83 protein-coding genes and 11 pseudogenes are annotated in these 89,513 nt (G+C 61.4%); 50 read left to right on the top strand and 44 right to left on the bottom strand.

Annotated elements, in window-relative coordinates:
* Positions 1-24: 24 nt before the first annotated feature.
* The 4 genes and pseudogenes from YH3_RS00810 to YH3_RS00800 form a co-directional block, all read right to left on the bottom strand.
* Complete coding sequence (locus YH3_RS00810; protein ID WP_064443442.1) at positions 25-1,068, bottom strand: AAA family ATPase; 1,044 nt, start codon at positions 1,066-1,068, stop codon at positions 25-27.
* 17 nt (positions 1,069-1,085) lie between these two features.
* The gene (locus YH3_RS00805; protein ID WP_238592592.1) at positions 1,086-2,624 is read right to left on the bottom strand and encodes an integrase; all 1,539 of its coding nucleotides are present in this window, start codon (positions 2,622-2,624) and stop codon (positions 1,086-1,088) included.
* Positions 2,625-2,686: 62 nt separating this feature from the next.
* Positions 2,687-2,899, bottom strand: a pseudogene (locus YH3_RS36495) (integrase); the annotation flags it as partial.
* Between the two features lie 70 nt (positions 2,900-2,969).
* Positions 2,970-3,776 (bottom strand): TnsA-like heteromeric transposase endonuclease subunit, encoded by an 807-nt coding sequence (locus YH3_RS00800; protein ID WP_238592492.1) that lies wholly within the window; start codon positions 3,774-3,776, stop codon positions 2,970-2,972.
* Positions 3,777-4,046: 270 nt separating this feature from the next.
* Between YH3_RS00800 and YH3_RS00795 the strand changes: the two genes are divergently transcribed.
* The 3 genes from YH3_RS00795 (at position 4,047) to YH3_RS00785 (ending at position 8,218) form a co-directional block, all read left to right on the top strand.
* Positions 4,047-5,747 (top strand): DUF4357 domain-containing protein, encoded by a 1,701-nt coding sequence (locus YH3_RS00795; RefSeq protein ID WP_064442838.1) that lies wholly within the window; start codon positions 4,047-4,049, stop codon positions 5,745-5,747.
* 58 nt (positions 5,748-5,805) lie between these two features.
* Positions 5,806-6,405, top strand: coding sequence for a hypothetical protein (locus YH3_RS00790; RefSeq protein ID WP_154100272.1), 600 nt, complete (start codon positions 5,806-5,808; stop codon positions 6,403-6,405).
* A gap of 532 nt (positions 6,406-6,937) precedes the next feature.
* Positions 6,938-8,218, top strand: a complete 1,281-nt coding sequence (locus YH3_RS00785) for an IS256 family transposase (RefSeq protein WP_007732099.1) — start codon at positions 6,938-6,940, stop codon at positions 8,216-8,218.
* Here YH3_RS00785 and YH3_RS00780 read toward each other — a convergent pair.
* The 4 genes from YH3_RS00780 to YH3_RS00765 all read right to left on the bottom strand — a co-directional run bounded on the left by YH3_RS00780 (position 8,178) and on the right by YH3_RS00765 (position 13,937).
* A complete protein-coding gene (locus YH3_RS00780; protein WP_064442836.1) occupies positions 8,178-9,494 on the bottom strand; it encodes an IS256 family transposase in 1,317 nt (438 codons plus the stop codon). The two genes, YH3_RS00785 and YH3_RS00780, sit on opposite strands and share 41 nt — an antisense overlap.
* A gap of 675 nt (positions 9,495-10,169) precedes the next feature.
* Positions 10,170-10,673: a hypothetical protein gene (locus YH3_RS00775; RefSeq protein WP_164490680.1), complete on the bottom strand. Its 504-nt coding sequence runs from the start codon at positions 10,671-10,673 to the stop codon at positions 10,170-10,172.
* Between the two features lie 1,088 nt (positions 10,674-11,761).
* Positions 11,762-12,193 carry a hypothetical protein gene (locus YH3_RS00770; RefSeq protein WP_125053505.1) on the bottom strand — a complete coding sequence of 144 codons (432 nt, stop codon included), beginning with the start codon at positions 12,191-12,193 and terminating at the stop codon, positions 11,762-11,764.
* A 736-nt stretch (positions 12,194-12,929) separates the two neighbouring features.
* A complete protein-coding gene (locus YH3_RS00765) occupies positions 12,930-13,937 on the bottom strand; it encodes an IS481 family transposase (protein WP_064442834.1) in 1,008 nt (335 codons plus the stop codon).
* 119 nt (positions 13,938-14,056) lie between these two features.
* Between YH3_RS00765 and YH3_RS37095 the strand changes: the two genes are divergently transcribed.
* On the top strand, positions 14,057-14,179 hold the full coding sequence (locus YH3_RS37095; RefSeq protein WP_274522668.1) for a hypothetical protein: 123 nt from the start codon (positions 14,057-14,059) through the stop codon (positions 14,177-14,179).
* Between the two features lie 332 nt (positions 14,180-14,511).
* On the opposite strand, the gene YH3_RS00760 is transcribed toward YH3_RS37095, so the two are convergent.
* From YH3_RS00760 to YH3_RS00745, 4 genes and pseudogenes are all read right to left on the bottom strand, one after another.
* A complete protein-coding gene (locus YH3_RS00760; RefSeq protein WP_157838978.1) occupies positions 14,512-14,946 on the bottom strand; it encodes an ATP-binding protein in 435 nt (144 codons plus the stop codon).
* A gap of 390 nt (positions 14,947-15,336) precedes the next feature.
* Positions 15,337-16,621: pseudogene (locus YH3_RS00755) on the bottom strand (IS256 family transposase).
* Positions 16,622-16,964: 343 nt separating this feature from the next.
* Positions 16,965-17,198, bottom strand: a complete 234-nt coding sequence (locus YH3_RS00750; RefSeq protein ID WP_030537927.1) for a hypothetical protein — start codon at positions 17,196-17,198, stop codon at positions 16,965-16,967.
* Between the two features lie 303 nt (positions 17,199-17,501).
* Positions 17,502-18,140: a hypothetical protein gene (locus YH3_RS00745; protein ID WP_064442833.1), complete on the bottom strand. Its 639-nt coding sequence runs from the start codon at positions 18,138-18,140 to the stop codon at positions 17,502-17,504.
* A 467-nt stretch (positions 18,141-18,607) separates the two neighbouring features.
* Here YH3_RS00745 and YH3_RS00740 point away from each other — a divergent pair, with 467 nt between their 5' ends.
* Entirely contained in the window at positions 18,608-19,615 is a 1,008-nt protein-coding gene (locus YH3_RS00740; protein WP_064442832.1) for an IS481 family transposase, read from the top strand.
* On the opposite strand, the gene YH3_RS37245 is transcribed toward YH3_RS00740, so the two are convergent.
* Positions 19,541-19,819, bottom strand: a complete 279-nt coding sequence (locus YH3_RS37245; protein WP_371594698.1) for a DDE-type integrase/transposase/recombinase — start codon at positions 19,817-19,819, stop codon at positions 19,541-19,543. The genes YH3_RS00740 and YH3_RS37245 overlap by 75 nt on opposite strands.
* Positions 19,820-20,817: 998 nt before the next feature.
* Here YH3_RS37245 and YH3_RS00730 point away from each other — a divergent pair.
* Positions 20,818-21,516 carry an IS6 family transposase gene (locus tag YH3_RS00730; protein ID WP_082920567.1) on the top strand — a complete coding sequence of 233 codons (699 nt, stop codon included), beginning with the start codon at positions 20,818-20,820 and terminating at the stop codon, positions 21,514-21,516.
* Between the two features lie 970 nt (positions 21,517-22,486).
* Here YH3_RS00730 and YH3_RS00725 read toward each other — a convergent pair.
* From YH3_RS00725 to YH3_RS00700, 5 genes and pseudogenes are all read right to left on the bottom strand, one after another.
* A pseudogene (locus YH3_RS00725) lies at positions 22,487-22,758 on the bottom strand (DUF4235 domain-containing protein).
* Positions 22,755-22,976: a DUF3618 domain-containing protein gene (locus YH3_RS00720; protein ID WP_003943397.1), complete on the bottom strand. Its 222-nt coding sequence runs from the start codon at positions 22,974-22,976 to the stop codon at positions 22,755-22,757. The pseudogene YH3_RS00725 and the gene YH3_RS00720 overlap by 4 nt, the downstream one beginning before the upstream one ends.
* Before the next feature lie 71 nt (positions 22,977-23,047).
* Positions 23,048-24,598 (bottom strand): YhjD/YihY/BrkB family envelope integrity protein, encoded by a 1,551-nt coding sequence (locus YH3_RS00715; RefSeq protein ID WP_064442830.1) that lies wholly within the window; start codon positions 24,596-24,598, stop codon positions 23,048-23,050.
* A gap of 381 nt (positions 24,599-24,979) precedes the next feature.
* A complete protein-coding gene (locus YH3_RS00705) occupies positions 24,980-25,543 on the bottom strand; it encodes a hypothetical protein (protein ID WP_064442829.1) in 564 nt (187 codons plus the stop codon).
* Positions 25,544-25,645: 102 nt separating this feature from the next.
* Positions 25,646-25,912, bottom strand: coding sequence for a hypothetical protein (locus tag YH3_RS00700; protein ID WP_037130799.1), 267 nt, complete (start codon positions 25,910-25,912; stop codon positions 25,646-25,648).
* 464 nt (positions 25,913-26,376) lie between these two features.
* On the opposite strand from YH3_RS00700, the gene YH3_RS00690 reads away from it, so the two are divergent.
* The 3 genes from YH3_RS00690 (at position 26,377) to YH3_RS00675 (ending at position 28,521) form a co-directional block, all read left to right on the top strand.
* The gene (locus YH3_RS00690; protein ID WP_149357456.1) at positions 26,377-26,580 is read left to right on the top strand and encodes a hypothetical protein; all 204 of its coding nucleotides are present in this window, start codon (positions 26,377-26,379) and stop codon (positions 26,578-26,580) included.
* 140 nt (positions 26,581-26,720) lie between these two features.
* On the top strand, positions 26,721-27,044 hold the full coding sequence (locus YH3_RS00685) for a MerR family transcriptional regulator (protein ID WP_064442828.1): 324 nt from the start codon (positions 26,721-26,723) through the stop codon (positions 27,042-27,044).
* Positions 27,045-27,240: 196 nt separating this feature from the next.
* Positions 27,241-28,521, top strand: coding sequence for an IS256 family transposase (locus YH3_RS00675; RefSeq protein ID WP_007732099.1), 1,281 nt, complete (start codon positions 27,241-27,243; stop codon positions 28,519-28,521).
* A 59-nt stretch (positions 28,522-28,580) separates the two neighbouring features.
* Here YH3_RS00675 and YH3_RS36485 read toward each other — a convergent pair.
* The 3 genes and pseudogenes from YH3_RS36485 to YH3_RS00660 all read right to left on the bottom strand — a co-directional run.
* A pseudogene (locus tag YH3_RS36485) lies at positions 28,581-28,724 on the bottom strand (cyclase); the annotation flags it as partial.
* A 184-nt stretch (positions 28,725-28,908) separates the two neighbouring features.
* Positions 28,909-29,883: a helix-turn-helix domain-containing protein gene (locus YH3_RS00665; RefSeq protein ID WP_003943380.1), complete on the bottom strand. Its 975-nt coding sequence runs from the start codon at positions 29,881-29,883 to the stop codon at positions 28,909-28,911.
* Positions 29,884-30,094: 211 nt separating this feature from the next.
* A complete protein-coding gene (locus tag YH3_RS00660; RefSeq protein ID WP_064442826.1) occupies positions 30,095-31,288 on the bottom strand; it encodes an alcohol dehydrogenase catalytic domain-containing protein in 1,194 nt (397 codons plus the stop codon).
* Between the two features lie 202 nt (positions 31,289-31,490).
* On the opposite strand from YH3_RS00660, the gene YH3_RS00655 reads away from it, so the two are divergent.
* Together YH3_RS00655 and nhaA are read left to right on the top strand one after the other, a co-directional pair.
* Positions 31,491-34,172, top strand: a complete 2,682-nt coding sequence (locus YH3_RS00655; protein WP_064443440.1) for an excinuclease ABC subunit UvrA — start codon at positions 31,491-31,493, stop codon at positions 34,170-34,172.
* Between the two features lie 51 nt (positions 34,173-34,223).
* Positions 34,224-36,086 carry a Na+/H+ antiporter NhaA gene (gene nhaA, locus YH3_RS00650; RefSeq protein ID WP_082920515.1) on the top strand — a complete coding sequence of 621 codons (1,863 nt, stop codon included), beginning with the start codon at positions 34,224-34,226 and terminating at the stop codon, positions 36,084-36,086.
* 341 nt (positions 36,087-36,427) lie between these two features.
* On the opposite strand, the gene YH3_RS35895 is transcribed toward nhaA, so the two are convergent.
* Both YH3_RS35895 and YH3_RS00645 read right to left on the bottom strand, forming a co-directional pair.
* Positions 36,428-36,589: a hypothetical protein gene (locus YH3_RS35895; RefSeq protein WP_176741975.1), complete on the bottom strand. Its 162-nt coding sequence runs from the start codon at positions 36,587-36,589 to the stop codon at positions 36,428-36,430.
* Between the two features lie 426 nt (positions 36,590-37,015).
* Positions 37,016-38,178 (bottom strand): IS3 family transposase gene (locus YH3_RS00645; RefSeq protein WP_154100266.1). Its coding sequence is split into 2 segments (ribosomal slippage): positions 37,016-37,891 and positions 37,894-38,178, totalling 1,161 coding nucleotides; the frame shifts between segments, so codons are not numbered across the junction.
* A gap of 169 nt (positions 38,179-38,347) precedes the next feature.
* Here YH3_RS00645 and YH3_RS37240 point away from each other — a divergent pair.
* From YH3_RS37240 to YH3_RS00625, 4 genes are all read left to right on the top strand, one after another.
* Positions 38,348-38,518, top strand: a complete 171-nt coding sequence (locus YH3_RS37240) for a recombinase family protein (RefSeq protein ID WP_350491851.1) — start codon at positions 38,348-38,350, stop codon at positions 38,516-38,518.
* A 464-nt stretch (positions 38,519-38,982) separates the two neighbouring features.
* Entirely contained in the window at positions 38,983-40,266 is a 1,284-nt protein-coding gene (locus tag YH3_RS00635; RefSeq protein ID WP_064442825.1) for an IS256 family transposase, read from the top strand.
* A 1,021-nt stretch (positions 40,267-41,287) separates the two neighbouring features.
* Positions 41,288-41,590 (top strand): hypothetical protein, encoded by a 303-nt coding sequence (locus YH3_RS00630; RefSeq protein ID WP_064442824.1) that lies wholly within the window; start codon positions 41,288-41,290, stop codon positions 41,588-41,590.
* A 160-nt stretch (positions 41,591-41,750) separates the two neighbouring features.
* On the top strand, positions 41,751-42,170 hold the full coding sequence (locus tag YH3_RS00625; RefSeq protein WP_064442823.1) for a hypothetical protein: 420 nt from the start codon (positions 41,751-41,753) through the stop codon (positions 42,168-42,170).
* On the opposite strand, the pseudogene YH3_RS34770 reads toward YH3_RS00625, so the two are convergent.
* A pseudogene (locus YH3_RS34770) lies at positions 42,104-42,331 on the bottom strand (MerR family transcriptional regulator); the annotation flags it as partial. The gene YH3_RS00625 and the pseudogene YH3_RS34770 sit on opposite strands and share 67 nt — an antisense overlap.
* 14 nt (positions 42,332-42,345) lie before the next feature.
* Between YH3_RS34770 and YH3_RS00620 the strand changes: the two are divergent.
* The 6 genes and pseudogenes from YH3_RS00620 to YH3_RS34755 all read left to right on the top strand — a co-directional run.
* Positions 42,346-42,618 (top strand): annotated as a pseudogene (locus YH3_RS00620) (hypothetical protein); the annotation flags it as partial.
* Positions 42,578-43,372: a transposase gene (locus YH3_RS34765; RefSeq protein WP_082920514.1), complete on the top strand. Its 795-nt coding sequence runs from the start codon at positions 42,578-42,580 to the stop codon at positions 43,370-43,372. The pseudogene YH3_RS00620 and the gene YH3_RS34765, both read left to right, overlap by 41 nt.
* Positions 43,373-43,901: 529 nt before the next feature.
* Positions 43,902-44,993 carry a hypothetical protein gene (locus tag YH3_RS00605; protein WP_064442819.1) on the top strand — a complete coding sequence of 364 codons (1,092 nt, stop codon included), beginning with the start codon at positions 43,902-43,904 and terminating at the stop codon, positions 44,991-44,993.
* Positions 44,953-45,747 (top strand): transposase, encoded by a 795-nt coding sequence (locus YH3_RS34760; RefSeq protein ID WP_082920514.1) that lies wholly within the window; start codon positions 44,953-44,955, stop codon positions 45,745-45,747. The genes YH3_RS00605 and YH3_RS34760 overlap by 41 nt, the downstream gene beginning before the upstream one ends.
* Positions 45,748-46,276: 529 nt before the next feature.
* Entirely contained in the window at positions 46,277-47,368 is a 1,092-nt protein-coding gene (locus tag YH3_RS00590) for a hypothetical protein (protein WP_064442819.1), read from the top strand.
* Positions 47,328-48,122 carry a transposase gene (locus tag YH3_RS34755; protein WP_082920513.1) on the top strand — a complete coding sequence of 265 codons (795 nt, stop codon included), beginning with the start codon at positions 47,328-47,330 and terminating at the stop codon, positions 48,120-48,122. Before YH3_RS00590 ends, YH3_RS34755 begins: the two co-directional genes overlap by 41 nt.
* Before the next feature lie 45 nt (positions 48,123-48,167).
* On the opposite strand, the gene YH3_RS00580 is transcribed toward YH3_RS34755, so the two are convergent.
* Positions 48,168-48,944 (bottom strand): hypothetical protein, encoded by a 777-nt coding sequence (locus tag YH3_RS00580; RefSeq protein ID WP_064442817.1) that lies wholly within the window; start codon positions 48,942-48,944, stop codon positions 48,168-48,170.
* A 456-nt stretch (positions 48,945-49,400) separates the two neighbouring features.
* Here YH3_RS00580 and YH3_RS35890 point away from each other — a divergent pair, with 456 nt between their 5' ends.
* The 5 genes from YH3_RS35890 to YH3_RS00560 all read left to right on the top strand — a co-directional run bounded on the left by YH3_RS35890 (position 49,401) and on the right by YH3_RS00560 (position 52,666).
* Entirely contained in the window at positions 49,401-49,577 is a 177-nt protein-coding gene (locus YH3_RS35890) for a hypothetical protein (protein WP_003943357.1), read from the top strand.
* A 450-nt stretch (positions 49,578-50,027) separates the two neighbouring features.
* Entirely contained in the window at positions 50,028-50,279 is a 252-nt protein-coding gene (locus YH3_RS35885) for a hypothetical protein (RefSeq protein WP_193777136.1), read from the top strand.
* Positions 50,280-50,370: 91 nt separating this feature from the next.
* Positions 50,371-50,910 carry a DUF488 family protein gene (locus YH3_RS00570; RefSeq protein WP_064442815.1) on the top strand — a complete coding sequence of 180 codons (540 nt, stop codon included), beginning with the start codon at positions 50,371-50,373 and terminating at the stop codon, positions 50,908-50,910.
* A gap of 364 nt (positions 50,911-51,274) precedes the next feature.
* The gene (locus YH3_RS00565) at positions 51,275-51,934 is read left to right on the top strand and encodes a carbonic anhydrase (RefSeq protein WP_064442814.1); all 660 of its coding nucleotides are present in this window, start codon (positions 51,275-51,277) and stop codon (positions 51,932-51,934) included.
* Between the two features lie 144 nt (positions 51,935-52,078).
* Complete coding sequence (locus YH3_RS00560; protein ID WP_064443438.1) at positions 52,079-52,666, top strand: uracil-DNA glycosylase family protein; 588 nt, start codon at positions 52,079-52,081, stop codon at positions 52,664-52,666.
* A gap of 376 nt (positions 52,667-53,042) precedes the next feature.
* On the opposite strand, the gene YH3_RS00555 is transcribed toward YH3_RS00560, so the two are convergent.
* From YH3_RS00555 to YH3_RS00545, 3 genes and pseudogenes are all read right to left on the bottom strand, one after another.
* A complete protein-coding gene (locus tag YH3_RS00555; protein ID WP_064442813.1) occupies positions 53,043-53,360 on the bottom strand; it encodes an MGMT family protein in 318 nt (105 codons plus the stop codon).
* Positions 53,353-53,550, bottom strand: a pseudogene (locus YH3_RS34750) (vitamin B12 dependent-methionine synthase activation domain-containing protein); the annotation flags it as partial. The gene YH3_RS00555 and the pseudogene YH3_RS34750, both read right to left, overlap by 8 nt.
* 340 nt (positions 53,551-53,890) lie before the next feature.
* Entirely contained in the window at positions 53,891-54,223 is a 333-nt protein-coding gene (locus tag YH3_RS00545; protein ID WP_064442811.1) for a cupin domain-containing protein, read from the bottom strand.
* Positions 54,224-54,729: 506 nt separating this feature from the next.
* On the opposite strand from YH3_RS00545, the gene YH3_RS35880 reads away from it, so the two are divergent.
* Positions 54,730-55,023, top strand: coding sequence for a hypothetical protein (locus tag YH3_RS35880; protein WP_157127685.1), 294 nt, complete (start codon positions 54,730-54,732; stop codon positions 55,021-55,023).
* A 185-nt stretch (positions 55,024-55,208) separates the two neighbouring features.
* On the opposite strand, the gene YH3_RS00535 is transcribed toward YH3_RS35880, so the two are convergent.
* Complete coding sequence (locus YH3_RS00535) at positions 55,209-55,904, bottom strand: metalloregulator ArsR/SmtB family transcription factor (RefSeq protein ID WP_064442810.1); 696 nt, start codon at positions 55,902-55,904, stop codon at positions 55,209-55,211.
* Positions 55,905-55,964: 60 nt separating this feature from the next.
* On the opposite strand from YH3_RS00535, the gene fdxA reads away from it, so the two are divergent.
* The 8 genes from fdxA to YH3_RS34745 all read left to right on the top strand — a co-directional run bounded on the left by fdxA (position 55,965) and on the right by YH3_RS34745 (position 62,063).
* Positions 55,965-56,339, top strand: a complete 375-nt coding sequence (gene fdxA, locus YH3_RS00530; RefSeq protein ID WP_064442809.1) for a ferredoxin — start codon at positions 55,965-55,967, stop codon at positions 56,337-56,339.
* 9 nt (positions 56,340-56,348) lie between these two features.
* The gene (ctaD, locus tag YH3_RS00525) at positions 56,349-58,097 is read left to right on the top strand and encodes a cytochrome c oxidase subunit I (RefSeq protein ID WP_064442808.1); all 1,749 of its coding nucleotides are present in this window, start codon (positions 56,349-56,351) and stop codon (positions 58,095-58,097) included.
* Positions 58,094-58,540: a hypothetical protein gene (locus YH3_RS00520; protein WP_064442807.1), complete on the top strand. Its 447-nt coding sequence runs from the start codon at positions 58,094-58,096 to the stop codon at positions 58,538-58,540. Before ctaD ends, YH3_RS00520 begins: the two co-directional genes overlap by 4 nt.
* Positions 58,541-58,569: 29 nt before the next feature.
* A complete protein-coding gene (locus YH3_RS00515) occupies positions 58,570-58,980 on the top strand; it encodes a DUF952 domain-containing protein (RefSeq protein ID WP_064442806.1) in 411 nt (136 codons plus the stop codon).
* A 719-nt stretch (positions 58,981-59,699) separates the two neighbouring features.
* Positions 59,700-59,936, top strand: a complete 237-nt coding sequence (locus tag YH3_RS00510; RefSeq protein ID WP_064442805.1) for a hypothetical protein — start codon at positions 59,700-59,702, stop codon at positions 59,934-59,936.
* 174 nt (positions 59,937-60,110) lie between these two features.
* Positions 60,111-60,560: an Rrf2 family transcriptional regulator gene (locus YH3_RS00505; protein ID WP_003943059.1), complete on the top strand. Its 450-nt coding sequence runs from the start codon at positions 60,111-60,113 to the stop codon at positions 60,558-60,560.
* 31 nt (positions 60,561-60,591) lie between these two features.
* Entirely contained in the window at positions 60,592-61,785 is a 1,194-nt protein-coding gene (locus tag YH3_RS00500) for a globin domain-containing protein (RefSeq protein ID WP_064442804.1), read from the top strand.
* 11 nt (positions 61,786-61,796) lie between these two features.
* On the top strand, positions 61,797-62,063 hold the full coding sequence (locus YH3_RS34745) for a hypothetical protein (RefSeq protein WP_371594684.1): 267 nt from the start codon (positions 61,797-61,799) through the stop codon (positions 62,061-62,063).
* Here the strand turns inward: YH3_RS34745 and YH3_RS00495 are convergent.
* Positions 62,025-62,438, bottom strand: coding sequence for a VOC family protein (locus YH3_RS00495; protein WP_064442803.1), 414 nt, complete (start codon positions 62,436-62,438; stop codon positions 62,025-62,027). The two genes, YH3_RS34745 and YH3_RS00495, sit on opposite strands and share 39 nt — an antisense overlap.
* 575 nt (positions 62,439-63,013) lie before the next feature.
* Between YH3_RS00495 and YH3_RS00485 the strand changes: the two are divergent.
* Positions 63,014-64,027: pseudogene (locus YH3_RS00485) on the top strand (IS481 family transposase).
* A gap of 326 nt (positions 64,028-64,353) precedes the next feature.
* Here YH3_RS00485 and YH3_RS00480 read toward each other — a convergent pair.
* Entirely contained in the window at positions 64,354-65,370 is a 1,017-nt protein-coding gene (locus YH3_RS00480; RefSeq protein WP_064443437.1) for an IS110 family transposase, read from the bottom strand.
* 43 nt (positions 65,371-65,413) lie between these two features.
* On the opposite strand from YH3_RS00480, the gene YH3_RS00470 reads away from it, so the two are divergent.
* Positions 65,414-66,576 (top strand): IS3 family transposase gene (locus YH3_RS00470; RefSeq protein WP_154100271.1). Its coding sequence is split into 2 segments (ribosomal slippage): positions 65,414-65,698 and positions 65,701-66,576, totalling 1,161 coding nucleotides; the frame shifts between segments, so codons are not numbered across the junction.
* A 384-nt stretch (positions 66,577-66,960) separates the two neighbouring features.
* Here the strand turns inward: YH3_RS00470 and YH3_RS00465 are convergent.
* The 3 genes and pseudogenes from YH3_RS00465 to YH3_RS34740 form a co-directional block, all read right to left on the bottom strand.
* On the bottom strand, positions 66,961-67,944 hold the full coding sequence (locus tag YH3_RS00465) for an IS3 family transposase (protein ID WP_238592574.1): 984 nt from the start codon (positions 67,942-67,944) through the stop codon (positions 66,961-66,963).
* Positions 67,911-68,078 (bottom strand): annotated as a pseudogene (locus YH3_RS36480) (transposase); the annotation flags it as partial. The gene YH3_RS00465 and the pseudogene YH3_RS36480, both read right to left, overlap by 34 nt.
* Positions 68,079-68,156: 78 nt before the next feature.
* Complete coding sequence (locus tag YH3_RS34740) at positions 68,157-68,450, bottom strand: BldC family transcriptional regulator (RefSeq protein ID WP_081377674.1); 294 nt, start codon at positions 68,448-68,450, stop codon at positions 68,157-68,159.
* Between the two features lie 364 nt (positions 68,451-68,814).
* Between YH3_RS34740 and YH3_RS00455 the strand changes: the two genes are divergently transcribed.
* Positions 68,815-70,044 carry an IS110 family transposase gene (locus YH3_RS00455; protein WP_044480091.1) on the top strand — a complete coding sequence of 410 codons (1,230 nt, stop codon included), beginning with the start codon at positions 68,815-68,817 and terminating at the stop codon, positions 70,042-70,044.
* Between the two features lie 3 nt (positions 70,045-70,047).
* Here YH3_RS00455 and YH3_RS35875 read toward each other — a convergent pair whose 3' ends face one another.
* Both YH3_RS35875 and YH3_RS00445 read right to left on the bottom strand, forming a co-directional pair.
* The gene (locus YH3_RS35875) at positions 70,048-70,395 is read right to left on the bottom strand and encodes a hypothetical protein (RefSeq protein ID WP_193777160.1); all 348 of its coding nucleotides are present in this window, start codon (positions 70,393-70,395) and stop codon (positions 70,048-70,050) included.
* Positions 70,395-71,537: an alkane 1-monooxygenase gene (locus tag YH3_RS00445; RefSeq protein ID WP_064442800.1), complete on the bottom strand. Its 1,143-nt coding sequence runs from the start codon at positions 71,535-71,537 to the stop codon at positions 70,395-70,397. Before YH3_RS00445 ends, YH3_RS35875 begins: the two co-directional genes overlap by 1 nt.
* A 505-nt stretch (positions 71,538-72,042) precedes the next feature.
* On the opposite strand from YH3_RS00445, the gene YH3_RS37235 reads away from it, so the two are divergent.
* Complete coding sequence (locus YH3_RS37235; RefSeq protein WP_064442799.1) at positions 72,043-72,375, top strand: sigma factor; 333 nt, start codon at positions 72,043-72,045, stop codon at positions 72,373-72,375.
* A 336-nt stretch (positions 72,376-72,711) separates the two neighbouring features.
* A complete protein-coding gene (locus YH3_RS00435) occupies positions 72,712-73,065 on the top strand; it encodes a hypothetical protein (RefSeq protein WP_064442798.1) in 354 nt (117 codons plus the stop codon).
* A 69-nt stretch (positions 73,066-73,134) separates the two neighbouring features.
* On the opposite strand, the gene YH3_RS00430 is transcribed toward YH3_RS00435, so the two are convergent.
* From YH3_RS00430 to YH3_RS00415, 4 genes are all read right to left on the bottom strand, one after another.
* Complete coding sequence (locus YH3_RS00430; protein WP_178377395.1) at positions 73,135-73,356, bottom strand: hypothetical protein; 222 nt, start codon at positions 73,354-73,356, stop codon at positions 73,135-73,137.
* A 277-nt stretch (positions 73,357-73,633) separates the two neighbouring features.
* A complete protein-coding gene (locus YH3_RS00425) occupies positions 73,634-74,566 on the bottom strand; it encodes a DoxX family protein (RefSeq protein ID WP_064442797.1) in 933 nt (310 codons plus the stop codon).
* Positions 74,567-74,810: 244 nt separating this feature from the next.
* On the bottom strand, positions 74,811-74,966 hold the full coding sequence (locus tag YH3_RS35870) for a DUF6131 family protein (RefSeq protein WP_087503832.1): 156 nt from the start codon (positions 74,964-74,966) through the stop codon (positions 74,811-74,813).
* Between the two features lie 819 nt (positions 74,967-75,785).
* Complete coding sequence (locus tag YH3_RS00415) at positions 75,786-75,995, bottom strand: hypothetical protein (protein ID WP_042926916.1); 210 nt, start codon at positions 75,993-75,995, stop codon at positions 75,786-75,788.
* Positions 75,996-76,181: 186 nt separating this feature from the next.
* Here YH3_RS00415 and YH3_RS00410 point away from each other — a divergent pair.
* Positions 76,182-77,085, top strand: a pseudogene (locus tag YH3_RS00410) (IclR family transcriptional regulator).
* Positions 77,086-77,272: 187 nt separating this feature from the next.
* Here the strand turns inward: YH3_RS00410 and YH3_RS00405 are convergent.
* On the bottom strand, positions 77,273-77,641 hold the full coding sequence (locus YH3_RS00405; RefSeq protein WP_125053479.1) for a hypothetical protein: 369 nt from the start codon (positions 77,639-77,641) through the stop codon (positions 77,273-77,275).
* Between the two features lie 372 nt (positions 77,642-78,013).
* Here YH3_RS00405 and YH3_RS36475 point away from each other — a divergent pair, with 372 nt between their 5' ends.
* From YH3_RS36475 to YH3_RS00375, 6 genes are all read left to right on the top strand, one after another.
* Positions 78,014-78,250, top strand: coding sequence for a hypothetical protein (locus YH3_RS36475; RefSeq protein ID WP_223304538.1), 237 nt, complete (start codon positions 78,014-78,016; stop codon positions 78,248-78,250).
* 974 nt (positions 78,251-79,224) lie between these two features.
* The gene (locus YH3_RS00395; RefSeq protein ID WP_082920512.1) at positions 79,225-79,488 is read left to right on the top strand and encodes a transposase; all 264 of its coding nucleotides are present in this window, start codon (positions 79,225-79,227) and stop codon (positions 79,486-79,488) included.
* A 55-nt stretch (positions 79,489-79,543) separates the two neighbouring features.
* Positions 79,544-80,170 (top strand): IS3 family transposase, encoded by a 627-nt coding sequence (locus tag YH3_RS00390; RefSeq protein ID WP_082920511.1) that lies wholly within the window; start codon positions 79,544-79,546, stop codon positions 80,168-80,170.
* A 245-nt stretch (positions 80,171-80,415) separates the two neighbouring features.
* On the top strand, positions 80,416-81,522 hold the full coding sequence (locus YH3_RS00385; RefSeq protein ID WP_082920510.1) for an IS110 family transposase: 1,107 nt from the start codon (positions 80,416-80,418) through the stop codon (positions 81,520-81,522).
* A 70-nt stretch (positions 81,523-81,592) separates the two neighbouring features.
* Positions 81,593-81,832 (top strand): integrase core domain-containing protein, encoded by a 240-nt coding sequence (locus tag YH3_RS00380; RefSeq protein ID WP_274522667.1) that lies wholly within the window; start codon positions 81,593-81,595, stop codon positions 81,830-81,832.
* A 633-nt stretch (positions 81,833-82,465) separates the two neighbouring features.
* Entirely contained in the window at positions 82,466-83,401 is a 936-nt protein-coding gene (locus tag YH3_RS00375; protein WP_238592489.1) for a GGDEF domain-containing protein, read from the top strand.
* Here YH3_RS00375 and YH3_RS00370 read toward each other — a convergent pair.
* Positions 83,398-84,156 (bottom strand): hypothetical protein, encoded by a 759-nt coding sequence (locus YH3_RS00370; protein ID WP_064442793.1) that lies wholly within the window; start codon positions 84,154-84,156, stop codon positions 83,398-83,400. The genes YH3_RS00375 and YH3_RS00370 overlap by 4 nt on opposite strands.
* 238 nt (positions 84,157-84,394) lie before the next feature.
* Between YH3_RS00370 and YH3_RS00365 the strand changes: the two genes are divergently transcribed.
* Positions 84,395-86,623, top strand: a complete 2,229-nt coding sequence (locus tag YH3_RS00365; RefSeq protein WP_051649794.1) for an Rv1355c family protein — start codon at positions 84,395-84,397, stop codon at positions 86,621-86,623.
* A 236-nt stretch (positions 86,624-86,859) separates the two neighbouring features.
* Here YH3_RS00365 and YH3_RS00360 read toward each other — a convergent pair whose 3' ends face one another.
* Both YH3_RS00360 and YH3_RS37090 read right to left on the bottom strand, forming a co-directional pair.
* Positions 86,860-88,140, bottom strand: coding sequence for an IS256 family transposase (locus YH3_RS00360; RefSeq protein ID WP_007732099.1), 1,281 nt, complete (start codon positions 88,138-88,140; stop codon positions 86,860-86,862).
* 104 nt (positions 88,141-88,244) lie between these two features.
* Positions 88,245-88,370 (bottom strand): hypothetical protein, encoded by a 126-nt coding sequence (locus tag YH3_RS37090; RefSeq protein WP_256670359.1) that lies wholly within the window; start codon positions 88,368-88,370, stop codon positions 88,245-88,247.
* Positions 88,371-88,434: 64 nt separating this feature from the next.
* Here YH3_RS37090 and YH3_RS36470 point away from each other — a divergent pair, with 64 nt between their 5' ends.
* Both YH3_RS36470 and YH3_RS36465 read left to right on the top strand, forming a co-directional pair.
* A complete protein-coding gene (locus YH3_RS36470; protein ID WP_064442792.1) occupies positions 88,435-88,794 on the top strand; it encodes a hypothetical protein in 360 nt (119 codons plus the stop codon).
* A 36-nt stretch (positions 88,795-88,830) separates the two neighbouring features.
* Positions 88,831-89,133: pseudogene (locus tag YH3_RS36465) on the top strand (recombinase family protein); the annotation flags it as partial.
* Positions 89,134-89,513: the final 380 nt, after the last annotated feature.

Genomic DNA, 89,513 nt, shown 5'->3' with positions numbered 1-89,513 from the left:
GGGGGCGCGGTGGAAGGTGTGGGGTCAGGCCGTGCGGGCGGCGGATTCGCCGGCATTGTCGATGGTGGTCGCGGCGATCAACTCCGGGGTGATCGTCTCGGTGCCGGAGGCGATCGCCAGGTAGCAGACGCGGTCGATGAGGTTGGTCAGCGACGCTATCCGGCCCTGGGTGCGCCGGTGCAACACCTTCGCCTGCTCGACGAGCATCCCCTCGTGGGCGTCGGCCAACTTGATGTGCCCCTCCAACGTGCGGAGCAGGCTGATCCAACTCCGCAGCCCCGGATCGGTATCGACCGCGAACGGGGCGACCGGGCAGCGGGTGGCACGGCGGCTGGTCTGCGCGTAGGCGGCCTGTTCCCCGAGCTGCCCTTCATCGAAGAACCGCTTCTCGGCGAGCTGAACTCCGACGTAGACGAACGTCGCCGCCATCTCGTTGGCCAGACCCTTGAGGTGGTTGGACACCTCGATGCCGTTGCGATGCTTGAAGTCCACGAAGTGCAGGTCGTCGAGCACGACCAACCGGGTTTCGCAGCTGGTGACACAGTCGACGGCCAACGCACCCAGCTTGGAGGTCGACGCCCGGTCGACGGCGGGGTGGCCGTAGAACCGCAGGATCTGCTGGTTCAGACCCTTCAACGTGATGCCGGCGCTGAGCGGGACGAACGCCACCGGCAACCGCTGATGCCCACCTAAGGTGACCGGGCCCTCCCGGCGGTAGGCGCGGCGGTGGAAGTCGCGGGCGTACCGGGTGGCGATGGTCGTCTTCCCCAAACCGGGTTCGGCGTCGATCACCACCGACCCGCGCAGCTTGTCCCCGTCCCGCCGCCCGGAGGCCAGGACCTGATCGATCACCGAGTACGCGGCGGTCAGCTGGCTGGTCTTGATCGTCGGCAGGTTCGCGTTCCACACCATCCGGGCCTCGTTGTAGTCCTCCCGTTCCTCACCGCTGAGCCGGGTCATTTCGGTGCGGGTGAGGACGTCGAACGACTCGCGCGGTGCGGAGTGCACGAACGCATCCCATCCCTTCTTGCGGGAGAGTTGGTAGCGGGCGGTGCCGTTGTCCGCCAACCATCGTGCCCATCGGTTCACTCGTCGAACACCCCGAATACCTCCTCGTCCGGCCGCTGCGCGTAGTACTGCTCGAACACGTCCAGGTCGTCGGGAAGCTCGACCGGGCTCGTCGAGCGTTGGGCGAGGTGCTCGAGCAGATCGATGACCCCGGGCAGCGACGCGTCCTCCCGCACGGATTCGCCGTCGCGGGTCTCGACTTCCTCCCGGCTCCACGCGAGCAGCAGGTCCTGCACGGCGCGGTGCGGATCGAGGTGGCGGTGCTCGCGGATGCTGACGCGTTTGGCGTAGTCGACGGCATCGGCGCTGAACGGCTGGTTCAGGCACGCCCCGTGTTCCCACACCAGTTGGTGCCAGGCGTTGGTGTCCGGATCTTGGAAGTAGGCGTGCCGGACGTCGTGGGAGTCGACGAAGATCGGCCACTTACCGGCGTGCACACCGCCGTACGGGGACCGGGTGCCGCGATACAGGTTCAGCCCGGCACCGTCGTAGCGCAGCCCGTCGACCTCCACCCCGTAGTGGTGGATCATCCGCCACCGCACATCGAGGAACTCGTACGCCAAGTCCGGGCTGCTCGGTAACAGCAGGCACCCGAATTTCGCGACCCCGATCTCGAACATCTCGGCCGGGCAGAACTCGGCCCGCGGGATCTCCGGCACACACAACCCGTCGTGCTGGGTGCGGTGATACACCGACCCGACCCACTCGCGGATGATCTGCTCGAGTTCGCTGACGTAGTAGAACGCCTTGTCCTCGACGTCTTTTCCGCGGGAGTACACATCCGGGCCCTTGTAGGCGGGCAGGTGCTGGAGCACGGATTCGCGTAGCGTGCGGAAAAATCTCTCGACCGTGGGCTTGTCGGTCGGCTTGTGCGGGATCGCCGGCTGGACCGTGATCCCGAGCCGCGCGCAGACCCCGATCACGTGATCGGACAGGTACTGCTTGCCGTGATCGACCACGATCGCCTCCGGTAAACAGGCAGGGAGGTCGCCGACCCGCTGCTGGGAGACGCCGTCGGGTTCCTCGGTGCCGACGAGCAGATTCCGCGGAACCCCGTGATACGGCCACCCGCCGTCGTCCCGCTGGCGGTCTGGGGTGATGCATTGGTAGAGCACGTTCGCGACGTCCTGCGCTTTCGTCGACACCGGGGTCAACCGCAGTCCGAGCACGCAGCGGGTGAACAGGTCCATAGCCACCGTCAACTCCACCCCGACCCAGCGCATCGTGATCGGCTCCATCGCAAACACATCCAGCGGCGTGGTGTCGAGCACCACGTACTCGCCGGGCCGGGTGGCACGGAGCCGACCGAACACACCGGTCGGACGATCGGCCACCGACCGCCGTCCCTTTGCACTGCCGAACGCATGCCGTCCCTTCGCCAGCACCTTCAGACGCCGGTAAGCAGTGGCTTTACTGGGCAGCGGCACCGTTCCCGGGCCGAAGCTTGCCTCCAACTTGCGGACAACCGCGTCGATGACAACTCCCATGGTCGGCGTGGATGCCTCGACATAGTCGTCCAGCACCTGAAGACGCGTCGCGTCCCACCGCGGGTCCACGCCGACTGCATATCGCTGCGAATGCGGGTGTCGGCCAACCCGGCGACCCCCGATGCCCGGAAGCCCGCGATCCAGCGGTAGAGCGTGCGCACCGAGACATCCAGTTCCTTCGCCTTGGCCGCTAGCACCGACTCCAGGTTGGTCCCGTCATCGTTGACCGCGGCGAGCGCGCTGCGCACGTGCCCGGCTCGGACGTCGAGCTTGTGGCGCTGCGACGTCGTCAGCGACGACAGCACCACCGCTGTGGGATCGAAGGAGTCGTCCTTATGGGCCATTGCCACAGCGTGGGCAGTGATTTCGGTGACCGCGACCCTTTGCAACGACGGCCCTGACCGGAGCGTCACCTCAAGACCATGGAGGGCGACGACCTCCCACGAGGCGCCCCCGAACCAGACCCGAATCCCAGGACGGAGATCGAGGATTTCTGTCATAAAGTCGTCCTCTCACCAGGTCAAGACCGTTTGCCCGGACAGCGGTACCGTAAGATCCGCCGTCCACGACCTGAACCACAACTTCGCCAGCACAGCGATGCGGCCCCCGCTGCGTGTCTGCGGCCGCGACCACCTCGTCGATCGTCATTCCGGTCACGGCGACCGCCTCGATGCACGCCACGGTCGTGGTATCTATCGAGCCCGTTCTGCGCGCGGCGCCAATGGTCCGGATATTCGCCAGCACCACCGGGTCCGCGCCTGTCCACACCTCGTACGACCAACCCCGCGAGGCGCACACCCGCCCAGTCCAGGCGAATACCTGCGCCGCCTCCTCGCGGCGGGCGAACTCTTCCGGTTTGACGTCCACGACCGTGAACCCACCATCAGCATGTTCGAGAAGCATGTCGGGAACGTGCCTACGTGTGCTCGTCCCGTCCGAGCCGCACATCCACATCGGTTGCGCCGCCATCCGGATTACCCCCGGAGCGAAGTCGGCCAACCACAGCCGATCGAGCTCCAACCGGCTCTCGTAGAGCACGTGGTCACGATTGGTCGCTGACCAGAACCAGCCCGCGTAATGCCTCCGTCGAGGATGACTTCGCACTCGTCGAACCGGCAAACCGCGCACTATTCGTAGCGGATCCGCGGCGGCGACCGTCGTCGCGACAGGACCACCGTTGCCCTGCACGTACCTGACCTCGACCTCACCGCTTCGCGGCACCTACATAGCTTCACTCGTGCTGACACGAAAATGAGAAACCAACACGCCGCTGACAGACAACTGACACGAAATTGAGAAACTGACACCGATCGCGAGAACCTACACTTGAACTCGGCCGGCGGACGGGAACGATTCGACGCCGCCATCACCGACATCGCCAGGATGCTTTCCACCGGAAACCACCACACCAGCAGAAAGCGGACATCGATGAACGAGACACCCTCGTCGAACAGTTCATTATCAGAGCCCACTCGACCAGGCACTGCTGCAATGGACCTGTTCGAGGGCGCCGGCCCTGGCAGCGAACTCGCTGTCTCCGTCGAGCCGGAAGGCATTCTCGTTGCCGGGGACCCGGAGGTCGTAGCCGGCTACCTCGCGCGCCTGACCGATCTCGCCGGCGAGGCACTCGATGTTTCCGGCGTCAGCACAACCTCGATGGCCAATGTCGCCGCCGCTGCCGTCGGAGCGAAATCTATTGCCGCCCAGGCCGGTCAGTTCGTGCGACTGTCACCGGACAACGTCCAGGCATTGAAGACGTACAAGGTGCTGCCCGGTAACAACGGATTCTTCCGAATGACCGTCGTCGACCAAGCAGGGAAGTTCCGCCAGCAACTGCAATGGCAGAAAGTATCCCTCGGCCCCACCCAAGCACTGTCCTACCAACTCATCGCGGTGCAGGTCGCCCTCTCGGTGGCCATCGCGTCGGTGAACGAATCGATCGCCCGCGTCGACGGTAAAGTCGAACAACTCCTCGCCCTCGCCCAAGCGTCCCGAGTCGGTGACGTGGTCGGTCATTTCACAACCTTGGATCGGCTCGTCACCACCCTCGACGAACACGGAACACTGCCGACCGCAGACTGGGAATCTGTTGCCGGGCTCCGGCCCACCCTGAATGTGACCATCGAGCGCCTCCGAGAACACGTCAAACGCACCTTGGCCGGGTTCGATGCCACTCGCCCGGTCCAGGATCGCGCCGACTATCTCCGCCGAGCAATCGAAGAGAACCGGCTCGGCGAATCCCTGCACCTGTTGGTGGTCGGTGAGCAGTCGCTCTATCTGTGGCAGCGGTTGCGGATCGCGCGCGTGCAGGCCACCGAGCCGCAGCATCTGCAGGTGGTGCTCGACGACGCACGCACAGTGCTGGCAGAGCATTTCGAACGCGACGGCGAACTGTTGCTGCACGCGCGGTCGGAACTGTCGAACTTTGCAAAAATGCACCGACTCGACGGATTCCGGTGGGGCGCCGCCCACAATCTCAAACACGACATCGTCAAACTCAAGAACGACCTCGACGACTTCGCGCAGGCACGTGGCAGCCAGGTCATGGGATGGACCGACCACGAGAGTCCCAGCGTCGTCGACGCCCTGGCGGAAGTCGGCAGTCGGGCAGCGTCCGCAGGCAGTGCTGTCGCCGGCGCGGCCGGCAAAGCGATCGGTGCCGGTGTCTCAGGAGTCGGATCCGGGCTCGGGTGGGTGGGCCGCGGGATCGGAAACCTCGTGGGCTCGGGAAACCAACACGCAGACAAAGTCGAGATACCGACACCTACAACGGAACATCGTCTCGCGGGTGCAGCCACCGCAACCGCACAACCTGACGAGGCGAATCCGAACTCGTGCGACGGCGACGATTCGACATCCGAATCCTCCATGCTCACACACCAACCCGATCGAATCATGCCGTCTTCCGCCCCGATCGCGTACGACGACGACATCTTGCAGCTCATGCTCTTCGGCCATCTACAGGTCGGCGACCAGCTGACGTATCACGATACCGGCCGAAGGCTCACCTACATCGCAACGATCACGCGGGACGGGGCCCTCGACGTCGACGGGAAACGCTACGGGCCACCCTCGGCGCCGTTGACGGACATCATGGGCCGGCAACGGCACGGTTGGAGGGACTGGCAACTGGCCGATGGGCGGCAACTTCAACAGCTGCGGCGACAAGCGTACGCAGAAATGCGCCGCTGACACCCGTCCTAGCTCTGCCACCACACGCCGACCCGTCCACAGGATGAAGCGATCACAAATGACAATGAAAAAATCCTGGCTAGCAGCGCCGATCCTGCTTCTCGCGCTCAGTGCATGCAGCGACCAGGGCACATCCACCGAACCTGCCTCGTCTGAGGGAGCAACTGCAACCGCCACGACACCGAGCTCCTCAGGGACACTCACACCGGTCTCCAGTACCACGATTGTGGAACCCACGACGGAAACCATCGTCGAACCGCCCACAGCGGAGGCAACATTCATCGACACGCCCACGCCGGCGGTGACCAAGCACATCGACTACTGCACCTCGCCCGGCCCGAACACCGCGTTCACGGACGGAACATACGGTTGGACGGACGAATGCGCCGGCCCCGCAGCGATCAAACGGGTCAGCGAAATCACCGCCAACGGAGGATCCTGCGACGGAACCACGTGCACCAACTCACTAGGAATGACCTTCCCCGACCCTCGGGCCGAAGCCGGAATGACCGATGCACCGCCAACAGCTGGCACTCCTCGGACCACGACAAGCACCCCGACAGTAACGAATCCGCCGAACCATCCCCAGGTCCTGTGGTCGAATTGCCTGCAGCAAGGCAACACCCCGGAACAATGCCGGGAAATACTCGACAACTGATTCTCACGCCCAGCGAAAGTCCGGGCCAGTCCTGAGCACGTCGGAGCTGCAATTCCCGGGGGGCGGTCTTCGACACTCTCGCCCGACTTTGATCCACACATTCACTGAGTAGGTCCTGTGGTTTGACTGTACGTTTTTCCGCATCAGCACTCGAGTACCGTCCGACACTGATGGAGACGATATTCGACGTAGGTTCTGCACACGGGTTCTCGACGGAACGAAGAGAAACCCGCTGCGGAGACCCGAATCGGATACTCACTGCATCCTCGGCCACTATCACCTGGGCCACTCGGTACGAGGAAAACACACCGCACACCTTTGGGGGCTCTCCGCATTTGAGCGGGGCGTGTGCTGATTTCATGCTGCTGGTCTCGGGTCTGTCCAGAAAACGGTGTAATTGATTGATTTCTAACTACTTTCGTCCGGCAGACAGCCGTCCGTCGAACGTTATCTCGAAGGCATTCAGGGACTGTCTCTAAATCGGTGTTTCGGCCCGACTAGCTGAGTGAATGCTCGGCGAGGAGGTGCCGAGATGACGACACTGGAAGATGTGACGAAGAAGAGGGCCGAGCCCTCCGCGGAAGCTGCGGCGGCCGCGGAGCTGGTCAGGTTGGCGAAGGAGCAAGGTCTGTCGCTGACCGGTCCGGATGGTTTGCTCAAGCAGTTCACCAAAACCGTCCTGGAAACCGCCTTGAACGAGGAGATGACCGAGCACCTCGGGCACGACAAGAATCAAGCCCAGCCGGAGCGGGAATCGTCCAACATCCGCAACGGAACCAGATCGAAAACGGTGTTGACCGAGGCCAGCGGCCATGTTCCGATCGAGGTCCCTCGTGATCGGGAGGGGACGTTCGAGCCGCAGATCGTCAAGAAACGCCAACGGCGATTGAACGGGGTCGACGAGATCGTGTTGTCGTTGTACGCCAAAGGATTAACGACCGGTGAAATCAGTTCTCACTTCGCCGAAATCTATGGCGCCTCGGTCTCGAAAGAGACTATTTCTCGGATCACCGACAAGGTGCTCGAGGAGATGCAGGACTGGTCTGCCCGTCCGCTCGACGAGGTGTACGCGGCGATCTTCATCGACGCGATAGTCGTCAAAGTCCGGGACGGGCAGGTCGCGAACCGGCCGATCTATGCCGCGATCGGCGTCAGTCTCGACGGACACCGTGATGTGCTCGGATTGTGGGCCGGCACCGGCGGCGAAGGCGCCAAATTCTGGATGTCCGTCTTGACCGACATTCGAAATCGGGGCACCCGGGACGTGTTCTTCCTGGTCTGCGACGGATTGAAAGGTCTACCGGAGGTCGTCGAGAACGTGTGGCCGGCCGCGACGGTCCAAACGTGTGTAATCCATTTGATCCGAAACACGTTTCGACTGTCGTCGCGGCAGCACTGGGATGCGCTCAAGCACGATCTCAAGCCGATCTACACCGCACCGACCGAGACGGCAGCGCGGGCAGCGTTCGACGATCTCGCAGACCGTTGGGGCAAGCAGTATCCGGCGATCATCCGATTGTGGAACAACGCCTGGCAGGAGTTCATCCCGTTCCTGGATTACGACACCGAGATACGGCGAGTGCTGTGCTCTACCAACGCGATTGAGTCCTTGAATGCCCGATACCGGCGGGCTGTCAAGGCTCGTGGCCATTTTCCCACCGAGGCTGCTGCGCTCAAGTGCCTCTATCTGGTGACGCGTTCACTGGACCCGACAGGCAAGGGCCAGGCACGATGGATAACGAGGTGGAAGCCTGCTCTGAACGCGTTTGCGATCACGTTCGCCGATCGTTGGCCGGGATCGGAAACTTACTGATGGAAATCCGCCGAAACACCGTTAGCGAGATAGACCCGGCATTCAGTGCTGCCTTCCATCGGTTGGACCAGCGCCTGCGGGCGGTGCCTTTCGGGTCGAGGCTCATGATGGCCAGATACACGCATTTCAAGGCCGCGGCCTCGGTCGGAAAGTGTCCACGGGCCTTGACAGCCCTGCGGATTCGAGCGTTGACACTCTCGATGGCGTTGGTCGTGTAAATGACCTGCCGGATGGCGTTGTCGAATTGTAGGAACGGCACGAACTCAGCCCAGGCATTGGTCCAGAGCCTGATGATCGCGGGATAGCGTTTCTCCCATTTGTCACTGAACTCTGCGAATCGGTCGAGCGCGGCCTGCTCCGACGGAGCCGTGTAGACGGGTTTGAGGTCCTTGGCGATCTCGGACCAGTCCTTGCGGGAGGCATAGGCGTAGGTGTTACGGAGAAGATGGACCACACAAGTCTGCACGATGGTCTGTGGCCACACTTGCTCGATCGAGTCGGGTAGATGCTTGAGACCGTCGCACACGACGATCAGAACATCCTGCACACCACGGTTTTTCAGCTCGGACAACACCCGAAGCCAGTACTTCGCTCCCTCCCCGTCGCCGTGCTCACCGACCCACAATCCGAGGATGTCGCGGGTGCCGTCGACAGTCACCCCCATCGCGACGTAGATCGGCCGGTTGGCGACGTTGCCCTCGCGAATCTTGACGTGGATGCAGTCGATGAACAGCACCGGGTACACAGGGTCCAACGGCCGGTTCTGCCACTCGGCCATGCCTTCCATCACCCGCTCGGTGATCGTCGAGATCGTCTGCTTGGACACATCGGCTCCGTACACCTCGGCCAGGTGTGCAGCGATCTCACCGGTCGTCAAACCCTTGGCCGACAATGAGATCACCATGTCCTCCACGCCTGAGAGCCGACGCTGCCGCTTGGCCACGATCTTCGGCTCGAAGGAGGAATCCCGGTCACGGGGCACCTCGAGTTCGACCGGGCCGGCCTCGGTCAACACGTTCTTGGCTCGTCTGCCGTTGCGGGAGTTGCCGCTGCCCCTCCCTGCCGGGTCGCTCTTGCCGTATCCGAGGTGGTCGTCCATCTCGCCTTCGAGCGCGGACTCCACGACTAGCTTGGTCAGCTTCGACAGCAATCCACCATCTCCGGTCAACTGCAGCCCTTCGGCTCGCGCCTGCTCGACCAGCTCTTTGAGCCGCGCATCGCTGATACCCGGCTGAGCCGAGTTCGTCTCTGTCTCACGATCAATCACATCAGTCATAGTGGCGTATCTCCTTTCAGAGTTACACCGTTGTTCTTACAGTCCCGCTGGCATCCGAACAAGCCAGATGCCACAACACTGAGGTGGGCTCAGCTCAAACCGTCACTACCGGTCCGGCGAGTCGCAGATGGGCCTGGGTCTAGCCGTCACGGTGGTCTCGACTCAAGCTGTCATAAACATCGGGTTCGAATCTGGTTAGCATCTTGTTGCTGCGGTGATTCTGAGTGGTCAGTTCGTCCGCGCAGGACCTGCCCTCCGGCTGTCCACTCGCCGGGGGCGGCGGGCTTCTACCTCGTCCCGATTGTCACACGTTCCGAATATGTCGGGTGCGTGGCGACGGTACAGACCCGGCCCTCGTCGGAGAGTGAGGAACTTGGTATGACCGCCAATGGATCATCTGCCAAAGCGCTTCGTGATGTGCGGCGGGCACAGTCGAGACGAAAGCTGGCGGGCATCTCATGTCTTCGGTCTCTTTACTTCGAGCGCCGGTTGTTTCTTCGTCCGTGGTGATGGCTTGGTCTGTTCACGACGTGGTGGAGTGCCAGCCGGCAGGCCGGGCGAGCGTGATCGTGCTAGGTGAGGCGCGGGTGGGAAGAGTCTTTCGGGATGGGAATCGCGGGATCGTGGTGGTCAAACATTCGTCCTGCGTGGCTCGGCTTTTGGTGGACTGGACAATCAGAGGAGCCCTGTCTTTTTGAAGAAGCTAGTGACAGCAGCGCTGTCGGTCATGCTGTAGACGTCGATTGTGAGGCCGGTTTCCATGTTGACGTAACTTCCCGATACTTGTCCGGTGGCGCCGTCACTGATGTTGACTCCTGCTGTGCGGGAGTCGTTTTCGACCAGGGCGTAGTTCCCGTAGTCGTATTCGCCGTATCCGAGAAGTGTCTTCTTCGCTTGTTTCAGGTCGAGGCTGGCTGTGAAGCGATTGCCGTATTCGGAGAAGCTTTCGGCGAGTTGATTGGATTTTTTGATATCGCAGCTGATCACGAGGGCACCGTCGGTGGTGAAGGTGGATTGGCGACAGTTTTCGGAGGCACTGCTCAAAGCTGTGGGGAGGGCCGCTTTGACGGTGTCGGCGTCGGTGACCGGTCCGGCAGTCGTGGTCGTTGAGGATGTGCTGCCAGCGGCGGCTGGATTGTCCACGTTCGAGTTGCCCGGTGACGGGCGCAGAACGATCACGGCTGCCACGATTGCGCCGATGACGACGAGAGCGCCATGATCCTGCCGATTGACTTACCTGGAAACGCGCGGCTTCGAAACATCAGGCACACGCTTCCGGGCGGGGGATGCGCGCGGGCGATGGGCGTTCCCAGCGCCGTTGGACTCGCGCCGCTTTGCACGATCAAGTGACCAACCTGACGGCGCTCGTGGCACTGGAGTTGGTGCAGTGCAGTTGGGAAACCGACGGGCGTTCGACGGTTCGGAGCGTCGGACGATGAGTTGCCGGGGGCCATGTTGTCTTCGTCAAGCGGCAGTCACGGCGAGTAATCGATAGGGTTCATGGTTCTTGAGCATGGCGTAGAGAACATCGCAGCGACTTCCGGCGAGGCAGATGGGCGGCGGTGTGCTTCTTTCCTTCGACTCGTTTTCGGTCGTAGTAGGTGCGACTGGCAGAATCGTGCAGCACGACGAACGCCGAGAGGAACAGGACGCGTTTGCAGTCGCGGGAGACGGGCGTCCCGCCTCCCGTCGAGTGACCAGCCGGTCGACGGGCGCCCACAGGAAACATAACTGCGAAACCCACTACTGCACAAGGATTTCCTGATTTCAGGGTCATGTCAGGCGCGCCGGCCGCGCCAGGGATGTCCGTTGAGTGATTCGATCTGTGCGCGGCGGTCACCTGTTCTGCTTCCGGATGGGGAGCTCGCTGGCTGATGATCGGCGCGCATCGAACCTTGGCACCGATGCTGGAGTCGCTCCGTAAGAGAAGCAGGGTCAGTGCTACAGACTGTGCGTCGTAAGGTTGGTCTCTCACGGCGTGCAGAGCCCGCCGGCGCAGCACTCACATGTGAGCTGGCGGGCACCACCGTTTTCTGGCAGCATTGCCTGAACCGTCTGCATCGACGAGTCGTGGACCACCGTAGAGAATAGATGTGGTGGTCAGTGGCCCGCCGAGGAGAGTGTCGGCTCCCTCGGCGGGCCGGTGGGATTGCGGCGAACCGTGCGGTTCGAACACGCCCGAAGCCGGCCGAGGCGACCGTCCTGCGACCGTGAGAACTGGTTCCCGATCGGTGCCGCTCTCAAACAGTGCCGGATCAGGGGCGGCCCTACTTGGTCGCCAACTCCGGGCACCGGTATGCCACTGCTCTTTCAGCGACACGAGTCATCATCTCCGCACTGACCCCGGTCTCGGTCGCCATCGCGGCGGAGACGGCCCCCAGTGCTCCCGGCCCTTGGGCGTTCTCCATGTCCAGACACACGATGTTCGACATCTGCTGCGCCGCCACGACAGTGACCTGCTCCCCGGTGATGGAGGCGAAATCGGCAGCGAGTTGGGCAGCTTCCTCGGGGCGTTGCTGGATTTGCGCTTGCGCGCCCTCGTTCATCATCTCCCCGAATTCGTCTGTAGGAGCGGGGGCGGAAGAAGATGCGCCGACAGTGGGCACAGCAGATTCTTGCAACTCCGGTGGAGTCTCGTCCTTGTCTGCGCACGCGGTGATTCCAACGGCTATCGCGGCAACGACCAGCAACTTCTTCATGCTGGTCATCTCATCAGAGAAACCCGCGCACGGATACCCGAGCTCTCTTTCTGCACGTGGATTCCCTCGTGTGAGTGGGCGTCGATGGTGGACTCGAGGAGGTCGACGGACCACGGGTTCTCCGGAGCAATGACCGATCCTTGAGAGGTCCATTCCGGTTCTCGCAGTCCGGGTGCTCGAAACCAGCTGTGCTGTTCTCGGAACTGATTTTCTTGGCAGGGTCTTCTCGGCGAGACCCCTTTTCGGTCCTTACCCGGTTGCAGCATGAGGCGACGGTTGCGGTGCTCGCACGAGCGTCAGCACGACGGTAGACAGGGTGCCCCTGCGGCTTGCATCTTCGTTGGCATCGGGCAGCCGCGCCAAGCACAGCTCGCGGTGATGCTGTTGGACCTCGTGACGCTCCCGGGGCGTGATCCAGTCACCTTCGTAGACGAGATCTCCGCAGTATCGGCACCGCGTAGAGAAGTATCCTGTGGCCGGATTCGGTGCGTTGATCTTCGAGATTCTGCACTCCTCTCGCGTAGAAGGGGCCCTGCCTCCGTATCGACGTCGCCGTCGTTCCGCCGGGCCTCCCTGGCAACTGCCGCACGCTTCAGGTGGCTGCAGCGTCCCCGTTTCGCGCAGTGGGGCTGCTCAACCGGAGCGTATCGAACGTCATGCGGATCATCAGGGAAGGGACGGCGCGCGAATCTTTCGAATACGTCCCAGGTAATCCGACGGAACGGCGAGGTCGACCCTAGGTGTACGAGGCACGGACGTTGGTTACGCGATGCTGGCGATAAGCAGCGGGCGGTCGTCCTCCGCGTGTTGAATGCGGTCGGTGATAATTGTAGTGAACGTTCCACACCTCAACGGCAGTACGTCGTTGCTCCTCGCTGGTGTACTCACGGGAGTACAGCAGCTCTTCGGCGAGGATGCGGTTGTAGCGTTCCACTTTCCCGTTATGTTTCGGGGTGTACGGCTTGATCCGGTAGTGCCGCGCCTCTCGTAATGAAACGGTGAAATCGGCTGCCCGATAGCATGATCCGTTGTCGGTGATCACGCGCTCGATACGGGTGATGCCATGCGCCGCGAAGAAGACGCGGGCGTTGTTCATGAAATCGACGGCTGTTGCTGCGGTTTCGTTGTCGCGGGCCTCGGTGTACGCCAGGCGCGTATTGCCGTCGATCGCGGAATGCAGATAGGTGTAGCCGATGCGGGCCTGTTTGTTCCTCGTTTTCCGGCGCTGCGATCGCTTGGTCTGCTCGGAGCCTCGCCCGTGGGCACGCCACCCGCCACCGTCCGGAATTTTTCCGACTTTCTTGATGTCTACATGCACCATTTGACCAGGTCGTTTCGCGACGATGACCTGCGGTTTTCGGTTGGTTTCGCCGTTCGGGTCGATGAACCGGCGGCGGTGCAATCCCAGGTTCCGCAGGATTTTCGTGACAGACCGGCGAGCAATGGTGATGCCGTCGGTACGCAGCTCGAACGTGATTCGCGAGGCCGACCATTTCCGGGTTCGGCGCATGGACTCGATCTCGACCATGATCTCCGCCGGCGTGGCGTTCGGGTGGTGTTTCGGTGCGCTGGATCGGTCCTGAATTCCCAGGTCACCGTACTTGCGATACCTATTGACCCACTTGGAAGCGCATTGTCGGGAGATGCCCATTTCGGCGGCGACGTGGGCAATCGGACGACTCTGGCACCGCTCGATCAGGCGTCGTCTTCCCTCGACGGTGAGTGGGGCATTACGGTGTGTCACAGGGCTGGTCCTTCTTGGTCGAGAGCGGCTATTTCGTAATTCCTATTCTCGCGCCGAGGACCAGCCCGTCTACTTCAGTCCCGCGTCAGCAACGTCCATACCCGCAACACCTAGGCGGAGTGAAAGGTGTATCGCCGGCTCATCGCAGCGAGGGCCTCGTCGTCGTCGGAGAAGGCAGTCGCCTGCGCCCAGATCAACGCTTGCAGGTAGTCCTGATGGCGTTGGAGAAGTTCGTCGGTTGAAAGCCCTGCATACAAAGAATCATTCGTCTGTCCTCGGCCCTGGCGATGCCGGCGCCTGGTACGCCGCGAGAGCAGCAGCACGGCGACGACGACTTGCAGGCATGAGTTTTCACCTCGGCTTCGGAGGGGATGCGACTACGAAGCCGAGGTGACCTCACACGCATGTACTCGAGCAACTCGTCGACTCCACTACCACCCACAGCAATACCAGAGCTATCGACACCACATCGACTATCGTTACAGTGAATGAAGAAATGTAATGGATCGCATGCCGGAACGGCGCCGGGAACGTGTCGGGTCCGGTGCGTCTCGATCCGGGTGATCGGCGGGACTCATCCGCCTGATGGGAAGGCTTTTTCCACGCTGATGGTGACGGAGAGTTCGTTCGCCGCGGGTGGTCTTGCGGGTTTTTGGTCGAGTGTCGCGTTGTCGACGAGGGCGGCGAGCACGAACCATCCGAACGAAGAACTAAGGGCGTCGACCGGAGCGTGGGTGGTGGCGGTCAGGTACACCCGCAGTGAGCCGGGACCACTGTCGACGACGCACACCACAGCGCTCGCGCTGCGGGCGTGACTGACGAGAATGGCAGCGGCTTCGTCCACGGCGAGGACGAGATCATCGAGTGCATCCCGCGAAAGAGGATGACGAGACACGACTGTGCGCACCATCGACCGGAGCATCCACAGGTGGTCGGGAGAGGCCGGAACGGACAGCGACAGGGACGAGGCGGTCGGTGAGACGGTCGCCTGCTCGAAGCACATGGGCATGGGGCTCCTGTTACACGAGAAAAGGTGCGAACCCCTGCGATGTCCGCGATCGCACCCTCGAACGAGGAATTTGATCCCCCGTCCAGTTAACCGGAATGTGTAGGCCCCAAACATGGGCACAGCTCAGCAAGAAGGGCACACGTCGCCGACTGCCGAGGCGACCCTCTGCGCGTCGAGGTGACAGCGATTTCGTGTCCGCACGTTTTTCCGTCAGCTCAGAACTGCGGTCACTTCGGATTCCATGAGAATTTCAGGTTGGACGATGGACGAGCCGAGCTGATTGCAAGAGGATGCACCGGCACAATCACACCGTGCAGTGCATCGCCCGGACACCGGTGCAGCTCCAGCGCGGGGTCTGTCCAGAAAACGGTGTAATTGATTGGTTTCTAACTACTTTCGTCCGGCAGACAGCCGTCCGTCGAACGTTATCTCGAAGGCATTCAGTGCTGCCTTCCATCGGTTGGACCAGCGCCTGCGGGCGGTGCCTTTGGGATCGAGGCTCATGATGGCCAGATACACGCATTTCAAGGCCGCGGCCTCGGTCGGAAAGTGTCCACGGGCCTTGACAGCCCTGCGGATTCGAGCGTTGACACTCTCGATGGCGTTGGTCGTGTAAATGACCTGCCGGATGGCGTTGTCGAATTGTAGGAACGGCACGAACTCAGCCCAGGCGTTAGTCCAGAGCCTGATGATCGCGGGATAGCGTTTCTCCCATTTGTCACTGAACTCTGCGAATCGGTCGAGCGCGGCCTGCTCCGACGGAGCCGTGTAGACGGGTTTGAGGTCCTTGGCGATCTCGGACCAGTCCTTGCGGGAGGCATAGGCGTAGGTGTTACGGAGAAGATGGACCACACAAGTCTGCACGATGGTCTGTGGCCACACTTGCTCGATCGAGTCGGGTAGATGCTTGAGACCGTCGCACACGACGATCAGAACATCCTGCACACCACGGTTTTTCAGCTCGGACAACACCCGAAGCCAGTACTTCGCTCCCTTCCCCGTCGCCGTGCTCACCGGCCCACAATCCGAGGATGTCGCGGGTGCCGTCGACAGTCACCCCCATCGCGACGTAGATCGGCCGGTTGGCGACGTTGCCCTCGCGAATCTTGACGTGGATGCAGTCGATGAACAGCACCGGGTACACAGGGTCCAACGGCCGGTTCTGCCACTCGGCCATGCCTTCCATCACCCGCTCGGTGATCGTCGAGATCGTCTGCTTGGACACATCGGCTCCGTACACCTCGGCCAGGTGTGCAGCGATCTCACCGGTCGTCAAACCCTTGGCCGACAATGAGATCACCATGTCCTCCACGCCTGAGAGCCGACGCTGCCGCTTGGCCACGATCTTCGGCTCGAAGGAGGAATCCCGGTCACGGGGCACCTCGAGTTCGACCGGGCCGGCCTCGGTCAACACGTTCTTGGCTCGTCTGCCGTTGCGGGAGTTGCCGCTGCCCCTCCCTGCCGGGTCGCTCTTGCCGTATCCGAGGTGGTCGTCCATCTCGCCTTCGAGCGCGGACTCCACGACTAGCTTGGTCAGCTTCGACAGCAATCCACCATCTCCGGTCAACTGCAGCCCTTCGGCTCGCGCCTGCTCGACCAGCTCTTTGAGCCGCGCATCGCTGATACCCGGCTGAGCCGAGTTCGTCTCTGTCTCACGATCAATCACGTCAGTCATAGTGGCGTATCTCCTTTCAGAGTTACACCGTTGTTCTTACAGTCCCCCAGCGCGTGAGAGGCCCTCGGTGGCCGAGGCGGTGATCAGTTTCAGAGAACGACTGAAGGTTCGGCGCGACATCATGACCGAGACGATCGCGCTGGCCGGAGCCGGCATGATGCCTGTGTGTGGGGCGCCGCACTCTCGATGAATTTTGCCGGACATCCGCATCAGCCGCGGAGCCGACGAACTGCGAACCGGATTACGGTTGTCTTTCAGCTAGGTCAGTGCTTCGCTCAGCGCTTCACCGCTCTGGCGGGTGCCGTCGGTGGAGGCTAATGCCGCGCCGTCGGGATCGGCTTGTTCAGGGGTGCGGGTTCCTGCGTGGTGCGGGTTGGATCGTTGCTTCGAGTCGGGTGAGCCGTTGTTCCAGGGCGCTGGTGACGGCGAGCAGTCCGAGCAGGGTGGGTTCGGTGATGTCGCGACCATGTTGGGCGTGATCGAGCAAGGTGGTGCGTAGAAGCTGGCACATGGCGGCGTCGTCACTGATGGGTAGTTGTTCGAGTGCGGCGGTCAGACGCTTGGCGGGGAAGGTCATGGGTAGCTCCTGCACATGTCAATCATGCAGGCACAAGAGATGAAGTGACTGCCTGTCGTGGGGTGGGTGGTGCGCTGGAACCGAGGCGGAAAGCAGCGCACCACGAGCAGGAATGTTACTGCGTCAATGCTGATCGGCTGGTACCCCGGGGGTGAGGAGTGCTCTTGCCCTGCGGTCGGCGGCGACCTCGGCGCAGGGTTGGCTAAGGACGCTGGGCTCTTCGGAGGAGCGGCATCGACGGCGTTCGACGGAGTGGCAGATTCGGTGAGGGGCGTAGTAGCAGCTCCGTCTACTTCTCGGTGCTCAGCGTGAGTCGAGAGTGCGCCACAGTGGCGGGGTGTCGTCGCCGTCGCTGTTGGCGAGGGTGCGGATTCCGTCGGCGTCCTGGGCGAGGATGTCGGCGAAGTGGGAGCGGTTGGCTTCGTCGAGTCCGTCGGGGAGGTTCGCGCCGCGCAGGATGGATGCCGCGGCCGCATCGAGGTACCGGGCGATGCGGAGGAGCAGTGGACGTGGGGTGGGAACGAGGGAGGTGTGAGCGTCGGCGGTAATCATGCCGAGGGTCGAGAGCAGTGACAGGCCGGTGACGGCTTCGATGTCGTCGAGGTTGATGTGGGCAACTTTCAACGCTTCGGCCAGTGCTGCGGTGGTGAGTCCGACGGCGGCAAGGGGCATGGAAATACTGCGTTCGAATGCGATGAGGTCGGCGCCGGGGGCTTCGTCGGAGAGCGAGACCGCCAGTGATTGGGCGAATGCAAGGAGACGCTCTTCCGTGAAGGCATTCTGCGCGGTACGGCGACTGATACCGATCAGTGTTACGTGTTCGGAGATTTTGTCGGCGAGAATTGTCTGTGCTTGGGCGTCGGTGACGGTGAGCCCGAGGTCGAGCAGAGCGGCCCGAAGTTCGGCCGATCGTGCGGCGAGCCAGATGGATCGCGGTCTCATCACTGCTCCCGTGAAGGTGAAAGTTGTGTTGTCGAGGTGAGCTTAGATCGACCGTCATCGAGCGAACACGGGGGACGCTTGAAGACGCCGAGAGATCAGTCGAACAGTAGGGGTCCCGTCCTGGGGGATTGTCACATTAACGTGAATGTTCGGTGACACGGTGTGTTCGGATGCGTGGTGATACAACGGCCTTGTCGCAGGCGCCTTTTCAGGCGGGGACGGCGCTACCGGTAGCCTCGCGCCATACGGCGAACTAATCAGCCATCACCTGCCGGTACTCACCGGCCGACAGCAGCCCTTGAGCAGGTTTCGGAAGAACTGTTTGGCCGCCTTGGTATTTCGACGGGACTGAACTAGCTGTTGCGGGTACGGACGTTGATGACGCGGGACTGAAGTAGACGGGCTGGTCCTCGGCGCGAGAATAGGAATTGCGACCTAGCCGTTCTCGACCAAGAAGGACCAGCCCTGTGACACACCGTAATGCCCCACTCACCGTCGAGGGAAGACGACGCCTGATCGAGCGGTGTCACGACCGCCCGATCGCCCACGTCGCCGCCGAAATGGGCATCTCCCGACAATGCGCCTCCAAGTGGGTCAACCGGTATCGCAAGTACGGTGACCTGGGATTACAGGACCGATCCAGCACGCCGCACCATCAACCGACCGCTACAGCGGCAGGGCTTGTGGCCGAGATCGGAGCAATGCGCCGGAGCCGGAAATGGTCGGCTTCACGAATCACGTTCGAACTGGGCACCGACGGCATCGTCATTGCTCGTCGGACGGTCACGAGAATCCTGCGGAGCCTGGGATTGCACCGTCGCCGGTTCATCGACCCGAACGGCGAAACCAACCGAAAACCCCAGGTCATCGCCGCCAAGCGACCTGGTCAGATGGTCCACGTCGACGTCAAGAAAGTCGGGAAGATCCCGGACGGCGGCGGGTGGCGTGCCCACGGCCGCGGCTCCGACAAGGCCAAACGATCCCAACGCCGGAAAACGAAGAACAAGCAGGCCCGCATCGGTTACACTTACCTGCATTCCGCGATCGACGGCAACACCCGCCTGGCGTACACCGAAGCCCGCGACAACGAAACCGCAGCAACAGCCATCGATTTCATGAACAACGCCCGCGTCTTCTTCGCCGCCCACGGCATCACCCGTATCGAGCGCGTGATCACCGACAACGGATCATGCTACCGGGCAGCAGATTTCACCGTTTCATTACGCGAAGCGCGGCACTACCGGATCAAGCCGTACACCCCGAAACATAACGGGAAAGTGGAACGCTACAACCGCATCCTCGCCGAAGAACTGCTGTACTCCCGCGAGTACACCAGCGAAGCTGAGCGGCGCACTGCCGTCGAAATCTGGAATGTTCACTACAATTGCCACCGACCGCATTCAACACGCGGAGGACGACCGCCCGCCGCTTACCGCCGGCATCGCGTAACTAACGTCCGTGCCTCGTACAACTAGCACGTCCAGGACTGTGCCGTCTTGGTCGACGGCATGCCACAGGTAGTGCTGAACTCCGTTGATCCGGACGAAAACTTCGTCGAGGAACCACTTGTCGCCGGGGCGAGCACGGCGGCGACGCAGCCGATTCGCGTTGGCCTGCCCGAACTTGTCACACCATCGCCGGATCGTCTCGTAGGAGACCACGACACCACGTTCGAGCATGAGTTCCTCCACGTCGCAAAAGCTCAGAGTGAACCGAAAATCGTGAACCGAAAATACAGCCACACACAATGGTCGATGATCTCGCTGGGGTAGCGGTGACGCTTGTACGACGGCGCGGCGGTGGTGGTCACGATCGAAATCGTGCCAGCTGGCCCTCGATAGCTCGTCAACGTGACAATGCCTCGGGCCCACTCCCACCGGGCACAGATGTGATCAGACGGGCCTGCTTAGCAGCGCTGGAATACTTGACGCCGCCGATCTTGCAGGAGTGATCGTGGTGGAAGAATGAGGGGATGCGCCCGAACAGGTAACCCGACGGTTATCTGCATGGGCTGGAGTTCCTGGGCGGGGTGTACCCCGATGATTCGAGGGTGATCGCCGAGCGCGGGATCGTGGCCGCGCTCGATGATGATGATGATGATGATGATGCGTTCGTGCTCTTGCTTCGCTTGGTCGGACCAGATGCCCGGCGTTCGCGGATGAACTGTGGCAGTTGATCAGTGGTTTTCTGAACAGTCGCCGCGTCGAGGAGTTGTTCGGTAGCTCGGAGAATGCCGGGTTGGCGGATCTCAACACAGAGAGGTCCGAGATACCGCCCACCTCCTACTCGACCGAGGATCCAAGGTGAGAGTGCCTGACGGCTACCATCGTGCCAAATAATTCAGGAAGAACGTGCCACATAATTCCGAGACTCACACGGTGATGCTCGTTAATTTTCATGATGCGTTTGACTTGCGTGAAAGCCCAAACAGTGGCGTTCGGTACGCCCGAGGCGTACCCGACCGGCCGTTGCATAATCAGACGGACCGATACTGAGCCGCAACCGGACGCGTAGCTTTCCCGTTCGAGATGAACCTACGACCACCTGATGCTGACGTGCAGCGGCATATCGATCGGAGGCCTGTAATCCGCCGATTCTGTCGTCATCACTACCTTTCCCACGGCACTGTCACGTTGTTGAACGCGGCAAACTGGGAGAATGTGGCGTGAGCACCGCAATGCTGTCGTACAAGGGCCACCGCTACCCGGTCGAGATCATCAATCACTGTGTGTGGTTGTACTTTCGGTTCCCGCTCAGCTTCCGTGAAGTCGAGGAGATGATGCTCGAACGCGGTGTCGTGGTGAGTTACGAGACGATCCGCCGGTGGTGCGCCAAGTTTGGGCAGGCCTACGCCAACCAGCTGTGCCGACGGCGGTCCAGGCCCGGCGACAAGTGGCATCTCGACGAGGTCTTCATCAAAATCAACGGCACACTGCATTACTTGTGGCGGGCGGTCGACCAGCACGGGAACGTGCTCGATGTGCTGGTCCAGTCGCGCCGAAACGGCAACGCCGCCAAGCGATTCTTCCGTAAGCTGCTCAAGGGCTTGCAGTATGTGCCGCGGGTGATCGTTACCGACAAGCTGACCAGCTACAGCGTCGCTCACCGCGAGATGCTGGCCTCGGTCGAGCATCGCCGATCCAAGTATTTGAACAATCGGGCCGAGAACTCGCATCAACCCACCAGACAGCGGGAACATGCGATGAAACGGTTCGCATCGGCCCGGCACGCGCAACGTTTCCTGTCCGCGTTTAGTTCGATCTCACCGCATTTCCGGCCCGGTCGGTATCGACTGACCGCGCCCGAATGGCGTGCCGAGATGGCCGACCGTTTCGCGGTCTGGCAGGAAGTCACCGCGGCCGGTGTCGCCGCCTGAAAGTGAACTGCCCCAGCAGTGCCCTGTAACAGAATGCCCCAAACATCCTTCGCCGCTTCACTTTTCGATTAACGTGACAGTGCCCGGGGAACTATCTGGCCGTACGCGGGGAGAAACCATGGCCACAAAATGCGCCATAAATGGCCGCCAGTGGGGAGCTTACGACGGCCGTCGACATACCAGGTCGACGCGTTGCTGCGAGCCGGGCTCGACGCCGAAAACAATCATACCGACCACGCGAGTGCGAAGGCCTCACGCTCACAGTTCGATGAACGTTCCCCGTACCACCGTGTACGGGCACCTCAACACACGCACCCGGGCTGCGAGTTCGTCGGCTGTACCGGTGAACATGGTGGGCTGCGGTCCCTTTTGTGGCGATGCTGTCGCCGCGGATCTGCCTCTGCGGCTACGAGCCGAGCACCAGAGCCGAAGACGCCCACCAACGCGCGGACCTTCTTGGTTCGGTCATCGCCCGATCTCATTGCGACCAGTGCGAACCGCCGCCGGCCTTCGATGTCGCGTGCGCGGTGTGCGGCGACGGGCCGAATCCTCGCCGGCGATCTCGCCCAGGCCGCCCACAGTGGTGATGGTTTTCCGGACCCGGTGCGCCGGTGGCTCACAGCGAGCGGATGGACCGTACCGTCTGAGTTGCGGTGCCCGGATCACGCCTGAGGGTTGACGTCGTTGTCGTTGTCGCAGCGACTCGTCAGTCCTGTACTCCACGCCGAAGGCGTCGGAGAAGGGTGCACATCGGTTATTGCCCGGGTAATAACGTTGGTCTGCCCACCTGCACCAAGATGGTCGGTTCGTCCGCGTCCCCCGGCCGTGCGGCGCGTCGTATCTTCACGCGAGCCGGTCCTCACGACTGGTTCCATCGACCAGGCCGGGCCGCGGCATCGTCGCCGACCGCGCATCTTTCGATGCCGAGAGTCAACCCACTTATTTCGGCAACCTCGGTGACCGAGAACGTCTACACCGGATCTTCGTGAGTCAAGGCACGATAACCGGTGGCACCGGCTCGGTCCACTGCTGCCTTGACCAGGCCGAAGAATGCCCCTTGAATGACTGCGGCAATCAATACTTCTCGGACACTACGGTGGAGATCTTTCGGGTTCGGTGCGGCCGCGTCGTTGTCGTCGACGCGCTTCCAAATCTGTTTGAACACCACGCGGCGGCGATACCGCCGAGCACGCTCGTCGCCAGGGAGAGCGGTTTGTAGATTGCTTTCACGACCGCGCTCATCGATCACTCCTTCTGTGAGACCGCTTGCGGCGGAAGATGATCAACGCGACGAGGGCGATGCCGAGCGAGACTGCGGTGAGGATTTGCGGGTTTTCTTTGGCAAAGGCTTTCGCTTCGTGCAGCTGTGCATTCGCACTGTCCTGCACCCGCGCGGGTACATCCGCTTTGGCGGCGAGCGCGGCGACGGTGTCCGCGAGATCGGCGCGCTGTTCTTCCACGCTCCGCTCCGGGTCAGTCGACGCGGTCGCCCCAGGTGGAATGCTCTCGGACGGGTTGTCATGACTGTCGGTCATCGGATGCCCTTCTTGATGGTGGAGATGTCTTCGCTGACGCTGGCCGCGGTGTCCTGCGGAACTGGTGGTAGTGCCTTCTTGGATCGGGTTGCGCCCACCGCGGCCACCGCTCCGCCGATCATCAGAACAGTAACGCCGACGATCAGCGCTGCGAGCCAGGGGGCAACGACGGTGGCGAGTCCGAGTACTGCTGCGGCGATCAGAGTTGCGAGTCCGAACAACGCCAAGACGGCTCCCGCTCCGGAGATGCCGATCCCGATCCCGAGTCGGGTGCCTTTGTTTTTGACTTCGTCCAGTCCGGCGGCGATTTCAGTGCGCACCAGTGTCGACACTTGCTCGGTGAGTCGCTCGACGAGTTGAACGGTCGACAAGTCCGCCGCTTGGGGGGAGTTCGGCGTAGGGGTGCGCTCAGCGTGGTCGCGTGTGGGATCACTCATCGGTGTTCCTCCCGGTTTCGGTGGGTACGGGTCGGCAGAACTAGCAGCCCTGGACTTTTCGCTACCGTGGTCGGAGATGTGCGCCTGACGCAACTCTCGCCCACGTTCGACCTCGTCGGCGTCTTTCTGGGCGTTCTTGTCCGAGACGCGAGTGTCTCTGGGCGGGAGTTGGAGTTGTTCTTCGGCGGCGATCCCGGCTTGAAGTTGTCGTCCGCGTTCGAGTTCGGAATCGAGTTCTGCGCCGAACAGCAGTGCAAGGTTGGTGATCCACAACCACAGCAGGAACACGATCGCGCCGGCGAGGGAGCCGTAGGTCTTGTTGTAGCTGCTGAAGTTGGCGACGTAAAACCCGAAACCGACCGATGCGAGGATCCACACCACAATGGCCAGGGCGGCGCCGCCGCTGATCCACCGAAACTTCGGTTGCTGGATGTTCGGAGTGGCGTAATACAGAATCGCAACGGCGAGAACGACGAACACCAGCACCACCGGCCAGCGAGCGATATTCCAGACAGTCAAGGCGGTGTCTCCCGCCCCGATCACATCGCCGATCGCTCGTGCAACGGGCCCACTGATCGCCAACATCGCTGCAGCGCAACCGATCAACGTCAACGCGACGATAGTCACCAGCAGCATCACCGGCCGAAGTTTCCACACTGGACGGCCTTCGTCGACCTCGTACATGCGGTTCATCGCACGCCCGAACGCTCCGACATACCCGGAAGCGGACCATAGCGCACCCGCGATACCGGCGATGAGGGCGAACCCAGCCGCCGGGGCTTGCACGAGCTGCTGAATCGGTCCCCTCAGGGTATCCACTGCCGAGGATGGACCGAGGGCGCCGACAATTTGCAAAACCGCATCCACGGTCGACTGACCTTGGCCGAATACTCCGAGAAGGGAAACCACTGCCAGGATCGCCGGAAACAGCGACAGCACAGCGTAATACGTCAACGCAGCCGCGAGGTCAGTGCACTGATCACGCGAGAACTGGCGAGCGGTCGAGCGCAGTACGTAGAGCCACGACGATTTCGTCAGCTCGGTCGGCGACTGCGGTTTGCGAGGGTCGTCCGGGTCCGCCTCGACCGGAGCGGTGTCAGCGCCGGTCATCTCTGATCAGTTCCTCTCGCTCGAACTTGTACGTAGTAGTTGCGCAAAACCTGTTCGTCATCAGGAGTTAGAGCATCGACATGTCCCCGCTCCGGTGCAGCGCTGACCTGGGCGCCGGTGAACGGCACTCGCAGGCTTTGCCCGTCACGATAAGCACCAGTCAGGGGAACCAAGGCATACCCAGCGTCATCGAAGTCCACAGTCACCCAATGCGGTGACGCTGTGATCGGATCGAGAAGCAACGACCCGATCACACCGATAACATCGCCGTCAACTCTGATTACCTGCCCTCCGCGCAGCAGTCGAGCGTCCTCCACCGTAATCGTCGAACTGTCACTGTTTTGCATCATCAATCGTGTCTGTTCGGGAAACAGTGCGGGTTCACTTGCGGACACGACGGGCCAGAGTGGAACCGAGCCCGGTGAGAATTTGTGCGGGGCGTTGCTGCTCGCCCTGCTGCGCTCCCAGAACGACGATGGCCCCGGTCAGAGCCGGCAGAGCCCACTGCACATACTGCAGTTGCCGCTGAGCGGCGGTGACCTCGTCGGGGGTCGAGGGCGCCGGTTCGGTAGCACCCTCGACGTATTCGCCGTCTGCTGTGGCGATCTTGGCTCCGAGGACACCGCTGTATGCGGTCGCCGCAAGGGCAGCGCCCGTGACAACGATCTTGGTGATCGTGTTCGCTTTGACCCCGCCCTGGTGTTGCGCTCGGTCCCTGTTCGCATACAGCAGTGCCCCGCCGCCGACGAGGTGAGTACCGATAGCGGCCGCGTTGACCGGAGCCCATTTCGCCCATCCCAACGAGGCGACCCGTGCGCGGTCCTGGGGGTCACGAACCGCATCGGCGGCGCCGTTAAGACCGACTGCCCCCATCAGCGAGCCGCCGAACCATGCTGCTGCTCCGAGGTCGTGCAGACTGCGAATGACGGTATTACGTGATGGCATAAGTTCCTCCTGGACTGGGATGGACGGTGGCGTCGGGGGATGTCGCCGACTTCGAAGCCGCTCGATGTCGCGAGGTGAGTTGCGGCAGCGAACTGTGGTCTCTCACGTAGTGAGCGTGCCTAGAACGAAGCGGAAAGCTACCGCGGTGCCGAGCGTAATTGCCAAGCCTGCGGCGACGTTGGTAAGCAGCCACCCCACCGTGAGGCCCAGGACAACAGCTGCCATGACCACCAACGCGACATCGATGAAAGGCCCACGCGGGATGCCTCGAAGCATCGAAGCGATACGCCGCCCGACGTCCGCTGCACCCCAGCTCGCGCAGGTGAAGCTGATCTCGCTGTGCCGAGTTGGTGAGACGGCGATCGTCATTATCGGGCTCCCGACTCTGTGAGTGCTTTCTTCGTACCTACGTCAACAACACTCTAAAATCTATACCATCGGATACAGATTATGAACAGCTGCCGAGCTGTCCACCGATTGAAAGGGGCTGCGTCATTGGTTGTTGCGTAGTTTCCTGATCTGCGGAGATTTCGTTCTCCGTCAACGGCCGAGGGCTCCCTTCTTTCTCATCCGTGTTGAGCACATAACCGCTGAGTACACGTTCGGGCTTCCATCTATGCGGGCCCAGAGGTGTGGAGGTCTTCTGAAGATCGCGGGCATTGAAGCAGAGTGGAAGGGGCAGAAGCTGGCAGAACCCGCCTTTGGTGTCTAAGGATTGGACGTCTATGCGCGCCGATATGGAGGGGCAAGTTGTGGAGTGGTTCGTATCGATATGGGATGAGGGATCCGGTTTTCTTCGCTATCGCGGCGGCTCCGGGTCCGATCGTGGGTGGGTGATCGAGCAGGTGGTTGCGGCGGGTTGCGCCGTCGCGTTCGGTGGTGATGGTTCGATGACCGGCCTTGTGGGAAACGCGGTTATTGCCGGCATGCCGATGGATTCGATCGCCTTCGGCGACTCGGCAATCAGCGATGATGATCTCGTCCGGTTGATCAGCGCCCGTTTCGATCGCGCGTGGGGCTGTATATCGCCTACCTGAGTTCCCCGTGCTCCCGACGTCTCTACCGGACTTTATTCCGCGAATGAAGAAAATATGTATCGTGGAGGTCAGATTAAATTTTTGTGCGTATGCAGTTAGGGAGTCGTGATGATGTCGGCCGAATTCGCTCAGGTGTGGCGATGACGAACAAGCGTTCACAGCAAGGGGTCTATGGGATTTCGGGGATGTCGGAGCTTTCTGGAGTGGGCCCTCAAACGCTACGACTGTACGAGCGGCGCGGTCTTTTGGCCCCCACTCGCACTGCAGGGGGGACGCGCCGGTACAGCGACGTGGATCTGAACACGTTGGACCGAATCACCGCACTGATCGACGAGGGGGTCAACGTGGTGGGGGTTCGGTTGATTCTCTCCTTCGAAGCCCAGAATGCACTGCTTGAGGCGCGTCTCGGTCAGTTCAGTGGGGCGGGACCGCTTCAGCGTGAGCGCCGTCTTCGCCGAGAGTGACGAGGCCGAGCCCCTCGCCGGTAGGAGAGACGATTGCTCCTTCGGAGCGACTGATGTCGCCGAAGTCTGCGTCCGCGAGGATCTTGTTGCCGTCCGCTTCGAGTTGTTCGAGAGCAGAATCGAAGGCGTGGGACTGTCTCTAAATCGGTGTTTCGGCCCGACTAGCTGAGTGAATGCTCGGCGAGGAGGTGCCGAGATGACGACACTGGAAGATGTGACGAAGAAGAGGGCCGAGCCCTCCGCGGAAGCTGCGGCGGCCGCGGAGCTGGTCAGGTTGGCGAAGGAGCAAGGTCTGTCGCTGACCGGTCCGGATGGTTTGCTCAAGCAGTTCACCAAAACCGTCCTGGAAACCGCCTTGAACGAGGAGATGACCGAGCACCTCGGGCACGACAAGAATCAAGCCCAGCCGGAGCGGGAATCGTCCAACATCCGCAACGGAACCAGATCGAAAACGGTGTTGACCGAGGCCAGCGGCCATGTTCCGATCGAGGTCCCTCGTGATCGGGAGGGGACGTTCGAGCCGCAGATCGTCAAGAAACGCCAACGGCGATTGAACGGGGTCGACGAGATCGTGTTGTCGTTGTACGCCAAAGGATTAACGACCGGTGAAATCAGTTCTCACTTCGCCGAAATCTATGGCGCCTCGGTCTCGAAAGAGACTATTTCTCGGATCACCGACAAGGTGCTCGAGGAGATGCAGGACTGGTCTGCCCGTCCGCTCGACGAGGTGTACGCGGCGATCTTCATCGACGCGATAGTCGTCAAAGTCCGGGACGGGCAGGTCGCGAACCGGCCGATCTATGCCGCGATCGGCGTCAGTCTCGACGGACACCGTGATGTGCTCGGATTGTGGGCCGGCACCGGCGGCGAAGGCGCCAAATTCTGGATGTCCGTCTTGACCGACATTCGAAATCGGGGCACCCGGGACGTGTTCTTCCTGGTCTGCGACGGATTGAAAGGTCTACCGGAGGTCGTCGAGAACGTGTGGCCGGCCGCGACGGTCCAAACGTGTGTAATCCATTTGATCCGAAACACGTTTCGACTGTCGTCGCGGCAGCACTGGGATGCGCTCAAGCACGATCTCAAGCCGATCTACACCGCACCGACCGAGACGGCAGCGCGGGCAGCGTTCGACGATCTCGCAGACCGTTGGGGCAAGCAGTATCCGGCGATCATCCGATTGTGGAACAACGCCTGGCAGGAGTTCATCCCGTTCCTGGATTACGACACCGAGATACGGCGAGTGCTGTGCTCTACCAACGCGATTGAGTCCTTGAATGCCCGATACCGGCGGGCTGTCAAGGCTCGTGGCCATTTTCCCACCGAGGCTGCTGCGCTCAAGTGCCTCTATCTGGTGACGCGTTCACTGGACCCGACAGGCAAGGGCCAGGCACGATGGATAACGAGGTGGAAGCCTGCTCTGAACGCGTTTGCGATCACGTTCGCCGATCGTTGGCCGGGATCGGAAACTTACTGATGGAAATCCGCCGAAACACCGTTAGCGAGATAGACCCTACAGCCCACCAGGACTGCGAGGCCTGCGTCCGATTTCCACGCGATGCGTTCGTCCGGGTGCTGTTCGGTGATGGTGGCGTCGAATTCTCGTGTTTGTCCGGCTATTTCGAGGATCCACTGTGTGTGCACATCGTCGGTTTGTCGAATTTCCCGTACTCCGGACATGAAGTGCAGGTCGGGACGGTCCGTGTTCAGATGATGAGGTTCGAAGCGTTTCGTTTTCAGACTCGCAATTGGGGTCAGGTTTCTGGCCACCTGTCGTATGCGGGCCATGATTCGCCCGAGCCGGTCGTTGTTGACCCGTCCGGCGGCCTCGTTGAGCTGTAGAGCGGATATGTGCAGTGCGTTGTCAATCGAGGCGTTCTCGGTGTTCGTTGGGTGTCATGCCGGTGGTGTCGCGGAACGCTCGGTAGAAGGTGCGGGGGTCGGAGAATCCTGTTTGTCGAGCGATGAGGGAGACGGGCCGGGAAGGGTATTTTCGTAGTAGGTGCTGGGCGGACTGGATACGCGCTGCGCGGAGATATCCCATGACTGTGTGGTCGGTTCCCTGGAACAGGCGGTAGAGGCTGCGGCGGGAGAGTCGCATCGCGGTGGCGATGCGTTCGGCGTCGAGGTCGGGGTCTGCAAGGTGGGCATGGATGTAGGCCAGAACCTGATCTCGTCGTAGGAAGGCGGGTATTTCGGCGGCAGAGCGAACCGGTGTGACGAGACTCAGTAGTGATGTGGCCAGTGAAGAGGCGTGAGTCTCGAGCTGTGCGGCGCCGTGGGGATCGCTGTCTTGGTGTTGGGCCAGTTGGGTGAAAAAGGCTGCGACGGCGGACATCGCTCCTGCACAGCTCATGGTCGTGGCCAGGATGTCTGTGGTCCGGTCGATGCCGGCGAGCGCGAAGGCTCGATCGGCGGGCACCTTGACGATGACCTGTTCGTAGGGTGCATCGGCGCGGAAAGCGAAGGGCAGGGAACTGTCGTAGATGACCATGGATCCTGGCGGGACTACTGCAGTGTGTCCGGCCTGTTCGATGACGCAACTTCCGCGCGTCTGGAATGTGGCGAACAGATACTCGTCCTGTTCCCGCCCTTGGGCGATTCGGCTGCGATTGCGGTGTGTCTGCTCGGCGGTGGCTCGTTTCGTGGACAGAGTGAAGTTCGTGTATCGGCCGAGACGGACATCGCCGTAGAAGTCGGGGTCGGCGGGGTCGGTGCTGACGTCGACGTAGGCATGGCGCCGGGCCTCTCGCCAGTAGTCGATGACACCGTCGTCCGGCGCCCGCGAGGTCGACAACGTTTCGAAGTGTGGCAATGAGGGCTCGTCTGCATCAGCCATGGCCGGATCACCTGCCTTTCGGATACCACTGAGTTTACTGAGCCGCGCGGGGAAAGTCCTGCGGGTCGGGGAGAGAGCGAGCCGGCCCTGTGTCCGCCAGTCGGGGGGCGATCACAGGGCCGGAAATCTACGCGTGCTGCAAAACGCTCAGGCCGTGAGCATTCCGTGCTGTATTGTGCTCAGACCGTGAGCTTTCCGTGCTGGATCGTGCTCAGGCTGGAATCATTCCGTGTGGGTCGATGATGAACTTGCTCGATGACCCCTGATCGAAGGTCTCGTAGGCGGCGGGTGCTTCGTCGAGGCCGATGACCTTGGTGTTGAGCATTGCGCTCAGATACGGCATGCGGTCCCACAGGATCGACATCATCAACTCGCGGTTGTAATGCATGATCGGTGCCTGCCCCGCGGACAGGCGCGGTGACTTGATCCAGACCTTGCCGAATTCGAGCGGGAAGATGCCTTCCTGTTCGGCCTTTGTCGGTGCCAGAGGGTCGGGGCCGTAGACGCCGATGACGCCGGTGGCGCCGCCGGCACGGGTGGCTTCGAGGACGTCGTTGATGGCACCTGCCGGCTGAGGCTGATTGGACTCCGAGCCGATGCCGTGTGCTTCGGAGCCGACATAGTCGACGCCACAATCGACTTCGCGCTCACCGAGGATGGCCTCGATCTGGTCGGGCAAGGGGATGTCCTGGCTCAGGTCGATGGTCTCGCAGCCGTTGTTCTTGACCAGGTCGAGTCGGTCCTGATAGTAGTCGCCGACGATGATGCAGGATGCGCCGAGAAGGCGTGCTGCTGCTGCGCCGCAGCGTCCGACCGGCCCGGCGCCGGCGATGTACACCGTTGAACCTGGTTTGGCCCCTGCCTCGATGAGTCCGTGAAAGGCGGTGGGAAGGATGTCCGAGAGCAGGGCAAGATCGAGGATCTTGTCCATGGCCTGGTCCTTGTCCGGGAAACGGAGGAGTTGGAAGTCCGCGTACGGGACGAACAGGTATTCGGCTTGTCCGCCCACCCAGTCGCCGAGATTGAAACCGTATGCGCCGCAGGAGACTGCAGGATTGACGGTTTCACAGACATCTGTGCGGCGAGCTTTACAGTTGCGGCATCGTCCACAGGCGACGTTGAAGGGGACCGAGACGAGATCGCCTTCTTTGAGGAACTCCACGTCGGAGCCGACCTCGATGATCTCTCCGGTCATCTCGTGGCCCATGACCATACCCTGGGGGACGGGGAAGGACCCTCGGTAAATGTGCAGGTCGCTGCCGCAAATGTTGGTAGCGACGATTTTCAGGATGACGCCGTGGGGCGCTTTTCGTCCGTTCGGCATCTCCAGCTTGGGGAAGTCGAGTTTCTCGACCTTCATGGTGCCGGGGCTCTCGAACACCACTGCGCGGTTGCTGTCTGCCATGCTGCCGCTCCTAACCTGGGGGATCCCTGCACGCTGCGATTCGGGACCCGGTTGTGGTGGCGTGGCCACCGGGGGACCTTTCGAACGTATGCGCACGTGGCGATACGTGTCAGTGACCTTGCGTGTCAACTGAGTGACGATGTGTGCCAGGAGTGCTGTGGGGTCTGCCGCAAGGCTCCCTTCCTTCGTTATGGTCACCGGCATGACAAACCGTTCCGAACATCTCGCCGAGGCCGATGATCGCTGGAGGCAGGGTGTCGTGGTGCGGGGAGCTCGGCAGAACAATCTCGCCGACGTCGATCTCGATGTTCCTCGAGACCGTCTGGTGGTGTTCACCGGTGTGTCCGGCTCGGGGAAATCCTCGCTGGCGTTCGGGACACTGTTCGCGGAATCGCAGCGGCGCTATCTGGAGTCGGTGGCACCGTATGCCCGTCGGCTGATCGATCAGGTCGGTGTACCCGATGTCGACGTCGTCGAGGGACTGCCACCGGCGGTTGCACTGCAGCAGCACCGAGGCATCGGTAATGCTCGATCGAATGTCGCCAGCGTGACGACATTGGGCAGTCTCGTGCGGATGCTCTATTCCCGTGCCGGGTCTTACCCAGATGACCAACCGATGCTCTACGCGGAGGACTTCTCGCCGAACACCGTGCAGGGCGCATGTCCGACCTGCCATGGCATCGGGCGCGTCTACGAGGTCGATGTCGACAAGATGGTCCCCGATCCCACACTCAGCATCCGGGAGCGCGCGATCGCTTCGTGGCCGCCGGGCTGGCCGGGTGGCAACCTTCGCGACATCCTGGTGTCACTGGGATACGACGTCGACTCTCCGTGGAAGAAGCTGCCGAAGAAACATCGCGACTGGATCCTGTTCACCGAGGACCGCCCCACCGTTCCTGTGTACTCGGGATTTACCCCGGCACAGACTCGGCGAGCGATCAAAGCCGGAACCGAACCCAGTTACGAGGGCAATTTCGTCGGCGCCCGGCGGTTCGTGCTCGATACCTTCGCGAACACCAAGAGCTCGATCGTCAAGAAGCGGGTCTCTGAGTTCGTCACCAGCGAGGTATGCCCGATGTGCCAGGGCAAGCGGGTCAAGGCGGAGGCGCTCTCGGTCACCTTCGAGGGCCTGGATATCGCCGAGTTCGCGTCCTTGCCCCTGGCAGGACTGGCAGAGATCGCGCGCACTGTTGTGTCCAGCGACTGGCTACCCGAGGCGGCAGGAGAAGCTCTCGACGAAACCCGACGAGCCGAGGCCACGCGACGACGTGTCGCATCGGGAGGATCGGCGCACACCGCCGCTCCCGACGTGCGACGCACCCCGAACGTGTCAGCGGAAAAACAGGTGGCGGCGCGGCGCCTGCTCGACGACCTCCTCGAAAGAATCCAACCCATCATCGACCTCGGGCTGGGATATCTGTCACTGGACCGGACGACGCCCACACTCTCCGGCGGAGAGCTGCAACGACTGCGCCTGGCGACGCAGCTGTCCTCGAAGCTGTTCGGCGTCGCCTACATCCTCGACGAACCTTCGGCGGGACTGCACCCCGGCGACTTGACGGCGCTGCTGAGAATTCTGCACGGACTTCGTGAGCGAGGAAACAGCGTCCTCGTCGTCGAGCACTCCCTACCCGTCATCCGAGAAGCGGACTGGCTGGTCGATATCGGTCCCGGTGCCGGCGAGAACGGTGGACGCGTGCTCTACAGTGGAACACCCGCCGGGCTGGCCGACGTACCGGACTCGGTCACCGCACGCTATCTCTTCGACACGTCGGAGCAGGTGCGCCGCCAGCGGCGTACCCCCCGCGGGTGGCTTCGCGTCGAAGGCGTCGAGCGCAACAGTCTCCGCGACCTCACCGTGTCTTTCCCTCTCGGGGTCTTGACCGCGGTCACCGGAGTCTCCGGTTCGGGGAAATCGAGCCTCGTCAGCCAGGCTCTACCAGCGTTGATCAACGCTGAACTGGGCCGGCCCGCCGCGCCCGATGCCAACGTCGAACCGCGCGACGACACCGATCTGCTGCTCACCGGAGATCAGGGCGCGGTCCGCGGCCGCATCGAGGGCACCTTGGGAGGGCTCCGTCGGGTGGTCGCCATCGATCAGCGCCCTATCGGGCGCACACCCCGATCCAATGTTGCAACCTACACCGGCATGTTCGACCACATCCGCAAGCTGTTCGCCGCAACACCTGCGGCCAAGAAACGGAACTACAAACCGGGGCGGTTCTCCTTCAATGTCGCCGGTGGCCGCTGTCCGACCTGCGAAGGTGAAGGCTTCGTGATGGTCGAGCTGCTTTTCCTGCCCAGCGTCTACAGTCCGTGCCCGGACTGCAACGGCACTCGTTACACGCAGAGCACACTCGAAATCACCTGGCGGGACCGCAACATCGCCGACGTTCTCGCGATGAGCATCGACGAAGCCCACGCCTTCTTCACCAGTGAGAACGACGTTCTTCGCTCGCTCACCGTCCTACGCGAGGTCGGGTTGGGTTACCTGCGACTCGGACAACCCGCCACCGAGCTGTCCGGCGGCGAAGCTCAGCGTGTCAAGCTGGCATCCGAACTCCAGCGTGCTCAACGCGGCGACACGCTCTACATCCTCGACGAGCCCACTGCTGGGCTCCACCCGTCCGACAGCGACAGACTGCTCGCTCACGCGCAGGGGCTCGTCGACGCCGACAACACCGTCGTCATGGTCGAACTCGACATGCGCGTCGTCGCCCAGGCCGACCACGTCATCGACCTCGGACCGGGAGCGGGCGCCGACGGCGGACGTATCGTCGCCACCGGTTCCCCCGAGCAGGTAGCTGCCACTGCCGACAGTGCGACTGCCCCCTATCTACGAGCGGCGCTGGAAAACACAGGCGCCGGCACCACACAACACTGACCTGACCGCGCACCACCGCCTGGACTGAACGGCGATAAGGATCAACTAGCGATGGCACGACAGGCACCGAAACCCCAAGGCCTGCGTAATCAGCTCTCCAACTCTCTCCGGCCTCTCCGGCGTGAGTCCGGCTCCGCGGTGCTGCTGCTGGTGGTAACCGTGACCGCCCTGCTGTGGGCAAATTCGCCGGCTTCGGACGCGTACTTCGACCTCTGGCATCAAGGCGCCGGATTCGAACTCGGCCCGGTGGCGTTGCACATGAGCCTTCACCATTGGATCAACGACGGGTTGACGGTCGTCTTCTTTTTTCTGATCGGGCTCGAGGTACGCCAAGAGTTCGCCCACGGGTCATTACGTGATCGAACCCGCACTCGTATCGCCGTGATCGCCGGAGTCGCGGGGGTGTGTCTACCCGCCGTCATCTACGCCGTGATCGTCGGCAGCGGAGACAGCCTGCAGGGTTGGGGGGTGGTCGTCGGCACCGATACCGCCTTCATGCTCGGGGCCTTGGCGCTCCTCGGGCCCGCACGATCAGGCCAACTGCGAGTGTTTCTCCTTACCGTCACGGTGGTCGACGACTTCCTCGCGGTGTCCATCATCGGATTCGTATACAGCGAAAACATTCGCCTGATTCCACTGCTCGTTTCCCTGGCATGCCTGACAGCATTGTGGCTACTCGGGCGGGCGCGACAGTGGCGAGCCGCGCCATACATTCTCGTGGTGATCGTGCTGTGGTTCAGCACGATCGAGTCGGGTGTTCATCCCTCGCTTGCCGGAATGGTCGCCGGCCTTCTGATTCCCGCGTACCCGACACAGCGGCACAAGGTGGAGGCGGCTCCAGAACTGTTTCGTGACTTCTGGCAGTCTCCGAGCGCCGCATCAGGTCGTGCAGTGTCACGTGGACTGGCCAAAGGCACAGCCGTCAACGAGCGGATACACGAATACCTCCGGGTACCCACCGCGCTGATCGTGGTACCGATCTTCGCTCTCGCCAACGCCGGCGTCGACCTGCGTGGCGGACTGCTCGTCGAAGCGTTCAGTGCCCGTGTGACCTGGGGAGTTGTGCTTGGCCTGGTTCTCGGCAAGCTCCTCGGCATCGGAGCAGCCACATACATCGCTGTCCGACTCGGAGCGGGCCGATTACCGCAGGGGGTCGGCATGGGCAGTGTGATGGGCGGATCTGCGCTATCGGGGATGGGATTCACCGTATCGCTGCTGATCATAGGTTTGGCTTTCGGCACATCTCCCGAACTGGCCGGGCAGGCGACCGTCGGCGTGCTCGTCGCCATGGTGCTGGCTGCAGTACTGGGTGCGGTGATCTTCCGCGTGGCAGCGACCAAGCTGGGTGAGGCCGAAGCCGATCTCCCCATCGTGCTGGAACCTCCCGTAGATCCCGAGATCGACCACATTCGTGGACCCGAAGACGCCCAGCTGACCCTTGTAGAGTTCGTCGACTTCGAATGTGGATTCTGCGCACATGCCACCGGAGGATGGGACGACCTGCACGTCCACTTCGGCGACGATCTGCGCTACGTGGTCCGTCACCTACCGCTGGTGGACATCCATCCGCACGCACTGGTTGCCGCACATGCAGCAGAGGCCGCCGCACGGCAGCACATGTTCTGGGAATGGCTGGACTTCGTGTTCACCCGCCAGAACGCGCTCGCGCGAACCGATCTCATCGGCTATGCAGCCGAGATAGGACTCGACGTCGACCAGTTCGTCGCGGACCTCGACAGCGACGCGGTCGCCGAGCGCGTACAACGTGACATTTCCAGCGCCCAGTCCAGTGGTGCCCGAGAAACACCGACCTTTTTCGTCGAAGGCTGCCGAATAATCGGAAGCTATGACGCGCGCACCCTCACCAAAGAACTCGAGCACAGCCGCCGAGGCGCTCGCACGTCCCTGCAGTAGACGCCGGAGAGTATCGCCCTCAACGGCACCGTCCTCAACGCCCGACGACTTCGCTCGGATTCCCGATGTGATCGAGACGCTGATCGCGCGAATCAGCCGTCTTCCCCAAACCGTCACCTGCCGCACGTGGTCAGAGAACGCCGACGAAGACGAGCCAGTGGACTGCCGCACGGAATGCGGCAGCGAAGGGCGGGCCGACGAACAGCTCCAAATCCAACATCAACGACGGGGATTCATCGGCAGTGCCCACCGGGCCGGCACGGAGCGTTGTCTCGGACCGCAGACACGCACATCCTCCGGCATGAGCCCGGAAGACACACGCGACCAGATCAGCAGAAAGTTCATCGTTGATGTCTCCTCGCCGTTCCGTGCTCGTCGGAATGCGTGGCGCCGCGGGACTCGAGCTCGTCCTGAACGAGTGCCAACCGGATTTCGTCGCATCGAGTCCGATCCTTCTGCTCAGCGAGCCGGGCAGCTTCCTCGACCAGCTCGGAATCCGTCATTCCTCGCCTGACATCCTTCACCGCAAAACCTCTCGAATAGTTCGTTTCGGTGTGGATACCCAATTACCTGGCGATCAACAGACGCCGACCGGCAGCCCGCGATGTCGGATGGTCGCTAGGTGATCTCAGTGTCGGCGCCGTCCAGGTTGCTGCAACTTCGCCTATTTAGATGGCGGAACTATCCTCGCGGCGTCCTACGGCTCGCGATCAAACCAGTCATCGACGTGCCGCAGTGATCGCTGCGGCACCCCGCGGTGCCGCCATGGCCTTCTCCGAGCACTAACAGACCGTGGTCGAGCACTACGACACCATGCCTCAACAGACCTACACGTGGTCGAGTTCGATCAAACCCGAAGCATCACAGCAAAACCCGAACTCGGCCAAGTTGCGCACCGGGTCTGCTGCACGATCAGGTGACAGGTTGAGTCACGCAGCCTGAGTGGCTGGTGTGGTCATGATGGTCTCGTATTCTATGGGGGTCAATCGGCCGAGTCCGACTTGGCGGCGTCGGCGGTGGTAGGTCTTTTCGATCCAGGTGACGATCGCGATCCTGAGATCGTCACGGGTGCGCCAGGGGCGGCGGTCCAGGACGTTCTTTTGCAGTAGAGAGAAGAAGCTCTCCATGGCGGCATTGTCGCCGGCCGCAGCGACGCGGCCCATCGAGCCGACCATGTGATGGCGGCTCAGAGCGCGGACGAATTTTTTTGATTGAAATTGCGATCCTCTGTCGGTGTGGACCACGCAGCCTGCGACGAAATCTCGGCGGGCGACGGCGTTGTCGAGCGCATCGACCGCGAGCCGGGACTTCATCCGATCGCTGATGGAGTAGCCAACGATCCGGTTGGAGAATACGTCTTTGAACGCGCACATGTAGAGCTTGCCTTCGCTCGTCCAATGCTCTGTGATGTCGCCCAACCACAGCTGATTCGCAGCATCGGCGGTGAAGTTGCGTTGGACGTGGTCGTCGTGGACCGCAGGCCCCGGGCGCTTGGCTTTTCCGCGTTTCTTGCCGAACACACTCCACCAGCCGTTGTTCGAGCAGATCCGCCACGCTGTGCGCTCGGCCATCACCTGGCCGACGTCGCGAGCCTCGTAGAACAGGAACCGGTAGCCGAACTCCGGGTCGTCCTTATGGGCCCTGAACAGAGCGTTCGCCCGGTAGGCCTCCGCGAGGTCGGCATCGGTCACCGGGTCAGCCAGCCACCGGTAGTAGGGCTGGCGAGCGATCTCGAGTACCCGGCACGTCACCGTGACGGGAATGCCGTCCTCGGCCAGCTCACGAACGAGCGGGTACATCATTTTCCCGGCAGGTTCGCCTGGGAAAGATAGGCGGCAGCACGGCGCAAGACTTCGTTCTCCTGCTCGAGCAACCGGATTCGCTTGCGCAGTTCCCGGTTCTCGACCACGTCCTCACCGGTAGTTCCTGATTTGATTCCGTCCTCGATATCGGCCACTTTCAGCCAACCCGTCAGGCAGGATTCACTGATCCCGAAGTCGGCGGCGATCTGCTTCAACAGCATTCCGGGCTCGCGACTGCGGGCAACCCGAACAACGTCCTCACGGAACTCTCGGGGATAGGGCTTCGGCATGGTGCACATCCTTCCAGCGGCACCTCTCGGCACCACAGATCAGATGTCACCTATCCGTGCAGCAGACCCACCTTCTTGGAGTCCTGAGATCGGTCACCAGCTCATGAATAGCCGCACCGTCCCACACATGGCAGCAGAGGAGAAGGACTGAGACTGTGAGCACCACCGGATACACCGGTGTCTTAGAACAAACCCCGAACTGCAGCAGTACGCACTCCGCCAAGCCGGAGCGATCTGTATCTTCACCGACTGCGAATCCGGCTCGAAAACGCAGCGACCCCAGCTCGCCGAACGCCTGAGCTACCTACGCGGGAATGGCGGTGTCGTCCTCGTGGTCTGAACTCGACAGGCTCGGACGATCCGTTTGTCGCCTCATCGGCACGTCCACATTCTTTGCGAACACTGCTCCGTATTCCGTTCTTTCGCAGAAGGATTCGGCACAACCACCGGCGGGGTCGTGAATTCTTCTCCCGCATCATGGCCGCTCTCGCCCAAAGGTGGGCACCACATGATCGTCGAATGCGCTCACGCCGGCCTCGAAGCCGTCCGGCGCCAAAGCCGACACGGTGCCCGCCCAACCGTCATGACACCCGAACGTACCGAACGGGCCCGCTCCCTCTGTGAGCAAGGCAAGAGTCTCGACGCTATCGCCTCCATGCGGGGTGTCGGCAGATCTTCGATCAGCAGAGCGCGTTGACTTCCTCTGGTGGTAGCGGACTTTCACAAATCTGGCGAGAGCACACATGATCGGTGCCGGTGGGACTGTAAGAACAACGGTGTAACTCTGAAAGGAGATACGCCACTATGACTGATGTGATTGATCGTGAGACAGAGACGAACTCGGCTCAGCCGGGTATCAGCGATGCGCGGCTCAAAGAGCTGGTCGAGCAGGCGCGAGCCGAAGGGCTGCAGTTGACCGGAGATGGTGGATTGCTGTCGAAGCTGACCAAGCTAGTCGTGGAGTCCGCGCTCGAAGGCGAGATGGACGACCACCTCGGATACGGCAAGAGCGACCCGGCAGGGAGGGGCAGCGGCAACTCCCGCAACGGCAGACGCACCAAGAACGTGTTGACCGAGGCCGGCCCGGTCGAACTCGAGGTGCCCCGTGACCGGGATTCCTCCTTCGAGCCGAAGATCGTGGCCAAGCGGCAGCGTCGGCTGTCGGGCGTGGAGGACATGGTGATCTCATTGTCGGCCAAGGGTTTGACGACCGGTGAGATCGCTGCACACCTGGCCGAGGTGTACGGAGCTGATGTGTCCAAGCAGACGATCTCGACGATCATCGAGCGGGTGATGGAAGGCATGGCCGAGTGGCAGAACCGGCCGTTGGACCCTGTGTACCCGGTGCTGTTCATCGACTGCATCCACGTCAAGATTCGCGAGGGCAACGTCGCTAACCGGCCGATCTACGTCGCGATGGGGGTGACTGTCGACGGCACCCGCGACATCCTCGGATTGTGGGCCGGTGAGCACGGCGACGGGGAAGGGGCGAAGTACTGGCTTCGGGTGTTGTCCGAGCTGAAAAACCGTGGTGTGCAGGATGTTCTGATCGTCGTGTGCGACGGTCTCAAGCATCTACCTGACTCGATCGAGCAAGTGTGGCCACAGACCATCGTGCAGACTTGTGTGGTCCATCTTCTCCGTAACACCTACGCCTATGCCTCCCGCAAGGACTGGTCCGAGATCGCCAAGGACCTCAAACCCGTCTACACGGCTCCGTCGGAGCAGGCCGCGCTCGACCGATTCGCAGAGTTCAGTGACAAATGGGAGAAACGCTATCCCGCGATCATCAGGCTCTGGACTAACGCCTGGGCTGAGTTCGTGCCGTTCCTACAATTCGACAACGCCATCCGGCAGGTCATTTACACGACCAACGCCATCGAGAGTGTCAACGCTCGAATCCGCAGGGCTGTCAAGGCCCGTGGACACTTTCCGACCGAGGCCGCGGCCTTGAAATGCGTGTATCTGGCCATCATGAGCCTCGACCCGAAAGGCACCGCCCGCAGGCGCTGGTCCAACCGATGGAAGGCAGCACTGAATGCCTTCGAGATAACGTTCGACGGACGGCTGTCTGCCGGACGAAAGTAGTTAGAAATCAATCAATTACACCGTTTTCTGGACAGACCCGTGCCGGTCGACTACTCGGTGATGATTGCCCGTCAGCTTTGTCGAGTGTCGGGGTGGGGCGGTATGGAACCGTGGATCGAACCTGGTTGCACCCCTTCGACAGCCGATTCGGTGTCAATCTGGCTTTCCGCTGATCTGTTTGACCTGCTTCGTGAGGTCGCCGAGTGTCATCGCCACTCCAGAAAACGTTTCGGAGTTCTCGCGACGTGGCGGTGGTAGCCGGCCGATGAGATCGGGTTGGTAGGTGTGGGGGAGTGCTGCTCCCGGACTGTCCGCACGCGCCCGGGTTGCTAGTTGGTATCGACCGGGAATCCGACCAGGTGCATACCGGTAATGCGGTTTATGGTGGGAAGTGCGAGGCCGCACGGATATTGACCGCGCACGAAAAGGGCTGTCTGGGTTGTGTGCTCAACGCAGATGGCATCCCACCGCCCCGGCTCGACGTGCAGGCCCGGGGTCCTGGGGGTGTGCGGTCGTTGAAATCGCCGCAGCTGCCTTGTTCGTGCCAAACCATCCATCCGATTCGAGAGCTGTTGCAAGTCAGCATGAGTCGGTCGGAACGTTTCGTCGGACCTCCGTATCGCGGCGAGTCCGCTGCGGCGGCCGATGGGTCCCTGGGGCGGGAAAGTGGAGGCCTGTGTCGACCGGACGACTCTTGAGTGGATGATCGTCGATAAGTAGCGGGTGTGTGAGCAGTGCCCATTGGCATACCAACCTCTTCCGGCGGCGGAGTGCGGGTCCTGCGGAGGTCGGGGGTGTGCAGGCTGGGATGGCGGTACGCGCAAGGCTTCGAGCATGCCGAGGGAATGCTGATGGTGCTGCACGGTATCAGTGAGGATCGAGGTGTTTGAGGTGTTCGAGGTGTTCGTCGAGCAGTCTCGGCAATGCAGTATTCGGCTGACGGTGCTCGCGGCCGAGGTGGTGGATACTCTCCCCACGCGGTAGAAGTAGGTGAGGGGTGCAGGGGAGGAATGTGAGGGCGATGCAGGTGGACTGGTTCGTGTCGGTGCGGGACGAGGAAACCGGTGTCCACCGCTACCGCGGCGGTGCAGGGTTCGACCGTGCGTCGGTGATCGAGCAGGTGATTCGCGCGGGGCGGGACATCGCTTGCCGTGAGGACGGTGCGGTCGTCGGTGTCGTCGGCGAGGTTGTCATCGACGGCACTGCAGTGGGCGCGATCGCTTTCGGGGACCGCGCCGTCAGTGATGAGGAGCTTTGCCGCGAGATCGGTATGCAGTTCGACAGGGTTCGGTCCTCTTCCGGCTTTCGACGGGACGGTAGGTGATCGCGGAGTGGGATGCTTCCCACTGATGTGGGCCTCGTGGGGTTAGGGTGGATGTCAGTTCTTCGTCATGGCTGTGGCAACGGGCTGGTCATGGCTGTGGCAACGGGCTGTCTTTTACCTTGTGCTGTCTGCATGGGGCCTCGATGAGTAGGACTGCACTGTGCCGTTGACGAAGAAGTTCTCGGAAATGTACGACGACGCGCTGACCGCGTTGGCTGCGGCGTCGCAGCGGCCCGCTGCTGTGGTGAATGTGGACGGGCAGTACGCCATTCGTGTGGATCTCGAGTACAACCGCTACGTGTTGGCCACCAATTCTGCGCGAGGGTTGTGGGACGAGCCCGATGCGAGCGGTTCGTGGTGGGTGCACATCGTGCAGACCGGTGACGACAATACGGAAACTTCGCTCGCGCAGGCGCAGAAGCCGTGGCTTATCGACGCGTTCGATGCGGCGATCGACCAGCTCGAATCGGAGGGGCATGTGATCGCTGCCGATGCGGATTTCGGCGCCATCGCTCACGCCGACGAGGGGTACCCGGCTTCCGGGACGCGCTCGGACGGCGACTCCTCTGCGGGCATCTGACTGAGCTGAGCGATCTGTTCGGCCAGGATCGCGTTCCGGTTTTCCAGGTCGAGGATGACACCGATCGCGGTCAGGTTGATGCCGTCGGCGATCAACGCGCTGATACGTGTCAACGTGGCCAGGTCTGCTTCGCTGTAGCGGCGGGTTCCCCCGCCCGTGCGGGCTGGGGTGAGCGGTGATCCTGTTCAATTTGGCCACCACCGCGACCGTGGCCATCGGGGTTGTGGTGTTCTACCTCGTCTTATTCATCCTGTCCTGGGTCGGCGCGCTGCTGCTCATCGACGAGCAGGTACTGGCCGGTGTCGCCGGTCACCCAGTGAACGCTTTGGACTACGCGAAGATCAGCTGGCTCACCGCCAGCCTGGCCACCGTGGGCGGAGCACTAGGAGCTGGACTGGAGGACGACGATGTGGTGCGCGCCGCTGCCTACACCCGGTCCAGCACCTGACACAGCCCCAGCACAGAAGAAACTGAAACATCTACGCGTTGATGCCACGTCTATGCAGGTGTCATTGCCGGTCGCGATGACTTGGTGGGCTCAGCGCAGTGCGCTGCCTCGTACTCGGCGGGTGGGGCGTTGCCGAGGCGGGTGTGCGGGCGGGCGCTGTTGTACCTGTCGATCCGGGATCCGCACCGCCCTGCCGGACGCGCGGATCGCAGTCGACAAGTGGCATCTCGTCGCCCTCGCCAACCTCATGGTCACCCAGGTCCGTCAACGGATCACCCGGCAACTGCACGGCCGCCGCGGCACCGCCACCGACAAAGTCTGGGCCAGCCGGCAACTGCTGCTCACCGGCTACGAGCACCTCACCGTGAAGCAAAAGGCCCGGTTCAACGCCGCCCTCGCCGCCGAGGATCCGACCAACGAGATCGCCGCCGCGCATGCCGTCAAGGAACGCCTGCGCCTGCTGATGGCCGAACACCAGCCGCACCAGATCCGGCGCAGGCTGTACGACTTCTACGACGACGCCGCCCGCGCCGACATGGAGGAAACCAGCCGCCTGGCGACCACGATCGACACCTGGTGGCCAGCGGTGCTCGTCGCGCTCACCGAGGACGTGACCAACGCCCGCACCGAGGGCTTCAACCGGATCATCAAGCAAACCAAGCGTGTCGGATGCGGCTTCACCAACATGGACAACTACCGAAGGCGCATCATGGTCCACATCGCCCTCACCCGAGGGCAGAGACCAGCAGCATGAAATCAGCACACGCCCCGCTCAAATGCGGAGAGCCATTTATCTCTGCAGTAAACGCCCGGCCCGTCTTCGGCGCCTCGTGCCACACATGCCTTCCCGCTCGGGTTGCGGCGGGCCATAATTCGCCTTTCACGTGCCCGGCTTGCCGTCTTCGGAGCTGGGCCTTGACACCCCTGCACCGGGTACCCACGCATCAGTACCGCACCTGCCGCTGGGCAGTCGATGCATCACCTGTCCGAACGGAATCGACCGGCCCCACGCTGATCACTGCTCCCACACCGCCGAAGCACTTCAACCGATCCGTCACTGCAGCATCATCGAGAAGCCGTCCTCGACACCGGCAGGTCCCGGGCCCGCTGGCTGTGATGTCTTCGCGCTGGCGGCGTCGGCGGGGAGAGGATTTCGCAGTGAGCAGCACCGCTCTCTCCGGGATCGAGGCGACCACCGAATCCGGCCCGCGGTGCTGCACGAAACCTTGGGGGCTCCATCGAGCCAGCGGCAATCCGGCCCGTGGTTGCCTTACCATGGAGCGGTGACTGCTAAGCGTTGCCGATCCACCGCCGATCCTGCCGAACCCCTTTCCGATGCCGAGCTGCTCATCGGCCTGGTGGTCTCACCATCCCTGAGTGCGGTGCTCGGCCCCGAGGTCACCACCTCGGTGCGCAAGATTTTGGTGCAGCGGTATCCGGGAGTGCGCTGGCAACTGAAGATGGCCGAAGACCGGCTGGTCGATCCACCCACCGAGACCTTGGACCTGCTGGAGGCGGCCCGAAACCGCGTGCTGGAGGAGAACTGGGATTTGGCCGTGGTGCTCACCGAGATCCCCCTGAAGACCGGCCGACGTCCGGTGCTCGCCCAGCTCAGCCCCGTGCACGGGGTAGGACTGGTCTCCGTCCCAACCCTGGGAGCCGTGCACGTGCGGCAGAAGGTGCAAGAGACCACCGTGCACGTGGTCGGGCAGCTCCTGGGCTACGACGCCGAAGACCTCAACGCCCAGCGGGATCTTGCTCGAAGAGCCCACCAGCTGTCCACCGATCTCGACGAACGCCCGGACGACAACGTCGTGCAGTTCACGGCCCGAGTGCTGAGCGGCAACGTGCGGTTGCTGCTGGGCATGATCCGCGCCAACCAGCCTTGGGCCTTCGTGGCCCGGCTCTCCCGGGCGCTGGTCGTGGCAGTGGCCACCGGCATGCTGACATTGGTGGCCTCGGACCTATGGGTACTGGCCATGGCCTACGGGCCGGTGCGCCTGGTCCTGCTGGCGGTGATGGCGATCGGGGCGGTGAGTGCCACCCTGATCCTGGGAGCCGACTTGTGGGAGCGCCCACGGCGGCGAGCCCAACGTGAGCAGGTGATCCTGTTCAATTTGGCCACCACCGCGACCGTGGCCATCGGGGTTGTGGTGTTCTACCTCGTCTTATTCATCCTGTCCTGGGTCGGCGCGCTGCTGCTCATCGACGAGCAGGTACTGGCCGGTGTCGCCGGTCACCCAGTGAACGCTTTGGACTACGCGAAGATCAGCTGGCTCACCGCCAGCCTGGCCACCGTGGGCGGAGCACTAGGAGCTGGACTGGAGGACGACGATGTGGTGCGCGCCGCTGCCTACACCCGGTCCAGCACCTGACACAGCCCCAGCACAGAAGAAACTGAAACATCTACGCGTTGATGCCACGTCTATGCAGGTGTCATTGCCGGTCGCGATGACTTGGTGGGCTCAGCGCAGTGCGCTGCCTCGTACTCGGCGGGTGGGGCGTTGCCGAGGCGGGTGTGCGGGCGGGCGCTGTTGTACCTGTCGATCCGGGATCCGCACCGCCCTGCCGGACGCGCGGATCGCAGTCGACAAGTGGCATCTCGTCGCCCTCGCCAACCTCATGGTCACCCAGGTCCGTCAACGGATCACCCGGCAACTGCACGGCCGCCGCGGCACCGCCACCGACAAAGTCTGGGCCAGCCGGCAACTGCTGCTCACCGGCTACGAGCACCTCACCGTGAAGCAAAAGGCCCGGTTCAACGCCGCCCTCGCCGCCGAGGATCCGACCAACGAGATCGCCGCCGCGCATGCCGTCAAGGAACGCCTGCGCCTGCTGATGGCCGAACACCAGCCGCACCAGATCCGGCGCAGGCTGTACGACTTCTACGACGACGCCGCCCGCGCCGACATGGAGGAAACCAGCCGCCTGGCGACCACGATCGACACCTGGTGGCCAGCGGTGCTCGTCGCGCTCACCGAGGACGTGACCAACGCCCGCACCGAGGGCTTCAACCGGATCATCAAGCAAACCAAGCGTGTCGGATGCGGCTTCACCAACATGGACAACTACCGAAGGCGCATCATGGTCCACATCGCCCTCACCCGAGGGCAGAGACCAGCAGCATGAAATCAGCACACGCCCCGCTCAAATGCGGAGAGCCATTTATCTCTGCAGTAAACGCCCGGCCCGTCTTCGGCGCCTCGTGCCACACATGCCTTCCCGCTCGGGTTGCGGCGGGCCATAATTCGCCTTTCACGTGCCCGGCTTGCCGTCTTCGGAGCTGGGCCTTGACACCCCTGCACCGGGTACCCACGCATCAGTACCGCACCTGCCGCTGGGCAGTCGATGCATCACCTGTCCGAACGGAATCGACCGGCCCCACGCTGATCACTGCTCCCACACCGCCGAAGCACTTCAACCGATCCGTCACTGCAGCATCATCGAGAAGCCGTCCTCGACACCGGCAGGTCCCGGGCCCGCTGGCTGTGATGTCTTCGCGCTGGCGGCGTCGGCGGGGAGAGGATTTCGCAGTGAGCAGCACCGCTCTCTCCGGGATCGAGGCGACCACCGAATCCGGCCCGCGGTGCTGCACGAAACCTTGGGGGCTCCATCGAGCCAGCGGCAATCCGGCCCGTGGTTGCCTTACCATGGAGCGGTGACTGCTAAGCGTTGCCGATCCACCGCCGATCCTGCCGAACCCCTTTCCGATGCCGAGCTGCTCATCGGCCTGGTGGTCTCACCATCCCTGAGTGCGGTGCTCGGCCCCGAGGTCACCACCTCGGTGCGCAAGATTTTGGTGCAGCGGTATCCGGGAGTGCGCTGGCAACTGAAGATGGCCGAAGACCGGCTGGTCGATCCACCCACCGAGACCTTGGACCTGCTGGAGGCGGCCCGAAACCGCGTGCTGGAGGAGAACTGGGATTTGGCCGTGGTGCTCACCGAGATCCCCCTGAAGACCGGCCGACGTCCGGTGCTCGCCCAGCTCAGCCCCGTGCACGGGGTAGGACTGGTCTCCGTCCCAACCCTGGGAGCCGTGCACGTGCGGCAGAAGGTGCAAGAGACCACCGTGCACGTGGTCGGGCAGCTCCTGGGCTACGACGCCGAAGACCTCAACGCCCAGCGGGATCTTGCTCGAAGAGCCCACCAGCTGTCCACCGATCTCGACGAACGCCCGGACGACAACGTCGTGCAGTTCACGGCCCGAGTGCTGAGCGGCAACGTGCGGTTGCTGCTGGGCATGATCCGCGCCAACCAGCCTTGGGCCTTCGTGGCCCGGCTCTCCCGGGCGCTGGTCGTGGCAGTGGCCACCGGCATGCTGACATTGGTGGCCTCGGACCTATGGGTACTGGCCATGGCCTACGGGCCGGTGCGCCTGGTCCTGCTGGCGGTGATGGCGATCGGGGCGGTGAGTGCCACCCTGATCCTGGGAGCCGACTTGTGGGAGCGCCCACGGCGGCGAGCCCAACGTGAGCAGGTGATCCTGTTCAATTTGGCCACCACCGCGACCGTGGCCATCGGGGTTGTGGTGTTCTACCTCGTCTTATTCATCCTGTCCTGGGTCGGCGCGCTGCTGCTCATCGACGAGCAGGTACTGGCCGGTGTCGCCGGTCACCCAGTGAACGCTTTGGACTACGCGAAGATCAGCTGGCTCACCGCCAGCCTGGCCACCGTGGGCGGAGCACTAGGAGCTGGACTGGAGGACGACGATGTGGTGCGCGCCGCTGCCTACACCCGGTCCAGCACCTGACACAGCCCCAGCACAGAAGAAACTGAAACATCTACGCGTTGATGCCACGTCTATGCAGGTGTCATTGCCGGTCGCGATGACTTGGTGGGCTCAGCGCAGTGCGCTGCCTCGTACTCGGCGGGTGGGGCGTTGCCGAGGCGGGTGTGCGGGCGGGCGCTGTTGTACCTGTCGATCCGGGATCCGCACCGCCCTGCCGGACGCGCGGATCGCAGTCGACAAGTGGCATCTCGTCGCCCTCGCCAACCTCATGGTCACCCAGGTCCGTCAACGGATCACCCGGCAACTGCACGGCCGCCGCGGCACCGCCACCGACAAAGTCTGGGCCAGCCGGCAACTGCTGCTCACCGGCTACGAGCACCTCACCGTGAAGCAAAAGGCCCGGTTCAACGCCGCCCTCGCCGCCGAGGATCCGACCAACGAGATCGCCGCCGCGCATGCCGTCAAGGAACGCCTGCGCCTGCTGCTGGCCGAACACCAGCCGCACCAGATCCGGCGCAGGCTGTACGACTTCTACGACGACGCCGCCCGCGCCGACATGGAGGAAACCAGCCGCCTGGCGACCACGATCGACACCTGGTGGCCAGCGGTGCTCGTCGCGCTCACCGAGGACGTGACCAACGCCCGCACCGAGGGCTTCAACCGGATCATCAAGCAAACCAAGCGTGTCGGATGCGGCTTCACCAACATGGACAACTACCGAAGGCGCATCATGGTCCACATCGCCCTCACCCGAGGGCAGAGACCAGCAGCATGAAATCAGCACACGCCCCGCTCAAATGCGGAGAGCCGTGTTGGCAGGTCAAGATTCCGTGGGGCGAGGTCGTCCGCTGCGGATCGAATCCCCGCGCGCGCCTTCCGTTGCGGCGTTCGGCTCTGTTTCGACTGCGGCATGACGTCGATTGGCTTTTTCGCGACGGGGCGATGTTTCGCTACTGGCAGGGATACGCCAAAGTTTCGGCGAGTGACCGTCTTCGGTGTTCGCGAGGGTGCGTAGTCCGTCGGCGTCTTGTTGGAGGGTGGTGACGAAGGGTGCTCGCGCGTTTTCGTCGAGGCCGTCGGGCAGGTTCGCTCCCTCGCTGACCATTTTCGCGGTGTTGTCGAGAAAGCGAGCGATCCGCAGCAGCAGCGGCCGGGGCATGGGAACGGTACCGGTGCGGGTGTTTGTGCGGGCGTCGGCGGCGATCATGCCCAGAGTCGACAGGTGGGACAAGCCGTCGGTCAGAGAGTGCTCTTCGAGGTTGCCGTGAGCAACTTTCAGCGCTTCTGCCAGGGCGGCGATGGTCAGTCCGAGTGCGTTGGTGGGCATGGGTATGGTGCGTTCGAATTCGGTCATGGGCTCGCCGGGTGCTTCGTCGGAAATGGCCGCCGCGAGGGAGTTGGCGAAGATGGCGAGGTGTTCGTCGGTGAAGTGTCGTTGTGCGGTGCGCCGGGTGACGTGCATCAGGCGGGCGTAGTCGTCGAGTTTGTCGTTGAGCAGTACCCGGGCCTGGGAGTCGGTGATCGTCAGCCCCAGACCGAGAAGCGTGCCCCGTAGTTGGGTTGTTCGGGTGTCGAGCCAGGTGCTGTTCGGACTCATATCTGGCTCCAACTTTCTCGCGAGATCGTATACCGAGCATAGGCGTCGTTCGGCTTCGGACTTCGCCTCAGGGGCGGCATCCGAATCCGCAGCGGGCTGATCATGTTCCTCGCCTGCAGCGGCGTACGGTCAGGTTCCTGACCCTGTCGCCTGTGTTTGAGCGCAACGGCTCGCAGCCGTATCAACACACCCACGAGAAGTGTTGTGCAGCCTGTGAAGTGACCGCATTGACGTCGACGGGGGCCGAGTGGATTGGACTGCGGGTCAGTTCGCAAGCTCCTTTTTCGGCTGTACTCGTTTCGTGTCTTCGGATCTGTTTTCGGAGGCCTCGAGGAGGATTGGTTATCGGCGACACACCGCGAGTCCCCGCTTCTCTCCATTGCATAATTTCGCGTGTCCTACGTTTCCAAAATCTGTGACCTGGGTAACAAACCCAGGGTTGATGAGGAGACAGTGATGGATGTAATTGTGTGGGCCGAATCCGAGGAACGTGAACGGTGGTGGCGACAGGTCATGGGCCTCGCACTCGCAATCGAGCGTTTCGAGGCGGAAGAACCGATCGCACGTGGTTTGTCCGCGACGTCGAGGATGCGCGTATCGGTCCGATCGATTCATGGCGTGACCGCTGCCTGAGTCCAGCTACCGGAACGTACGCGTCCGGAATGCGTCTGAGAATTCTGCCTTGCGTGGTGTGAGTGGCTAATTCGATGTCAGAGGGAGCAGTGGCGATGGCGAACGTGGTTCTGTTACTCGTGATGTTAGGTGTCGGTCTTACCGTGGTGATGTGCCTGGACTTCCAGTGGCTTCGTTCGTCCTCACGTGGCAAACGACACCGGCACCCTCGGCACGTACGTGTTGGCCTCGGGAAGCCGTAGTACCCCCCCGGGGGAACCGTGCCGCCGATGGGCGATCGCGCTTCCGGTGGCGGGCGCCTACTCCTGCCGCAGCAGTCCCTCGGCATGCAGTCCCTCGGCATGCGGGATGCGGGAGTTCAGACTTCGTCGGGGCGTATCTGGTCCGGACGTTCGATGTTTCCCCGCCAGGCGCCTGTTTCCTGGTCGCGGGATTCGATGAGGACGTCATGTGAGTTTTGCTCCTGTACCTGGTCGGATGCGACCAACTGCCGTGGTGGTTGCACTCGAGAAAGAAATGATCAGCGCGTCAATTACCCAGTCGATGTGCCGCCACACGAGCTTAGCGCTGTTGTCAGTTGCGCAACAGGACATGGCCGAAGTGGGTGCGGACAGCTGCGGGAACCTCGAAGTCCGCCGCCACTCGGGCGAGGAGACGCTCCGCGACATCGCGGACCTTGATATTCGTTTTCTAACACAATAGTGGACGGCATATCGCAGGGACGTCCTACTGGCCGGAGTTTTCGGTTCGATACATCATCTCCGCAGGCGCGTATTCGACGTAGCGTGGCGGCATGTCAGCCATCACGATTTACACTGTCGGGCACTCGACGCACCCGATCGACGAGTTCGTCGATCTCTTGGAGACGTACGGGATCACGAAGTTGATCGACGTGCGTACCATCGCCAAGTCCCGGCACAATCCGCAGTTCGGTGAGGCAGCTTTGGCGGCGAGCGTGCGCGCACGCAAGATCACGTACCGCAGAATGAAAGCATTAGGCGGCTTGCGTCATGTACGCAAGGACAGCATCAACGGTGCGTGGCGAAACGCCTCGTTCCAGGGTTACGCGGACTACATGCAGACAGACGAGTTCGCCGAAGCGATCGACCTGCTCGTGAAGCGAGGTCACAACAGCGATGTAGCGATCATGTGTGCCGAAGCTGTGCCGTGGCGATGCCATCGTTCGATGATCGGCGACGCCCTCGTGGTGCGCGGCGTCGTCGTGCTTGACATCATGACCAAGAAGTCGGCGCCGCCGCATACGCTTACCTCTTTTGCGCACGTTGACGGGACGCGTGTGAGTTACCCGACCTCGCCGGAAGCGTCGTCTTAAGCGCACTGCGCTGAGCCTGCGCGGTAGTGACACGCGTCTTGTGGTGACGAAGTGAGTCGAGGAGTTTCCGCAGACCCAGAAACCCGACTGCGAAACCCGACTGCTCGACCGCCTTGTTCGTGGTGATCACGCGCGCGATCCGGCAAAATCCTTGCGCAGTCACGACCACGCGGCCCCTCGCTTCACAGCGATCCTTGTTCGCAGGAGGTTCGTTGTCGACCGCTGAGAGGTTCGAACAGTACTGCGTTGCCGCACAGCCGGTTTCAAGCTCGCCGGACGCTTCGTCGGAGCCGTGACCACCCGACCACAGGTGGGTCAACACCCCTGTCGGCAATGCGGAAGACGCCGTGTGCACAATGGATGAATGCCACGTTCAAGCCCCCTTTCCGCTTGGAAGTCTCTTCGCGAGGGTAACGAGCGATTCGTCAACGGCGCGTCCATCCATCCGAGCCAGGGAATCGTCGACCGCGCGAAGCTGGTCAACGAACAACATCCGACCGCGGTCTTGTTCGGTTGCGGTGATTCGCGCGTAGCCGCCGAGATCATCTTCGATCAGGGTCTCGGCGACATGTTCGTCGTCCGCACCGCAGGTCATGTGCTCGACGATTCGGTGCTCGGTTCGATCGAATACGCCATAGAGGTGCTCGACGTGCCGCTCATCGTCGTCCTCGGCCACGACAGTTGCGGCGCAGTGAAAGCCACTCTCGATGCCTTGGACGAGAATGCGGTGCCCGACGGTTTCATTCGTAGTGTGATCGAGCGCGTCGCCCCCTCGATCCTGATGGGCCGCCGCGAGGGATTGTCCACCGTCGACGAACTCGAAGGTCGTCATGTGGTGGAAACAGGGTCGTTGATCATGCAGAGGTCGCGCATCATCGCGGAGAAAGTGGACAAAGGTGCCTGCGCGATCGTCGGCGTCACCTACACGTTGTCCGACGGGCATATGCGTCTTCGAGGCGTGGTTGGAGACATAGGGGAAACCGTGCCAAATACTGGGGGACTCGACGCCCCCGCTGCCCGCTGACTGAGGAATCTGTCAGCCGGGCCTACCGGCGCGGCTTCAAGCCTTCCACCCGGATTTCGGTGATTTCCCGGTAAGACGACGACCTCGAACGCGTCCGATAACGACGTCACTTCTATGCTTGCCTCGACCCCGGAGATGGGAAATATGCCGGAACCATTGGCTGAGTTGCTCAGGGAGATCCGAGGGTGCACGCTCTGCGCGGACCACCTGCCGTGCGGGCCGCGTCCCGTACTGCAAGCAGGCCCATCGGCTCGGCTGCGTGTGATCGGCCAGGCGCCTGGCCGCAAAGTTCATACGACGGGTGTTCCCTGGGACGATCCTTCAGGTGACCGTCTGCGCACTTGGCTCGGTCTGACGCCCCCACAGTTCTACGACCCGGGCAAGGTAGCCGTCATGTCGATGGGCTTTTGCTATCCCGGCAAAGCGAGGTCGGGTGATCAACCACCGCGATCCGAATGCGTATCCCACTGGCACGAGGCGCTGAACGATCATTTGGTCGATGTTCGACTCACGTTATTGGTCGGTCAGTATGCACAGGCACATTATCTACGTGGTCGGCGCAAGCCGACGCTGACCGAGACCGTCAAAGCAGCGAAGGATTACTTGCCGTTGGGGTACCTTCCCCTTCCGCATCCTTCTCCGCGCAACCAGCCGTGGCTTGCCAAGAACCTGTGGTTCGAGGAGGACGTGTTGCCGATCGTCCAGACTGCAGTTCGCTCGCTCGCCCTGTGAAAGATCTTTTTGTCTCCACGTAGAGGTTCAGCGCGAAGCGCGAACACAACGTGTTCGACGTTGTCAGTTGACCGTCCACATCATCGAACCGATACCGAGCTGGCCGCCCGGTCACTGAGCTCTCCCCGTTCACACGCCGCGTCGGCGCTACACGCTCTCGCGCCTTACACCTTGCCCCCGGGTGTGTCGTCAACCGCCAGTCCACCTGAGTGCACGTCGAGACTGCGCAGCGGGTGGCCGTGTCTCATCCGACATGCCAGACTTAGGACATGACCCGGGGAGCAAATACGAGGGTGAAGATGACTTAATCGCATGGAGGACATGGCATTTCGTCGAAAACGATTGCAGGACGGTTCTCGCCATCGTTTGAGGTGGATCATCCATTCCACAGCGCGTGTACGAGGTCGACCCGTCCGTCGCGCATGGGCGTCCCTTCGCCGCGCAGTAGGACGAGAGCGTTGTTGCCGTGACAGGTAGCGGGAGTGCCGTTGGCGTAGACCACTCGGTGCCAATGTGTTTCGTCTGCCCAGTGGGTCATGACCTGGCCGACTTGGCGCGGATGCGCGTCGACGATGGTGGCGATCAGTCCGTATGTCATCACGCGGCCTGCAGGGATACGGTCGATTGTGTCGAGGACGCGGCGCGCGAACGGCGAGGGGCCGTCTTCCGATATTCCGTTCGGCAACTCAGACATTGAAATACTTTGCTTCCGGGTGGTGCAGGACAAAAGCGTCCGTGGACTGCTCGGGATGCAGCTGCAGCTCCTCAGACAATTCGACGCCGATTCGTTCGGGTTCGAGCAACGCAACCAACTTGGCTCGATCCTCGAGATCCGGGGACGCGCCGTATCCGAACGAATAACGAGCGCCGCGGTACTCTAGGCCGAGGAAGTCGTCCAGGGTGAGGTCCGCGGCCTGCAACATGGTGCCCATCGCTCCGTCGCCGATGACAACGCAATGTTTCAGCGCATCAAGCAGGGCAGAGTTACATGGGGCAGACATGCCGCCGGCCGTGGACTTCGAGGAAACAGGGGCGATCGGATCGTCGGTTTCGAATCGGTTCAATGCATTTACCTAACAGGACGATTGCCATCGACACGTAGAAGGACCGCGAACCGTGCCCGCGGACGATGCGGGGCACAGCTCGCGACTGGAGCATGGTCGATGACGAAGCGGAGTAAGAAATGACGGTCAGATCAGTGGCCGTGAAGACCGGGTCGATACTTCAGATTGCTTTAGCGACCGTCAGTAGTACGCACGAGGCCTCCAGCGCTTCGAGAGAATGTCGAGCATTCGGGACGATCAACAGATCGCCGGATGATCCCTCCCAAGCATTCTCGGCTGCGCACAGGCGTACCCGGCCGGTGAGGACGTAGACGGTCGCTTCCCCAGGGTTCTCGTGCTCGTCGAGTTTTTGGCCCTCTGCCAGCGCGATGACGGTTTGCCGCAGGACGTGTTCATGGCCGCCGTACACGGTACGAGCGCTCCGGCCGCTCTTCGAGTTTCCCGCCTTGTCGGCGAGTTGGCGAGCGAGCGCTGTCAATGACATCTTTTCCACGGTGTTCGCTTTCTTTGCGTGTATGCGGTGCTGGCCAGGGATTTCCATCGTTCTCCACTGGCCCGGCCATGAGGAGGTTTCTCAGTTGGTTCATGGGGCTTTCGCGGGGGCGTTGAATCAGGGCTGCTGTGGTGGGGGTGGGGGGGTGATCTCGTGTGGTGAGGAACTTGGCGGGGTCACTTCCGGTGCGGGCGCCGCTCTCTAACCATCGGGCGAATCCCCTTGGATCGCGACGTTCGATTTCGTCGAGATAAGCCTCGCGGGTACGTGCGAAGTGCAGTTCGTCCGTCGTCGAGGGCGATGTCGAGGGATCGCTCTGCTGGGCGGGGAAGCTCATGCGCCAACATCGACACAGGGCGTCGTCCGAGAGTTGGCTGCAATCCGGCAATGGAAGAAGCTGCACATCGACGCCGCTGGTGCGTATCAGGGGATCTTTCGGCGAGCACGGGAGCGAGGGTGTGAACTCGACTCTGTCGCGGAGATAGCGGCATACCGGAGGGGAGGTGATGGCCATCAGCAGTATCAGCGGTAGGGCAGGAGCGCCGGCGAGCGTGATCAATCCGATGACAGTGACCACTCCTGCCGCCCACGTAGCGCCGTCTCGTAGCGCAATCGTCAGGAGAGTTCGCGGTGGTGGGGTAGTACGACGTGTGATCGGTCGCAGCCAGGGTGAACCCCCTCCGATCAGCACTGCGGCAATCACCGCCGATACCAGAATGTCGGTTTGGACGGTGATGGCTGCGGCGATCCCCCCTGAAGCGGCCAGGATGACCGCGGTAATCCACCAGATCATGCGATAGATGCTCATGGGGTGTAATCCGTTGTAGTGAGGAAGTTTCCGGCTGTTCATTTCTCGATGCGGTCCGCCGAAACGACGAATATGTTCGATCGCGCGAGCACATCAGCGGTCCCACAAAACATGGGGGAGGGGAATGTGACTGTGCGACAGGAACATTGATATGCGCCGTTTGTACGGTCCTATGTGTCATTGCTGCTCCAGTTGCGCGAGGCACGTATGCGCGGTGTCCCAGGGGGTGAGCGTGCTCTCGATCTGACGTGCGCCAAGTCGTGTCAGAACTCCGCGTATCAGACCGAGATGCAAGGAGCAGACAACGCCGGGGTTCTGTCGGGCGACGCTTTCGAACGGACAGGCGTGCAATCGGATACGCGTATCGGAAGTCGAGGATTCGAGTTCCGGATCGAACCCCATCTCCGCGAACAAGGTAGTGACGACGACCGCCGCATCTTCTGTGGATCGACCGTTTCCGGAGGTTTCGCCGAGATCATCCAGCGCCCACTGCCGACCCGCAGCCTCGGCGAGCTGTTCCGGATCACCGTCCGCGTGGCGCGCGAAGTGCGCCGCCAAAACGTGGGCCAACTTTTCGTATCCGGAGGTGATCCCGACTCCTGACCCGAGTGGATTCTGTGCCCGGTAAAGCTGGCGCGGACGCCCTCGGATGACGTTGCGCTCGGTCTCCTTCGCGATCAGACCGACTTCGATCAACGCGTTGAGGTGGAACCGAACTGTGCTCACATGCAGGCCGCACAGATCCGCCAGTTCGCTGGCGGCCATCGATTCCGCGGCAGCCCGCAAGGCGTCCAACAGTTGAACTCGCCGCCCAGACGCCAGCACTGCATGGCTGTCGGCGCGCGCAGAACCGGTTCCCTTTCGTATCGCCATACTGTAAGACTTTAGAGGAAAGATTTCCTTAAAAATAGGCAGTGCCCCCGGAGGTCGCTCATGACATACGTGATCGCAGCACCATGTATCGACGTGATGGACCGGGGGTGCGTCGAGGAATGCCCGGTGGACTGCATCTACGAAGGAGCGCGGTCGCTCTACATCCACCCCGACGAATGCATCGACTGCGGTGCGTGCGAACCGGTCTGCCCGGTCGAGGCCATCTCGTACGAATCCGACGTCCCCGCCCGCTGGGAAGATTTCATCGATGACAACGCCCGCTTCTTCCACCGGCCACTGCCCGGTGCGGCCGAGATGGTGGGATCACCGGGAGGATCCATGAATCTCGGTCGCGTAGGTGTCGATACGGAATTGGTAGGCGGGTACCCGTACTCGAATCGTCCGGATATCGGACCGCCATCTCCCGCGCAGTGAGGAACGGCAATGACTCCCATTGTGACAGAGCTCCTTCCTTCGCGGCCTTACCCGAAACGGCGGGGGCTCAAGGGCACGTTCCTCTATTCCGCTGCCACTACGACCGATCCCAAACAGCTGGGCGTGATGTATCTGGTCACCTCGTTCGCCTTCTTCATGCTGGGCGGATTGATGGCCCTGCTGATCCGGACCGAACTTGCCGTCCCCGGTCTTCAGTTTCTCTCGAACGAGCAGTACAACCAGCTCTTCACCATGCACGGCACGATCATGTTGCTGCTCTATGCCACTCCGATCGTCTTCGGCTTCGCGAACTACATACTTCCCCTGCAGATCGGCGCACCGGATGTGGCGTTCCCGCGACTGAACGCACTCAGCTACTGGCTGTACCTGTTCGGTGCGCTCGTCACCGTATCCGGATTCCTCACCCCCGGAGGTGCCGCCGACTTCGGATGGACGGGGTATTCCCCGCTGACCAGTGCCCTGCATTCACCAGGTGTCGGTGGGGATCTGTGGATCATGGGCCTCGCACTGGCCGGCGTCGGGACCATCTTGGGTGGGGTCAACATGATCACCACCGTGATCTGTCTGCGTGCACCCGGGATGACGATGTTTCGGATGCCCATCTTCACGTGGAATGTCTTCATCACCATGATTTTGGTGTTGTTGGCTTTTCCTATTCTCACGGCGGCACTGATGGGACTGCTCGTGGACCGACACTTGGGCGGGCATCTCTTCGATCCCGCCACCGGTGGGGCGATCCTGTGGCAGCATCTGTTCTGGTTCTTCGGACATCCCGAGGTGTACATCGTGGCGATACCGTTCTTCGGTATCGTTTCGGAGATCTTTCCGGTCTTCTCCCGCAAGCCGATCTTCGGCTATCTCGGACTCGTCTACGCGACGATCGCCATATCGGCACTGTCTGCGGCAGTGTGGGCTCATCACATGTTTGCCACGGGAGCCGTTCTGCTGCCGTTCTTCTCGATGATGAGTTTTCTCATCGCCGTACCGACCGGGGTGAAATTCTTCAACTGGATCGGAACGATGTGGAAAGGACAATTGACCTTCGAATCGCCGATGCTGTTCTCGATCGGATTTCTGGTGACTTTCCTTTTCGGAGGTCTGTCCGGGGTGATATTGGCGAGCCCGCCGCTCGATTTCCACGTCACCGATTCGTATTTCCTCGTCGCGCACTTCCACTACGTCCTCTTCGGGACGATCGTCTTCGCCACGTACGCCGGGATCTATTTCTGGTTCCCGAAAATCACCGGACGATTCATGAACGAACGACTCGGTAGGTGGCATTTCTGGACGACCTTCGTCGGTTTCCACACAACCTTTCTGGTGCAACATTGGCTCGGCGCCGAAGGCATGCCGCGCCGATACGCCGACTACCTGCCCTCGGACGGATTCACCACACTGAACTCGATCTCCACGATCGGATCGTTCGTTCTCGGAGCGTCACTGTTGCCGTTCGTGTGGAACGTGTTCACGTCCTACCGCTACGGCCCGGCGGTCACGGTCGACGATCCGTGGGGCTACGGAAATTCGCTCGAATGGGCGACAAGTTGTCCGCCGCCGCAGCACAACTTCACCGAACTGCCTCGAATCCGCTCCGAACGTCCCGCATTCGAACTGCACTACCCCCATATGGTCGCGCGGATACGAGCGGAGGAACATGCAGGTAGAAGAAAAATGGTCGCCTCCGTCGCGGTGAGCGAACCGAACTCGCCACCCTCCGGTGAGGTCGATGGCCTATGACAGAAGCGGCACGCTACGCGCAATTGATTCTGCCGGTCTTCTGGCTCGGGATGGTCGCTGCGATCTCCTTCCTGGAAGCACCGATCAAGTTTCGCGCTCCCGGAGTGAGCCTGGCCATCGGGCTCGGGATCGGCCGCAAGGTCTTCACCGCACTGAACGCCGTGGAATTGGTTCTGGCACTGACACTGGCGGCATCCTGCATCGTCGCGAAACCCGACACGCCCACGTTGACGTTCTTCGTGCTGGCCGCGCTGGTGCTCGTTGTTCAGGTCGCGGTGATCCGACAGCAACTGGGTAAACGCTCCGACCGAATCCTTGCCGGAGAAGACCTACCCCGTTCGAAGATGCATCTGGTGTACATCGCATTCGAATTGGTGAAGGTCGTGTTGTTGGTCAGTGTGATCATTTCCCTGTTCGGGGTGTTCTCCGCCTGTCTTCACTGACACCCGACCACGTCGATGAAAGGTTTCCGATGAGCGAATGCATTTTTCACATAGCCCTTGCTGATGACTGGGAAGGCGCTCAACGATTCGGAGAATATGAAGGATCAACCCGCGCAACGACTCTCGATCAAGCCGGCTTCGTCCATGCTGCCACAGCTGCGGATCTCGAGTATGTCCTCGCGACAGTGTACGGAGACCTCCGACTTCCACTGGTAGTGGTAGTTGTCGATCAGGATGCTCTCCTTACTGCGGGGGTCTCGATCAGGTGGGACGAGCGCAACCCATCGCCTCCCGGTACAGACACGCGGGTTCCCCGGATCTTGGGAGCAATACCGCTGGATCCGGACATCGTCCTCGATGTTCTCCCGATCGAGGAAGTCGGCGGGGAATGGATCATTCCCGATGTGTCCGCATATACGCGCCGAGACACGACACGGTAGCCGACAAAACCCAGGTAAGCCGACTTTCGGCCAATAGTGGTAAGTAAGGTCAGGTGATCGAACGATTTTTGCACGCCCGTTACCTAGCCGGTGTCACTTACAGCGTTTGGACGTAACCGATGGTTGACTCCACCGATCCGTCTACACCGCCGAGAGCGTACCCCGATGTCGCGCGGAACCTACTGTGGCGCAAAGATTCCGCACACAATTGACCACCGGTGACGACGTCGTCGACCCTAAAATCTTCGGCAGGATGACGTGACGGACCGAACCGTGAAGCATGGGGTCGGTGCCCACAGGTGTGATCTCAGGCTTGACTGTTGTAAGTCGCTCGACACAAATGTGTGCAACGGTCTTCGGTGGGGGCGCGTTTCCAGATCACACCCCCGTTGTCGTTACCCCGCAGTCTGCGGTTGTCGTTCGGGTACGGTGTACGGTGAGCAAACCGTCGGTAGCCTGGAGTTAGCGATAATCTGGGTGGTACTGTTACGGTGAGTTACTTGAAAGTTGTTCTTCTTCATGAGGTCGGGGCCGAATGGAGCTCTTCCCGTAATGAAACTATGTAGCACAGTGCATTTCCAGAACGAAAGTCTCTGCACTTCGTTTGTCCGTCGTTGCGCTCGACGCATCGATCGGCCTCACCGAGATCCGATCGACGCTTGCGGGATCATTGCAGCACCAATCCGCGTTGCCGGTATCAGCGTCAAGACGGTGGCGCCATGACGAACACGTGTCGGCGTGAAGCCACATTGCTCGCCGTGTTTCTGGCCCAATTCGAACCGGTAGCCGAGGGACAGAAACTGACCCTCACTCGCCTCACCGCGCGCGAGATCGACCAGTGGCGAGAGGACTACGCGCAAGCGCTGCAATGTTCAGCTGCAACGAGTTTCAGCGCGAACGACGTCGTCGCCATCAAGGAAATGCGGCGACGGTACGGTTTTACCCCCGCCCTCTGAGAGTGCACTACGGGACGATGTGCTCGGTTCTACCTTTCGTCAACAAACCCGTTTTGCATGATCGGTGCCGTTTCACAGCGTTCTCGACCATGTCGACGTGGTGCGTTAGCCCTTCGTTTGAGATCCCCCTCACATAAATAGTCATCTCAGATGCGAATTATGTAGGTTCAGATCATGCAACTGACGCAGTTCACCGATCTGGGATTGCGCGTCGTCATGCGGTTGGCCGTACTCGACGCGGATGCCTCCCCCAGCACTCGGGATGTTGCGCAGCAGCTCAACGTGTCGTATTCCCATGCCACCAAGGTGGTTACACGGCTCGGTGAGCTCGGCATCGTGACAACCAGGCGCGGCCGCGGCGGTGGGCTTTCCATCACGGAACTCGGCCGCACCGCCACCATCGGCTGGCTGGCCAGACGCCTCGAAGGCCCGGGTGAAGTCGTCGACTGCGAAGGCGACAAACCGTGCCCACTGCGCGGAGGTTGCCTCCTTCGAAGTGCGTTGCGCGAAGCACAGGAAGCGTTCTTCGTTTCACTCGACGCGGTCACGATCGAAGACGTCATCCGGCAGCCGTCCAAAACTGTCCTGCTACGCCTCACCACCCGGAGCGACGAAGCAGGCTGATCAATCGAATTTCGACCGAACGGAGCAGCTCATGCTTTCCCCACAGTCAACCGAGGTCATTCGCGCCACCCTTCCCGTGGTCGGCGCCGCCATCGGCGATATCACAACCCTGTTCTACCGCAAGATGTTCGACGCACATCCTGAACTCGAACGTGATTTGTTCAATCGCGGCAATCAGAAGCAGGGCGAACAGCAGAAGGCTCTCGCCGGCGCCATCGCGGCATTCGCGACGCTTCAGCTCGAGCCGGACAGCGCCAAGGTCGATCTCATACTCTCACGCATCGCGCACAAGCATGCGTCGCTGGGAATCACTCCCGACCAGTACGCAATCGTGCACGAACACCTCTTTGCCGCGATCGTCGAAATACTCGGAGATGCAGTCACTCCCGAAGTCGCCGCAGCCTGGGACGAAGTCTACTGGCTGATGGCGGAAACCCTCATCACGATTGAACGAGGCCTCTACCAACTCGCCGGCGTCGACGCCGGCGACGTGTGGCGCACGGTCAGGATCAGCGAACGAGTTCTTCAGTCCGCCGACACTGTCTCGCTGACTCTCGCCTCGCTCGACGGCAGCGTTCTCCCCACCTTCGCGCCCGGACAGTACCTTTCGGTCGGAGTTACGCTGCCCGACGGCGCTCGCCAGATACGTCAATACAGCCTCTGTTCCGTGCCGAGCAGCGCCGACTGGCGAATCAGCGTGAAGAGAATTTCGGGCACGCCCGACGGCGAAGTGTCGAACTTCCTCTACAACAACGTGTTCGAAGGTTCCGAGCTGTCGGTAACCACACCGTTCGGCGATCTGATGATGCCTGACGACGACTCACCGCTCCTGCTCGCGTCGGCCGGAATCGGTTGCACACCGATGATCGGCATGCTCAACCATCTCGTGGACACCGGTGCACAGCGTTCCGTCTCCGTCATTCATGCGGATCGATCCATTGCGGATCACGCGCACCGCGCAGAACTCAGCACACTCGTCGAGAAGATTCCCGCCGCAACCCTGCACCGTTGGTACGAGGATCTCGGCACGCACGTTGCGTTCGGATCGGTTCACGAAGGACGGGCGGATTTGCAAGGTATTGCAGTGGAGCCCGAAACCCAAGCCTTCCTTTGCGGGCCGATGCCGTTCATGTTGGCGATGCGCGCATCGTTGCTCGAAAGGGACGTCCCGGCACAGAATATCCACTACGAGGTCTTCGGGCCCGACAGCTGGGCCAATACCTGAGCGGACCCGACATGACGGAAGAGCAACCTGTGGAAACTCTTTCGCGATGGTCCGACTCGGGAGCGACGTGGCGGGTTCTACGGCGCACCCCCACATCGATCACGGTGTCACTACGACGCTGCGACGACGGCGAGGAAGTAGAGCGTCTGACATCGTCCGATCCCGATCTCCTCGCGTGGATCGGTGACCGCTCCAGCAGCGAGGACAGGCCGGACGAACGCACCGCTCCGGACGGCACGTTATCCGTGGAATCGTGGTGCGATCAGCTCTCGGGGTAACTGTTCTGGGTCCGGGTAAGCGACGATGACACGGATACCGTCCGGGTCGCAGCCGTCGACGAAGGTTACTCCGCCGACAACCTGGGTGAAAGTGGAGGCGTCATATGCGCGTAGACGCTCACTGATCCGCGTAAGTTCCTCTTCTGTATCGGCGGACCACATGACGTAGTGGACGCCGATACTGCTGATGTTGCGCAGGGATGCGCCCTTTTGCACATACATGTAGATCTGAAAATCATCCGGCGTCAGAAGAAGCACCGCATCGCGTTCACGCAAGGCGACACGGCAGGAAAACACATCGCAGTAGTAGCTCACCGACCGATCCAAGTGGGCTACTTGCATCACCGACGAGGCAACTCTCGCGGCTGCACACATTTTTCTCCCCTAACCCCTTAGCAGTCCAGAGATCTTCACAGTACCTTCATGCTCGACATACTGGTTCGTACAGCAGAATTGATTTCTGAAGGCCGGTAGATTGTCCCACCAACTGCCGCGTGTGCAGCGTTTCGTTGCAGCCGTCTCGAAGTCAGCTCATCCGCAGACGATCGAGGGGTTAACTGTAGGTGTGGTCGGCCTGTGGCGCGGCAGCGGTGACAGGAGACGACTGACCGAACGCCGAAATCCGGGGCTCGTCGGAGCCGTAGGAGATCTGGTGGGGGGGGAACGAACATCTTTGCGCACAACTGGCAAAGGACTTTGAGCGCACAACTGGCAGAGATGCAGTCGACGCCATATATCGAGGCTGTGGTGTCAGTTTCCGCCTTGTCCACACAGGCGCACTGGCCGGTGGGCGGTACCGCTGCGATTGTGGTGGTACCCGAACCTTTGCCCTCCGACCGCGATCAGAGCTCGCTCGAGACGTCAGCGCCCAGGTGCCCAAGCGCGTGGGCGGTATTGAACGTTGGGGGTATGTACATTGCTGACGCGGGACCGAAGAAGAGGACCACCCTGTGACACACCGTAATGCTCCGCTGACAGTGGAGGGAAGATGGCGACTCGTCGACCGATCCCGAATGCGTCCGGTGGCGTATGTCGCTGCTGAGATGGGGGTCTCGCGGCAATGCGCCTGGAAGTGGGTCAACCGTTACCGCCAATACGGCGAACTGGGACTACACGACCGATCCAGCACACCGAAACACCAACCGACCGCCACCGCGGCGGGCGTCGTGGCCGAGATCGAATTCATGCGACGGACCCCGACCCGGAAATGGTCGGCCTCACTAATCACGTTCGAACTCCGAATGGATGGAATGGTCATCGCTCGCCGGACGGTCTCGACGATCCTGCGGAATCTCGGGCTGAATCGTCGCCGGTTCATCGACCCGAACGGTGAAACGAAGCGAAAACCACAGTTCATCGTTGCGAAACGGCCAGGCCAGATGCTCCACGTCGATATCAAGAGAGTCGGAAAGATCCCTGAGTGCGGGGGGTGGCGAGCCCCGAGGGCGAGATTCCCCACAGGCCAAACGATCCCAGCGCCGCAAAACGAAGAACAACCAGGCCCGCATTGGGCTACACGTACCTGCATTCCGCGATCGACGGTAAACCCGCCCGGCGTACACCGAAGCCAGGAACAACGAAACCGCCGCAACAGCCATCGTTTTCATGAACAACGCCCGACTCTTCTTCGCCGCACACGGCATCACCCCGATCGAACGGGCAATCACCGACAACGGACCATGCTAGCGCGCAGCTGATTTCACGGCTTTACTCGGAACCCCTCGATACCAACGGATCAGGCCGTACACCCCGAAACGCAACGGGAAGTAGAACGATACAACCGCATCCTCGCCGAAGAACTGCTCTACTCCCGCGAATACAGCAGCGAGCAGCAACGACGCACCGCCATCGAGGTGTGGAATGTTCACTATAATTACCACCGACCGCATTCAGCACGCGGAGGACGACCGCCCGCCGCTTACCGCCGGCACCGCGTAGCAAACGTCCGCGCCTCATACAACTGATATGTAGAGAAATTTGTCAAGGGACAGGTGGAAACGGCCTCGGGAACGGCAGTTCCCGAGGCCGTTTCCGTTTCGGTCGACGGACATGAAGAACGGCGGGTGACATGTCGATATTCACGACTCGTGGTCAGACTGATATACGCGGGTTGGCTACCGCAGGACGACTGTTCGGCAGGAACGGTGCTGCTGCTCTAGGGTCGGGCGTCGCAATCGGTTCCAATTTCGGAACCTGTTGCTGCCCATAGTTGTTTTCGCAGATCGTTCCTCACGCTGCCATCACGCCCTTTGCGATTGTCTATCGACCGAAATCTAGGGGAAGGACAAGCTCAGGGCTGGTCGTCGACGACCGCCAGCGACCAACACCATCCCGCAAGTTCTCTGGCTACGGCGACATTGGCGATCACCGGACGCTTCTTACGGGCGGTGAACTGCTCCCACCGATGATGCAGGCGGTGGTTGCCGGCATGCCCACGAGCACGCGCAGCGGGGCTGGCTTTCGCCCATCGAGTGCGCATGACCTGTCCAGGGTTGCGGCAGATCTTGCGGTGATGCCATGCTGCCTCGACCAACAACCGACGTGCATGACCGTTGCCGGTCTTGGTGATCGAACCCTGTGATCGTGATGTCCCCGAAGAGTATTCACTCGGCACCAGGCCGACATAGGAACCGATGGTGCTCCCCGTAAATCGCTGCCAGTCGCCGATCTCGACCGCCAACCCGAACCCGGTCAAAGTAGAGATTCCGCGTAAACATCCCAAACGGTGCACCATCGGCGTGTAGGGACTGTTCTCCGCCATCTCCTCGATCGCCGTATCCAGTCGGTCACGGCTTCGGGTGAGCAGCATCGCTTCATAGTTCGAGTCGAACGTGGCCTGCAACGCAGACTGCTCGAACCTCTGACTTCGTAGCCACACATCATGCGCACCAGTCCACGCCGCACCACCAGAATAGACAATGCCCTGCCGCAGAAGAAGTTTCGACAAGCGATGTCGGCATCGCATCAGATCCCCGCGAGCATCCTCACGGGCACGGACCAGATCTCGGGCTGCCTCTTGTTCTACCGAAGGGACCGTGACCTCGACGATCTCGTCCAGTCGGAGCAACCTTGCCAGATGCAGCGCGTCGCGAGCATCGGTCTTGACGCGGTCACCAGCAGGTCTCTGTAGTTTTGACGGCGCGACCACCACGCACTCCACACCCGCTTGATTCAGAGCTCGGTACAGGCCGAATCCGGTCGGTCCGGCCTCGTAGACGGCTTTCACCGGACCCGGCAACGAACGCAACCAGGCGAGGATCTCACCGGAGTCCGGACATAATGGGTCTGCTGCACGGATAGGTGACATCTGATCTGTGGTGCCGAGAGGTGCCGCTGGAAGGATGTGCACCATGCCGAAGCCCTATCCCCGAGAGTTCCGTGAGGACGTTGTTCGGGTTGCCCGCAGTCGCGAGCCCGGAATGCTGTTGAAGCAGATCGCCGCCGACTTCGGGATCAGTGAATCCTGCCTGACGGGTTGGCTGAAAGTGGCCGATATCGAGGACGGAATCAAATCAGGAACTACCGGTGAGGACGTGGTCGAGAACCGGGAACTGCGCAAGCGAATCCGGTTGCTCGAGCAGGAGAACGAAGTCTTGCGCCGTGCTGCCGCCTATCTTTCCCAGGCGAACCTGCCGGGAAAATGATGTACCCGCTCGTTCGTGAGCTGGCCGAGGACGGCATTCCCGTCACGGTGACGTGCCGGGTACTCGAGATCGCTCGCCAGCCCTACTACCGGTGGCTGGCTGACCCGGTGACCGATGCCGACCTCGCGGAGGCCTACCGGGCGAACGCTCTGTTCAGGGCCCATAAGGACGACCCGGAGTTCGGCTACCGGTTCCTGTTCTACGAGGCTCGCGACGTCGGCCAGGTGATGGCCGAGCGCACAGCGTGGCGGATCTGCTCGAACAACGGCTGGGGGAGGGGGTTCGGCAAGAAACGCGGAAAAGCCAAGCGCCCGGGGCCTGCGGTCCACGACGACCACGTCCAACGCAACTTCACCGCCGATGCTGCGAATCAGCTGTGGTTGGGCGACATCACAGAGCATTGGACGAGCGAAGGCAAGCTCTACATGTGCGCGTTCAAAGACGTATTCTCCAACCGGATCGTTGGCTACTCCATCAGCGATCGGATGAAGTCCCGGCTCGCGGTCGATGCGCTCGACAACGCCGTCGCCCGCCGAGATTTCGTCGCAGGCTGCGTGGTCCACACCGACAGAGGATCGCAATTTCAATCAAAAAAATTCGTCCGCGCTCTGAGCCGCCATCACATGGTCGGCTCGATGGGCCGCGTCGCTGCGGCCGGCGACAATGCCGCCATGGAGAGCTTCTTCTCTCTACTGCAAAAGAACGTCCTGGACCGCCGCCCCTGGCGCACCCGTGACGATCTCAGGATCGCGATCGTCACCTGGATCGAAAAGACCTACCACCGCCGACGCCGCCAAGTCGGACTCGGCCGATTGACCCCCATAGAATACGAGACCATCATGACCACACCAGCCACTCAGGCTGCGTGACTCAACCTGTCACCTGATCGTGCAGCAGACCCAATCGTTGTTTCCATACTTCACCGGTTTGACCGTCGATCGCACATGCCACTACAGACAGTGCGTGCACGTCCAATCCGACACTCGTACGCTGATATATCACCGGGGCCTCCTGCAAATGTAGGCACTACCGATCCAGGCTTCGCCTACTCGGCAACCCACGGCAACTTGCAAGCGAGTCCCCGGCCCGAAACGGGCCGACCCTCATACCGTCTAGCTTCTCCGATAAGGGCCCTTCAGATCGGTTGCGCGTGAAGCTTGCGTTCCGGTGCGGGGCAGCGTCGTCGACATGTCTGTTACGTCGTCTAGCAGGCTGGCAGGACCCCATTTGGTGAGCCACTCGCTATCAGAGAATCAATGCGTGTGAATACAGCTGGCAGCGTACTCATTTGGAGTTCGATACGCCAGCGATGAATGACGGTGCCGGTTGTTGTAGTCCTCCTTCCAGTCCTCGATGACCACCCGAGCTTCGAGGAGGCTGTGGAATTCGTTCATGTTCAGGCATTCGTCACGGACACGGTTGTTGAAGGACTCGATGTAGCCGTTTTTCCACGGCTGACCAGGTGGAACGTAGCCGATACCGACCTGATCCTCGCAGAACGTCCTCAGCGCCTCGGAGATGAACTCGGGCCCGTTGTCGCACCGCAGGACCTGCGGTGGGCCGCCCCAGAGCGCGAACGCCTTCTTCAACGCTGCGACGAGGTCCTCTGCCGGGATGGATCGCTCGACAATGTTCAGTACGGACTGGCGGGTGTGTTCGTCGACCATCGACGCGATCTTGAACTTCCGGCCCTCGGTGGTCGAGTCGAACTGAAAGTCGATCGCCCACACAACCTTCGGTGCATCTGCCTCGGTGATCGGAGTAGTCGAGGCGCCGGCCCGTTTACGTATCTTGCGGACGTTCACCCGCAGTCCTTCCTCGCGCCAGAGTCGCTGAACCTTCTTCTTGTTAATCACCCAGCCCGCGGCACGCAAGTCCGCCCATGCCCGCCGGAACCCTTTTCGCTGGTTGACTTTGGCCCAGTCCCGCAACCACTTCCGCAGATCGGCATCCGGATCATCCGAGGTGTTCCTTGCTACTTTCTTGCGTTGGGTCGATCGTGGTTGCCCGACGATTCTGCAGGCGAAACGCTGCGAGAGCCCCATTGTTTCCTGGAGCATCATCACGGCGTTTCGTTTGGCGGTCGGGCTCAGAATTTTCCCCGAGCAATCTCCTTGAGGGCAGCCTTTTCGAGCTCGGCTTCGGCGAGGAGCTTCTTGAGCAGGGCGTTCTCGTTCTTGAGTTCCTTGAACTCTTTGGCGTCGTCGGCTTTCATACCGCCGTACTGCTTGCGCCAGTTGTAGAGCGTCGGCACCGAGACGTCGAGTTGTCGGGCGATTTCCTCGACGTCGGCGCCTGTGGCGGCGAGTTCGTCGCCGTGGCGCAGTTTGCGGATGATCTGTTCGGGTGTGTGCCGTTTGCGTCCAGCCATGAGATGAAGCCTTTCATGCCCTTGATCAGGGCGGAAGGATTCTCATAACTTGCGGGTCACTTCACGGGGGTCATGCCATCAGGATGCCGTCGGATCCGTTTTTGGCCCTGGAGTGTGAAGCGAGTGCAAGAGCATACGGATCTCGGTGCGGTGGTAGCGGCGGTGACCGCCGATGGTCGAGGTAAACCCGATTTTTCCTTCGTCAGCCCAGCGAGCGACTGTTTTCGGAGTTACACGAAAAAGTTCGGACACTTGTTTTGGAGTGAGTAAGTCTTCGGAGCCGATATCAAAGACAGCGGGAGGAGGTGGCGGTCCATTGCCACCGCTGCTTTCGTGCTGAGCGGAGGCTGGAGTCGACCCGTTCAGGCCCATGATTGTCCTAATCGGTAGTTGGGATAGGAGCTGACCCCGTATAGGGACAGTTTGTGTTCTGGTGCTGCTGTCGGGGCGACGCCTGTTGTTGCCCGGACATTCGATGTCTCACGAAAGAACGGTGCGCCCCGGTAGCAGTGATCTGGTGTTCGGTGGTGTGATGGCGTTGCCCCTGCCGACCGCAGGGTTCACCCCGGTATGAGTTCTCCCGAGCCGTAGAGCTCTTCGGAAAGCACTGGGGGTCCTGCGGTGTGCTGGAGTCACGGACGGCTACTGAGATGACGGACCGTCGAGTCCTGCGATTAGGGTGCCGCGTGGCCCCTGCCCGGTGCCGGGCATCGTATCGAGCAGACGGAGGGAACGAATGAGTTTGTTCTGTGGAATCGATTGGGCCACTGATCATCACGACATCGCGGTCGTCGACCACACGGGCCGCCTGGTGGCCGGCGGCAGGGTCGAGAACACCGCCTCGGGATTCGAGGCCTTGTTGGCCATGCTCGCCGACGCCGGTGAGGACCCGCACGAGCCGGTGCCGGTGGCCATCGAGACCGATCACGGTCTGTGGGTCGCGGCGTTGACCGCCTCGGGAAGGCAGGTCTACCCGATCAATCCGCTCGCGGCCTCGCGTTACCGGTCCAGGCATGTCGTCTCCGGAGCGAAGTCCGATGCGGTCGATGCCCGCACCTTGGCGAATATCCTGCGCACCGACCTGCCCGAGCATCGCCCACGATCGAATGATTCCGAGCTGGCCCAGAGTGTGCGGGTGCTCGCTCGCGCGCAGCAGGACACGATCTGGAACAGGCAACAGGTCACCAACCGGGTCATCGCGCTGCTCAAGGAGTTCTACCCGGCAGCGTTGGAAGCCTTCGCCGGTCTCGAAGGCGGCATCACCCGAGCCGATGCCCGGATGATCCTCACCGCTGCTCCCACCCCTGCCCAGGCGGCCACATTGACTCCGGCCCGATTGCGAAAGTTGATGGCCAAAGCCGGCCGCCAGCGATATCTCGATCGGGACGCCGGGCGCCTGCGCGAGGTGTTCACCGCCGAGCACCTCCGTCAGCCCGCCATGATCGAAGAAGCGATGGGACGGCAACTGAGCGCGTTGCTCGGGCAGCTGAACGCCATCTGTACTGCGGTTGCCGACCTGACGGAGGCGGTTACCGAGACTTTTCACCGACACCCGGACGCGAAGATCCTGACCAGTTTCCCCGGCGTGGGGCCAGTGGTCGGCGCCCGGGTGCTCGCCGAGATCGGTGACGACCGCTCGAAATTCGACGACGCTCGTGGATTGAAAGCCTTCGCTGGATCCGCGCCGATCACCCGCGCCAGCGGCAAGAAGACCGTCATTACGCACCGGCACATCAAGAACCGGCGTCTCGCCGCCGCCGGTTCGATCTGGGCGATGGCAGCGCTGAAATCCTCGCCCGGAGCGCGGCGGCACTACGACGCGCGCCGAGCCAAAGGTGACTGGCTCCAAGAAGCCAAACGCCACTTGTTCAACAAATTCCTCGGACAACTCCACCACTGCCTGCAAACCGGACAAACCTACGACGAAACCCATGCCTTCCCACCTCCTCTCGTGCTCGCGGCTTGACTGTTAACTTCCTGAGATGTCTTTCGAGGAGTCGACGGTGCGTGATTCTTTCTGACTCGGATGCCCGGTATCGGATCGAAGAATTTTTCTGTACGCGGTGAGCAGATATTTTTCGGCAGCGGTGTAGTCGGTGATCGGGGTGCCGTCTGAGTCTGTGGTCTGGACGATGAGTTCGAGGTAGCGGCGGCGGTATAGATAGGCATCGGGTTGCTGCAGCAGGAATTGCGCGGCGGCGATGACTTCTGGACTCGACGCTGCACGTGCGAATCTGGCGTGAGACTGCAGGTGGCGATCTATGTCGGTGTGCGGGTACGGATCTGACTCTGTATTTGTTGGGTCGTGGGCGTTCATCAGGTCGTGCTCCTGGCGTTGATTCGTTCTGTGTCGCCGTCGTAGTAGTCCAACAATCTCTGATCCATCACCCGGCGCCACAGCGGTGGAATCCACGCGATCACGATCATCACTGCGTAGCCGGCCGGAAGTTGCGGCGCTTCGGCCGCGCTACGCAGACTTTGGTACCGCAGCTTCGGGTTGGCGTGGTGATCGCTGTGCCGCTGCAGTTGGTAGAGAAACAGATTGCTCACGACGTGATCGCTGTTCCAACTGTCAGCGGGGCTGGCGCGAACGTACGAGCCGTCGGCACGCTTGCCACGCAGCAGGCCGTAATGCTCGAGGTAGTTCGCGGCTTCGAGGAAGGTGAATCCGGCAACTGCCTGCAGCAGGAGCCAGGGCGCGACCTCCCAACCGAAGATACCGATCAGCGTCGCGAAGAGGACAACACTCATCGCCCAAGCGTTGAGAATATTGTTCTCGAAGCTCCAGGTTCGTTTGCCTTTCCTCTGGAGTCGAGCGCTCTCGATGCGCCATGCCGAACGCAGCCCGCCGAACACACTTCGTGGCAAGAACCTCCAGAAGCTCTCACCGAACCGTGAGCTGGCCGGGTCCTGCGGAGTAGCTACACGCACATGGTGGCCGAAATTGTGTTCCACGTAGAAGTGCCCGTAGAGAGATTGCGCAAGCGCCACTTTCGCGAGCCACTGTTCGATCTTCTCGCTCTTGTGGCCGAGTTCGTGGGCCGCGTTGATACCGACGCCGGCGACGACGCCCACCGTGAACGACATCGCGATCTTCTCCGCGATTCCCATCGGAGCGTTGATCCAGCACCAGCAGGCGAAGACCAGACCGGCGTATTGCAAGGGGAGGAACGCGTAAGTGCACCAGCGGTAGTAGCGGTCCTTCTGCAGTCGTGGGATCGCATCGTCCGGCGGACTTTCGCCGTCTTCACCGGCCAGCATGTCGATGATCGGGATGACGATGACCAGTAGCCACGCGCCGGTCGCCCAGAACAATCCGAGACGAAGGTTGTCGACGAGAATCCAGGAGAGGAACGGGCTGAGTGGAATCAGCAATCCGAGCGGCCACAGGTACCTCTTACGATCACGCCACACCGAAGGGCCTTCGATGCTCGCGGGTGTGGAAGCCGCGGGAGTCATGGTGACATCTGGTGAATAGGGGGCATTTTCCTAAGGATTCAGGCTTAGAGGACGTTTACGATATGTGTATCTCATTCCAGAGCCGAGGGTTACACGTGGAATCGAAGTAAGAGGTGATCGCCAGTCGGGGGCTGAGGCGCGGCCCTGCGATCTCGGCCTCCTCGGATATCCATGACTCGCCGGTGGCTAATCCGTCTTTTTCGCACGATCGATGAATGATCTTGGTGAAGAACAAGACTCGTGTTCATTCCGGGATGCCTTTGCCAACCTGCTTGGGCATGTTGCGACTTTGGGTGTGCCCAGGATTCGGAGCGAGCGCTCCATCAACCTCGGATGCGGGTGATGGAGACCACAGCAATATGGCAGGGGCTAGCTACACGACTTCCGGCTGCTGTGTACTAACTGACATTCATTCGAGACGTTCGAGCCCCACTTTCCGAGGTTCCTGCTGAGTGCAGATGACTATGCTCGCTCTGTAAGTTCACGTGAGAGTGGGGCGACCGTGATGGTAAAGGCTGATCCAGACGACCACCTTGTTGCTGTGCTGTGTTCTGTTTCCTCCGGGAGTCGTGCAGCTTTCGCCGAATTCTACGACCGGACTTCCCCTTGGGTCTGCGACCTGCTCATGCAGATGTTCGGTGATCAGCGAGTTAGCGACGAACTGGCACGGTCGGTGTATCGCGAGGTATGGGCATGCGCGCCCGAGTACAAGACGGAAAACGGGAGCCCTACGGCGTGGGTAATCATGATTGCTCACCGGCGAGCGATAGAAAAGATTCGCTCCCCGCCCTCGGCGCGAGGCTTTATGGTCCTCTCAGGAGGCCTCCGGATCGGCTGAGGAAGCCCACGCATGCAAAGACGGCTTCAGTTGGTCAACAGGGGATTGCCGCGCAAGAAGATACCTCTACCAGGGATATTACTGCGGTTGGACACAGCGGCAGATAGCCCACCGTGACGGGGTGACCGTTACCCTTGTGCGATCGAGCATCAAATCAGCCGTATTGACTGCACGCGCTAGTCAGCAATGCGGTCTGATGTAGCCGGAGTTCTGACGGAGGCATGTTCGGCGTTGGTGCTACGAGCGGAGAGCTTCGCGGGGTGATCGGGCGCAGTAATCGAGGTTTGCACGAATTAGGTGGTCCGACTGTGAAAGGGTTTGCAGGAAGGAGACGGGATGTGCTGGACGAGTACTGACGGCGCTCACGAAGGAGCGCCGGCGACGATCGTCGCCGGCGATCGCACCGCACTGTCGTACAGCGCCCGGGGCTTCGGACTCGAGGACGGAACGTACGTGCCCGATGAAGCGACGATCGGTTGGCGGGCGCAATGCTCGTGCGGATGGAAAGCATTGGGGCTCATCGAGCGTGTGACCGACGCCGACCTACCTCGACGACCGGACCAGATCCTCGACCTCTCGGGAGGGCCCGCATTCCCGGAAGTAGAAGACATATGCCACGCACAATGGCTTGAGCATGTCCGCCGATCCGCTTCAGCATGCTCCACGAACGCGTTCTCCATGACCACATGACGCACGACTCGGTGAGGTATCGGTCGGGGACCTATGATTCCTGATCTGCAGTCGACTCACGCGTGAGGTCTAGGGCCGCACACCTCGCTGTTGTACAGGGGGGAGTGGTGCGTGCACCACTCCTGAGTGGTCCCGGCGTACTGTGACCCACCGCGGAGATGCGGTGGTCGGATCGAGAGGCATCGACCCGACCACGCCGATGACACCGTCGTCAACACCGATCACCTGTCCTCCGCGTAGGAGGGTGACGTCTTCTCTGGTGATCTTGGTCTTGTCGGCGCGAGCCGTCATCAGCCACTCTCCGTGATCATCCGTCAATTTCGCGAGCCAGGTCCCCATATGACCTGCCTCTACCTTCGTGTTCGTTGGCGGCCCCCCGAGTCGCGCTCTCAAACAAAGCCTCGCGCGAGCGCAGCTAGGTGCCCCGCTGTGTTATCCGCTCGGAGCACTTATCTCTGGGAGTGCATGTCCATTGTGTTTTCGTCGGCTATGAAATTTAGCCAGGAAATGCTAGCCAATAACTCGTAACAACGTCACTGCAGGATGGTGACCGTGTTTTTCGGTGCACTCAGTGCGTCAATTCGTCCTTCTTGGCGCGAGCCTTTTCGAGTGCCTTCTCGGCGCGCTTTCGGGCACGCTTACCCAGCACCTCGGTTTGCTCCGACGCCGTTTCGGCCCACTCGTTGCTCTTTTCGAGGGCGAGTTCGGCGAACTCCGAGCTGCGCTTGCTCGCCAGCTCTGCCAGTTCGGCGCTGCGCTCGCGTGCGGTCTCGGCCAGTTCGGAGCCGCGCTTCTGCGCGACTTCGAGGATGTCCGGGCCGCGTTCTTTGGCGACCTCTCCGAATTCCGCGGCTCGCTTGCTCGCGATCTCCGCGAATTCGGAGCTGCGCTCCTTGGCAAGTTCGAGCCAATCCGTGCCGTGTGCCTTCGCGGTTTCGGCAAGCTCGGAACCGCGTTCGGAAGCCACCGACAGAGCATGCTCGACGCGATCGCTCGTGTGATCGGTCTGCGATGCGACCAATGGAAGTGCTGCGGCGATAGACGCCTGGGCTTTCTTCGCGGCGCGACGGCCGCGCCAGCCGAGCGACGGCTTGCCCTCGGTGTCGACGGAGGCGGTCATCAGTCCGCCGAGCAAGCTGACGTTCTTGATGAAGTTTGTGCGCTGCATCGCTCGCAGTGACGGATCGGTTTCGTTCCAGAAGTCGTGACCGGCAAGCGTGGTCGGTACCAGGCCCCCCGCGAGCACCAACGACGCGAGCCGCGGCGCCTTGCCGGTGGCCAGCAGGGCACCGCCGCCGATCTGGGCGGCGGCGTTGATCTTGACGGGAGGTTCCGGATCAGCAGGCACCTTCTGCGTCACTGCTCCTGGCAGCGTCTCGACGGATTTATCGATCAGCGGTGACGCTTTGGCTGCTCGCTGAGCAGGGTTGCGCAAAGCATCGATTCCCCCGGCGATGAAGCTCGTGGAAAGCAGTGGACGAGCAATTCGACGTACCAGCATGTTTCAAGCCTTCCAGAGTGAATGCGACATTTGGAGAACCACTCTCCGCGGGCCTCCCGGCAGGTTGCTCAGCTGTACTGAACTGTGTCGACAGGCACCCTCAAACGTGGAGGTGGGATGTGCCCAGTCCCTCTCTTACAGGAGGAGGCGATCCCGGTAGTGGTGCATCATCATGGGTCGAGCAAATTAGGTACCCGCGCGAGCCAGATGTCCCAGGCGAGGTTAGGCCGGGGTATATAGGGTGTTAATACCAAACTTTTCGACCGCCCACAGCGCGACCCATGGTGCCCAGAAGTGTCAGGATTGCGCCGACCACCACCAAGATGATGCCGACTGTCGTCAAAATACTGATTGCGGTGAAGTAACCGATCAGGGCCAGAATGATGCCGAGGACAATCACAGTGATTCCTATTCTCTCGCTAGGTTCTCGCTCTGCGCACCGGCCAGCCACCAGATCCGGCGGTGCGAGAAGTTCAATAGATCACAGAATCTATACCATCAGACATAGATTATAGGCAAAATTGAAACCAGATGTAGTGAGGTGGCGTTAAGCGCCGACCTGGCCCGGCCAGGAGGCCGGTCGGTGCCTGGCGAACATTGAGGAAGGGCGTAGTCAAGGGCCCACCGACACTGAGTACGAGCAGAGTCCCGGTGGGCGGGCACGCGCCCGCCGTGTCGGCGACGACCGCGAAGTTCGGGCGGTCCACCGACATCAGGTGTGAACATCGGTCGGTGGACCGTGCGTGTCAGAACCGGCGACAACTCCGACACGCAGATCGAAGACCCGCCGGGACGGAGTGGGGGACTCAACCGGCGGGTCAACATCCTCCATGCCCTGGTGCCTTGTTCTCCAAACATGAACAGCCCGCCGTATTTGTCGAGCAGGCACAACGAGGCCCAGCAGAAACCGATCAAGGCGACGGGCAGCACTCCCTGATGCTGGCCTTGTCGTCCAGAGTCGCCTGCTGCACCAGATGAGCGTCATTCTGCCGTGCGTCAGTACAAGTACATTGCCGCGTTCCTGACAAGTAACGGAGAAGGGTAGTGTTCGGCCCTCGTTCCAGGCTGGCGCGGGTGGGTGGGGGACCGAGAATGTTCATCTCGATCACGCCGGCGGTGCGAAGCCTCACGCCCGTAACTCGATGCCATTCTGCAGCGGTTGCGACGCGGATAGACGTTGGTGATCACTCCCCGCGAAGTGGCGAGATCGTGGTATCGGTCAACGACTGATGTCGATACCGACCGGCTGTTCGATAACGCCCCTGCATCCGCTGCGGCAATCAACGAAACTTTCCCGGCGGTCGGTCAGTTCAGGCGGTGAACCGGCGTAGAACTCGAGCACGGTAATAAACAGTGGACATCTACATTGAAGGCAGTCGCGTCCGAGTTCGGTGCCGACGACGGGCACAGTGCTCACGAAATCGACCATAGGCCAATTCTTCGAACGCGCATTCCTACTGGCAGGCAACGCATCCCGCGCACCGATGACACCGGTAAGTCTGTGACGCGATGTATGTGTCTGCTGCGCTTACCGTCGCATTCTGCAAGCGAGCCACCGACTGGGTGGGGAACACAGGAGATAGAATGAATTCTAGTAAATTTCGGAAGGGGCTTCATGGGCATCGCTGACCAGAATGGCACAACGCCGGGCGTCTCGACAGAGATGAAGTCGGGCAAGGACCTGCCACCCTCGATGATCGAGCGACTGACGTTGATTCTCGACGCCTTCGGCGGGCGAGGAGCTCGGATCACGCTCGAACAGGTTGCATGCCGTACTCGATTACCTCGCTCCACTGTCCACCGCATTCTCGATCAACTCACCACCTTCGGATGGGTCGAGCACGCCTCCTTCGGATACTGCCTCGGTCGCCGCGCTCTCCGGGGGACGGCGACGGCGAGAGGCGCAGCTCGCTTCGTGAAGCGGCCGCACCGTTTCTGCACGAATTGCACCAGCAGACCGGTATGGTCGTGCATCTGACCGTCCTCGACGGCCCCGACGTCGTCGATCTCGACAAAGTCGGCGGACGTTTCGCCGCTGCAGTCCCGTCGCGTGTCGGGGGTCACGCCCCCGCCCACTGCACCGCCGGCGGAAAAGCGATCCTGGCGTGGATCACCCCCGAACGCGTCGACGCTCTTTTCGGCTCAGTCCTTTCTCGCAGTACGGAAAACACCATCACAAACATCAATGTTTTGCACCAGGAACTGAGTCGCATCCGCCGGCGCCGCGGTGTGGCCTTCGAGCGAGGAGAGTCAGCTCATGGTGTGGCCTGCATCGCTGCTGCGGTTCGCGGATACGAAGAACCCGTCGGCAGCATCGCCCTGTGCGGCAACAACAAATCCGTTCAGCTAGAACGCCTCGCCCCTTGGTCGTCCACGCGGTCCGTGAAATTTCTCGATCGTTGTACCCCGAATCGGACCATTCCCGTAGACCACGAAAGGCGCCTTCCGTTCCTGCGGCCACATTCTCCGCGGAGATGATGGATCGCCTCCTGGCGGCATCACCGGAAGACTGGATCTAACGTATCTCGACCGATCGAGTCCGCGGTGTCAGTACCTGGACGGTATTCCCGAGAACTCGCTGACGCATCCTTAACTCCTCGACCACGCTGGATGGCGCTTGTTTGCATTCTCCAGGGCTCGCCGTGGATCAGCCATGTCATTTTGAACATGTTGGGCTGCAAGCAGATACATTTTTCGTTGAATGTGTCATTGTGCGAGAATGCGGATTCCGTTGGCGTCCTGGGCGAGGATGTGGGCGAAGTGGCGGTTGGATTTGTCGAGTCCGTCGGAGAGGTTCGCGCCACGCAAGAAGGATGCTGCGGCGGCGTCGAGGTGCCGCGCAATGCGCAGGAGCAGGCCGAGGGGCGGGAACGAGGAAGACGTGGGCGTCTGCGGTGATAATGTCGATAGTAGCGACAGACCGGCCTCAGTTTCGTTGTCGTCGTGGTTGATGTGGGCGACTTTCAATGCTTCGGCCGGGGCTGCCGCTGGAAATTTCTGTGCCGAGCCTGCGACAATGTTTCCGTTTTGTCGGCACGACAGCGAACTATTGGCGGTAATGGTGTTGTGCTGCAATGTGTCCTTATTTTCACCATTGCTTGACAGGGGCGCACGGGAGTCGGAAGCAGAAAACGGCAGGGTTAACCGCGATAGCGGCGAGGGAACCGCTGCATGCGCGGGAAGGATACGAGCTGCTGAGTCCGAGCGCTCCTCTTACCGGCGGCGACATGTGATCATCGTTCTGAAATCGATACTGTCTAGGTTTTTCGACGTGAGGATCGTATGTTCGCTGATCGGTTGAATATGTTGTTCGAGGATTCGCCGCGATTCGGTCGTCCGGTCACGCAAGCTGTGGTGGCGGACGGTCTCGCCGCGAGTGGCTCTCGCCTCTCCCGCCCTTATCTGTCTCAGTTACGTCGAAGTAGGCGGACGAACCCTTCTCCGGATGTGGTCGCTGTGCTTGCTAATTTCTTCGGCGTCGATGACAAGTATTTTTATCTGCCGGTCGACAGTGAGGGGGCGGAACCGTCGGTTGTCATCGACTGTCTCGAACAGGGGGCGTTGCGGCAACTGTTGGCTGCAGTGGTCGGCCTTTCCGAGTCGTCCACAGGGCTGGTCGTCGACATGGCGGAACGTTTGCGCCGCGCAGAAAAACTTCCAGAGATCACTGCGGGCGCTGATTGACCGAAACGTACTGCTATAGACCGGTTCCCCGACGCTGAAAGGTGAACGGTCTGGAGTGGTAGGGACGAGTATCTGCTCCTGACTGGGGAACTCGTTTTCGAAGACCACTGGGACTGCTCTCCGGGATGCGTTCGACTATGCCGTGCTCGATCGTCGGAGAACGTTCGGCGTGTTTGCGGTGCGATCGCTCACTACCCGACGTAGGGTCGGATTCCGCCAGATTATCGACCCAACCCCGAGAGTATGGCGCCGGGGGACGGGTCACGGCATTTCTCTGCCTACCACCCCTACTTGAGGTCCCGTGCCCTTTGCCGGCTCTGGGCGTCCGGCTCGCCGGCAAGCTTCACTCCCTTACCGCCCTGCTCGAGTAGCACCTTGAGGCGGCTGAGCAAGTTCGCTCAACATGTGACAGAGGGGAACGAGCCGCCGGTACCGAGGTTCTCGTCAGAACCTCGGTTCCTGCTTGCCTGCCGGGCAGGCAAAAAAACGTCGCGTTGCGAGCGATGGGAGGACCGCGCGGAATGGTGGCAGTGACCGAGAGTGCCGAATACGCCCATCGGATCGACATTCCAGTTGGCGTCCGCCAGTAGGGGGTGGACGTTCGCGCGAGCCTTCACCAACTGAAGTCCGGATGGGGAAGTCGCGGAGTTCGGTGATGAGGGCTTCGAGGCGTAGATCTCGGCGAGGTAGGTGAGAGTGCTCCCTGTGGTTATCCAGAACCTTCTTAATCAGGGTGTAAAAGGCATCCGAGGGCCCGCCCAGCTTTCGGTCCCTGACCTAGCGAGTGCGCAGCCGGGAATATCCCGATCTACGGAGGTGCTGGGCGCAGCGATGAAACCGGCGGCGAGAAGGAGCAGGGAGGGGCTAGTTGCGCGGCCGAATGTGGGAAGGACATCGGGTCTCCATTTGAGGTTCACCCCGGATGGTGGACACCGAGATAGCGGGACTGATAATTCCGCTGGAAGGATGTCCTCATGTCCCGCACACGCAGGTCGTTCACGACCGAGTACAAGGTCGAGGCCGCCCACCGGGTGATCGATTCAGGCCGCACCATCGCCGAGGTCGCCCGAGAACTCGGCATCAACGAAGCCCTGCTCGGACGCTGGGTCGCCGACGAACGCGGCGGATCGAGGCCGCCGCAGCATCCGGTGACCAACCGCTCACGACTGCGGACCGCACCGAGTTGGCACGGTTGCGTCGGCAGGTTTCCGAGCAGGAGAAAGACATCGCGTTCCTGAAAAAAGCGTCCGCGTACTTCGCGGCCAATCAACAAAAGTAGAGCTCTACGCGTTGATGGCCGCGGAGTGCGCGAACTCCGCAATTCATCGGATGGCACGCCTGCTCGAAGTATCGACCTCCGGTTTCTACAAACATCAAAGTCTCAGTGTGACAACCCGATTAGAAGAACGACAGCAGCGCAGAGCTGATCTGGAAGTGAAGATCCACGCGATCCACCGGGAGTCGAAAGGGGTCTACGGGGCACCGCGGATCACCGCTGAACTCCGCGACCGTGGTGAAACCGTCACCGAGAAAACGGTTGCCAAGATCATGCGATCGCTCGGTGTCGCCGGGATCAGCCCACGCACGTTCAAGGTCCGCACCACCGTGGTCGATCCGTTCGTATCGTTCCCTGAGGATCTGGTGCAGCGCCGGTTCGATCGGGGGCGCCTCGATGCGGTGTGGACCTCGGATATCACCTACCTGACCTGCGGAGAGGGCGACATGTATCTCTGCGCGATCAAGGACGAACATTCCAAGAAGGTCCTCGGGTGGGCGGTGGCCGATCACATGCGCAGCGAGCTCGTTCTCGATGCTCTGGGCATGGCGGTCGCCGAACGTGGCGGCGATGTTGCGGGCACAATCATGCACTCGGACAGTGAGACTGTTTGTGCCGGTGTTTTCGGATTTCCTGACCGTTAACGCATGGAGACGAGAGAATGCTGGTGCCGGGAGTTCCCAGTGTTCCTGACCCGCACTCCGATCGACGATCGTATGTCTTTCCTTGGATTTGTCGGTTCCTGGGAACCCCCGGTGAGGCGCTACGCCTCACCGTCGGGGTGACCTGAGGAGAGCCTGCACCACCAGGTGCTCATCACTGTCTTGTCCGCCGGTTCGGTCGATGCGCGGCGCCGCCTTGCTCATCGGTCAACGGAGAGGAAAGCGACATGACAAGGATGCCTGACAAAGCCGATCTCGATCAAGACCGGGAAGTGTTCGCCGGAGTCGATACCCACAAAGAACTGCACGTCGCCGCGGTGATCGATACCGACGACAACGTCCTCGGAACTCGCAGTTTTCCGACCACCCGAAACGGGTATCGAACCATGCTGACCTGGATCGGCGAGTACGGCAATCTGATCCGGATCGGTATTGAGGGCACTGGCTCCTACGGAGCTGGGCTGACCCGCCACCTCGCGAAAGCCGGCGTGACGGTACTCGAGGTGGACCGCCCCGATCGCTCGGACCGCCGCCGTAAGGGCAAAAACGACGACCTCGATGCCATTAACGCAGCGCGTGCAGCCAAAACCAACCGGCGCACCACCACCCCGAAATCGAAAGACGGTGCCGTCGAGTCACTTCGTGTGTTGAGGGTGACCCGAGCCCATTCGGTACGAGAGCGGCGCAGTGCGCTGCAACTATTGCGGATGACGATCATCTCCGCTCCCGACGAGCTGCGCGAGCAGGTCCGCGATCTGACGCGGATGCAGCTGATACGCCTCCTCGCCGCGTGGCGGCCGGATGTCTCGAACGCTACCGATCCTGTGACCGCCTACCGGGTTTCGCTGAAATCCCTGGCTCGCCGCTATCTCGAATTGACCGACGAGATCGCCGATCTCGACGAACTGATCAACCCGATCGTGAAAGCCCTCGCACCTCAACTACTCGAGCGCGTCGGAATCGGTATCGAAGTCGCCGGACAAATGCTTGTCACCGCCGGCGACAATTCCGATCGAATGAAATCCGAAGCCGCGTTCGCGATGCTATGCGGTGTCGCGCCGCTACCCGCATCTTCTGGCATGACCCAACGCCACCGCCTCAATCGCGGCGGTGACCGCCAAGCCAACCGAGCCTTGCATCTGGCCGTCATCGGCCGCATTCGACTCGACCCGAAAACCCAGGCCTACGTAGAGAAGAAAACCAGCGAAGGCCACTCGAAACTGGAAACCATTCGGTGCCTGAAACGCTACCTGGCTCGCGAGGTCTACTACCTCCTCAACCCTGGACCGCAGACCATCACCCCGAACACCCGACACCATCGAAAAGCAGCTTGACTCTCAGGAGAGCATCAAAGGAACTCAATATACCGCGGGGATCCTGAAGCAGGCGTGTGAGCGCTACGGGTTGCGGCGTTCGATGGGTGAAACGGGCATATGCTGGGACAACGCTGGCGCGGAAAGCTTATGGTCGACGTTCAAGCACGAGTACTACTACCGTCACACCTTCACCCATGCCGCCGAATTGGTTGCTGCGGTTGACTACTGGATGAACTTCTACAACACTCGACGTCGGCACTCCACGATCGGAATGCTCAGCCCCCACAACTACGAACAGTCACTGACCGCGCCCATCATGGCCGCGTAACAACTGTCCACTTTTCGGGGTGAACCTCAATTTACCGGTACTAGGTGTGAGTGCCAGCAACCGAAAGCTAGAAACCTGTTGTAATTTGCCTGGCGTCGCTGTCGACGTGACGGGACCGAGACGTCGGCAGCGAATGTAATCCAGGGGCGCCGAGATGGAGCTATTCTGCGAAGGCGCCTCGTCCGAGAATGGATCGGACACTAACCGCAGTGAGACGAGTGCGAGTGGTTCGCGTCCAGCGAGACCGAGGTAACGAAGTATGTGCTGAATAGGAAGATTCGAAGTGTAACGGAAAGGTGAGACGAAACGATTGGGTTTTTTCCTGCTGATTTGCCCGAAATTGCTCCGGTTAGCGTCAAAGCTGGAAATTGTCTACCCCGGCATTACTGAACATACTTTTCCGCTAGGGTGGGCGGAGTGAGGCCAAATGGGCTGTATGCGAGATATGTCAGGTTTCGGGAGAGAACAGATGCTCGGTCGTTGGCTGTCCTCTTGAGCACGGGCGGGGCCCTCCCACTGCCGGCGATCGCGTTATTGTCTCCTTCATTCACGCGAACGGGTACAGGCCTGTATTTTGCCGCTATCTGGGTCAGCACGTTGGTCATCTTTCTTCTGACACTGACCGTAGGTCGTTTGTCGGACCGAATGTTTTCCGTCGTGGGTTTGATCGGGATGGTCGGCATCGCTGCATCCGCCTATCTGGTGACAGATCCGCTGGCAGCCCGGGGAATCGTCACTCTGCTCTCAGCGATACCGGCTATCGCGGCGATGGCGTCGAGTAGACGGGTCATCGTCGGGCACACGATCGTCGCGATAGCACTCGCTTGTGCGGTAGCGGTCACCGTGGCTCACGGGTTTGCTGCTGCTCTGGTCAGCTGCACTGTGTCGGTGACGGTAATTTGGTTGCCGGTGTTCATGATCGGAGCCTTGCGTCGCTCGCTCGTGTTCACTCAAGCGCGGTACCGGGAGCTGGCCCACACCGATCCGTTGACGAGTCTGCCCAATCGTCGAGGGTTTCTCGATCGAATCGAGCGATATCACCGCAGCTATCCCGCCAGCACGGGGCAGATGGGTTTTCTGATGATCGATGTCGATCATTTCAAGCAGATCAATGATCTGTTCGGTCACAGCGCGGGGGACCAGACGCTTCGCAGCGTTGTTGCGGCCATCGCGCGAGCGGTGGGCTCGGGAGTGCTGGTCGCCAGGTCCGGCGGCGAAGAATTTGTCGCTTTCTTCGCCGCCTCGGACTTGAATGGAGTCGAGGCTCTCGCCGAACGGATCCGAGCGTCGGTAGCCGAGTCGTGCGACGTGACGGTGAGTATCGGGGCGATTTACTGTGAACTCGACGATCACCCTGCTTCGCCGGAGATGTCGTTGGGGGAGTTGACGGATGTCTTGACCCACCGTGTGGATGCCCTCATGTACGCCGCCAAGGCAGGGGGACGCAATACGGTTCGGTGTCAACAGCTTCCGAGGATGAGGGTGAACTTGGTGCATGGGCAACCCAGCGATGTCAGCCGGCCCGCGTTGTTCGAGATCGGGACATCAGCGGTCGACCCCGTTCACTAGCGAAGCCCCTGCGCCGCTGCGAGATACGTGTCGACTGCTCGTTGATTGTGTTTCACCGTGCTCGGGCTCAGTGTTTGGTGCTCGGCCCGCATGAGTGGCCACAGGGCAGGATCTGCGTCCGCGCGCAATGATCGACGATCCCACCACATCATGCGCGTGCGATAACGCCCGTCGGGATACGCGGCCGCCGGTATCTGTGTATCGACCCGGCCCCCGGATGATTCCCACCTACTTAGTACGTGGTCCGCGGCCGTTGCCATCACGAAGCGAGATTGCAGACGCTCCATCGTCGGCAGTGCCACTCTCGCCAACGCAGCAGACAATTTCCCGGCATGCGGGGACTTCGGAGAGACCCACGCCGACTTCATCTCCACCACCCCGTCGGGGATTCGGGTAGCGATCGCCTCACGTACAGCGTCGAGACCCCTGTTGCCCGCCCATTCGACCACAGCATGTGACTGAGAAGCGCAGACGTAGGGTCCCTGCGCGCGTACCCCGCCCACGACCGCCCCGTCGTCGACGAGGGCGTAGAACAAGGAAGTCGAAATGCCGTCTCTCACCGCCGGTACATCCAAGGCCGCTTGCGCTCCGTACCTCTCGTAGGCTTCCCAAGCGCCGCACAAATATTCTTCCCAGAGATTTTCATCCGCTGCAGGATGGGAGAGAACCAACCGGACACCATCGGTGTCGGGCACCTCGACAGCTGCGTAATTCGCATCGAAGTTACCGAGCGTGTATTCGGTGATCGCCGTCATCACATTCCCCTTCTAGAAAATCCGGATCGGCCAGCTGCAGCCGGAACTTCGCGAGTACCGCCCAGTCGGGCACTCGCCCGCTGATTGTCCGCCGACGCCTCGGCTAGGGCTTCCCGACACACACATCTGCCCCACCACGCACCCTGGTGAGCAACGCCTCACACACGAAGTGCTTGGATATAGGTGACGGACGAGTGATCAAGGCCCGCCGCACAACTGAGAAGCGGAAGGGATCGTGATGCAGGACTTCACCGGCACAGACCAGGTCTCGGCAATGAACGAGACAACGCAACGGCGTGCGGAAATCTTCGACGAAGCCGACGCGGCGCAGATGCGCCGTGTGACCGAACTGCGCACGTCCGGAGCCATGATTCTCGATACGCTTGCCGACCAGCAGCATTCGCTGCTCACTCTCAACGAAGAGTCGGATGCCGACGACGTCGCGGAATCCTCTCGCTGGATTCACTACCCGTGGCGCCGCACCCTGGTGCATCTTCTCGGACCCGGCGGGTTCTGCCGTCTGCGTCTGGATCGCAACCGCAACAAGATCACCAACGAGGAACAACTCATTCTCTCGCGGCTTCGGGTCGGGATCGTCGGGCTCAGCGTCGGCAGTGCTATCGCGCATGCCCTCGCTCTCGAAGGCGTCGTCGGCTATATGCGTCTGGCGGACTTCGACGACCTCGACCTGTCCAACCTCAACCGTCTCTCGGCCACGGTCTTCGACCTCGGAGTCAACAAGGCAACACTCGCTCAACAACGAATCGCAGAACTGGACCCGTATCTCCCTGTCGATGCCTGGACAGAAGGCGTCGACGAAGCCACTATCGACGACTTCCTCGAAGGACTGGACCTGGTGATCGAGGAGTGCGACTCCTTCGACGTGAAAGTACTCGTTCGCGACCGGGCCCGGCAGCGTGGCATTCCTGTCATCATGGAAACCAGCGACCGCGGTCTCCTCGACGTCGAACGATTCGACCTCGAACCCGCCAGGCCACTCTTTCACGGCCTCGTCGGGGATCTCGACGCTGCCACCGTATCCGGGCTGAGCGTAAAGGAAAAAATTCCCTTCGGACTACGAATCCTAGAAGGGCGTGAGATTTCAGCCCGCATGGCCGCCTCGATCCTGGAAGTGGGCACCACCTTGGCCACCTGGCCTCAACTCGGCGGAGATGTTTTGCTCGGTGGGGCCTCTGTTGTCGCCGCGATCCGCCGATTCGGTCTCGGGGAGGCCCTCCCGTCAGGGAGAGTGCGCATCGATATCGGTGAGCACCTCGACCAACTGAGCGACCCGCACATTCCCCACGACTCGATCACCTCAGGAACGGGGGGCGGGTCGCGCCCGATCGATCTACGGGCACAGTACGACTCACTCTCCAATGAAGAAGCAGTCGCCTTTGCCGCTACACGCGCGCCCTCCGGAGGTAACGCGCAACCCTGGACCATTCACACGGACGACAATGCCCTCACCCTCCGTATCGACAAAACCCGCTCGTCGAGTGCGGACATCGAGTACCGCGGAAGTTTCGTCGCGCTCGGCGCCGCATTGCACAACGCCCGGGTCGCCGCTGCACACCGACATATCCTCGGAGACACAGTGATCACCGGCGACGGCCCGGCGACCTCCGTGCGAATCACATTCACTGCCGGCACCGACGTCTCCCTCACTCACCAACTCCCCGGAATGCTCGATCGACGCACACATCGCGGTATGCCTGAAACCGACTCGACCCCTTGCGATCTGACGGACGTCTCACATCTAGCGGCGAGCCTGACCTCCACGACGGCAGGAGTACATCTGATCCAGGACCGGGATACGATCGCACGGTTGGCCGAGAACATCAGTGCCACCGACCGCATCCGATTCCTCACCGACGCTCTGCACCGGGAGATGATCTCCGAGCTATGCTGGCCGCATTCACGCGACCTTACCCGTGGTATCGAGATCTCCAGTTTGGGCACTCCCACGGCAGAACTCGCCGCCCTCGAACTCCTGCGTCGCCCGGACGTCATGGAACAATTGAACGACTGGGATGCCGGGCAAGCGCTCCGAGCACAGACCCGCACACGTCTGAACTGCAGTGACGCCGTCGCCGTCATCACTCAGCAGGGTATTTCCGCAGCGGACTACATCCGCAGCGGAGTACTTGCCGAAGAGTTCTGGATACGCGCCCAATCGCTCGGTTACTCCTTGCACCCACTCACACCCGTGTCTCTCTACGCCACCGACGTAGACCAGCTCCGCACCCTCGCGCCGACCCGAGCCTGCGAGCTCACCGCACTGGCGGACGAGCTGACAAAACTCACGGCACTCCATACGGGTGAACATGCAGCCCTCATCGTGCGCATCTTCCGCACAGCGATCCCGGCCCCGGCGAGCCGTCGGGAGGCGTACTCTAGGCCGCATCGAGACAGAGAAGCGCGCGACCACCGATGGCTGAATTGGGCGGATGGTTGGCAGGGATGACTGTGTGGGTAACCGACGCCGGCGGAACCAACCTCAGAGATCGACATGCTCGTGACCGCAGCGTCCACTAACGCCACCGTTGCACGTAAAGCTGCTCATTTTTCTCGCGCGCTGCGGGCACAGTCCTATCCCGCTGCGCAGGATTAGAGTCGTCAAAAGGCAAAACTGCAGTCAGTCGTCGACCGGGGCAGGGATTGACGGGTCTATCTCGCTAACGGTGTTTCGGCGGATTTCCATCAGTAAGTTTCCGATCCCGGCCAACGATCGGCGAACGTGATCGCAAACGCGTTCAGAGCAGGCTTCCACCTCGTTATCCATCGTGCCTGGCCCTTGCCTGTCGGGTCCAGTGAACGCGTCACCAGATAGAGGCACTTGAGCGCAGCAGCCTCGGTGGGAAAATGGCCACGAGCCTTGACAGCCCGCCGGTATCGGGCATTCAAGGACTCAATCGCGTTGGTAGAGCACAGCACTCGCCGTATCTCGGTGTCGTAATCCAGGAACGGGATGAACTCCTGCCAGGCGTTGTTCCACAATCGGATGATCGCCGGATACTGCTTGCCCCAACGGTCTGCGAGATCGTCGAACGCTGCCCGCGCTGCCGTCTCGGTCGGTGCGGTGTAGATCGGCTTGAGATCGTGCTTGAGCGCATCCCAGTGCTGCCGCGACGACAGTCGAAACGTGTTTCGGATCAAATGGATTACACACGTTTGGACCGTCGCGGCCGGCCACACGTTCTCGACGACCTCCGGTAGACCTTTCAATCCGTCGCAGACCAGGAAGAACACGTCCCGGGTGCCCCGATTTCGAATGTCGGTCAAGACGGACATCCAGAATTTGGCGCCTTCGCCGCCGGTGCCGGCCCACAATCCGAGCACATCACGGTGTCCGTCGAGACTGACGCCGATCGCGGCATAGATCGGCCGGTTCGCGACCTGCCCGTCCCGGACTTTGACGACTATCGCGTCGATGAAGATCGCCGCGTACACCTCGTCGAGCGGACGGGCAGACCAGTCCTGCATCTCCTCGAGCACCTTGTCGGTGATCCGAGAAATAGTCTCTTTCGAGACCGAGGCGCCATAGATTTCGGCGAAGTGAGAACTGATTTCACCGGTCGTTAATCCTTTGGCGTACAACGACAACACGATCTCGTCGACCCCGTTCAATCGCCGTTGGCGTTTCTTGACGATCTGCGGCTCGAACGTCCCCTCCCGATCACGAGGGACCTCGATCGGAACATGGCCGCTGGCCTCGGTCAACACCGTTTTCGATCTGGTTCCGTTGCGGATGTTGGACGATTCCCGCTCCGGCTGGGCTTGATTCTTGTCGTGCCCGAGGTGCTCGGTCATCTCCTCGTTCAAGGCGGTTTCCAGGACGGTTTTGGTGAACTGCTTGAGCAAACCATCCGGACCGGTCAGCGACAGACCTTGCTCCTTCGCCAACCTGACCAGCTCCGCGGCCGCCGCAGCTTCCGCGGAGGGCTCGGCCCTCTTCTTCGTCACATCTTCCAGTGTCGTCATCTCGGCACCTCCTCGCCGAGCATTCACTCAGCTAGTCGGGCCGAAACACCGATTTAGAGACAGTCCCGGATTGACTGCTCGATCAGGTCTCTTAGGGACGCAGGTCAGACGACGTTGTTGTCGATGGTGATGGGTTCGTTTTCGAGAGCGTCATCGTCGACGGGGATTGTCTGCTCGCCGCGATCGACATCTGATGTTGCATCGTGCGCTGCGTGCGGAATGGATGTCATGGCCGTTACTATCCTTTACGTAGTCGCGGGTGATTCGTTGAGTGTCCTGTCGCAGTGAGGCGCTGTGTGCTTCGAGTTCGAGCACTCGCCCGATGCCGACCAGATTGATGCGGTCTGCGATCAGTTCCGCGACGCGACCAAGTCGGATGACGCTGACCTGATCGCCGAAATCGACTCGGTCGTCGCCGACACCAACAAGAAAGTCTCCAACCCCGAGCAGATCAAGAAATACACGATCCTTGAGGTCGATTTCACCCAGGAGACCGACGAATTTACGCTGACGCTCAAGCTCAAGCGCAACACCACTCTCGAACAAAACCCCGAACTGCAAGAACATGCACTCCGACAAGCCGGCGCAATCCGCATCTTCACCGACTACAAATCCGGCTCCAAAATGCAGCGCCCCAGCTCACCGAATGCCTGAACTACCTCCGCGACATGACGGTGAGATGTCCTCGTCCTCTGGAAACTCGACAGGCTCGGACGATCCGTCCGCCACGTCATCGACACCGTTCACAACCTCGGTGAACGCGGCATGGCGTTCCGTTCCCTCGCGGAAGGGTTCGACACCACCACCGCTGGCGGCGAATTCCTTTTCCACCTCATGGCCGCGCTCACTCAAATGGAACGCCGCATGATCGTCGAACGCACCGAACGCGCTCGTGCACTACGTGAACAAGGGAAGAGCCTCGATGCCATCGCCTCGACACTCGGCGTCGGCCGGTCCTCGGTCAGTCGCGCAATTCTGATGGGCGCCCAATAGATCGATTCCTATGGCAACTGGTAGTTATACGTTCGAATTATGTTGCAGTCCAAACGAATATGAACATCACTGAAAGGGCTGAGGGCATACGACTGACTGTTACCCGAGTTGACTGTGGTGACACGTGCGGACAACCAGTTGAAGATACCCTCGAACCCACCATCGACAACGGCGCAGCCTTCGCGCACTGGGTCGACGCCATCAGCGACATCGTCGAAACCGCCATCACCGAAGGAGAACTCACCGACACTCCCCACCACACACCGACTCGCCTGGAACCTGTGCGCTGGCACCGTCGGAGCAGTCAACGCATCAGCAACCCTGCGAGAAGACATCGACCTCGCAACCTGTCTCGAAGGCGTGGTAGCAGCGCAGTTGCG

This window comes from Rhodococcus sp. YH3-3, from assembly GCF_001653035.1.
GTDB lineage: Bacteria > Actinomycetota > Actinomycetes > Mycobacteriales > Mycobacteriaceae > Rhodococcus_F > Rhodococcus_F qingshengii.
The sequence above is the reverse complement of the archived record's forward strand: the minus strand, read 5'-3'. Positions and strand labels throughout refer to the sequence as shown.

Excerpts from the sequence above, each read along its gene's own strand:
- YH3_RS00365 (WP_051649794.1), top strand. The coding sequence starts at position 84,395 with ATGCAGGACTTCACCGGCACAGACCAGGTCTCGGCAATGAACGAGACA.
- YH3_RS35890 (WP_003943357.1), top strand. The coding sequence starts at position 49,401 with ATGGATGTAATTGTGTGGGCCGAATCCGAGGAACGTGAACGGTGGTGG.
- YH3_RS00580 (WP_064442817.1), bottom strand. The coding sequence starts at position 48,944 with ATGAGTCCGAACAGCACCTGGCTCGACACCCGAACAACCCAACTACGG.
- YH3_RS00520 (WP_064442807.1), top strand. The coding sequence starts at position 58,094 with ATGACAGAAGCGGCACGCTACGCGCAATTGATTCTGCCGGTCTTCTGG.
- YH3_RS00760 (WP_157838978.1), bottom strand. The coding sequence starts at position 14,946 with ATGCCCATGTGCTTCGAGCAGGCGACCGTCTCACCGACCGCCTCGTCC.
- nhaA (WP_082920515.1), top strand. The coding sequence starts at position 34,224 with ATGGCACGACAGGCACCGAAACCCCAAGGCCTGCGTAATCAGCTCTCC.
- YH3_RS00385 (WP_082920510.1), top strand. The coding sequence starts at position 80,416 with ATGACAAGGATGCCTGACAAAGCCGATCTCGATCAAGACCGGGAAGTG.
- YH3_RS00705 (WP_064442829.1), bottom strand. The coding sequence starts at position 25,543 with ATGCCATCACGTAATACCGTCATTCGCAGTCTGCACGACCTCGGAGCA.
- YH3_RS00505 (WP_003943059.1), top strand. The coding sequence starts at position 60,111 with ATGCAACTGACGCAGTTCACCGATCTGGGATTGCGCGTCGTCATGCGG.
- YH3_RS00570 (WP_064442815.1), top strand. The coding sequence starts at position 50,371 with ATGTCAGCCATCACGATTTACACTGTCGGGCACTCGACGCACCCGATC.
- YH3_RS00730 (WP_082920567.1), top strand. The coding sequence starts at position 20,818 with ATGCTGTCGTACAAGGGCCACCGCTACCCGGTCGAGATCATCAATCAC.
- YH3_RS00660 (WP_064442826.1), bottom strand. The coding sequence starts at position 31,288 with ATGGCAGACAGCAACCGCGCAGTGGTGTTCGAGAGCCCCGGCACCATG.
- YH3_RS00790 (WP_154100272.1), top strand. The coding sequence starts at position 5,806 with ATGACAATGAAAAAATCCTGGCTAGCAGCGCCGATCCTGCTTCTCGCG.
- YH3_RS00455 (WP_044480091.1), top strand. The coding sequence starts at position 68,815 with ATGAGTTTGTTCTGTGGAATCGATTGGGCCACTGATCATCACGACATC.
- YH3_RS00370 (WP_064442793.1), bottom strand. The coding sequence starts at position 84,156 with ATGACGGCGATCACCGAATACACGCTCGGTAACTTCGATGCGAATTAC.
- YH3_RS00750 (WP_030537927.1), bottom strand. The coding sequence starts at position 17,198 with ATGACCTTCCCCGCCAAGCGTCTGACCGCCGCACTCGAACAACTACCC.
- YH3_RS34745 (WP_371594684.1), top strand. The coding sequence starts at position 61,797 with ATGACGGAAGAGCAACCTGTGGAAACTCTTTCGCGATGGTCCGACTCG.
- YH3_RS00495 (WP_064442803.1), bottom strand. The coding sequence starts at position 62,438 with ATGTGTGCAGCCGCGAGAGTTGCCTCGTCGGTGATGCAAGTAGCCCAC.
- YH3_RS37090 (WP_256670359.1), bottom strand. The coding sequence starts at position 88,370 with ATGACATCCATTCCGCACGCAGCGCACGATGCAACATCAGATGTCGAT.
- YH3_RS00715 (WP_064442830.1), bottom strand. The coding sequence starts at position 24,598 with ATGACCGGCGCTGACACCGCTCCGGTCGAGGCGGACCCGGACGACCCT.
- ctaD (WP_064442808.1), top strand. The coding sequence starts at position 56,349 with ATGACTCCCATTGTGACAGAGCTCCTTCCTTCGCGGCCTTACCCGAAA.
- YH3_RS00565 (WP_064442814.1), top strand. The coding sequence starts at position 51,275 with ATGCCACGTTCAAGCCCCCTTTCCGCTTGGAAGTCTCTTCGCGAGGGT.
- YH3_RS00500 (WP_064442804.1), top strand. The coding sequence starts at position 60,592 with ATGCTTTCCCCACAGTCAACCGAGGTCATTCGCGCCACCCTTCCCGTG.
- YH3_RS00435 (WP_064442798.1), top strand. The coding sequence starts at position 72,712 with ATGTGCTGGACGAGTACTGACGGCGCTCACGAAGGAGCGCCGGCGACG.
- YH3_RS34765 (WP_082920514.1), top strand. The coding sequence starts at position 42,578 with ATGTGGTGCGCGCCGCTGCCTACACCCGGTCCAGCACCTGACACAGCC.
- YH3_RS00445 (WP_064442800.1), bottom strand. The coding sequence starts at position 71,537 with ATGACTCCCGCGGCTTCCACACCCGCGAGCATCGAAGGCCCTTCGGTG.
- YH3_RS37245 (WP_371594698.1), bottom strand. The coding sequence starts at position 19,819 with ATGCTCGAACGTGGTGTCGTGGTCTCCTACGAGACGATCCGGCGATGG.
- YH3_RS00510 (WP_064442805.1), top strand. The coding sequence starts at position 59,700 with ATGACGAACACGTGTCGGCGTGAAGCCACATTGCTCGCCGTGTTTCTG.
- YH3_RS00560 (WP_064443438.1), top strand. The coding sequence starts at position 52,079 with ATGCCGGAACCATTGGCTGAGTTGCTCAGGGAGATCCGAGGGTGCACG.
- YH3_RS00360 (WP_007732099.1), bottom strand. The coding sequence starts at position 88,140 with ATGACGACACTGGAAGATGTGACGAAGAAGAGGGCCGAGCCCTCCGCG.
- YH3_RS00630 (WP_064442824.1), top strand. The coding sequence starts at position 41,288 with ATGCAGGTGGACTGGTTCGTGTCGGTGCGGGACGAGGAAACCGGTGTC.
- YH3_RS00555 (WP_064442813.1), bottom strand. The coding sequence starts at position 53,360 with ATGTCTGAGTTGCCGAACGGAATATCGGAAGACGGCCCCTCGCCGTTC.
- YH3_RS00390 (WP_082920511.1), top strand. The coding sequence starts at position 79,544 with ATGGCCGCGGAGTGCGCGAACTCCGCAATTCATCGGATGGCACGCCTG.
- YH3_RS00785 (WP_007732099.1), top strand. The coding sequence starts at position 6,938 with ATGACGACACTGGAAGATGTGACGAAGAAGAGGGCCGAGCCCTCCGCG.
- YH3_RS00415 (WP_042926916.1), bottom strand. The coding sequence starts at position 75,995 with ATGGTCGATTTCGTGAGCACTGTGCCCGTCGTCGGCACCGAACTCGGA.
- YH3_RS00655 (WP_064443440.1), top strand. The coding sequence starts at position 31,491 with ATGACAAACCGTTCCGAACATCTCGCCGAGGCCGATGATCGCTGGAGG.
- YH3_RS00700 (WP_037130799.1), bottom strand. The coding sequence starts at position 25,912 with ATGACGATCGCCGTCTCACCAACTCGGCACAGCGAGATCAGCTTCACC.
- YH3_RS35895 (WP_176741975.1), bottom strand. The coding sequence starts at position 36,589 with ATGACGGATTCCGAGCTGGTCGAGGAAGCTGCCCGGCTCGCTGAGCAG.
- YH3_RS00535 (WP_064442810.1), bottom strand. The coding sequence starts at position 55,904 with ATGGCGATACGAAAGGGAACCGGTTCTGCGCGCGCCGACAGCCATGCA.
- YH3_RS00795 (WP_064442838.1), top strand. The coding sequence starts at position 4,047 with ATGGACCTGTTCGAGGGCGCCGGCCCTGGCAGCGAACTCGCTGTCTCC.
- YH3_RS35880 (WP_157127685.1), top strand. The coding sequence starts at position 54,730 with ATGGCCATCAGCAGTATCAGCGGTAGGGCAGGAGCGCCGGCGAGCGTG.
- YH3_RS34755 (WP_082920513.1), top strand. The coding sequence starts at position 47,328 with ATGTGGTGCGCGCCGCTGCCTACACCCGGTCCAGCACCTGACACAGCC.
- YH3_RS34740 (WP_081377674.1), bottom strand. The coding sequence starts at position 68,450 with ATGGGCCTGAACGGGTCGACTCCAGCCTCCGCTCAGCACGAAAGCAGC.
- YH3_RS00395 (WP_082920512.1), top strand. The coding sequence starts at position 79,225 with ATGTCCCGCACACGCAGGTCGTTCACGACCGAGTACAAGGTCGAGGCC.
- YH3_RS00425 (WP_064442797.1), bottom strand. The coding sequence starts at position 74,566 with ATGCTGGTACGTCGAATTGCTCGTCCACTGCTTTCCACGAGCTTCATC.
- YH3_RS34760 (WP_082920514.1), top strand. The coding sequence starts at position 44,953 with ATGTGGTGCGCGCCGCTGCCTACACCCGGTCCAGCACCTGACACAGCC.
- YH3_RS00685 (WP_064442828.1), top strand. The coding sequence starts at position 26,721 with ATGACGAACAAGCGTTCACAGCAAGGGGTCTATGGGATTTCGGGGATG.
- YH3_RS00675 (WP_007732099.1), top strand. The coding sequence starts at position 27,241 with ATGACGACACTGGAAGATGTGACGAAGAAGAGGGCCGAGCCCTCCGCG.
- YH3_RS00480 (WP_064443437.1), bottom strand. The coding sequence starts at position 65,370 with ATGTCACCTATCCGTGCAGCAGACCCATTATGTCCGGACTCCGGTGAG.
- YH3_RS00430 (WP_178377395.1), bottom strand. The coding sequence starts at position 73,356 with ATGACGGCTCGCGCCGACAAGACCAAGATCACCAGAGAAGACGTCACC.
- YH3_RS00515 (WP_064442806.1), top strand. The coding sequence starts at position 58,570 with ATGAGCGAATGCATTTTTCACATAGCCCTTGCTGATGACTGGGAAGGC.
- YH3_RS00635 (WP_064442825.1), top strand. The coding sequence starts at position 38,983 with ATGACTGATGTGATTGATCGTGAGACAGAGACGAACTCGGCTCAGCCG.
- YH3_RS37235 (WP_064442799.1), top strand. The coding sequence starts at position 72,043 with ATGGTAAAGGCTGATCCAGACGACCACCTTGTTGCTGTGCTGTGTTCT.
- YH3_RS00780 (WP_064442836.1), bottom strand. The coding sequence starts at position 9,494 with ATGACTGATGTGATTGATCGTGAGACAGAGACGAACTCGGCTCAGCCG.
- YH3_RS00665 (WP_003943380.1), bottom strand. The coding sequence starts at position 29,883 with ATGGCTGATGCAGACGAGCCCTCATTGCCACACTTCGAAACGTTGTCG.
- YH3_RS00745 (WP_064442833.1), bottom strand. The coding sequence starts at position 18,140 with ATGAGACCGCGATCCATCTGGCTCGCCGCACGATCGGCCGAACTTCGG.
- YH3_RS00770 (WP_125053505.1), bottom strand. The coding sequence starts at position 12,193 with ATGAAGAAGTTGCTGGTCGTTGCCGCGATAGCCGTTGGAATCACCGCG.
- YH3_RS35875 (WP_193777160.1), bottom strand. The coding sequence starts at position 70,395 with ATGAACGCCCACGACCCAACAAATACAGAGTCAGATCCGTACCCGCAC.
- fdxA (WP_064442809.1), top strand. The coding sequence starts at position 55,965 with ATGACATACGTGATCGCAGCACCATGTATCGACGTGATGGACCGGGGG.